Source organism: Streptomyces axinellae, assembly GCF_039532135.1.
GTDB classification, from domain to species: Bacteria; Actinomycetota; Actinomycetes; order Streptomycetales; family Streptomycetaceae; genus Streptomyces; species Streptomyces axinellae.
Map to the genome: position 1 here is coordinate 1 of NZ_BAAARJ010000017.1, position 100,632 is coordinate 100,632.

General features: G+C 71.6%; 81 protein-coding genes and 2 pseudogenes. 29 read left to right on the forward strand and 54 right to left on the reverse strand.

The features are described from left to right. The 13 genes from ABD339_RS23715 to ABD339_RS23775 all read right to left on the reverse strand — a co-directional run. Positions 1 to 890, reverse strand: an 890-nt coding sequence (locus ABD339_RS23715) for a hypothetical protein (RefSeq protein WP_425576075.1), incomplete at its 3' end; no start/stop codon positions are given. Positions 891 to 1,568: 678 nt separating this feature from the next. Then, the gene (locus ABD339_RS23720) at positions 1,569 to 2,666 is read right to left on the reverse strand and encodes a hypothetical protein (protein ID WP_344568468.1); all 1,098 of its coding nucleotides are present in this window, start codon (positions 2,664 to 2,666) and stop codon (positions 1,569 to 1,571) included. A 193-nt stretch (positions 2,667 to 2,859) separates the two neighbouring features. Next, a complete protein-coding gene (locus ABD339_RS23725) occupies positions 2,860 to 3,972 on the reverse strand; it encodes a hypothetical protein (protein ID WP_344568470.1) in 1,113 nt (370 codons plus the stop codon). 402 nt (positions 3,973 to 4,374) lie between these two features. Next, positions 4,375 to 5,049, reverse strand: a complete 675-nt coding sequence (locus tag ABD339_RS23730) for a hypothetical protein (RefSeq protein WP_344568471.1) — start codon at positions 5,047 to 5,049, stop codon at positions 4,375 to 4,377. 253 nt (positions 5,050 to 5,302) lie between these two features. Continuing rightward, positions 5,303 to 6,214: a hypothetical protein gene (locus tag ABD339_RS23735; RefSeq protein WP_344568472.1), complete on the reverse strand. Its 912-nt coding sequence runs from the start codon at positions 6,212 to 6,214 to the stop codon at positions 5,303 to 5,305. 775 nt (positions 6,215 to 6,989) lie between these two features. Next, complete coding sequence (locus ABD339_RS23740; RefSeq protein ID WP_344568473.1) at positions 6,990 to 8,552, reverse strand: amidohydrolase; 1,563 nt, start codon at positions 8,550 to 8,552, stop codon at positions 6,990 to 6,992. Beyond that, on the reverse strand, positions 8,549 to 10,123 hold the full coding sequence (locus ABD339_RS23745) for a M14 family zinc carboxypeptidase (RefSeq protein ID WP_344568474.1): 1,575 nt from the start codon (positions 10,121 to 10,123) through the stop codon (positions 8,549 to 8,551). The genes ABD339_RS23740 and ABD339_RS23745 overlap by 4 nt, the downstream gene beginning before the upstream one ends. 244 nt (positions 10,124 to 10,367) lie before the next feature. After that, positions 10,368 to 12,383 carry an ATP-binding SpoIIE family protein phosphatase gene (locus tag ABD339_RS23750; RefSeq protein ID WP_344568475.1) on the reverse strand — a complete coding sequence of 672 codons (2,016 nt, stop codon included), beginning with the start codon at positions 12,381 to 12,383 and terminating at the stop codon, positions 10,368 to 10,370. Positions 12,384 to 12,652: 269 nt separating this feature from the next. Further along, positions 12,653 to 15,202, reverse strand: a complete 2,550-nt coding sequence (locus ABD339_RS23755; protein WP_344568476.1) for a SpoIIE family protein phosphatase — start codon at positions 15,200 to 15,202, stop codon at positions 12,653 to 12,655. Positions 15,203 to 15,434: 232 nt separating this feature from the next. Next, complete coding sequence (locus tag ABD339_RS23760) at positions 15,435 to 15,647, reverse strand: SPOR domain-containing protein (RefSeq protein ID WP_344568477.1); 213 nt, start codon at positions 15,645 to 15,647, stop codon at positions 15,435 to 15,437. 182 nt (positions 15,648 to 15,829) lie between these two features. Then, positions 15,830 to 16,582 (reverse strand): GntR family transcriptional regulator, encoded by a 753-nt coding sequence (locus ABD339_RS23765; protein ID WP_344568479.1) that lies wholly within the window; start codon positions 16,580 to 16,582, stop codon positions 15,830 to 15,832. Between the two features lie 328 nt (positions 16,583 to 16,910). Continuing rightward, positions 16,911 to 17,561, reverse strand: coding sequence for a helix-turn-helix domain-containing protein (locus ABD339_RS23770; protein WP_344568480.1), 651 nt, complete (start codon positions 17,559 to 17,561; stop codon positions 16,911 to 16,913). Between the two features lie 134 nt (positions 17,562 to 17,695). Next, the gene (locus tag ABD339_RS23775; protein ID WP_344568482.1) at positions 17,696 to 19,102 is read right to left on the reverse strand and encodes an MFS transporter; all 1,407 of its coding nucleotides are present in this window, start codon (positions 19,100 to 19,102) and stop codon (positions 17,696 to 17,698) included. Between the two features lie 191 nt (positions 19,103 to 19,293). Between ABD339_RS23775 and ABD339_RS23780 the strand changes: the two genes are divergently transcribed. Beyond that, a complete protein-coding gene (locus ABD339_RS23780) occupies positions 19,294 to 19,818 on the forward strand; it encodes a VOC family protein (protein WP_344568484.1) in 525 nt (174 codons plus the stop codon). 18 nt (positions 19,819 to 19,836) lie between these two features. On the opposite strand, the gene ABD339_RS23785 is transcribed toward ABD339_RS23780, so the two are convergent. Then, entirely contained in the window at positions 19,837 to 20,958 is a 1,122-nt protein-coding gene (locus ABD339_RS23785; RefSeq protein ID WP_344568486.1) for an EamA family transporter, read from the reverse strand. 69 nt (positions 20,959 to 21,027) lie between these two features. Here ABD339_RS23785 and ABD339_RS23790 point away from each other — a divergent pair, with 69 nt between their 5' ends. The 4 genes from ABD339_RS23790 (at position 21,028) to ABD339_RS23805 (ending at position 24,824) form a co-directional block, all read left to right on the forward strand. Further along, entirely contained in the window at positions 21,028 to 21,906 is an 879-nt protein-coding gene (locus tag ABD339_RS23790) for a LysR family transcriptional regulator (protein ID WP_344568488.1), read from the forward strand. A 206-nt stretch (positions 21,907 to 22,112) separates the two neighbouring features. Continuing rightward, positions 22,113 to 22,658, forward strand: a complete 546-nt coding sequence (locus tag ABD339_RS23795) for a hypothetical protein (protein WP_344568490.1) — start codon at positions 22,113 to 22,115, stop codon at positions 22,656 to 22,658. A gap of 163 nt (positions 22,659 to 22,821) precedes the next feature. Then, the gene (locus ABD339_RS23800) at positions 22,822 to 23,109 is read left to right on the forward strand and encodes a hypothetical protein (RefSeq protein WP_344568492.1); all 288 of its coding nucleotides are present in this window, start codon (positions 22,822 to 22,824) and stop codon (positions 23,107 to 23,109) included. 821 nt (positions 23,110 to 23,930) lie between these two features. Further along, a complete protein-coding gene (locus ABD339_RS23805) occupies positions 23,931 to 24,824 on the forward strand; it encodes a serine hydrolase (protein WP_344568494.1) in 894 nt (297 codons plus the stop codon). Positions 24,825 to 25,106: 282 nt separating this feature from the next. On the opposite strand, the gene ychF is transcribed toward ABD339_RS23805, so the two are convergent. Further along, positions 25,107 to 26,195, reverse strand: a complete 1,089-nt coding sequence (ychF, locus tag ABD339_RS23810) for a redox-regulated ATPase YchF (protein ID WP_344568496.1) — start codon at positions 26,193 to 26,195, stop codon at positions 25,107 to 25,109. Positions 26,196 to 26,465: 270 nt separating this feature from the next. Between ychF and ABD339_RS23815 the strand changes: the two genes are divergently transcribed. After that, positions 26,466 to 27,314: a DUF6542 domain-containing protein gene (locus tag ABD339_RS23815; RefSeq protein ID WP_344568498.1), complete on the forward strand. Its 849-nt coding sequence runs from the start codon at positions 26,466 to 26,468 to the stop codon at positions 27,312 to 27,314. A gap of 149 nt (positions 27,315 to 27,463) precedes the next feature. Here ABD339_RS23815 and ABD339_RS23820 read toward each other — a convergent pair whose 3' ends face one another. Then, positions 27,464 to 28,456 carry a 4-hydroxy-3-methylbut-2-enyl diphosphate reductase gene (locus tag ABD339_RS23820; RefSeq protein WP_344568500.1) on the reverse strand — a complete coding sequence of 331 codons (993 nt, stop codon included), beginning with the start codon at positions 28,454 to 28,456 and terminating at the stop codon, positions 27,464 to 27,466. Positions 28,457 to 28,683: 227 nt separating this feature from the next. On the opposite strand from ABD339_RS23820, the gene ABD339_RS23825 reads away from it, so the two are divergent. The 5 genes from ABD339_RS23825 (at position 28,684) to ABD339_RS23845 (ending at position 33,740) form a co-directional block, all read left to right on the forward strand. Further along, positions 28,684 to 30,123 carry an APC family permease gene (locus ABD339_RS23825; protein WP_344568501.1) on the forward strand — a complete coding sequence of 480 codons (1,440 nt, stop codon included), beginning with the start codon at positions 28,684 to 28,686 and terminating at the stop codon, positions 30,121 to 30,123. A 213-nt stretch (positions 30,124 to 30,336) separates the two neighbouring features. Next, on the forward strand, positions 30,337 to 31,275 hold the full coding sequence (locus ABD339_RS23830; protein ID WP_344568502.1) for a MerR family transcriptional regulator: 939 nt from the start codon (positions 30,337 to 30,339) through the stop codon (positions 31,273 to 31,275). 124 nt (positions 31,276 to 31,399) lie between these two features. After that, a complete protein-coding gene (gene xseA, locus ABD339_RS23835; protein WP_344568504.1) occupies positions 31,400 to 32,614 on the forward strand; it encodes an exodeoxyribonuclease VII large subunit in 1,215 nt (404 codons plus the stop codon). 9 nt (positions 32,615 to 32,623) lie between these two features. Next, entirely contained in the window at positions 32,624 to 32,953 is a 330-nt protein-coding gene (locus ABD339_RS23840) for an exodeoxyribonuclease VII small subunit (RefSeq protein ID WP_344568505.1), read from the forward strand. A gap of 193 nt (positions 32,954 to 33,146) precedes the next feature. Continuing rightward, positions 33,147 to 33,740: a malonic semialdehyde reductase gene (locus ABD339_RS23845; RefSeq protein WP_344568506.1), complete on the forward strand. Its 594-nt coding sequence runs from the start codon at positions 33,147 to 33,149 to the stop codon at positions 33,738 to 33,740. A gap of 210 nt (positions 33,741 to 33,950) precedes the next feature. Here the strand turns inward: ABD339_RS23845 and ABD339_RS23850 are convergent, their stop codons facing one another. Continuing rightward, positions 33,951 to 34,556, reverse strand: a complete 606-nt coding sequence (locus tag ABD339_RS23850) for a DUF4245 domain-containing protein (protein ID WP_344568507.1) — start codon at positions 34,554 to 34,556, stop codon at positions 33,951 to 33,953. Between the two features lie 305 nt (positions 34,557 to 34,861). Here ABD339_RS23850 and glpX point away from each other — a divergent pair, with 305 nt between their 5' ends. Then, entirely contained in the window at positions 34,862 to 35,899 is a 1,038-nt protein-coding gene (gene glpX, locus ABD339_RS23855) for a class II fructose-bisphosphatase (RefSeq protein WP_344568508.1), read from the forward strand. Between the two features lie 206 nt (positions 35,900 to 36,105). Here the strand turns inward: glpX and ABD339_RS23860 are convergent, their stop codons facing one another. From ABD339_RS23860 to ABD339_RS23870, 3 genes are all read right to left on the reverse strand, one after another. Next, positions 36,106 to 36,450: a hypothetical protein gene (locus ABD339_RS23860; protein ID WP_344568509.1), complete on the reverse strand. Its 345-nt coding sequence runs from the start codon at positions 36,448 to 36,450 to the stop codon at positions 36,106 to 36,108. Between the two features lie 257 nt (positions 36,451 to 36,707). Continuing rightward, entirely contained in the window at positions 36,708 to 37,076 is a 369-nt protein-coding gene (locus ABD339_RS23865; RefSeq protein ID WP_344568510.1) for a WhiB family transcriptional regulator, read from the reverse strand. 215 nt (positions 37,077 to 37,291) lie between these two features. Then, a complete protein-coding gene (locus ABD339_RS23870) occupies positions 37,292 to 38,044 on the reverse strand; it encodes a DUF1707 SHOCT-like domain-containing protein (protein ID WP_425576079.1) in 753 nt (250 codons plus the stop codon). Between the two features lie 279 nt (positions 38,045 to 38,323). Here ABD339_RS23870 and ABD339_RS23875 point away from each other — a divergent pair, with 279 nt between their 5' ends. From ABD339_RS23875 to ABD339_RS23900, 6 genes are all read left to right on the forward strand, one after another. Beyond that, positions 38,324 to 40,030 carry a fumarate hydratase gene (locus tag ABD339_RS23875; RefSeq protein WP_344568511.1) on the forward strand — a complete coding sequence of 569 codons (1,707 nt, stop codon included), beginning with the start codon at positions 38,324 to 38,326 and terminating at the stop codon, positions 40,028 to 40,030. A gap of 237 nt (positions 40,031 to 40,267) precedes the next feature. Next, complete coding sequence (locus ABD339_RS23880; protein WP_344568513.1) at positions 40,268 to 44,038, forward strand: NACHT domain-containing protein; 3,771 nt, start codon at positions 40,268 to 40,270, stop codon at positions 44,036 to 44,038. A gap of 134 nt (positions 44,039 to 44,172) precedes the next feature. Next, the gene (locus tag ABD339_RS23885; RefSeq protein WP_344568517.1) at positions 44,173 to 45,639 is read left to right on the forward strand and encodes a class II fumarate hydratase; all 1,467 of its coding nucleotides are present in this window, start codon (positions 44,173 to 44,175) and stop codon (positions 45,637 to 45,639) included. Positions 45,640 to 45,754: 115 nt separating this feature from the next. Continuing rightward, complete coding sequence (fomD, locus tag ABD339_RS23890; RefSeq protein ID WP_344568519.1) at positions 45,755 to 46,447, forward strand: cytidylyl-2-hydroxypropylphosphonate hydrolase; 693 nt, start codon at positions 45,755 to 45,757, stop codon at positions 46,445 to 46,447. A 104-nt stretch (positions 46,448 to 46,551) separates the two neighbouring features. After that, positions 46,552 to 47,274 (forward strand): class I SAM-dependent DNA methyltransferase, encoded by a 723-nt coding sequence (locus ABD339_RS23895; RefSeq protein WP_344568521.1) that lies wholly within the window; start codon positions 46,552 to 46,554, stop codon positions 47,272 to 47,274. A gap of 142 nt (positions 47,275 to 47,416) precedes the next feature. Then, on the forward strand, positions 47,417 to 49,780 hold the full coding sequence (locus ABD339_RS23900; protein WP_425576080.1) for a SpoIIE family protein phosphatase: 2,364 nt from the start codon (positions 47,417 to 47,419) through the stop codon (positions 49,778 to 49,780). Between the two features lie 93 nt (positions 49,781 to 49,873). On the opposite strand, the gene ABD339_RS23905 is transcribed toward ABD339_RS23900, so the two are convergent. The 3 genes from ABD339_RS23905 to ABD339_RS23915 form a co-directional block, all read right to left on the reverse strand. Beyond that, entirely contained in the window at positions 49,874 to 50,407 is a 534-nt protein-coding gene (locus tag ABD339_RS23905; RefSeq protein ID WP_344568523.1) for an alkyl hydroperoxide reductase, read from the reverse strand. A 5-nt stretch (positions 50,408 to 50,412) separates the two neighbouring features. Beyond that, complete coding sequence (locus ABD339_RS23910) at positions 50,413 to 50,967, reverse strand: peroxiredoxin (protein WP_344568524.1); 555 nt, start codon at positions 50,965 to 50,967, stop codon at positions 50,413 to 50,415. 275 nt (positions 50,968 to 51,242) lie between these two features. Beyond that, on the reverse strand, positions 51,243 to 51,605 hold the full coding sequence (locus tag ABD339_RS23915) for a DUF397 domain-containing protein (RefSeq protein ID WP_425576076.1): 363 nt from the start codon (positions 51,603 to 51,605) through the stop codon (positions 51,243 to 51,245). A gap of 599 nt (positions 51,606 to 52,204) precedes the next feature. Here ABD339_RS23915 and ABD339_RS23925 point away from each other — a divergent pair. Next, positions 52,205 to 53,209: a hydrogen peroxide-inducible genes activator gene (locus ABD339_RS23925; RefSeq protein ID WP_344568525.1), complete on the forward strand. Its 1,005-nt coding sequence runs from the start codon at positions 52,205 to 52,207 to the stop codon at positions 53,207 to 53,209. 40 nt (positions 53,210 to 53,249) lie between these two features. On the opposite strand, the gene ABD339_RS23930 is transcribed toward ABD339_RS23925, so the two are convergent. From ABD339_RS23930 to ABD339_RS23955, 6 genes are all read right to left on the reverse strand, one after another. Further along, a complete protein-coding gene (locus tag ABD339_RS23930) occupies positions 53,250 to 53,429 on the reverse strand; it encodes a type II toxin-antitoxin system antitoxin (RefSeq protein ID WP_344568678.1) in 180 nt (59 codons plus the stop codon). 315 nt (positions 53,430 to 53,744) lie between these two features. Next, positions 53,745 to 54,647 carry an SPFH domain-containing protein gene (locus ABD339_RS23935; protein ID WP_344568680.1) on the reverse strand — a complete coding sequence of 301 codons (903 nt, stop codon included), beginning with the start codon at positions 54,645 to 54,647 and terminating at the stop codon, positions 53,745 to 53,747. 406 nt (positions 54,648 to 55,053) lie between these two features. Next, positions 55,054 to 57,441, reverse strand: coding sequence for an ABC transporter permease (locus ABD339_RS23940; protein ID WP_344568526.1), 2,388 nt, complete (start codon positions 57,439 to 57,441; stop codon positions 55,054 to 55,056). Then, positions 57,438 to 58,157: an ABC transporter ATP-binding protein gene (locus ABD339_RS23945; protein ID WP_344568527.1), complete on the reverse strand. Its 720-nt coding sequence runs from the start codon at positions 58,155 to 58,157 to the stop codon at positions 57,438 to 57,440. Before ABD339_RS23945 ends, ABD339_RS23940 begins: the two co-directional genes overlap by 4 nt. Continuing rightward, positions 58,154 to 58,678: a PadR family transcriptional regulator gene (locus ABD339_RS23950; protein WP_344568528.1), complete on the reverse strand. Its 525-nt coding sequence runs from the start codon at positions 58,676 to 58,678 to the stop codon at positions 58,154 to 58,156. The genes ABD339_RS23945 and ABD339_RS23950 overlap by 4 nt, the downstream gene beginning before the upstream one ends. Positions 58,679 to 58,980: 302 nt before the next feature. Beyond that, entirely contained in the window at positions 58,981 to 60,426 is a 1,446-nt protein-coding gene (locus ABD339_RS23955; protein WP_344568529.1) for a catalase, read from the reverse strand. A gap of 232 nt (positions 60,427 to 60,658) precedes the next feature. On the opposite strand from ABD339_RS23955, the gene ABD339_RS23960 reads away from it, so the two are divergent. Together ABD339_RS23960 and ABD339_RS23965 are read left to right on the forward strand one after the other, a co-directional pair. Next, positions 60,659 to 62,752: an effector-associated constant component EACC1 gene (locus ABD339_RS23960; protein ID WP_344568531.1), complete on the forward strand. Its 2,094-nt coding sequence runs from the start codon at positions 60,659 to 60,661 to the stop codon at positions 62,750 to 62,752. A 179-nt stretch (positions 62,753 to 62,931) separates the two neighbouring features. Then, entirely contained in the window at positions 62,932 to 64,707 is a 1,776-nt protein-coding gene (locus tag ABD339_RS23965; protein WP_344568533.1) for an alpha/beta hydrolase, read from the forward strand. 87 nt (positions 64,708 to 64,794) lie between these two features. Here ABD339_RS23965 and ABD339_RS23970 read toward each other — a convergent pair whose 3' ends face one another. The 4 genes from ABD339_RS23970 to ABD339_RS23985 all read right to left on the reverse strand — a co-directional run bounded on the left by ABD339_RS23970 (position 64,795) and on the right by ABD339_RS23985 (position 70,181). Continuing rightward, positions 64,795 to 66,231 carry an AI-2E family transporter gene (locus tag ABD339_RS23970; protein ID WP_344568535.1) on the reverse strand — a complete coding sequence of 479 codons (1,437 nt, stop codon included), beginning with the start codon at positions 66,229 to 66,231 and terminating at the stop codon, positions 64,795 to 64,797. A 260-nt stretch (positions 66,232 to 66,491) separates the two neighbouring features. Continuing rightward, positions 66,492 to 67,214, reverse strand: a complete 723-nt coding sequence (locus ABD339_RS23975; protein WP_344568537.1) for an aggregation-promoting factor C-terminal-like domain-containing protein — start codon at positions 67,212 to 67,214, stop codon at positions 66,492 to 66,494. Positions 67,215 to 67,615: 401 nt separating this feature from the next. After that, a complete protein-coding gene (gene phoH2, locus ABD339_RS23980; RefSeq protein WP_344568539.1) occupies positions 67,616 to 68,956 on the reverse strand; it encodes an RNA 5'-3' helicase PhoH2 in 1,341 nt (446 codons plus the stop codon). 463 nt (positions 68,957 to 69,419) lie between these two features. Further along, positions 69,420 to 70,181, reverse strand: coding sequence for an isoprenyl transferase (locus ABD339_RS23985; protein ID WP_344568682.1), 762 nt, complete (start codon positions 70,179 to 70,181; stop codon positions 69,420 to 69,422). 106 nt (positions 70,182 to 70,287) lie between these two features. On the opposite strand from ABD339_RS23985, the gene mgrA reads away from it, so the two are divergent. Then, positions 70,288 to 71,373, forward strand: coding sequence for an L-glyceraldehyde 3-phosphate reductase (mgrA, locus tag ABD339_RS23990; RefSeq protein WP_344568541.1), 1,086 nt, complete (start codon positions 70,288 to 70,290; stop codon positions 71,371 to 71,373). 202 nt (positions 71,374 to 71,575) lie between these two features. Here mgrA and ABD339_RS23995 read toward each other — a convergent pair whose 3' ends face one another. Next, positions 71,576 to 72,331, reverse strand: coding sequence for a prepilin peptidase (locus ABD339_RS23995; RefSeq protein ID WP_344568543.1), 756 nt, complete (start codon positions 72,329 to 72,331; stop codon positions 71,576 to 71,578). Between the two features lie 285 nt (positions 72,332 to 72,616). Between ABD339_RS23995 and ABD339_RS24000 the strand changes: the two genes are divergently transcribed. Further along, positions 72,617 to 72,835, forward strand: a complete 219-nt coding sequence (locus ABD339_RS24000) for a hypothetical protein (RefSeq protein WP_344568545.1) — start codon at positions 72,617 to 72,619, stop codon at positions 72,833 to 72,835. Positions 72,836 to 73,034: 199 nt separating this feature from the next. Further along, positions 73,035 to 73,952, forward strand: a complete 918-nt coding sequence (locus ABD339_RS24005; RefSeq protein WP_344568547.1) for a hypothetical protein — start codon at positions 73,035 to 73,037, stop codon at positions 73,950 to 73,952. A 63-nt stretch (positions 73,953 to 74,015) separates the two neighbouring features. On the opposite strand, the gene ABD339_RS24010 is transcribed toward ABD339_RS24005, so the two are convergent. The 17 genes from ABD339_RS24010 to ABD339_RS24090 all read right to left on the reverse strand — a co-directional run bounded on the left by ABD339_RS24010 (position 74,016) and on the right by ABD339_RS24090 (position 89,628). Further along, positions 74,016 to 74,645, reverse strand: a complete 630-nt coding sequence (locus ABD339_RS24010; protein WP_344568549.1) for a hypothetical protein — start codon at positions 74,643 to 74,645, stop codon at positions 74,016 to 74,018. A gap of 268 nt (positions 74,646 to 74,913) precedes the next feature. Further along, positions 74,914 to 76,053: an FAD-dependent oxidoreductase gene (locus tag ABD339_RS24015; RefSeq protein ID WP_344568551.1), complete on the reverse strand. Its 1,140-nt coding sequence runs from the start codon at positions 76,051 to 76,053 to the stop codon at positions 74,914 to 74,916. Positions 76,054 to 76,281: 228 nt separating this feature from the next. Beyond that, entirely contained in the window at positions 76,282 to 77,016 is a 735-nt protein-coding gene (locus ABD339_RS24020) for a hypothetical protein (protein ID WP_344568553.1), read from the reverse strand. A gap of 91 nt (positions 77,017 to 77,107) precedes the next feature. Then, positions 77,108 to 77,851 (reverse strand): OmpA family protein, encoded by a 744-nt coding sequence (locus tag ABD339_RS24025; RefSeq protein WP_344568555.1) that lies wholly within the window; start codon positions 77,849 to 77,851, stop codon positions 77,108 to 77,110. 8 nt (positions 77,852 to 77,859) lie between these two features. Then, on the reverse strand, positions 77,860 to 78,474 hold the full coding sequence (locus ABD339_RS24030; protein ID WP_344568557.1) for a hypothetical protein: 615 nt from the start codon (positions 78,472 to 78,474) through the stop codon (positions 77,860 to 77,862). 32 nt (positions 78,475 to 78,506) lie between these two features. Further along, complete coding sequence (locus ABD339_RS24035) at positions 78,507 to 79,145, reverse strand: pilus assembly protein TadG-related protein (RefSeq protein ID WP_344568559.1); 639 nt, start codon at positions 79,143 to 79,145, stop codon at positions 78,507 to 78,509. 47 nt (positions 79,146 to 79,192) lie between these two features. Continuing rightward, on the reverse strand, positions 79,193 to 79,348 hold the full coding sequence (locus ABD339_RS24040) for a hypothetical protein (protein ID WP_425576077.1): 156 nt from the start codon (positions 79,346 to 79,348) through the stop codon (positions 79,193 to 79,195). A gap of 126 nt (positions 79,349 to 79,474) precedes the next feature. After that, a complete protein-coding gene (locus ABD339_RS24045; protein WP_344568561.1) occupies positions 79,475 to 79,621 on the reverse strand; it encodes a hypothetical protein in 147 nt (48 codons plus the stop codon). Positions 79,622 to 80,136: 515 nt separating this feature from the next. Continuing rightward, entirely contained in the window at positions 80,137 to 81,126 is a 990-nt protein-coding gene (locus ABD339_RS24050; RefSeq protein WP_344568563.1) for a hypothetical protein, read from the reverse strand. Further along, a complete protein-coding gene (locus tag ABD339_RS24055) occupies positions 81,114 to 81,797 on the reverse strand; it encodes a hypothetical protein (protein WP_344568565.1) in 684 nt (227 codons plus the stop codon). Before ABD339_RS24055 ends, ABD339_RS24050 begins: the two co-directional genes overlap by 13 nt. A gap of 168 nt (positions 81,798 to 81,965) precedes the next feature. After that, positions 81,966 to 82,856, reverse strand: a complete 891-nt coding sequence (locus tag ABD339_RS24060) for a DUF5936 domain-containing protein (RefSeq protein ID WP_344568567.1) — start codon at positions 82,854 to 82,856, stop codon at positions 81,966 to 81,968. A 3-nt stretch (positions 82,857 to 82,859) separates the two neighbouring features. After that, the gene (locus ABD339_RS24065) at positions 82,860 to 83,882 is read right to left on the reverse strand and encodes a type II secretion system F family protein (protein WP_344568569.1); all 1,023 of its coding nucleotides are present in this window, start codon (positions 83,880 to 83,882) and stop codon (positions 82,860 to 82,862) included. Next, positions 83,879 to 85,231 (reverse strand): TadA family conjugal transfer-associated ATPase, encoded by a 1,353-nt coding sequence (locus ABD339_RS24070; protein ID WP_344568571.1) that lies wholly within the window; start codon positions 85,229 to 85,231, stop codon positions 83,879 to 83,881. Before ABD339_RS24070 ends, ABD339_RS24065 begins: the two co-directional genes overlap by 4 nt. Positions 85,232 to 85,304: 73 nt before the next feature. Then, positions 85,305 to 85,664: a TadE/TadG family type IV pilus assembly protein gene (locus ABD339_RS24075; protein WP_344568573.1), complete on the reverse strand. Its 360-nt coding sequence runs from the start codon at positions 85,662 to 85,664 to the stop codon at positions 85,305 to 85,307. Positions 85,665 to 85,784: 120 nt separating this feature from the next. Continuing rightward, on the reverse strand, positions 85,785 to 87,740 hold the full coding sequence (locus ABD339_RS24080; RefSeq protein WP_344568575.1) for a CpaE/TadZ family protein: 1,956 nt from the start codon (positions 87,738 to 87,740) through the stop codon (positions 85,785 to 85,787). 8 nt (positions 87,741 to 87,748) lie between these two features. Beyond that, on the reverse strand, positions 87,749 to 88,501 hold the full coding sequence (cpaB, locus tag ABD339_RS24085; RefSeq protein WP_344568577.1) for a Flp pilus assembly protein CpaB: 753 nt from the start codon (positions 88,499 to 88,501) through the stop codon (positions 87,749 to 87,751). Continuing rightward, positions 88,498 to 89,628 (reverse strand): hypothetical protein, encoded by a 1,131-nt coding sequence (locus ABD339_RS24090; protein WP_344568579.1) that lies wholly within the window; start codon positions 89,626 to 89,628, stop codon positions 88,498 to 88,500. Before ABD339_RS24090 ends, cpaB begins: the two co-directional genes overlap by 4 nt. A gap of 366 nt (positions 89,629 to 89,994) precedes the next feature. Here ABD339_RS24090 and ABD339_RS24095 point away from each other — a divergent pair, with 366 nt between their 5' ends. Then, positions 89,995 to 90,960 carry a hypothetical protein gene (locus tag ABD339_RS24095; protein ID WP_344568581.1) on the forward strand — a complete coding sequence of 322 codons (966 nt, stop codon included), beginning with the start codon at positions 89,995 to 89,997 and terminating at the stop codon, positions 90,958 to 90,960. A 94-nt stretch (positions 90,961 to 91,054) separates the two neighbouring features. On the opposite strand, the gene ABD339_RS24100 is transcribed toward ABD339_RS24095, so the two are convergent. Further along, positions 91,055 to 92,455, reverse strand: a complete 1,401-nt coding sequence (locus tag ABD339_RS24100) for an Nramp family divalent metal transporter (RefSeq protein WP_344568582.1) — start codon at positions 92,453 to 92,455, stop codon at positions 91,055 to 91,057. 289 nt (positions 92,456 to 92,744) lie between these two features. Between ABD339_RS24100 and ABD339_RS24105 the strand changes: the two genes are divergently transcribed. Both ABD339_RS24105 and ABD339_RS24110 read left to right on the forward strand, forming a co-directional pair. Continuing rightward, a complete protein-coding gene (locus ABD339_RS24105) occupies positions 92,745 to 93,785 on the forward strand; it encodes a chitinase (protein ID WP_344568583.1) in 1,041 nt (346 codons plus the stop codon). A 657-nt stretch (positions 93,786 to 94,442) separates the two neighbouring features. Further along, the gene (locus tag ABD339_RS24110; RefSeq protein ID WP_344568584.1) at positions 94,443 to 95,048 is read left to right on the forward strand and encodes a hypothetical protein; all 606 of its coding nucleotides are present in this window, start codon (positions 94,443 to 94,445) and stop codon (positions 95,046 to 95,048) included. Between the two features lie 64 nt (positions 95,049 to 95,112). Here ABD339_RS24110 and ABD339_RS24115 read toward each other — a convergent pair whose 3' ends face one another. Next, positions 95,113 to 95,529, reverse strand: a complete 417-nt coding sequence (locus ABD339_RS24115) for a nuclear transport factor 2 family protein (RefSeq protein ID WP_344568586.1) — start codon at positions 95,527 to 95,529, stop codon at positions 95,113 to 95,115. A 229-nt stretch (positions 95,530 to 95,758) separates the two neighbouring features. Here ABD339_RS24115 and ABD339_RS24120 point away from each other — a divergent pair, with 229 nt between their 5' ends. Next, positions 95,759 to 96,802 (forward strand): hypothetical protein, encoded by a 1,044-nt coding sequence (locus tag ABD339_RS24120; RefSeq protein ID WP_344568587.1) that lies wholly within the window; start codon positions 95,759 to 95,761, stop codon positions 96,800 to 96,802. 322 nt (positions 96,803 to 97,124) lie between these two features. On the opposite strand, the pseudogene ABD339_RS24125 reads toward ABD339_RS24120, so the two are convergent. Continuing rightward, positions 97,125 to 97,319, reverse strand: a pseudogene (locus ABD339_RS24125) (transposase); the annotation flags it as partial. 2,006 nt (positions 97,320 to 99,325) lie between these two features. Here ABD339_RS24125 and ABD339_RS24130 point away from each other — a divergent pair. Beyond that, positions 99,326 to 100,632 (forward strand): annotated as a pseudogene (locus ABD339_RS24130) (hypothetical protein); the annotation flags it as partial.

The window sequence follows — 100,632 nt, forward strand, 5'->3', positions numbered from 1 at the left end:
AATCCGGGATTGGGGCCCGGGCCGCTGCCAAAGGCAGGGTCGCCCACGGCCACCGAGCTCATATCGACCTGCGGGTCCCATACACCCGCCATGGACACATCCCCAACCGAGGGCAGCACGGCGCCGGACCCATATGCCCCAGAGCCATACACGACATCGCTTCCCGCACCGCCGCCCGGAGCCCTGTGCGGCTGACTCCATTCCTGTTGGAACATTTGCAATGCGTACTCCGACTGGTCCCACCCCTGCGATGCGTCGGGGGCCTGGTACTGCGGCAGAAACTGTTGATCCTGCGACGCGTTCAGCGGCGGACCAGAACTCGCCACGGACGCGTGCTCACCGAAGTGGTGAGAACGGGGCTTTCTACCTGCCAGCACTGCCCCGTCAATCCTGTATCGGCCAGTCTCCGTCTGGGTCAGCGGGAGGCCCGCATCCTGCTCCAACGCCCGCGCTTCCTCAGGGCCCGCCGTGCACTCTCCTCCTATTCGCGCCAATTGATTCACTCGCTGGCCCTTGCTCGATGTCCAGGCGGGGAGGGTTCCGTACGGCTGTCCATCCTGGGCATAAAGCTCGCGGACATTCGCAGCATACTTCAGGTCGGCTTCGGTCGACTTTGCGGTTCGGGCGACCTTTACACTGCTGCTGATTTTCAGTCGGCCATCCTTCTTTGTCAGCGCAACATTATATTCCTTCAGCACCTTCTCCTCTTCGCGACTCACCGCCGCATTGTTCTTGAGAGAGTGCAAATTCGACGCCCGCACGCCAATTTTCACGCCTCTTTCAACCGCACCCCGGGCAGGTATCATTCCACGCGACTGTGGATTATTTTCGTAATAGGCGCGGAATGCTTTCGCAAAGTCCACATAACTGTCTTTACTGAGACGCGGCATAAGATCCTCCCGAATATATCGCGAAAAGAAAGCACTTCACACGTCAACGCGCCACAGAAGATCACCGGTTCGACTCCGAACGTAGACCCGTGAACTCCTCGACACGACCCAGCGGTACACCATTCCCCTACGACTACGCATACGCACCGGGTACCGGTTCAACACCGCGCCCGAGCCGTGCCGTTGGGGCACGTCAGCGCCCGGCCGCCCCCTTGGACCGAGGCTGGGGCTGGGGCTGGGACCAGGCCGTCCCAGCCGGCGCATACGCCTGTGAGGCCGACTGCGGATTCTGCTGCATCCGCCGGCCCGAGGAGGTCTGCTGAGCCTGCCAGTTCCGCGAAGGCAGCAGAGCCTGCTGGGAATGCTGGGAATGCTGGGCGTACGAGCCGACGAGGTTCAGCAGCGCGTACAGCGACCCGTCGAATTGCGACTGCCCTCCTTACTGAAAGGAACTCCCCGCGACTGAAGCAGGACCGCCGTACTGAAGAAAGGGAGCATCTGGCCCCAACATTTTGACCACGTCGAACCGCACGGTTTCCCGTCCGACAACGTGGCCATCGGGAAACCCGCTAAATTGCTCCGCGCCGCACATTCCGCGGGGCCCGCCATATATTGGGGATCACCTGAAAGCAGTTCCTGCATCCGGCGACAAGCGCCCTCCCCCGCGGGCACACCGCATCAGGAGGGTGCCGGCCCCTTGCCCTTGCCCTGGCTCTGAGGCCGGAGCTGGGCCTGGAACCAAGGCACCCCGGACGGTGCGTGCACCTGCGGCGGGCCCGGCTGCTGGACCTGCTGGGCCTGCCAGTTCGGCGTGGGTCCCAAAGCCTGCCGGGACGATTGGGCGTGCGTCGCGACGGGGTTCATGTACGCCGGGCCGTCGAATCCGGGATTGAGGACCGGGCCACTGCCAAAGGCAGGGTAGCCCACGGCCACCGGATTGCTCATATCGACCTGCGGGCCCCATACACCCGCCATGGACACATCCTCAACCGAGGGCAGCACGGCGCCGGGCCCATATACCCCAGAGCCATACACGACATCGTTTTCCGCGCCGCCCTCCAGGACCGCGTACGGCTGGGACCATTCCTGCATGAACATCTGCAATGCGTACGACTGGTCCCGTCCCTGCGATGCGTCCGGGGCCTGGCACTGCGGGTACTGCGGCGGAAACTGTTGATCCTGCGACGCGTTCAGCGGCGGACCAGAACTCGCCACGGGCGCGGGCTCACCGAAGTAGTAAATACGGGGCTGGATACCGTCCAGCACTTCCGCGTCAATCCTGTAGCGGCCATTCTCCGTCTTGATCAGCGGGAGGCCCGCATCCTGCTCCAACGCCCGCGCTTCCTCATGGTCCGCCGTACACTTTCCACTCGGTAGCAACAATTGGTTCAGGCGTTGGCCCGTGCTCGTTGTCCAGTTCGGGCGGGTTCCTTTCTGCTGTCCACCCGGGGCATAAAGCTCGCGGACACCCGCAGCATGCTTCAGGTCGGCCTCGATCGACTCTGCACTCCGGGAGAACTTTACGCTGCTGCTGATTTTTAGCCGGCGATCCTTATCCTTTGCCAGCGCAACACCATATTCCTTCAGCACCTCCTCCTCTTCGCGGCTCACCGCCGCCTTGTTCTTGGGATTGTGCAAATTCGACGCCCGCACCCCAATTTTAATTTCTCCTTCAATCGCATTCCGGGCAGGCGCTTTTCCATGCGACCGTGGATTATTCTTGTAATAGGCGCGGAATGCTTTCGCATAATCCTCACCACGAAGAAAACGCGGCATAAGATCCTCCCGGATATATCGCAAAAAGAAAGCACTTCACACGTCAACGCGCCACAGAAGATCACCGGTTCGACTCCGAGCGTAGACCCGTGAACTCCTCGACACGATCCAGCGGTACACCATTCCCCTACGACTACGTATACGCACCGGGTACCGGTTCAACACCGCGCGCGAGCCGTGCCGTTGGGACACGTCAGCGCCCGGCCGTCCCCTTGGACCGAGGCTGGGGCTGGGGCTGGGGCTGGAACCAGGCCGTCCCAGCCGGCGCATACACCTGTGAGGCCGACTGCGGATTCTGCTGCATCCGCCGGCCCGAGGAGGTCTGCTGAGCCTGCCAGTTCCGCGTGGGCTCCAAAGTCTGCCGGGACGATTGAGCGTGCGTCGCGACGGGGTTCAGGTACGCCGTGTCCCCGGAGCCGGGAACCAGGGCCGGGACATCATCCACGGCAGGGTCACCCATGACCATCGGCCCACTCATGTCCGCCGGGGCCCACGACCACGCCTCGGCCATGGACACGTCCCCGACCGACGACGGTACGGCTCCGGCCTCAAATGTCCCCGGGGCATACACGACACCGCTTTCCGCACCGTCGCCCGGAGCCCCGTACGGCTGACTCCATTCCTGTTGGAACTGGCGCAGCGCGAACGCCTTCGCCATCAGTGCCTGGCCCTCGTCCCGGAAGGGACCCGACGGCTCCGCCATCAGTGCCTGGCCCCCGTCCCGGAAGGGACCCGACGGCTCCGCCATCAGTGCCTGGTCCCCGTCCCGGAAGGGACTCGACGGCTCCGCATGCTGGTTGTGCGCCGCGAACGGCGGTGGGCCGTAGTTCTCCGTTTGCTCAGCTGACGGAAAATAAGAGACGCGGTCTTTCTCGCCGTTCAGCGCCTCCCTGTCGATCTTGAAGCGCCCACTGTGCACCTGCGTCACGGGGAGTCCCGCGTACTGCTCCAGCGCTCGCGCTTCCAGCTGTCCCGCAACGCTACCGCTCGACGAATTCATCAAGTCATACAGACGTCGGCATATTCCCGACTCCGTCCACCTCGGCAGGGTTCCCCGCGCGGCTCCGCCCTCGCCGTAGAGCGCGTAAATTTGAACGGCATTCCGTCGGTCCGCTACCGCGAGGCGATGTTCGTACTGGGTCAGGGTACCCTGGCTGATCTTTACACAGTCAGGGTTGCTGCGGTCCATGATGAGGCCGCCGACGGTGGACAGCACGTGGTCCTCTTCCGGGGTCACCGCCACACTCTGGCCGACCGACAGCGACCGCAGATTCTTCGCCCGTCTCCCAATGTGCAGACCGTTCATGCGCTGTCCCCAGCTGGGAATTAGTCCGCGCATTTCTGGGTATTTCTTGTACCACGCACTGAATGCTGCCGCGTACTGAGGACCACTATAACCACTTGGCTTACCGAACCCCTTGACATTCTGGTGGGGAGCCCCTTCCCTGCGACTCCGCACACACGCCGGATACTGGTTCACATTCCGGCCGGGTCCGCGCCATCGAGGCGAGTCAAGGCCCGGCCGGCACCTCCCGGCCGAAACCGCTCTCACGCATCAGGTGAGCCGGATTCCCTGAAGCTTTGTTACGTGACATCGGTGCAACTGAACGGGCGGAAGAGCGTGTCGGCTCATTTGGTCCCGCGCGTCAGTACTGGACGATGAATTCGGCACTCCTTTCCGGTGGACAGCGCCTCGGGCACCCCCGGATCACGACCTTGCGGTCCTTTTGCGCTTGCTCGGCCGGGACCCGGCTGCCTCCGACGCCGGAAGCCGCTTTTGGCCCTGCCGCGCGTTCTTCCGCGTCGATCTGCTCTGCCCACGCTGTAGGGCTTGCGGGTCCTGTGACGGCAACACAGCCTGCTGAGAATCCCGAGCGGACGGCCCGATGGGGTTCGGCGCATACACCGGCTCATGGAAACCTGGCTGTCCATTTCCATGCGGGAAGTAACTCGCCACCACGGGAGCGGGACCGGCGAAGTTCCACTGCACCTGGAACTGGCCCCACGACTGAGCCGGTACGGCGGCCTGCGGCTGCGCTCCCATGGTCACCGACGGCTCTTGCGGGATGAAGTGGAAGGTGCGGGTTTTTTCCCCCTTCCACACATCCGAGTCGATCTTGTAGCGGCCATCCTCCATACGCTTCACAGGAAGGTCCGCGACCTGCTCCAGCGCACGCGCCTCTTCGGGGCCCGCTGTTTGGTCGTCACGCGGGTTCACAAGCTTCATCAGCCGCAGGGGCAGCCCCAGAGTTCCCCAGGCCGGCAGTTTTCGGGGCTTCAGCTCACCACCGGGGCCGTAGCCGCTGGTGACCTCCCTGGCCCGCGCCCTGTCGAGATTTACCGCCCTCTCGGCCTCGGCCGTTTCCCACATATCGTCAGACATCCAACACTCCCTGTCACCTCGTGCAGCAACACCGCTTCCGATATCTACGTGTCGCGAATGGCTACCGGTTCAACCCGCCGTATTCGGTGGCTGCGGGAAGGGGGACGTTCACGCGGAAACCGGCAGTCGGCGGCCGGACGCCGGCCGCCCACACGTGCGAGGGACCCTGCGGGGAAAGGGCCCCTCGTCCTGTCGCCGGGCCGGAGCTGTCGGCCGGGGCGGTCAGCTGGGGTGACCGGCCAGTACGGGCCCGTCAGCTGTGGTCGCACATGCCGTCCGCCAAGGCGGCCGGGTTGCCGTCGGCGCTGCCGAAGGCCGAGGCGTTGTCCTTGAACTTCTTGTACAGGTCGCCGTCCGGCTCGACCCGGACCAGGCCGTTCTCCTCGTTGCCGTGGTTCGTGGCGGAGAACTGCGGATAGTCGGCCTGGCGGTATTCGAGGTCCGTGAGGGCGGACGCCACGTCCTTCAGCCCCTTTTCCTGGTCGTTGAACATGGAGTGGCTGCCGAAGCCGACGAAGATCCGGGGGAGTTCCCGGCCCTTGCCCGCGCTGCCACCGTCCGCGTCCCAGCTCTCTGCGTCGTCCCAATCGACGGAACGGTGCTTTCCGTGCGCGCTCAGCAGCAGCTTGGAGCGGGTCCAGTCCTCGCCGTGCTTGTTCCATACGACATCGATGTGCTCGAAGTCGTGCGGGTGACCGGAGGGCTTGAAGCCGCTGGTGGCCTGGTAGATGGAGTAGGTGACGCGGACCTCGTCCGCCGTGCACTTCCGGGCCGTCCAGAAGGTCGGGAAGTCCCATACCCCCTTCTCGGCCCGCTCTTCCTTGCTCATGTCGGCTTCCTCGTCGCTCAGCGGATGGCAACCGCTGTCGGTGTCGGGCCAGTTGTTGAGCACGCCCTTCTTCGGGTTGCCCTCGTCGTCGAACGGGTCCTCGGGCCAGCAGGGGTCGTTGCTGTTGGCGCGGGGGAAGTTCCACTGCGGCGCGGACGCGGCGGCGAAGTCCGCCATGTGCGCGGGGCCTTCCTTCTGCGGCTCGTTGGCGACGAGCTTCTCGGATTCGTCGCTCTGGCCGACGCCGCTCAGGAAAAGACTCGCGGTGACGCCGAGCGCCGCCGCCGCGGCTAACGCGGAGCGACGGAATGTACGGTTCGGGGTACTGCCCATCATGTGTGATCTCCTTGTGAGTTCGCTTCCTGCCGGGTGTCCTGGACGCCGGACGGGTGCTGCTCCGGCGGGCATTCCGCCGGAATCCGAGCAGGCGGGAATCAGGCACGCCGGACCGCACGGGCGGGAATCGGGCATGCGATCGCGCGTTCACACACCGTGCGGGCACAGATCGTGCGGGCACAAATCGAGCACGCCGAGCCGCGCGTGGATATCAGGCAGGGAAAATCCTGCGGCCCGTTGGTGGCGGGCTGCTTTCCTGACGCACCTGGGTTTCCGGCACGCCGAATGCGCGGTTCACCGCGCCCGTTTCGCTACGGTCACCGGACAGGGCACGTCCGGGCACGTCCGGGAAGGCGGCCCCCGTCAGCGCGGTTCCGATTCCCGCTTTCGCGGGCGCTGCTTCCCGCAGGGCCCGCTCGTTCCGGAATCTTCGTCCAGGCAGGACAATTGCCGACTGCCACTGTGGCAGTCACTGTCGCTGTCACGTGCCCCGGACTCCGGCATATTCGCAGGGTCTCTTCGGGGCGGCAGTGGGCGGGCCACCACCTGGTGTGCGATTCCGCTTCCGGTCAGGCCGAAAAGCCTGTAGGTCGCCTTCGCATACCCTTCATCCTCTTGGTCAGGAGGCATAAAAGGTTCCCTTGCGAGTCGGGAGAGACGCTGCTTATTCCCTACTTACGCACCGCACGCGCCGACGGTTCAACTGAATCTTCGACGGGTGCGGGAAATGTGCGGGTCCGCAAAGGGAACAGGGCGCGGAATAGGAGCTACCGCTTCAGTTCTCGCGGTGCGACCACGCTCCGGCGAGCAGCGTGCCGTGCACGGGAAGGCGCCGCAAGGTGGCGTCGTCCGAGGTGAGCGGGTCGGCGTCCAGGACGGCGAGGTCCGCCGGGTCGCCCGCGCGTACCGCGAAGCGGCCCCCCGTGGAGGCCGTCAGCGCCTGCGCCACGGTGAGCCGCTGCTCCGGATGCCAGGCGGGGCGGTCATCGTCCGTACGGGCCACCGCGTTCGCGATACCGCGCCACGGATCCAGCGGCGCCACCGGAGCGTCGGAGCCGAACTCCAACCGGGCGCCCGCGGCGAGCAGGTCCGCGTAGGCGAAGGCACGCGCGGTGCGGCCGGGCCAGTGCTGGTCGGCCACATCGCGGTCGTCCACCGCGTGGGTGGGCTGAACGCCGACGGTGATGCCCAGCTCCGCGAACCTGCCGAAGTCCTCGGCCCGGACGAGTTGGCCATGTTCTATTCGACCAGCACAGCCGATCCGACCGGCACAGCCCACCCGACCGGCACCGCCGATCCGGTCGGCACAGCCCGCCTGTTCGAAGGCGTCCAGCGCGAGCTGGTTGGCGCGGTCTCCGATGGCGTGCACGGCCGGGACGAACCCGTGGTCCGCCGCCCGGCGCAACGCGGCGACCAGCTCCTCCCCCACCGTCTGGGCCAGCCCGTACGCCTCGGGATCGCCCGCGCCGAAGCCCGGGTAGGGGTCGTGGCACAGCGCGGTACGGGTGTTGAGCGAGCCGTCCGTGAACAGCTTCAGCGGCCCGGTCTCCAGCAGCGAACCAGGCGGACCAAGCGGCGTGCCCGTGCGCAGGCCCCGCGCCAGGGCCGCGTCGAGGTGTTCCGGATAGACGGCGGCTGCCACCCGCAGCGGGGGCGTGCCGCTCACCGCACGGCGCTCCCAGTCGGTGACGTTGTCGGCGCACTCGAAGTCGATGACGCCGGTCACACCCCGGCGCGCGGCGGCCTCGCAGGCGTCCCGCACCCAGCCGTCGAGGGTCGGTACCGGGACGCCGGAGAGCCGCGCGGTGGCGCGGAGGGACGCGTCCTCCCGCAGCACCCCGGTCGGGTGCCCGCCCTCGCCGAGCAGCGCGAGCGCCGCCGAGTTGAGCCAGGCGGTGTGCAGATCGGCGCTGATCAGCAGCACGGGGCGGCCGTCCGGCAGGGCGTCGAGCAGGCGTTTGTGCGGGGCGTCCGGCCACAGCCCGTCGCGGAAGCCGTAGCCCGTCAACAGCTCACCTGGCGGCAGCGCGGCGGCGCCCTCCTGGACGGCGCGGACAGTCTCCCGGGCCGAACCCGCGCCCGAGATATCCAGCCTCCGGCGCAGGACCGCCCACTGGACGAGGTGCGCATGGGCGTCCCGCAGCCCCCGGATCAGCACCCGCCCCGCCATGTCGGCGCACGGGCCCTCGGCGGACGCGCCCCCGGCGGCGGATCCCGGAGTGTGCGCGCGGACCTCGGTGACCCGCCCGTCCGCGAGCGCGACGTCGAACAGCTGCCCCTGCCCGGGGAACCGCACCCGGCGCAGCAGCCGCGGGGCGTCCGGCACCCCCGTGGTCACGCCGGCCTCCGGGCGGCGGCCCGTTCGGCGCGGGCTTCGTCGGCGCGGGCCTCATCGGCGCGGGCCCCCTCGGCGCGCGCCTCGTCGGCGGCGGCGAGCAGCGCCGCGTACTGCACCCCGGACAAGGTGGCGATGGGCAACGGTTCGCCCATCGCCACCGCCGACTCGGCCGCCCACTGGTCGTAGCGCTCCAACAGCCCGGCGCGCAGCGCGCGGACCTCGCGGGTGGCGGTGCCCGCCGCGGTCTCGGCCTCCAGCGCGCGCAGCAGCATGCCGCCGAAGCGGACCCGGAGGCTGTGCATCGACTGCTCGCACGAGTAGCACTCCGAGACGGTGGCCGCCCGCTCGGGCACCTTGGCGGCGCGCGCGGTCTCGGTGTCGCTCAGCTCACGCAGCCCGGGGACGAAGGCGCGGGACGCCCGCAGGAAGGGCGTGTCCAGGGTCAGTTCGGGCTCGGCGGCCGTCAGGACGCCGGCCAGGAACTCCCCGGCCTCCCGAAGTTTCGCCGCGCGCTCCCGCAGCACGTCGGGGTGGCCGCGGGCCGTGGCGGTCTCGTCGTCGGAGTCGGGATGGGTCCAGTGCGGGACCTCTGCGACGAAGTAGAAGGTGCCGTAGGGCTCGGTGTAGGCGGCGCTGGAGGCCCCGGCCAGGGCGGCGGCGGGGTCGCCGCCGTGGCTCTCCAGGTAGTCGTAGGCCGCGCGCATGTCGATGACCCCGTGGATGCCGGGCGCGTACACGGGGGCGTGCGCGGCCTCCGGCTCCCCGGTGGCCAGCGGGATGCCCGCGGCGGCCGGGATCGCCGTGAGCTGCTCGTACAGCGCGGGCGCCGGGCGGTTGAGGTAGTAATAGACGCCGCCCGCCTCGCAGTTGTGCAAGGTCGTCAAGAAGCGCGGCCGGGTGGCGTCCAGCAGCCGCATCAGGGCGAGGGTTTCGGGCAGCACCCGGTCGAAGTAGGCGTCCTTGTAGGCGAACGGGAAGGTCCACTCGACCTGCTCCTCGCCGCGCGGCCGGTAGAAGTGGCGGCCGTAGCGGTACTTGTCGGCGGGGGCGGCGAACCAGCCCTCGTTGAGCCGGGCACCGTCCGGATCGACGCACGGCACGATGTGCCAGCCGCCGCCGAAGTGGGCGCGCAGCGCCTCGTCCTCGCACAGCCGGGTGGCCAGGTGGAGGGTGGTGACAGCGCCGACGGGCTCGTTGGGGTGCACTCCGCCGACCACCACGTAGTCCTCCCCCGGCGCCGCGCCCGTCGCCGCGTCCGGCAGCGGGGGCGCCGGAGCGGACGCGGACTGCTGCCCCTCCCCGGCGGTCTGCCCCTCCCCGGCGGTCTGGCACTCCCGGACGGTCTGCCTCTCCCGGACGGTGAAGCAGTACAGCGGCTCGCCCAGCCGTGAGGTGCCGATGCGGTGTTCACGGATCAGCCCGGGGTGCCGTTCGGCCAGCGCGCGGAAGGAGGCGAGCAGTTCGTCCACGTCGGGGTAGTGGCCCCGCGCGGGCACCGAGTGGACCTGGTCCGTCCAGGTGCCGGTCTGCCGGGCGTCCGGCGGGGAGGTCCGGGGGGTGGCGCTCACCATGGTGGTGCGGTCGCTTTCTGTCGGGGGGGCGGACGGAAGTGAGGCGGACGGAGACTGGGCGGGTGGGTCGGACGGCGGCGAGGGACGACGTCACTCCCGCGTCCGGAGCACGAGAACCCCGGAGCGCACGGTCTCACGAACGTCCGCGGCACGAGCACCCGGGAACACCCGGCGCCACCGCCCCACCACGCCACCCGCCCGGATCAAAACAGGTGAGAAACAGGTCAGAACAGGCCAGAACAGGTCAGAACAGGCTCAGCAGTGCCTCGGCCGGGTCGGGTGCCACGGCGCCTTCCTCGGGGCGGGGCATCTGGAACCAGACGGCCTTCCCCGTGGGCGTCCGCCTGCTGCCCCAGCCGCCGCTCAGCAGGTCCACGAGCTGGAGCCCGCGCCCGCCCTCGTCGGTGTCGTGGGCCCGCCGCCTGCGCGGCTGGACCTGGCCCGCGTCCCACACCTCGCACACCAGCGTCCGGTCCAGCATCAGCCGCAGCCGGATGTTGCCCTCGCCGTAGCGCAGCGCGTTGGTGACCAGTTCGCTCACCAGCAGTTCGGCCGTGTCCGCGAGCGCGTCCAGATGCCAGGCCGTGAGCTGTTCGCGGGCCAGCTCGCGGGCCCGCGCCACCGAGCGGGGCTCGGGGGGCAGCGTCCAGTCGCCGACGTTCGTCTCGGCCAGGCCCTCCACGCGGGCGACCAGCAGCGCGATGTCGTCCTCGCCGTGGTGCACGTTCAGCGTGCGCAGCACCCGGTCCGCGGTGTCCTCCAGCGGTTCGGCCGCATCCGTCAGTGCCGAGCGGAAGCGGTCCAGGCCCTCGTCCAGCGGGTGGTCACGGGATTCGACCAGGCCGTCGGTGTAGAGCGCGAGCATGGCCCCGTCGGGCAGCTCGACCTCGATCTCCTCGAAGGGCTCGCCGCCCACCCCCAGCGGCACCCCCTTGGGCACCTCCAGCAGCAGCGCCGGCTCGTCCGGCTCGACGAGTATCGGCGGCAGGTGCCCGGCGTTGGCGAACGTGCAGCGCCGCGAGACCGGGTCGTAGACGGCGTAGATGCAGGTGGCGAGGTAGACCTCGGACAAGTCGGTGTCGGCGGCGCGCTGGGAGCGCCCGCTGTGCCGCTTGTTGGGGGCGTCCCCCAGGCCCCGGGCGATCTCGTCCAGCGCGCCCAGTACCTCGGCCGGTTCCATGTCGGTGAGGGCCAGGGTCCGCACGGCGGTGCGCAGTTCGCCCATGGCGACGGCGGAGCGCAGGCCGCGGCCCATGACATCGCCGACGACGATGGCGGTGCGGTGGCCCGGCAGTTCGATCACGTCGAACCAGTCGCCGCCGACCTCGGTGGCCGGGTTGCCCGGCAGGTACCGGCAGGCGATGTCCAGCCCGGCCGCCTCCGGGTCGCCGGGGGGCAGCAGGCTGCGCTGGAGGATGAGGGCACGCTCGTGTTCCCTGCGGTACAGGCGGGCGTTGTCGATGCAGACAGCGGCGCGCGCGGCCAACTCGGCGGCCAGCGCCCCGTCCCGCTCGCCGAACGGCTCGCTGCCCTTGGCGCGGGAGAACTGCGCCAGGCCCAGCACCCGGTCCCTGGCGACCATGGGGACGGCGAGCGTCGATTGCACCACCGCGCCGAACTGCGCGGGCACGGTGCCGTCCTGGCCCTGGATGTTCTGCACCCGGCCGGTGCGCAGCGCCAGCGCGTACGGGGAGTGGTCGGCGTAGCAGTGGGTGGAGCCGACCTCGGCGGGCCGGCCCAGGTAGGGCTGCGAGGTGCCGACGTGCTCGGGGCGGTTCTCCTCGTCGGTGAGCCCGAAGCCGTAGGGCGCGTCGGAGACGGCGCTGGCGAAGGCCACCCTGCGCACCTCGCCCCGGGGCGAGCCGAAGGGCCCGCGCCGCCGCCGGGGCAGCGTGCCGTTCTGGGAACCGTTGAGGGTGCCGTTGCGCGTGCCGTTCTGCGGGACGACACCGCCGGTGCTCCCGCGTCCGGTTCCGGTTCCGGTTCCGGTTCCGGTTCCGGTTCCGGTTCCGGCAGGGTCGTCGGGTTCGTCGGGGGACGGGGGGCCGACGGGACGGGGCTCGTCGCCGGCCAGGACGTTCTCGTACAGGTCCACCGACGCCAGGTCGCAGAACTGGGGCACCGCCACGTCCAGCAGCTCGCGGGCCGTGGTCTCCAGGTCCAGGGAGTTGCCGATCCGGGCGCCCGCGGCATTCAGCAGGGCCAGAGCACGACGTACATCGTCCTGTTTCCCGGCCGCCTCCACTGGGATTTCGCTCAACGCCGCCCCTTCCACTGCCGGTACTCGCCTCCGGTCCGAGCAGTGTGGCAGCCCCGGCGACCATCCGGAGCCCGCTCGTCCCGATCGCCACAAGTTCTCTTGCCACGACGAGGCAACATGCGCCTTCCCCCCTCGTCCACGGGGGGTTCACCTCTCTCTCCTAACCAGCGAGCGTCGAATCGAACCTCACAAGTGCGCGTACGTCCCAGTCCGTGCGCCCGCCCGCGGCGCGCCTCCCCACGCCACCCCGCTCCTCCCCTTATGTCTGCTCAGGGCAGTCCCAGTTCGAACCACACCGTCTTGCCTTCCGGTCCATGGCGAGTACCCCAGCGGCGCGCTTCACTCGCCACCAGCTGGATTCCCCTGCCGCTCTCCTGATCCGCGGTGACGCTGCGCTCCTGGGGCGGCTCGGAAAGCGGGTCGGACACCTCCACGATCAGCACCCCCTCGCGGCCCGCCTCTTCCCGCCGCGCGTCACGCACCATCCGGACGCCGATGGGGCCGCGCGCATACCGCAGCACGTTGGTGACCAGTTCACTCACCAGCAGTACGCCGGTGTCCTCCAGCGCCATGAGATCCCACTCGCGCAGCGTCTCCCGCACGGCCGCCCGCGCCCGGCGGACGGCGTAACTGCCGGTGGAGAAGGACCAGGAAGCGGCGGTGTCCCCGGGCAGCCCGCCCAGCCGTGCCATCAGCAGCGCGACATCGTCCCCGGTACTGTGCCGGCCGCCGGGGCCGCCCGCACCCCGCAGCGAGCCGATCAGCACATCGCAGGCGTCCTCGATGTCGCCGCAGGCGGTGTCGGTGGCCACGGGCGGCGCGGCCTGGCCTTCGGGCAGCTCCGGGACGTCGGCCAGCAGGCCGCGTACCCGGTCGATGCCGACGGTGATGTCCTCCTCGCGCTTCTCCACCAGCCCGTCGGTGTAGAGGACCAGCACGCTGCCCTCGGGGATCTCCCGCTCGACGGCCTCGAAGGGGCTGCCGTCCCCGGGCCCGGCGACCGCGCCGATCCCCAGCGGGGTCCCGGCGGGCAGCTCGATCGCGTCGGCCCGGCAGCGCCCGTCCTCCCGGGTCACCAGCAGGGGCGGCACGTGCCCGGCGGAGGCCATGGTCAGCAGCCCGCACTCCCTCCCGGCGGCGGTCGGGGCCGGCTCGTAGACGGCGTACAGGCAACTGGCCATCACCGGATCCTCCGGCCCGTGCGCGAGATCGTCGCTGACGTCGCTGACGCGGGCCAGCAGCTCATCCGGCGGCAGGTCCAGCCCGGCCAGGGTGCGCACCGCCGTACGCAGCCGCCCCATGGTGACGGCCGCGTGCAGCCCGTGGCCCATCACATCGCCCACCACGAACGCGACCCTGCCGCCGGGCAGCGGGATGACGTCGAACCAGTCGCCGCCCACCTCCGTTCCGCTGCTGCCGGGCACATAGCGGTAGGCGAGGGCGACACCGGGCGGTTCGGGGACGTGCTGGGGCAGCAGGGAGCGCTGGAGCATCAGCGCGCCCTGCCGCTCGCGCGCGTAGAGGCGGGCGTTGTCCAGGGAGGTGCCCGCGCGGTCGGCCAGCTCCATGGCGAGTACGAGGTCGTCGTGGTCGAAGGGCTCGCGCTTGTCGGCCCGGGCGATGACGAGCAGCCCCAGCACCACCTCGCGCGCCCGCAGCGGCACCGCCATCAGCGAGTGGACCCCCAGGTCGAGGGTGGCCGCCACCTTGGGGTCCCCGTGGTGGGTCGCCCGCAAGATGGCGTCGCGGCCGGTGACGAGCTGGGGCTCGCCGGTGCCCAGGGAACGGCCGATGAAGGAGTCGTGCGCGTAGACGGTCTCGCCGGTGAGCCGGAGCAGCCGCTCGACGCGCTCGTCGGCCTGGCGGGCGGCCACCCCGTGCCGGTGGACGGGGGTGCCGACGGGGATGACGGCGCTGGGCAGCTCGCCGCCGCTGGGCACCTCGTCGCGCAGCAGCACCCCGGAGTAGTCGGCGAAGCGGGGCACGAGCGCGGCGGCCAGCGCCTGGGAGACGGCCCCCGCGTCCAGCAGGTCGCCGAGCGCCACCCCGACGGAGTCCAGCAGCGCCAGCCGCTCGCGGGCCGCCTCGACCTTGTTGAGCGCCTCCAGCCGCTCGGTGATGTCCATGATGGTGCAGCTCACCCCGAGCACCTCGCCCGCGCGGTCGGTGAACCTGCTGTAGGAGACGGAGCGCGCGCCCTCGCCGTCGGGGGCCGGCATCACCATGTCCACGACGGAACGGCCGGTATCCAGCACCGTCTGCTGGACCTGGAGGACCTCCTCGGCCATCGCGGGAGGCAGCAGGTCGGCGACGGTGCGGCCGAGGAGCTTGTCGTCGGTGGCGTTGTTGAGCGTGATCAGCGCCTGGTTGAAGCGGACGAACCGCTTCTCGGTGTCGAAGAGGGCGATGCCCAGCGGCGAGGAGGCGAACAGGCCGTCCAGCGCGGCCAGGTCGTGCTCCACGGCCCGTACCCGGCTGGTCTCCACGATGTTGGCGAGCACGCACGGGCGGTGCCCGGTGTCCCACAGCAGACAGGAGCGGCCCTCGACCTCGACCAGGTGCCCCTCGCGGTGGCGCAGGTGCAGGATGCCGCGCCAGCGGTGGGTGCGCCCGAGTGTGTCGCGGATCCGGCGGTCGGCGTCACCGCCCTCGATGAGCTGCTCGATCGGCCGACCGGTGACCTCCTCGGCCGGCCAGCCGAGGATCTCCTCGGTCATCGGGCTCCACAGCAGGACGTTCCCCTGCCCGTCGAGCATGACGATCCCGACACGGAGCGTGTCCAGAAGCGTGGTCGGCTTCTCGGTGGGTTCGGTGCTCACGCGGCCCACACCCCTGATCGGATAGCAGACTCGAACGGAATTTCCGGCCAAGAGAGGCCAATTATCCACAAGTCCGATATGGCTCGCGATCAGACCGGCACCGGATGCCACGGCACGCGGCGCGGCTCACCCGGACGGTACGCGGGTGACACGGGTGACGCGGGGAGACGGGAGGAGCGAGGAAAACGAGGGGAAGTGAGGAGGAGAGGGGCGCATCCCGGACGCTATGGACTCACGCTCCGTAGTCGCTCTCGCTCGCGTGCTCGTGGCGCTCCACCACGTAGCCGTCCGCAGTTCCGTTGCGCCGGCCGCCCAGCCGCTCGGCGAGGTGCTGGGCCTCGGCGCGGGTGGCATAGCTGCCGACGCGGTATCGGTTGCCGTGCCCGTCCTGGCGTATGAGCTGCCAGGGCAGCACCGCTTCGCTGTCGCCGCTCACACTTCGCATATGCCGCAGCTTACGCCCGGCCCTCACTCACCGCATTCGACTTGGCACAAAGGGCCAGAATTTTCGGCCACACGTTCGCCCCGGACCTCAACGAGGTCCGGGGCGCGTCTTTCCGCAGGCCGGAGCCGGCGCGACATCTGCGAGCAGGACAACTGGGAGCGGGATGTCCGCGAGCGAGGCACCTACTTCACCGGAAGGTGGTAAGCGATGCGGAACCGGTCGGCGGGCGTCACGACATCCGCCGTCTCCACGGCGCGCTTGCCCGCGAAGTAGGTGCGCGAGACCACCAGCACCGAGTGCCCCGGCACCCCGCCCAGCGCGTTCATCTCCTCGGCGCGGCCCGGCCGGCTGCCGACCTCCTCGGTGACGTTGTCCACCACCAGATCGATCGCCGCCATCCGCTCCACCACCCCCCTACCGCCCAGCGGGCCCTCCTCGGGGAGCATCACGGGCGTACGGCCCGTCACCGACAGGGGCTCCCAGGAGGTGGAGAGCATCGCCGGGTCGCCCTCCACGCGGAAGACGTAGCGGGTACGCATCACCCGCTCGCCCGGCTCGATGGCCAGCCGCTCGGCGACGCCGGGCGAGGCGTCCTCCTGCTCGCTCTGCGACTCCCAGCTGCCGTGCACCCGCTCGTCGGACTGCTCCTGGCGGAAGGGGGTGCACTCACCGATCGAGCGGTATCCCGTCCGGGCGATGCGCCGGGGCAGCGGGACCTCGCGGACGTACGTCCCCGACCCCGAACGACCCTCGACCAGGCCCTCGGCCATCAGCACCTTGCGGGCTTCCAGGGCGACGGTGTCCGAGACGCCGTACTCCTCGCGGATACGGGCCTGCGAAGGGAGACGCGCGTGCGGCGGCAAGGAGCCGTCAGCGATCTTCTTGCGCAGATCTCCGGCGACGCGCAGATAGGCGGGCTGCTCACCGAATGGCACGTGTGCTCTCCCCGTTCCGGCACTGGGTCCCGGCACCGGCACTTCTCACAGTCCGGCACGCTCGACAGGTTGACAGTCAGCAACAGCTTGGCAACACACGGTTGTTGACCGCAACAATCGGCCAAGGTTTCACCCGATGTGATGAGTTGCTGCTCAGGGGGCGCACAAGCAGCACAGCAGGGCCACAACCCCCACCAATGAACCGCCCTCACGCGGGGCGCACGCCGCCGGGAGAGCCGCACGCGCCGCGCGCCCTGCGGTGGGGACGGTGAAGGCAGCGACGGTGAAGGCAGCACGGGCAGCGGCGGGCAGCGGGGGCAGCGGCGGGCTACGGAGCCTCGGGGGCGTCGTGGGCGTCAGGCTCGCCCTTGACGCCCGGTCCGTTCGGCTCGTTCGGGACGCCCGTGCCGGACAGGGTCCCAGGCATCGGCCGGTCCTCGTCGGAGGTCATCGCGAACAGCGCCATCGTGGCGCTCACCCGTACGGCCCCCTCGGTGCGGGGCGGGAGCGCGCGGGTGTGCAGGTCCTCGCCGAGCTTGTCGGCTCGGGCCTTGAGGTCCTCCCAGACGGCGGGCTCCAGCCAGACCTCCGCGTCGGTCATCCGGCCCTCGACGGCCGTGTCCCGCTGGGCCGTACGCCGCCGCAGTTCCTCGCCGAGGGCCGCCGCCAGCGCGAGATGGGCCTCCACACCGGCGTCCTGGGGCAGGTCCCGGCCCACCCGCTGCCCGCTGTCGGGGTCGTGGCGGTAGCGCTTGGCCGTGCCGCCGCGTACCGGAATCTCGCCCGCCGCCTCGACGAGCCCGGCCGCGTGCAGCCTGCGCAGGTGATAGCTGACGTTGGCCTGCGACTGGCCCAGGGCGCGGGCTGCCTCGGCCGCGCTGTACGCCGTGCCGGTCAGCAGGGAGAGCAGCCGCAGCCGCAGCGGATGCGCCAGCACGCGCAGGCCGGCGACGCCGGAAGAGGGCGGGTTTCCTGACACGGGGCCAGTGTGCCGCAGGCCGGGGACACGTACCGGGGCGAGGGGCACCGTCAGACTTGCCCCGGCCGGGATTCCGGTTCGGCGCCGGGCACCGGCCGGGGCGGCAGCGCTTCTGCTTCCGGTCGCAGTTCCGGTTACAGCTGCGGCCGTGGCCCCGGCTCCGGTTGCGGCTTTGGCTGCGGCCCCGGCTCCGGTTGCGGCTTCGGTTGCGGCTTCGGTTGCGCGGCTGCCGGTGGTGGCGGCGCGGTGCTCGTGGTCGTCAGCGCGCGGACCTGACGGCTGCCCAGCGCTGCCGCCGTCACCAGGGTGACCAGCGCGACGCCGCCCAGCAGCGTGGCCCGCGTCCCGAACCGCTCGGCCAGCGGCCCCGCCGTCATCTCGCCGAGCGGCAGCGCGAGGAAGGAGCCGAGCGCGTCGTAGGAGTAGACGCGGGCGAGCTTGTCCGGCGGGATGTTCTCCTGGAGCGAGAGGTCCCAGGCGACGCCGAACTGTTCGATGGCCACGCCGTTGACGAACATCGCCACCAGCAGCACCACCACATCCGCGGACTGCGCCAGCGCGAGCAGCGGCAGCGCGTCCAGCGCGACGACGGCCACGCCGATGCGCAGCGCGTGCCGCGCCCGGGAGCGCGCCACCAGCAGCCCGCCGAACAGCGCGCCCGCCATCTGAGCGGCCAGCACAAAGCCCCAGACCGTACGCCCGAACGTGCTGTCGGCCACGGTGGGGCCCAGCACTTGGAGGCCGCCGGAGGCCACCGCGTTCACCACGAAGAACTGGAGCACCACCACCCACACCCAGGTGCGGGACACGAACTCCCGCCAGCCCTCGCACAGCTCCCGCCACGGGCGCGCGGGCCCGGCGGACGGCCCGGCAGGCCCGACAGATGTGGCGGGCCCGGCGGACGCTGACTCCCGTGCGCCGGCGCGCAGTTCGCGGCCCGCGAGGCGGTAGGCCAGAGCCGCTCCGAGGAAGGCCGCCGCGTTGAGGACCATGCCCCAGCCCGGCCCGGCGAGGGCCGCCAGCAGTCCGCCGAGCGAGGTCCCCGCGATCATGCCGGTGTTCACCCCCATACGGGAGAGGGCGTTCGCGGGGCGCAGCGCATGCGGCGGCACGGTCAGCGGGATCAGCGCGGCCGAGGCCGGCAAGGAGACGGCCGAAGCCGCGCCCTGCACCACGCTGAGCACCACCAGGACGCTCATCGGCGCCCGGCCGGTGAGGACCGTCAGGCCCACCACGGCCTGCGCCAGCGCGGCGGCCAGCGCGGCGCCCTGGAGGACGAGCGCGCGGGGCAGCCGGTCGGCGAGCAGCCCGCCGAACAGCAGCAGCGCCACGTTGCTGACCGACCGGGCGCCGACGACGAGCCCCACATCGACGGCCGAGCCACCCAGGTCGAGCACGGCGAAGGCCAGGACGACGGGAGCCATCGCGTTCCCGAAATATGTCAGCGCCCGCCCGAGGGCGAGATCGCGGAAGCCGCGATGCCGCAGGGTGCCGCTGAGGGCGCCGCGCGCCGGGGCGCGGCCGGATTCGATGTCGGCCACGGGATGAGTGTGCGGTACGGAGCCGGTACCGTCAAACAATTCTTTGGCGCTTGGCCTCGCTCGCACGGGCCCCGATCCTGAGGGTCCTGGCCGCGCGGTCCTGGCCCCCGGGTGGTCCTGGTCCCAAGGTCCGTCCGGTCTCTGTCCCCGGCCGGATGAGCCCTCGCGTCCCGCGTGCCACCGTGGGGCCCATGCAGCACAGTTGGCCCGCACACCTGTCCGCCGGGGCTGTCCGCTTCGCACGCCCCTCCGCACGGCTTGAGGCGGTCGCCGCCTTCTACCGCGACGCGCTCGGCCTGCCCGTCCTGGCCGAGTGGCGCGGCCACGCGGGCTACGACGGCATCGTCCTCGGGCTGCCCGGCACCCCCGTCCACATGGAGATCACCCAACACGGCGACCCGCCCCGCATCCCCGCGCCGCACCCCGAGAACCAGCTCGTCCTCTACCTGGCGGGCCCGGCGGCACGCGACGAGGCCGCCGCCCGGCTCGCCGCGTACGGCCACACCCCCGTACCGGCCGCCAACCCGTACTGGCCCCAGCACGGCGCCCTCGCCTTCGAGGACCCCGACGGCTGGCTGGTGATCCTGGCCCCCTGGGTCTTCGGCCGCGACCCCGCACCGGAAGCGGAAGCGGATACGGAAGTGGATGTGGATACGGGGGCGGATACGGAAGCGGGCCGTTCCGGAGGCGGGGCGCGGGGGCAGAGACACCGCTAGGGCGGGCTACGCGAGGGCTCAGTGCTCCTCCGCGCGCGCCGCCGCCCTCCCCGCACGCGCCCTTCCCATACGCGCCCTCCCCGCACGCGCCCTTCCCGTACGCGCCCTCCCCGCACGCGCCCTTCCCGCGCGCGCCGTTCCCGCCTGTACGGCTCCCGCGCTGGCCGCGACCACCAGAGCGATCGCGAGGCACTGCACCAGCGACAGCCCCTGGCCGAGCACCAGGTAGCCGGCCGCCGCCGCGACGGCCGGGGCCAGGCTCGTCAGCACCGCGAAGGTCGCGGCGGGCAGGCGGCGCAGGGCGAGCAGTTCCAGGGTGTAGGGCACGCCCGAGGACATCACCGCGATCGCCAGGCCCAGGCCGAGGACCGCCGGCTCCAGCAGCCTCCCGCCCGCAGCGCCGAGGCCCAGCGGCAGGCTGATCAGCGCGGCGACGGACATCGCGAGCGCCAGCCCGTCCAGGCGCGGGAAGCGGGCGCCCGCACGGGCGTTGAGCAGGATGTACGCGGCCCACATCGCGCCCGCGCCCAGCGCGAAGGCCACACCGGAGACGTTGAGCTGGTCGAAGCCGCCACGGCCCAGCAGATAGACCCCGGCCAGCGCGAGTCCGGCCCACAGCAGGTTCGCGGCACGGCGCGAGGCGAGGGTGGACAGCAGGAGCGGCCCGAGCACCTCCAGGGTGACGGCGGGACCCAGCGGTATGCGGTCGATCGCCTGGTAGAAGAGCAGGTTCATGCCGCCGAGGGCCACCCCGAAGCCGCCGACGACGGCCCAGTCGGCCCGCGCGTAGCCGCGCAGCCGGGGCCGGGTGACGATCAGCAGGAGTACGGCGGCGAGCGTCACCCGCAGCGCGACCGTGCCGAGCGCGCCGGCCCGGGGGAACAGCAGCGCGGCGACGGCCGACCCGAACTGGACGGACAGCGTCCCCGCCAGCATGAGCGCCACTCCGGCGAGGCTGCCCCGCCCCGGCGCGGCGCGGAGGTGCACGGGCGAGCCGGACCCGGCGGGGCCGACGGAAGCGGAGTCGGCGGCAGAAGGGGAAGCTGAAGCTGAAACGGCGGCGGAGTGTGAAGCGAGCACGGGGGTGGATGCGGGTGCGGGCGCGGAGGGCTCGGAGGGGCTGTGCCCCGTGGATGTCATGTACCTCACCGTAGGAAATCCGCCGCCTCCCGTGAAATGCCGGTTCGCTCGCGTTTATTCTCCGGAGGCATGACCATCGAGCTGCGGCACCTGCGCGCCTTCCTCGCCATCGCCGAGGAGGGCAACGTCACCCGCGCCGCCGCCCGCCTCCACCTGGGCCAGCCCGCGCTCTCCCGCACCCTGCGCCAGCTGGAGGACCACCTGAGCGCCCGCCTCATCGACCGCTCCACGCACCACCTCGAACTGACCGCCGCGGGGCGTACGTTCCGCGACAAGGCCGCAGCGGCTCTCGCCGCGTTCGAGACCGCGCTCGATCCGCGCGGGCTGACGTCCTGGCCACTGCGCGTGGGCCACACCTGGGCCGCGTTCGGCGACCACACCATTCCGCTGCTGCGCCGCTGGGACGAGTCACACCCCGGCGTGCCGCTCGAACTGCTGCGCATCGACGACCGCACGGCGGGCCTCACCCAAGGCAGGGTGGACGCGGCCGTCCTGCGCGGCGAGGCCATGCGGGGCCCGAGCGCCCCCGCGGGCCTGCGCACGGAGACGCTGCTGACGGAGCAGCGGGTGGTGGTCGTACCGGCGGACAGCCCTCTCGCGGTCCTCCCCCGCATCACCCTGGCGGACCTCGCCGCCCACCCGATCGCCCTCAACACCGTCTCCGGCACGACGACGCTGGACCTGTGGCCGCCGACATCCCGGCCCATCGGGTCCATCGAGGTGACCAACACCGACGAATGGCTCATCGCGATCGCCGCCGGCCGCGCCGTCGGCATCTCCACGACGGCCACCCCGAACAACCACGCCCACCCGTCGCTGGTCTACCGCCCCCTCGCGGACGCGCCCCCGGTCCCCGTCCTCCTCGCCTGGCGCGAGGGCCCGGCACATCCGGCCCTCCCGGACCTGGTGGCGCTGGCGCACGAGGTCGTAGGCGCGGACGGCGCTTGAGCCCCGGGAGCCGCGCCGGGGGCGGCGCCGAAGAGGCGGAGCCCTCAACTCCACTGTCTCCAGGAGGTCTTAGTCGTGTCATGGGCACATGAGAACTGCCGTCATCCCGTGCGCCGCGCCGATCGGTTGCTGTAACGTCACATAGCGCAAGTCACGACAAATCGAAACGGGGGAAAGTATCGATGGTGACCAACACATCTCGCCGAATGGCAGCCGTCGCGCTCGTCAGCGCGGCGCTCATGGCCGGCGGGGCCGCCTCCAGCTACGCGGCCCAGAACACCGGCACGGGAACGTCCGGATCCCGGTCCGAGTCCGGGACCGGGGCCCGGCCCGGCTCCCAGTCCGCGGTCAGCGAGTGGCAAGGCTCCGACAAGGGCTTCGCCGCCGCCCGCTGGGCCAGCTGCACCGCCGCGGTCAACAACCCGCACTGGTCGAAGAAGGGCAAGTCCGTCATCTTCAAGACCCGGGTCTCCTGCCAGGGCAACATCGCCCAGGTGCATGTGAAGGTGACGGGCAAGCTCTACCGCAAGAGCGGCTCCAAGTGGAAGGCCGTCGCCGGCTCCAGCGAGACCAAGGTCAAGGCGACGAACGGCGCGGGCTCGACCTACTACACCCCTCGCCCCAGCGGCAAGAAGGTGAACCTGGACGGCACCTACCAGGGGAAGATCACCGTCCAGATCACGTCCCCGTTCCCGGGCACCAAGGGGAAGGCGTCCTCCAAGGCCGTCAAGGTGAACACCCCCGGCAAGTGAAGCGGGTCAGCACGCGACGCGAGCCGGCACGTGATCAGCACGCGACGCGAACCGGCACGTGATCAGCACGCGACGCGAACCGGCACGTGAGAGACACCGGCAAGTGAAATATGCCGGCAAGTGAGCAACGCAGAGGCCGTGAGTACAGGAACGGGGAAGTCCGGTGAACTGGGAAGTCCGGCTGGAACTCACGGCCTCGCGCGCGGGGCTCGACCCCGACGTCCTGGCCGCGCACCTCACACAGTGGTTCGCGGCCCAGGACGTAGCCGCCCTCCCCCAGCTGACCGTCACCGACGAGGGCGACGCGGAAACGGTGGGGGCGAACTTCACCCTCACCGCCCACACCCCCGGCCAGGCCCTGGACGAGGCGATGCGCCTGCTGCGGGAGGCCGCCGCGCACTCCGGCATCCCGGCGGGGCCCCTGCACGAGGCCCAGATCGAACGCGCATGAGCGTGGCGGCCGGGCATCCGGGCTTGTTGATGAGCGTTGAGACTCGTGAACGGGCATCTGCCGTCGTAGGCCATCGGCCCGCCCCAGGGGCCTCAGCCCCTGCCCCTGCCCCTGCCGGGGAATCTCCGGGAGCGCATAGCGGACGACTGCGCGGCGCGTGCGGGACACCTGCCCATTTCAGCACGCCGCAGTGAAACCGAGGGTTCCCATTCGCCACGCACCGCGCACCGTCTTCATCAATTCCGACCGGCGCATTCGGAAGACCGACTGCTCGGATTTCATGCCATCCGCCAGGACGCCAGGCACTGTCCACCTCACTCGCGCCACCGCGTTCCGCACCTGGTTTTCAGCGCGCCAGATACACCTCTATCGGCTCCACTTCCCGCTCGAAAGCCGCCTCCCCGCCTCCTCATGATTCGTCAGAAGGTTGTGCGACTCCTCCGGACTGTTTCCCCTCTCGTTCACCCTTGTTTCTGCCCCCGTGACCCGCCACGGCGCCGGTTGCCTTGGTGCGGGTGCCCAGGCCGGTTGCCGTGACGTGGAGAACACCGTCGGCGGCGATGCCGAAACCGGCCTCGATGGCCCATACCACTGGTCGATGGCCCATACCACTGGGAGACCGTAGTCCGACATGAGCCCATTTGAACTGCCAGGCGTTGCGGGCATCGCGAAACAGCCTTGTGTGACCCATACATCATTTTGAACCCTCTCTGTCGATGATTCGTGTTCCTGGGCAAGAGACGGCAAGAGCACAGGGTCTTCGCAGCCGAGCGAAGGCAGCCGCGTAACGAAATGCACCAGCGAAGAACGGACAACGGACCATGGGCCGGCACCGACGAATAACCACGTCATCCCGCAACTCCCTGGCGTCAAAAGCAGTGCTCGCCGCGGGAGTTCTCATACCGACGATCGCCTCGGCGGGATCGGCCCACGCGGCCACCCCGCAGCCGCAGTCGGCGGTCTGCACCTCGGACAATCCGCAACTCGCCGACCGACTGTCCGAGGACATCGACTCGGCACTGGACGGCTCCACCGCCACCACGTCGGTCAGCCTCCACGACCGCACCACGAACACCACCTGCACCGTGGATGCGGACCGTGAGTTCGACTCCGCCAGCACCGTGAAGGTGACGGTCCTCGCCACGCTGCTCTGGGACGCGCAGAAGGACGGCCGCGCCCTGACGGCGAAAGAGAAGAAGCTCGCCACCGCCATGATCACGAAATCCGACAACGACGCCACCACCACCCTGTGGAAGCAGCTCGGACCGGACAAGATCAACGGCTTCCTCCAGGCCGCGGGCATGACCAACACCACCCTCGACCCCGACCTGGCCTGGGGGCTCACCCAGGTCAACGCGAACGACGAGGAAAAGCTCCTCCAGCTCGTGACGCACGCGAACCCGGTGCTCAGCGACGACTCCCGCGCCTACATCCTCAAGCTCACCGGCGACGTCATCCCCTCCCAGCGCTGGGGCACCCCGGCAGGCGCGCCGGACGACGCCGAGGTGCACGTGAAGAACGGCTGGCTGGAGCGCGCCTCGAACGGCTGGCGTGTGCACAGCCTCGGCGCGTTCACCGGCGCCGGCCACGACTACACGATCTCCGTGCTCTCGCAGGACAACAAGACGATGGACGACGGCGTCGACAACATCGAGAACGTCGCCCGCGTGGTCCACAAGGACCTCAACTCCCCCGAGTTCAACACCTTGCGATAGCGCCTCCGCGCTCGCAACGCCCCCGGCAGGCCCCTACACGCCTCCGCGCAGCCCCTCGACCAAGGGACTCGAACCCGCGACCGCCACCGCCGGACCACCGGTAGCGTTCGCCCGGCAGAATCCGCGCCGGACCCACCGACCGGACAGCCTGCCCGGACCGGACGGCACAACCCTCCAGCGACCGAACACCAGCCGGGGCCGCCCCCATCGGGCGGCCCCGGCTGACGTGTATCCCGGCCGTCGTGCGTGCTCGGCGAGCGGTATCGCCGATGTCACCAGGGGCTACACGTTGAACCGGAACTCCACCACGTCCCCGTCCTGCATCACATAATCCTTGCCCTCCATGCGGGCCTTGCCCTTGGCGCGGGCCTCGGTCACGGAGCCGGTCTCCAGCAGGTCCTCGTAGGAGACGATCTCGGCCTTGATGAAGCCCCTCTGGAAGTCGGTGTGGATGACACCGGCCGCCTCGGGGGCCGTCGCGCCCTGCTTGATCGTCCAGGCGCGGGCCTCCTTGGGGCCTGCCGTGAGGTAGGTCTGGAGGCCGAGGGTGCGGAAGCCGACGTGGGCGAGGGTGGCGAGGCCGGGCTCTTCCTGGCCGACGGTCTGGAGGAGTTCGAGGGCCTCGTCCTCGTCCAGTTCGGCGAGGTCGGCCTCCAGCTTGGCGTTGAGGAAGACCGCCTCGGCGGGGGCGATCAGCTCGCGCTGTTCCTGCTTGAAGGACTCGTCCGTCAGCTCGTCCTCGTCCACGTTGAAGACGTAGATGAACGGCTTGGTGGTGAGCAGGTGCAGTTCGTGGAGCGGGGCGGCCTTCTCGGTGCCCTGGGCGAGGCCGGCGGAGAAGAGCGTGCGGCCCTCCTCCAGGATGGCCTGCGCCTCCTGGACGGCCTTGGCCTGCGGCTGCTTGTCCTTCTTGACGCGGGCTTCCTTCTCCAGACGCGGGAGGACCTTCTCGATCGTCTGGAGGTCGGCCAGAATCAGCTCGGTGTTGATCGTCTCGATGTCGTTCTTGGGCGAGATCTTTCCGTCCACGTGCACGACGTTGTCGTCCTTGAACGCGCGGATGACCTGGCAGATCGCGTCGGACTCCCGGATGTTCGCCAGGAACTTGTTGCCCAGGCCCTCGCCTTCACTCGCCCCGCGCACGATGCCCGCGATGTCCACGAAATCGACGGTGGCCGGCAGGACGCGCTGGGATTGGAAGATCTCGGCGAGCTTGGCCAGCCGCGGATCGGGAACGCCCACGACGCCGATGTTCGGCTCGATGGTGGCGAACGGGTAGTTGGCCGCCAGCACCTCGTTCTTGGTCAGAGCGTTGAAAAGGGTCGACTTGCCGACGTTCGGCAGGCCGACGATTCCGATCGTGAGCGACACGTGGCGACTACTTCCCGTTGCCCCTGGCGGGGTCTTCCGTAGAGGGGGTGGAGCGGACAGGCTCTCCAGTCTACGGGCGCTCCCTCTCCCCTTTTCCGGGCCTCCCAACGGGCCTTCAGCCGACCGTCCACCGGGCCTCCACCGGATTCCGGGAGGGGGTCCGGCCCGGGGCCCGCCCGGATCCGCGGCCGTGCCGGGGACATCGCGGCGTTGGCGGATATCGCGTGTCCATGACGCCTGGGGGGCGGACACAGCGCCTACCGTGGCCAGGTGGAGCAACGCAGCGCGCGCACGACCCAGCAGGACCCCCACGGCGACGCCCCCCGGAGTGGCCGGGCCCGGCGCGGCTCACGGCTGCCGCACCCCGCGCCCCCCTCGCACGAGCAAGAGCGAGAGCGAGAACGCGGACGCGGGGACGGCTGGGAGCGCGAAGGGGCGCGCGAGTGGGAGCTGGAGGGGTACGAACACCAGCGCCAGTCCCCCGAGGCGTACGGCGGCGCACCCCAGGACCCCGCGCCCGGCCCCGCCGACGAGCGCGCCCCCGCGCGCGCCTCCCGCACCTCCCGTGGGTCGCGCGCCTCCCGCACCACGTCGCGAGCTTCGTCCCGCTCCCCGGCGGGACCGCCCTCTCCCGGATCCGACGAGACTGAAGGACACCCCCGGCCGCCCCGGCCCCGGTCCCGTCCCGAGGGCGGAGGGCCGCGCTCCGGCCGGTCCGCGCCCCGGCTGACGGCCCTGGGCACCGGGGTCTTCTCCGGGCTGCTGATGATGGGGTTCGGCTGGCTGGAGGGCGCGCTGTTCGGCGGGGCGCCCGCCGTCTACGGAGTCCTCTTCGTTCTGGTCAGCACCGTGGGGGCGCTGTGGGTCCGGCCCGCCGAGCTGTACGCGGCCCCGGCCATCGCCCCGCTCGCCTACACTCTGGGCCTGTTCTTCGCCGGGGGCTCCGGCGACGGCGCGGCCGGCGTCGTGCAGAACGTCTTCACCAGCCTCGCACTGCACGCGGTGTGGCTCTACGCGGGGACGCTCATCGCGACGCTGATCGTGCTCGTGCGCAAGGTGGTGCTGGTCATCCAGCGCCGACGGCAGCGCCGCCGCGCCGCCCAGCAGCAGCCCCAGTAGCCGCCCCCGCGGAAGAGCCGAGCGGGGCCCGGTCCCGGGGCCCCGCGGCTACGGGGCTACGGGGCTACGGGGCTACGGGGCTACGGGGCTACGGGGCTACGATTCCGTGGCCCCGGTCCCGGCCTGGGCCCCGGTCACAGCGGGGCCCGTTACGAGCCGGCCGCCGCCGCGCCCTTGTTCGCCGCCTCCGTGCGCAGGTCGCGGCGCAGTTCCTTGGGGAGCGAGAACTGCATGTGCTCGTCCACCGGCTTGACGATCTCCACGTCCTCCCAGCCGCGCTGCGCCAGCCACTCCAGGACGCCGTCCACCAGCACCTCGGGCACCGAGGCGCCGGAGGACAGGCCGATGGTGGTGACGCCGTCCAGCCATGCCTCGTCGATCTCGTCGGCGCTGTCCACCAGGTGGCCGTCCTTGGCGCCGTGGGTGAGGGCGGTCTCGACCAGGCGGACGGAGTTGGAGGAGTTCTTCGAGCCGACGACCAGCACCAGATCGGAGTCGGCCGCGACCTGCTTGATGGCGGTCTGGCGGTTCTGCGTGGCGTAGCAGATGTCGTCGCTGGGCGGCGAGAGGAGGTTGGGGTAGCGGCTCTGGAGCGCGTCCACCGTCTCCATCGTCTCGTCCACCGAGAGGGTGGTCTGGGACAGCCAGACGACCTTCTCCGGGTCGCGGACCTCGACGTTCGCGACATCCTCGGGACCATCGACCAGCGTGATGTGCTCGGGGGCCTCGCCGCTGGTGCCGATGACCTCCTCGTGGCCCTCGTGGCCGATCAGGAGGATGTCGTAGTCCTCCTTGGCGTAGCGCACGGCCTCCTTGTGGACCTTGGTGACCAGGGGGCAGGTGGCGTCGATGGTGGCGAGCTTGCCGCGCTCGGCCTCCTGGTGGACGGCGGGCGCGACCCCGTGCGCGGAGAAGATGACGATCTCGCCCTCGGGAACCTCCGCGGTCTCCTCGACGAAGACGGCGCCCTTCTTCTCCAGGGTCTTGACGACGTATTTGTTGTGCACGATCTCGTGGCGTACGTAGATCGGAGCGCCGTACTGCTCCAGCGCCTTCTCGACGGCGATCACGGCTCGGTCCACGCCGGCGCAGTAGCCGCGCGGGGCGGCGAGGAGGACACGGCGGGCGGGCGTTCCAGTCATGGCTCCATCGTAAAGGCGCGGCGTCCGGCCCCGGTCGCGCCGGGCATCCTGCTGGCGCACCCGGCCTGTACGGCGGGGCGTGCGCGGCCCCGTACGGCGGGGCCCCCGTACGGCGGGGCGTGCGCGGCCCCCGTACGGCGGGGTGTGCGCGGCTCCGTACGGCGGGGGTGGCCGCGCGTTCGGACGAGGTCCACGTCGCGGGGCGTCTTTTGCGGCAAGCTGGCCCCATGCCTGGAGCACGCTCGCGCACGGCCGCTTTCCTCGGGAACAGCACGGGCGGGGGGCTGAGGCGCAGCCTCTCCCTCCGCGACCTGATCGTCTACGGGCTGCTGTTCATCGCGCCCATGGCCCCGGTGGGCATCTACGGCGCGCTGGACGCGCGCAGCCGCGGCGTGGTGCCGCTGGTGTACGTGGTCGCGACGCTGGCCATGTCCTTCACGGCCTACTCCTACGCCCGGATGATCCACACCGTGCCGCAGGCGGGCTCCGTCTACGCCTACGCGCGCGCCGGGCTCGGGCACGGCGCCGGGTTCGTGGCCGGCTGGATGATGATGCTGGACTACCTGCTGATCCCGGCCGTGGCCTACCTCTTCTCCGGCATCGCCATGGCACAGCTCGTGCCCGAGGTCGATCAATGGATCTGGACGGCGATCGCGGTGGTCATCACGACCGCGCTCAACCTCTCCGGTGTGCGGCGGGCGGCACTGGTGGGGTTCCTGGTGCTGGCGATGGAGATCGTCGTCCTGCTGGTGTTCGTCGTGGCGGCACTGGTGGTGCTGGTGCGGAACGGACCTGAGCGCGGCTGGCTCTCGCCGCTGACGGGCGACCAGAGCTTCTCGCTGACGGCACTGCTGAGCGCGGTCTCGGTCGCCGTCCTCTCCTTCCTGGGCTTCGACGCCATCGCCAACTTCAGCGAGGAGGCCGTCGGCGGCAAGGAGCGCGGGCCCTCGATCGTGGCGCGGGCCCTGGTGTGGTGCCTGATCGTGACGGGCGTCCTCTTCGTCGTCCAGACGTATCTGGCGGCGCTGCTCTCGCACGAGTCCTCGCGGCATCTCGCCGCCGACCCGGCGGCGCAGGGCGCGGCCTTCTACACGGCGGTCCAGTCCGCGGTGGGCGGCTGGCTCCAGACGACGGTCGCGGTCAGCAAGGCCATCGGCGCCGCGTTCGCCGCGCTGGCCGGGCAGGCGGCGGCCTCCCGGCTGCTGTTCGCCATGGCGAGGGACGGGCGGCTGCCGCGCCTACTGAGCGGGACGAGCCCGCGCACGGGGGTGCCGTGGCGGGCGCTGCTGCTGACCGCGGTGCTGACGCTGGGCGCGGCGGTGTGGGCGGCGCGGGCCGCCGCCGGGCTGGACCGGCTGGTGTCGATCGTCGATATCGGGGCGCTGTTCGCCTTCGGGATGCTGCACCTGTCGGTGATGGGCTACTACGGGCTGCGCAGGGGCGCCCCGGAGCACCGGATGAGTGTGCTGCGGGACTGGGCGGTGCCGCTCGTGGGGCTCGCGATCATCGTCGCGGTGATCGTCACGGCCAACCGCGAGGCCCACTGGGTCGGCCTGGTCTGGCTGGTGCTCGGCCTGCTCGCGCTGCTGTTCCTGCGGCGGCGGGACGCGGCAGCGGCGGACGGCCCTGGCCCGGGCGCCGACGGCCAGGGGCCATCCCGCCGGTGACCGGCCCAGGGGGCGACCGGCCCCGCCGTAACCGGTCTGGGGGGTGACGGGCCCGAAACGTAACCGGGCCAGGGCGTAACCGCTGCGGCCATGGCCGAGGCAGGGCGCGATCCTGGCATGGGCGCGGGGCAGCGTGCAGAGGGTTGCACCTTCCGTGGCGGCATGTGGTCAGGTGGACCCACCTCCCGATCCCTTGCGGAAAGGTCCCCGCTCATGCATTCGTCTTTCACGCCACCCCGCCAGGTCAAGATCGGCGACGCGGCGGCCTTCGCCGGCAGCACGCCACGCGCGATTCGCCATTACCACGCGATCGGCCTGCTCTCCGAGCCTGAGCGGGGCGGCGATGACCGCCGCCGCTACGGGTACGAGGACCTGATCCGCCTGCTGTGGATTCGCAAGATGGCCGACGCCGGGATCGCCCTGGACGACATCCGTGATGCCTTTACCACCGGCATGGATGGCGCCGGTGCGGACAGCGGAGACGGTATCGCGGGCATCTTGAAGGGGCTGGAGGAAACCCTCGCCGAGCGGGAGGCGGAACTGCGGCGGCAACGGGCCACCGTGCGGCGGATGCGCACCGAAGGCAGCCGGATGGGCCTGCTCTCCGACTTCGTCACCGAACGTCTCAAGAGCCTGCCGGAGGGCTCGCTGCGTCCGGCGGACCTGGACACTCTGCTGGTCACGGAGCGGATCTTCGGCCCGCTCGGCGCGGCCGTCCAGGCCACCCGCTTCGTCGCCCTGGCCACGCATCCCGCCCTGCGGGAGGAGTCCGACCGCCTCGACGACGCCGAGGAGGCACTCGATGACAGCGTCGCCGTCGATGATCCACGGGTGGCTCACGTGGCCGCCGAGCGGCACGCCTTCGAATGCGCCCTGCATGCCGTCATCGAGGAGTCCGGCCTGGACAAGGACGCCGACGCCCTCTTCGCCTCCTGGGACGCTTTGCACCCCGCTTCCGCCGAGGACGGCGAGAACGGCGAGGACGGCGAGAACGGCGAGGCCGAGGCCGGCCTCGGCTCCGGCAGGCGGGAGGCCGAGGCCATGAGCGCGTTCGAAGCCATCGGCAAGATGCCCTACGACTTCTCCCCAGCCCGCCTGCGCTGTATGGAACTGGCCGAAGAGCTGTCCGCCCAGGACTCCCCCGCTACCTGAGACACGGCCCAGGGAACGACCTGCCCGAGGCGTCACCGGTCCAGGGGGTGACCGGTCCAGGGGGTGACCGGTCCGAGAGGTGACTGGTCCAAGGGGTGTCGGTGGCAGGGCCTAGCCTTCTCGTATGGCTCTCACCACCTCCGCCGAGGCTCCGATCCCCGTCAGCGAGGTGTCCCGGCTGATCCGGGGCTGGATCGACCGGCTCGGCGCCGTGTGGGTGGAGGGCCAGATCATCCAGCTCTCCCCCAGACCCGGCGCCGGGATCGTCTTCCTGACGCTGCGCGACCCCTCCCGGGAAGTCTCCTTGAGCGTCACCTGCTTCCGGCAGGTGTACGAGCAGGTCAAGGACGTCATCAGCGAGGGCACGCGGGTGGTCGTCCACGCGAAGCCGGAGTGGTACGAGAAGACGGGCCGCCTCTCCCTGCGCGCCGCCGAGATCCGCCCGGTGGGCGTGGGCGAGCTGCTGGCCCGGCTGGAGCGGCTGCGCAAGGCGCTGGCGGCCGAGGGGCTGTTCGCCGCCGAGCGCAAGAAGCGGCTGCCGTTCCTGCCGCACCGCATAGGGCTGATCACCGGCCGCGCCTCGGACGCGGAGCGGGATGTGCTGCACACCGCACGGGAGCGGTGGCCCGCCGTCCGCTTCGAGGTGCGCAACACCGCCGTGCAGGGGGCGTACGCGGTCTCGCAGATCATCGAGGCACTCCAGGAGCTGGACGCGCGCGACGACGTGGACGTGATCATCGTGACGCGCGGCGGCGGCGGCATGGAGGACCTGCTGCCGTTCTCCGACGAGCGGCTGGTGCGGGCCGTGGCCGCCGCGCGCACCCCCGTGGTCTCCGCGATCGGGCACGAGGCGGACGCGCCGCTGCTGGACCTGGTCGCCGACCTGCGCTCGCGCACCCCCACGCATGCGGCGAAGGACACGGTGCCGGACGTGGGCGAGGAGCACGAGCGCGTCCGGGGGCTGCGCGAGCGCGCCTGGCGGGTGATCAACGGCAGGCTGGAGCGCGAGGAGCGCGGCCTGGCGGACGTGCTCAGCAGACCCGCGATGGCCGATCCGTACGCCATGGTGGAGGACCGCGCGGAGGATGTCTCGGCGCTGCTCGACCGCTCCCGCCGCGTGCTGGACCACCGGCTGGCGCGGGCCGAGGACGCGCTGGCGCACACCCGCGCGCGGGTCGTCGCGCTGTCCCCGGCCGCGACGCTCCAGCGGGGCTACGCCGTGCTCCAGCACGAGGACGGCCGGATCGTCAGGGACGCGGAAGAGGTCGCGGAGGGTGACGCGCTGCGGGCCCGGGTGGCCGAAGGGGAGTTCGGGGTCACTGTCACCCCGCGCACATAGGCTGGAGGCATGACGACGGAAACGGAAGGCCGGGCGGCGGGCTCCCCCTCGGCGGCTGCGGCCGAGCGGGACGCGCTCAGCTACGAGCAGGCGCGGGCCGAGCTGGTCGAGGTGGTCCAGCGCCTGGAGTCGGGCGGCTCCACGCTGGAGGAGTCGCTGGAGCTGTGGGAGCGGGGCGAGGAGCTGGCGGGCATCTGCCGCGAGTGGCTGGAGGGCGCGCGGGCCCGGCTGGACGCGGTGCTGGAGGAAGAGGAAGCGGAAGACGAGGACGCCGACGAGGGTGAGGACGAAGAGGACGGGGACGAGAACGGCGGGGCGGCGGCCCTGACCAGGGGGTAGCGGGACGGCGACCGTGAGCACGGGGCAGCACGGTCGAGCCGGGGCAGGGTGCGCATATGGGGCGTAGGCCACTTACGGACATGTTCAACCTTGAACAACTGCTCTGTACACTTACCTGAGTGCACACGGCACCCCGTGGCACCCCGCACCTCACGCACCTCGATCGTCGTCAGAAAAGGCAAGGCACTCCCCCATGGCACTCGTCCTCGACCCCGCCGCCCAGGATCTCCTCTTCCGTGAGGCCCACACAGCCAATACGTTCACCGAAGAGCCGGTCACCGACGAGCAGGTTCAGGCGATCTACGACCTCGTGAAGTTCGGCCCCACGGCCTTCAACCAGTCGCCGCTGCGCGTCACGATGCTGCGTACCGCCGAGAGCCGGGCACGACTGCTCCCGCACATGGCCGAGGGCAATCGCCCCAAGACCAGCACGGCCCCGCTCACCGCCGTCCTCTCCTACGACCTGGACTTCCACGAGCGGCTGCCCGAACTCTTCCCGCACGCCCCGCACATCAAGGACGCCTTCTTCTCCGAGGAGCCGGTCCGCGAGTCGGCCGCCAGCCTCAACGCCACCCTCCAGGCGGGCTACTTCCTCCTCGGCGTGCGCGCCGCCGGCCTGGCCGCCGGGCCGATGACCGGCTTCGACCCCGCGGGCGTCGACAAGGAGTTCTTCGGCGACGGGCGCCAGCACGTGCTGATGGTCGTCAACATCGGCAAGCCCGGCCCCGACGCTTTCGCGCCGCGCTCGCCGCGTCTCGCCTACGAGGACGTCGTCACCGTCCTCTGAGCCCCCGGCGCCTACGGTGCCGGCCGCCCCGGTCGGCACCGGCAGCAGACCGCCCCCCGCGCGACTTCCCCCCCTCGCGCGGGGGGCTTCCCCTTTTCCGGACCCGTCGGCGTCACCTTTTCCGGACCCGTCGGCGTCAGGGGCCAACTCGCGCTGTCCGAACCGGAACTCGAACCCCGGCTCGAACCCGGGCTCAGCTCGGAGTCGGGCTCAGCTCGGAGTCGGGCTCGAACTCGGAACGGCGCCAGGGCCGGGCCCCGGCTTCTCGCTCTTGGCGTGCAGCGCGCCGGCCAGCTCGCCGAGCTGCTCGAAGGTGGCGGTCCCGGTCACCACCGTGACCGACTTGCCGTCGGCGGCGGGCCGCACCAGGGCGTCGTACTTGGGGCCCTTGTACCGCGTCCACTCCTCGCCGTCCACGCGCTGCTTCTTCGCGGTCTTCTCCGCGCCCTGACTGACGTCCCTGATGAACCTGTCCGGGCTGCGCCGGTCGCCGCGTTCGCTCTGCTCGACGGCGGCGTACTCGTCGTCCGGCGTCATGAAGCCCAGGTGCCAGGCGGCGCCCTCGGTGCCGTCGGCGGAGTAGCGGACGGAGGTCGCTCGCCAGTCCTTGGACAGCCCCACGGGTGCGGCCACCGGATACGGTGCCGCGCGCCGCGCCGAACTCAGCTCCACGCCGTAGCTCACGGGCTTGACCGGGTCCTTCTTGTCGTCGTGCGGAACGAACAGGTAGACCACGTAGGCGGCGAGGATGATCACCGCCAGCGAGATCACCATGTCGCGCACGGCCTGCGCACCGCGCTTCTTGTCTGCTGCCACGCCCCCATCGTCCCTTATGCCGGTCGGCGCCCCGCGCGAGGGGCCGCCTCCCGGGCGGACGGAGACCAGGCTCACAGCCGTACACCGATACGCACAGCCGTACGGCGATCCGGCACCGCACCCGCCGTCCGTTGGGCGCTCCGGCACCGCACCGACCCGTCCGTTGGGCGCTCCGGTCCGCGCCCGCACGGCATTCCGCTCATACGTGGGCACCCCCGCCCACTCCGCCCCCGCCCGGTAGAGTCAATGACACCCTCAGCTGCTCCGTACGGCCGTTCAGTCGCCGTACAGAAAGGTGTGTTCCGATGACCGAACACCACCACCACCTCCCCTCCCCGCTCGAAGTCAGCCCGGAGGCACCCGACCGCAACCTCGCGCTGGAGCTGGTCCGGGTCACCGAGGCCGGGGCCATGGCATCGGGCCGCTGGGTGGGGCGCGGCGACAAGAACGGCGCGGACGGTGCGGCGGTCCGGGCCATGCGCACACTGGTCTCGACCGTGTCCATGAACGGTGTCGTGGTGATCGGCGAGGGCGAGAAGGACGAGGCCCCGATGCTCTTCAACGGGGAGCGGGTCGGGGACGGGACGGGCGCCGAGTGCGATGTCGCCGTGGACCCCGTGGACGGCACCACCCTCACCGCCAAGGGCATGAGCAACGCGGTCTCCGTGCTGGCGGTCGCCGAGCGGGGCACGATGTTCGACCCGAGCGCCGTCTTCTACATGGACAAGCTCGTCACCGGCCCCGAAGCCGCCGAATTCGTGGACATCACGGCGCCGCCGGGCGTCAACATCCGCCGGATCGCCAAGGCGAAGGGGTGCGGAGTCGAGGACGTCACGGTCGTCGTGCTCGACCGGCCGCGGCACGAAGGGCTGGTGAAGGAGGTCCGGGAGGCGGGCGCGCGGATCAAGTTCATCGCGGACGGCGATGTCGCGGGCGCCGTGATGACGGTCCGCGAGGAGACCGGCGTCGATCTGCTGCTGGGCGTCGGCGGCACCCCCGAAGGCATCATCGCGGCCTGCGCGATCAAGTGCCTCGGCGGGACCATACAGGGCAAGCTGTGGCCCAAGGACGACGCCGAGCGGCAGCGGGCGCTGGACGCGGGCCACGACCTGGACCGGGTGCTCCAGACCGAGGACCTGGTCAGCGGCGAGAACGTCTTCTTCGTCGCCACCGGCATCACCGACGGCGACCTGCTGCGCGGCGTCCACTACCGCGGCGAGCGCGCCTACACCCAGTCGCTGGTGATGCGGTCCAAGTCGGGGACGATCCGCCAGATCGAGTCCGTCCACCGGCTCTCGAAGCTGCGCGCCTACAGCGCGGTGGATTTCGACCGCCCCAGCTGAGCCCTGGCCGGGCCGGCTGGGGGGGGTGCGGCCTCGGCCGACTCGCCGTGTTGGCTTCGGCTACGGCGAACGTCGCCGCGGCGCCTCCTCCTCAAGCGCCGGACAGACTCGGAGGCCCGCCCCCGTCGCACGCGACGGCGGTGTGCGCCGGACAGGCTCGGATGCGAGCCCGTCCGGCCACGTCGCCGAGGGGGAGGCGGGAGGTCTCACTTCGGGAGGCGGACGCCCAGCGCGTAGACGCGGGTGCGCTGGTCGGCGCTTTCGTTGTTGTCCGAGACCAGGTAGAGGGGCAGTTGACCCTTGTGGGGGCCGGTCAGCTTCTGGTCGCCCGGCGCCATGCCCTCCGCGTTCTCCAGCAGGGTGGCGGCGTCGGCCGCCGGTGCTGGGGCCGGTGACTCGTCGGGCGGCGGTCCGGCGGGCGGCGGTGGCGCCGCGTGTGCCGGCCGCCAGGTGACCAGCGCGAGGGCGGGGGTGCCGAGTCGGGCGGTGGCATCGACGGCGAAATGGGTGACCTCGAAGGCGCCGCCCATCTCCTCCTCGCCCGGCGGCACCTGCGTGAGCGCGATCCCCGACCGCCGCGGCGCGGCCTTGCCTGCGCAGCAGTCAGCGGTTCAACGAACGGTGCAGCGAGCGCTTTTTCGGGCCGCTCGCCGCACCGCTGGCCGAAAGCCGGGCGTCCATCACTCACCCCGTCGAGACGACGGAGGGACCACCCATGCCGCTGCCTCGTCAACTCATCGCGGCGGGCCGGGAGTTCCGCGTACCGCCCGTGCCGTATGCCGAGCGGCCGGGGTGCGGAAGTCGGGTCCTACGCGATACGGGTGACCTCCGCCGGGGGCGGGGCCGCCGATGCCGTGGCGCGGCGGCGGCGGGAGAGCACCACGCGGCGCTCGGCGGCGGTGAGGCCGCCCCATACGCCGTAGGGCTCGGGCATCAGCAGCGCGTGCTCACGGCACTCCACCAGCACCGGACAGCGTGCGCAGACCCGCTTGGCGGCCTGCTCCCGGGAGAGCCGCGCGGCCGTGGGCTCCTTGGAGGGGGCGAAGAAGAGACCGGCCTCGTCGCGGCGGCAGACGGCGTCCGCGTGCCAGGGCCCCGCGTCATCATCACGCTCGGGTGTTCGCTGTACGGGGATGGTGGCGGCTGCCTGCAGGGACTGATGCGGCGGTTGCAGCACGGTCTGCTCCTGACGAGACGACGAGGATTCCCCTTCATCCGTCTGACTGCGCACGGCAGTTCGCGAGGCAGCCGTACGAGAGACGATGCCCGAGCCCTACCCGCTGTACGCGCCGGTATGCATTGCGTGGCGCCCCTCGCGCGCCGTCGCCGCGCTCCCGCACGCCACCCTTCCGCGCCGGGGCGCCCGCACCTTCCGCTCCTGGGCGCCCGTGTTCACCCGTGCTTGCGGAAGCGATCCTTCAGGTTCTGGACGACCTTGCCGCGCTTGGGTTTGGCGTCCACTCCGCCGAAGATCGCCGCGCCCTCCACCAGCACGACGGGCGCGCCCGGGTCCGTGGAGTCGCTCACCTGGACGTCGAAGCCGCCGAAGACACCGGCGCCCTTCTGCTGGAGCGTGACGTTCTCCGGCACCCTGATCTCGATTCCCCCGAAGATCGCAGTGGCGTTGATCTGCACGTGCTGGTGCTCGAACAGCGCCTCGGTGAGATCGATCACAATGCCGCCGAAACAGGCGAACGCGTTGATCTTGCGCGGCACCCGCCAGCGGCCCTTGCGCTCGGCGCCGCTGAAGATCGCGACCAGGTTCTCCTTGGGGCCGGAGCCGGGGAACGGTGCCCCGGAGGTGTGCGCCGCCGAGAAGTTCGCGAAGGCCGAGCCGTACGAGCCCGCGCCGCCGTACTCGCGGGCGCCGGACCCGTCCCCGTACCCCTCGGCGCCGGGCTCCGCGCGGCGCCCTGCCGGGAGGTCGCGGACGATCGGCTCCAGCTCGCCCATGGTCTTGGCCGCGTAGGTGGACTCGATCCGCTCGCTGTGCTCCTCCGCGTCCAGCCGGCCCTCGGCGAGGGCCTCCCGGAGGATGTCGGCCACCCGGTCCCGGTCGGCGTCCGAGGCCCGCAGGGCATCCGCTGCGTCTTCAGCGTTCCCGACGGCCCCGGCGTTCTCAGCGTGCCCGGCCTTTTCGGCCACGCGCGCCGGGGCGGTCTTCGACGCCGGAGCGGTCGCCGGTCCCGGCTGGGGCGCGGGGGCCCGCTCGGGGGCGGGGGCCGGTGCGGGCGCGGTGGACTGCTCGGCGGTGGACTGCTTTTCGAGCGAGGTGCGCGGAGTGTCTTCAGTCACCGCGCCAGCGTACCCAAACGCGATAGATCGCGACTACCCCCGCAGCGGCGTCCCGCCGGGGCGCTCTACGCTGAGAGACGCGCGCTCCCATCGCCGAGGGCCGTAAGTGTGAGAGGAAGAGTCCCCCGTATGTCTGCCAGCGACCGCCCCGCCAGCCCGGAGTTCTCCTACACGGACCTGCTCCCCACCGGCGAGGACCCCACGCCGTACCGCCTCGTCACCAGCGAGGGTGTGAGCACCACCGAGGTGGACGGGCGCACCTTCCTCAAGGTCGAGCCGGAGGCGCTGCGCACGCTGGCGGCCGAGGCCGTGCACGACATCCAGCACTACCTGCGCCCCGAGCACCTGGCCCAGCTGCGCCGCATCCTCGACGACCCCGAGGCCAGCGCCAACGACCGCTTCGTGGCGCTCGACCTGCTCAAGAACGCCAACATCGCGGCGGCGGGCGTACTGCCCATGTGCCAGGACACCGGCACCGCGATCGTCATGGGCAAGCGCGGCCAGCAGGTACTGACCGCGGGCGGCGACGAGGAAGCACTCTCGCGCGGCATCCACGACGCCTATACGCAGCTGAATCTGCGCTATTCGCAGATGGCGCCGCTGACGATGTGGGACGAGAAGAACACCGGCACCAACCTCCCGGCCCAGATCGAGCTGTACGCCACCGACGGTGACGCCTACAAGTTCCTGTTCATGGCCAAGGGCGGCGGCAGCGCCAACAAGTCCTTCCTCTACCAGGAGACGAAGGCGGTGCTCAACGAGGCGTCGATGATGAAGTTCCTGGAGCAGAAGATCCGTTCGCTCGGGACCGCCGCCTGCCCGCCCTACCACCTGGCGATCGTCGTCGGCGGCACCAGCGCCGAATACGCGCTCAAGACGGCCAAGTACGCCTCCGCGCACTACCTGGACGAGCTGCCCACCGAGGGCTCACCGGCCGGGCACGGCTTCCGGGACACCGAGCTGGAGGACAAGGTCTTCGAACTGACCCAGAAGATCGGCATCGGAGCGCAGTTCGGCGGCAAGTACTTCTGCCACGACGTGCGCGTGGTGCGGCTGCCCCGGCACGGCGCGTCCTGCCCCGTCGCCATCGCCGTCTCCTGCTCGGCCGACCGGCAGGCCAAGGCGAAGATCACCGCCGAGGGCGTCTTCCTGGAGCAGCTGGAGACCGACCCGGCCCGCTTCCTCCCGGAGACGACGGAGGACCACCTCACACAAGGCGCGGGCGCCGATCTGGAAGCCGTCGCCATCGACCTGCGCCGCCCCATGGACGAGATCCTCGCCGAACTGGGCAACCACCCCGTCAAGACCCGGCTCTCGCTGACCGGCACGCTCGTCGTCGCGCGCGACATCGCCCACGCGAAGATCAAGGAACGCCTGGACGCGGGCGAGGAGCTGCCCCAGTACCTCAAGGACCACCCCGTCTACTACGCCGGCCCGGCCAAGACCCCCGAGGGCTACGCCTCCGGCTCCTTCGGGCCGACGACGGCCGGCCGGATGGACGCCTACGTCGAACAGTTCCAGGCGGCAGGCGGCTCCAAGGTGATGCTGGCCAAGGGCAACCGCAGCAAGCAGGTCACCGACGCGTGCGCCACCCACGGCGGCTTCTACCTCGGCTCCATCGGCGGCCCGGCAGCCCGCCTGGCCCAGGACTGCATCAAGAAGGTGGAAGTCCTGGAATACGAGGAACTGGGCATGGAAGCGGTCTGGCGCATCGAGGTCGAGGACTTCCCCGCGTTCATCGTCGTCGACGACAAGGGCAACGACTTCTTCGCCGACCCGGCACCCGAGCAGACGACGTTCACCAGCATCCCGGTGCGAGGGCCGGGCCTGGCCTGAGTCGGCGGCAGAAGCCTCATCCGCGTACGGCCGGCTTCGAAGAACCGTCGGTTCGGGTCCTCGAAGCCCCGGCCCCTGGCCACGTCGGAACCTTGATCGGTCGAGCCGTGGTCGCATAGACCTCGCCCGACAGGTTGCCGCCTATTACCTTCGTAGCCCCGCAATGGGGCCCTCGGTCTTCGGAGTTGGCATGGCTGCCTCCCCTTGTCGAACGTAGGATCCGGATTCTGACGGGTCGTGGGGCGCGGCGGGGGTGGCCAGTTGGACGGGGGCGGGGGCGGGGGCGGGGCGCGTGGTTCTCCCCGTTGGGAGAACCGGATCACCGGGGGCACGTTCGGCACCGTCGTCATGGCGGAGCGCGTCGATGCCGTACACATCCATGTGCACGAGGAAGCGGTGGCGCCTCCCCGGCCGCCCTTCCGGCTCTTCTTGCTCGCAGGGCTGCTGGCCTGCTTGGGCGCCGTCTTATGGGCTGTTCCGCCCGCCTTGTTGAGCGGGAGCGCGCTCGGTGCGCGGCTGCCCGGGCCGGCCCTGCTGGGGGCGGCGTCGCTGGCGGGGTCGGCCGGGGCGGGCCGTGTGCTGGAGCGGCGACGCGCCGCCCGCCGTCGTACGCCGCTGCCCGCGCACCGGCTCGATCGGGCGGCCGAGGGGCTGGCTGCCGCGCTGGCCCGGCAGTACGGCAAGGAGGACCAGCTCGCGCTCTCCCCGGTGAGCACCCCCACGCCCATCCCCGTACGCTGGCGGGCCGCGGATCCGCTGGTCGCGGACCACGAGCCGAACGTGCTCGGTCTCCCGGCGGACGGCAGCCGGTCGGCGGACGGCAGCCACCCGGCGAGCACCAGACGCCCGGCGGACGGCAGCCCCCCGGCCGACGGCGGCCACCCGGCCGGTGCCGCGCCCCCCGCCGACAGGGGTGCCGCGTCCGGGGCGCTGGATGTGGAGGGCGAGTTCGCCGGGACCGCGGCGTTCTTCGCCTCGCTCCCCCGGCAGCGCCTGGTCCTGCTGGGTGCGCCCGGCGCGGGGAAGACCGTGCTCGCCTACCGGCTGGCGCGCACGCTCCTGGAGGCGCGCGGCCCCGCCTCGGCGGCGCCCGTGCCCGTCGTGCTGCCGCTGGCCTCGTGGCACCCGGGCGGGGACCAGGGGCTTTGGCAGTGGGCGGCCGAACGGCTGTGCGCCGAGCACCCGGTGCCGCTGCCCACGCCCGGGGCCGCGCTCGACCTGATCGAGTCCGGCCGCGTGCTGCCGGTGCTCGACGGCTTCGACGAACTGCCCCGCGCCGCGCAGGCGGACGCGCTCCGGCAGTTGCGCGCGAGCCTCACCGAGCACGCGCGCTGCGTCCTCACCAGCCGTTCCGCCGAGTACACCCGGGCCGTGGAGGGGGCCGCGCTCCCGCTGCCGGGCGCCGTGGCCATCGAGCTGTGTCCGCTGACCACGGACGACCTGTGGCGCTATCTGCCTCGTACCAGTCGTCGCACCAGCCGCAGCGACCCCACGCACACCAAGTGGTCACCCGTGCTGGAGCGGCTGGCCGATCCCGGCGACTCGGCCCGCGAAGTGCGCGTGCTCCGCCAGGTGCTCAGTACCCCGCTGATGGTCGCGCTCGCCCGCGTCGTCTACAGCGAGTCGGACGCCGACCCCGCCGAACTCCTCGGCGGGGGGCGCTTCACCACCGTTCAGGCCGTCGAACGGCACCTGTACGACGCGTTCTTGACGGCCGCATACGCCGACGCGGGGCGCGAGCGCGCGGCGCGTGCCCGCCGCTGGGCGTCGCTCCTGGCCGCGCACACGCGCCGCTTCGGCGGACAGGAGATCGCCTGGTGGCGGCTGGAGGAGGCACTGCCGCTGTGGCTGCGGCGGCTGAGCGTGCTGCCCGCCGCGGCCGTGGCCACGCTCACCGTCCGCGCCGGGGAGTACGGCACACCCTGGTGGGACGGGCGAGTGCCCGTACCCCTGTGGGCCGGGTTCGGGGTGGCGCTGCTCGCCTACGCGTGGGGCGAGTACGGCAGCTCCCCGGCGTGGGCCCCGCGGCAGCTGCGGCGGCCGTGCGCGGCGGACCTCGCGCAGGTCCACCGCGCCAAGGCGGCGGCGAAGCTCGCCGGCTGGGCGCTGCTGGCTTCCGGCGTGGCCTACATGACCACCTCGGCGGCCTCGGGTGCGGGAGCGGGTGCGGGTGCGGACACCGCTGGGCGCCGGGTGGCAGGGCTGCTGCTCGTCGCCGCCTTCTTCGCCCGTTCCCTGCTGCGCTGGGTCTTGGCCCGCGCCCGGCAGCCCGCGGACCCCGAGACGGCGGCCGAGCCCGCCGCACTGCTGCGGCGCGACCGCCGCGTCACCCTCGCCCTCGGGGTGTCCCCCACCTATCAGGACGACGGTCTGTCCCTGGTGTGGGCGCTGCCGGTGGTGCTGCTGGCCGTGTGGGACCTGTCGGCGGGCCGGGACGTGGTGACGGCCGGGACCTGGCTGTGGACCATCGCCGGGACCCTGCTGAGCGGCTGGCTGTACGAGGTCGCCGGCTCCGCCTGGGGCCGCTACACCCTCGCCCGGAGCTGGTTCGCCGCGACGGGGCGGCTGCCCTGGCAACTCATGGACTTTTTGCGCGAGGCCCACTCCAAGCACGTGCTGCGCCAGGCCGGCGGCGTCTACCGGTTCCGCCACATCGAGCTGCGCAACCGGCTGGCCGCCGACATCCCGGAACCGGCGAGGGGTCAGGAGACCTGGCGCACCCTCGCCGCCATGATGCTCCGCGGGCTCGCCACGGCGGCGGGCGGGCTGCTGCTCGCGGGCATCACCCTGGGCATGCTGGAGACGGGCCCAGCGCCCGCACCGCACGCGCCCCCGGCCTCGGCCTGCGCGGCCCTCGGCCGGGACGTGCTCGGCGCGCTCATGTCCGACCCGCGCCGCACGGCGCGCGAGGAGCCCCGGCTGGATCCGGAGCGCACGGTGGACGACCGCACGTGTGCCGCCTCCGAGCAGGCGCCGCTGCGGCCCGAGGTCCAAGTCTCCGTCCGGGTGCGGACCTTCGCCGGCGACCTGGCGAGCAGCGGGCCGGCGCGGGCCAGCCATACCTTCGAGACCCTGCTGAGGTTCCAGCGGGAGCAGCGGACGCGCGCCCGCTCGCTCGACCACGCCCTGCACCGCCCCAGGAGGACCCTGGAGACCTCCGCCTTCCCCGGTGACCGGGCGATGCGCGCGGTCTCCACGACGTCGCTGCCCGGGTTCGGGCGGCCCGAGCTGCGGCGCGCCACATACCTCGTGCGGGACGGCAACCGGCTGGTGACGGTGGACTACGGCGAGGAGTTCGCCTCCCGGGCCCGGGTGGCCGCGGTCGCCGAGTCGCTGCTGCGCCGGGCGCTGGGCCGTACCGATGCCCAGGATCTGGCAGGCGTACCCCGGACCCGGCTCCCGGACAACTCCCGGCTCGCCGGCTACCGCCGCCCCGAGCGGCGGCTGCACGGGGCCGTGTGGGGCGCCGGGGAGCGCTCGTTCGTCTGGAAGATGCCCGGGCTCGGTATGGGGGTGCGGGCCCCGAAGGACCTCGACTGCGGCATACGTGCCCCGGGCCCCGGGATACCCGAGTCAGTGGACGCCTACGGGTGCGAGAACGTGGCCGCACGGGACCTCGGCAGGCTCCGGCAGTACGACGCCACCCTCCGGAGGGGTCCCCGGGTGCGCCTGCACGCCGCCCAGTTGGTCTGCGGTCGCACGTGCTCGCGGGAGGAGACCCGCGCCTTCCTGAAGGACCGTCCCGGTCCGGCCCGCCTTCCGTGGCGCAAGGGCGACGGGGCCGACAGGGGTGACGGGGCCAAGGGGGCCAAGGAGAGCGACGGCATTACGGCGTACTACGCGGTGCGGCGCACGGCCGGGACGTACGAGCTGTCCCTGTGGGGCCCGTTCCGCACCCTCTCCGGGGCGGAGAGCCAGCTGTGGGTGAGCGTACGCGTGGATCCCGGGAACGCCGCGCTCGCCCAGAAGATCGTCAACAGCGCGTACACGCAGATCGGCGGCGGGTGACCCTCCCGGGGTGCTCGCCCGCCGACCGCCGCGGACGCTTGCCGTCACCCGCCGACCGCCGCCGTGGACACGTGGGTCCTGCCGGGAATGCGGCGGCGGATGCGGGACGCTGGGGGTGAAGGAGGTGCACATCCATGACCGGCAACAGCGACAACAGCAGCCACAGCGGTAACAACGCACAGGGCGGCCACAACGGGAACCCCGAAAGCGGCGCGTACCGGACCGAGCACGACTCGATGGGCGAGGTGCGGGTGCCCGCGCACGCGAAGTGGCGGGCGCAGACCCAGCGCGCCGTGGAGAACTTCCCCATCAGCGGCCAGCGGCTGGAGCGCGCGCACATCGAGGCGCTGGCCCGGATCAAGGCGGCGGCGGCCGTTGTCAACGGGCGTCTGGGGGTGCTGGACGGCGCGCGGGCCGAGGCCGTGCGCGAGGCGGCCGAGGAGGTGGCGCGCGGGGACTGGGACGAGCACTTTCCCGTCGATGTCTTCCAGACCGGCTCGGGCACGTCCTCGAACATGAACATGAACGAGGTCGTGGCGACGCTGGCGAGCGAACGCCTGAGCGCGGACGGCATCGAGGTGCACCCCAACGACCATGTCAACGCCAGCCAGTCGTCCAACGACGTCTTCCCCTCCTCGATCCACATCGCTGCCACGGCCGCCGTCACCGCCGATCTGATCCCCGCCCTCCAGCGGCTGGCCGGATCACTGGAGTCCAAGGCGGCGGAGTTCGCGGGCGTGGTCAAGTCGGGGCGCACGCACCTGATGGACGCGACCCCGGTGACGCTCGGCCAGGAGTTCGGCGGCTACGCGGCGCAGGTCCGGCACGGGGTGGAGCGGCTGCGTGCCTCGCTGCCCCGGCTCTCCGAACTCCCGCTGGGCGGTACCGCCGTGGGCACGGGCATCAACACCCCGCCAGGTTTCTCGGCCGACGTCATCGCGGAGGTGGCCCGCGCCACCGGGCTCCCGCTGACCGAGGCGCGCGACCACTTCGAGGCGCAGGGCGCACGCGACGGGCTGGTGGAGACCTCGGGCCAGCTCAGGACCGTCGCGGTGAGCCTTACCAAGATCTCCAACGACCTGCGCTGGATGGCGTCCGGGCCGCGCACCGGACTGGCCGAGATCGCCCTGCCCGATCTCCAGCCGGGCTCCTCGATCATGCCGGGCAAGGTCAACCCCGTGATCCCGGAGGCGGTCTTGATGGTGGCGGCGCAGGTCACGGGCAACGACGCGACGGTGGCCGCGGCGGGCGCCGCGGGCAACTTCGAGCTGAACGTGATGCTGCCGGTGATCGCCAAGAACGTCCTGGAGTCGGTGCGGCTGCTGGCCAACGCCTCCCGGCTGCTGGCCGAGCGCACCGTGGACGGCATCACCGCGAACGCGGAGCGCGCCCGGGAGTTCGCCGAGTCCTCCCCCTCCGTCGTCACCCCGCTCAACAAGTACATCGGCTACGAGAACGCGGCGGCCGTCGCCAAGAAGGCCATGGCCGAACGCCTCACCATCAGGGAGGCCGTACTGGAGAGCGGCTACGTCGAGCGGGGCGAACTGACGCTCCCGCAGCTGGACGAGGCGCTGGACGTCCTGCGGATGACCCACCCCTGAGGCGCGCCCGGCAGGGCGCCGCCGCCGCGCCGCGCGCCCCCGCCCCGGTCCGTCCTTCGGGGGACCGCGGCGCAGCTCACGGCCCGGCGGCGGCGCCTGCGCCTAAGATCCGCTCATGACAGCGGAACCCACCGCGCCCCCGGCGCACTGGCCCACGGGAGCGCACATCCTGTGGCGCTACCGCGCCAACGGCGCCGCTCACCCCCACATTTGCCGCCCCGTCACCGTGGTGCGCGACACCCCCGAGCTGCTGGCGGTCTGGATGGCGCCGGGCACGGTCTGCGTCAAACCGGAGCTGGCCGACGGCACTCCCGTCCACAGCGAGCCGCTGGCCACCCGCTACACCAAGCCGCGCCGACACGCGCTCGGCCGGTGGACGGGTATGGGGGTGCTCAAGCTGGCGCGGCCCGGGATGCCGTGGTCGGTGTGGCTGTTCTGGGGCCGGGGCTGGCGGTTCAAGAACTTCTACGTGAACTTGGAGGAGCCGCTCCTGCGCTGGCCCGGCGGAGTGGACTCGGAGGATCACTTCCTCGACATCGAGGTGTATCCGGACCGGCGCTGGGCGTGGCGCGACGAGGACGAGTTCGCCGAGGCCCAGCGCGCCGGCCTGATGGACGAGGACCAGGCCGGGCGGGTCCGCGAGGCCGGTGCGCGCGCCGTGGCGGCGATCCGCGCGTGGGGCCCGCCGTTCGCGGACGGCTGGGAGCGCTGGCGGCCCGATCCGGCGTGGCCGGTGCCCGAACTGCCGGACGACTGGGACAGGCCACCGTTCAACACGTGCCCGCACCGGCCTCCCGGTGCCCCTTGATACGCCCCCATACTGCAAACGTAGGATCAACGTCCGTAAACACACTGCCGCACAACTCCCCGCACACCCCGGGGACTTGACAGGCAGCCAGGAAGGAGCCAGCCGTGAGCAGCTCTGCCGGACACGGGGGGGGCGGCACACCCGGACCACTCGGGGCCTATGCCGGGTTCGACCGCTCGGCCATCGACAGGTCCGGCCAGTCCGAGGCGTTCGACGCCATCGGGGACCGCTACGACGAGGCGTTTCCGCACAAGGAGGGCCAGGTCGCGGCTGCTGTCTGGTTCAGCGGCCAACTGCCCGCCGGGGCCCGGGTGCTCGATGTCGGCTGCGGTACAGGGTTGCCGACCGCGCGCCAGTTGGCGATGGACGGGCACCGGGTCGTCGGCACCGACCTGTCCCCCACCATGCTGAAGCTGTACCGCGAGAACGTCCCGGGGGCCGAGTGCCACCGACTGGACATCGCCCACCTCGAAGGGGCCGGACTGGGCCTCTTCGACGGCGTCGTGGCCTTCTTCTCCTTGCTGATGCTGCCGCGCGCGGAAATCCCGTGCGCCCTGCGGGTGCTGCACTCACTCATCCGGGAGGAGGGCCCGCTGGTTCTGGGGATGGTGGAAGCGGATGTGAACGATTTCTCCATTCCGTTCTTGGGCAACACGATCCGGGTATCCGGCTATCTGCGGGACGATTTGCGACGCGTGGTCCACGACGCGGGGTTCGAAGTCGTCGGAGAGGACGCGTACGCGTACGCTCCTGCCAGCACGGACGTACCCCCCGAGATCCAGCTCTTCCTGCAGTGCCGACGACGCCCTCTGACCACGAGCACCTAGCGCAGGGCGCGCGCCGACGCGCAGCCCCGGATGGATGGAAACCGAACGCGTGACGGAGCACGAAAAAACTGCGGCGAGCAGCACCACCGAGCCGGCGCAGTCCGCATCCGCGGGGAGCGCCCGCGGCGGCCCCGGGGGCGGCATGCCGGCCTCGCGGGGCCGTGAGGCGACCCCCGCTCCCCGTCCGCCGGAGCACGCCGCCGAGGCGGCGGCCCGGCCCAGGCCGGCGCCCGGCGAGCCGACGCCCGGACCACCGGGGCCGGTTGGGGCCCCGGCCGGGGCGAGTGGTGCAGGTGGTGGTGCAAGTAGCGCTTCGGGGGCAGCGGGCACCGAGGCTCCCGGGACAGGCGGTGTCGGCGGAGTGAACAGCACGGACGCATCAGAACCGGAACGCGCCCGTCCGGGCAGCGGCGGACGGGGGCACGCTCCGGGCGACGACTCCGCTCCGGGCAACGACTCCGCTCCGGCCGCGCGGAACACCGCGCCGGAGGGCGAGTCGCCCGGCGCACACCCGCACGAAGAGCCGCACCCGCACGAAGAGCCGCACCCGCACGAGAGGCCGCACGGCGCCCCGCCCCCGGGCGCCCCGTCCTCCGGCGCCACCCCCGTCGCCCCCGGCCCCTCCCCGGCGGTCCCCGCCCCCGTGCCCGTGCCCGCTCCGGCGGCGCCAGCCGACAGCAGCGAGCGCTCCGAGCGGGAGCGCCGGGGCGGCGACCGGCTGCGCTTCGTGGGCGCGGCAACGCGCCGCGTGGCGCGCGGTATCGACCTGGACGAGACGGTGCTCGGTCTGTGCCGCGCCAGCGTGCCCGCCTACTCCGACGCGATCCTCGTCTATCTGCGCGACCCGCTGCCGGTCGGCGACGAGCGGCCCACCGGCCCCATGGTGCTCCGGCTGCGGCGCAGCGACCGCATCCCCGACGACCCGCTGGCCGCCCAGGCGTTGCAGGCCGCGCAGACCGCCCAGCACCCCAGCCTCCCCGAACCGGGCGGCCCGCTCGGCGGTGTGCCCGCGCTGCCGCTGGTAGGGCGGCCCGGGCCGACCGGCAGGTCCGGCGGCGACCCGGCCACGGGCGGGCGCGGTACGGGCTCCACCGCCGCCGAGCTGGCCGAGGTACGCCCCGGCGGCCCGCTCGCCGAAGTGCTGCGCGGCGTACGCCCGGTGTTCGCCGACTCTCCCTCGGCCAGTGCCGCGCTGCCCGAACTCCTCGGCCCCGGACGGGATGTGCCCACCGGTCACCGCGCGATCCTCGCGCCGCTGCGCGGGCGCCGCCGGGTGATCGGTGCCGCGGTCTTCCTGCGCCGCCCCGACCGTCCGGCCTTCGAACCGGACGACTTGCTGATCGCCGCGCAGCTGGCCACCCACACCGCCCTCGGCGTGGACAAGGCGGTGCTGTACGGGCGCGAGGCGTACATCGCCGACGAGTTGCAGCGCACCATGCTCCCCGACGAGCTGCCGCAGCCGACCGGCGTCCAGCTGGCCAGCCGCTATCTGCCGGCCGCCGAGACCGCGCGGGTGGGCGGCGACTGGTACGACGCCATCCCGCTGCCCGGCAGCCGGGTCGCGCTGGTCGTCGGCGATGTGATGGGCCACTCCATGACCTCCGCCGCGATCATGGGACAGCTGCGGACGACGGCCCAGACGCTGGCCGGTCTCGACCTGCCGCCCCAGGAGGTACTGCACCATCTGGACGAGCAGGCCCAGCGGCTCGGCAGCGACCGCATGGCCACCTGCCTGTACGCCGTCTACGACCCGGTCGCCCACCGCATCGTCGTCGCCAACGCGGGCCACCCGCCGCCCGTCATGCTCCATCGCAGCGGGCGCGCCGAGGTCCTGCGGATACCGGCGGGCGCCCCGATCGGCGTCGGCGGGGTCGATTTCGAGGCCGTCGAGCTGGACGCGCCGGCCGGTGCGACGCTGCTCCTGTACACCGACGGGCTGGTCGAGTCGCGCCAGCGCGACGTGTGGACCGGCATCGAGCACCTGCGCGAGAAGCTGGCGGCGACGGCCCGGCTGACCCGGCCGGGTGCCGCGGCGCCGCTGGAGCCGCTGTGCGACGAGGTCCTGGACATCCTCGGCCCCGGCGACCGGGACGACGACATCGCGCTGCTGGCCGCGCGGTTCGACGGGATCGCGCCGAGCGATGTGGCGTACTGGTTCCTGGATCCCCGCGCGCAGACCGCCGGGCAGGCCCGCCGCCTGGCGCGGCGCGCGCTCGCCCGCTGGGGCTTGGAGGAGCTGACCGAGCCGGTCGAGCTGCTGGTCAGCGAGGTCGTCACCAACGCCGTGCGGTACGCGGAACGCCCCATCACACTGCGGCTGTTGCGCACCGACACGCTGCGCTGCGAGGTCGGTGACGATGTGCCGCAGCTGCCGCGGCTGCGGCAGGCGCGCGCGACGGACGAGGGCGGCCGGGGCCTCTACCTCGTCAACCGGCTGGCCCGCCGCTGGGGCGCGACCCGTCTTTCGACGGGCAAGGTGGTCTGGTTCGAGCTGGCGTTGCCGTAACGCACGAAACCGGCCCGCACCCAGCGCGGCGCCGCCCCCGGTGGGGGTTGACGCATCGTTGCCGGGTGCGGGCCGGTTACTGCCCGAGCTTGATCAGGGCTGGAGCTGCGCCTCGGCCTCAAGGGTGGTGCCGACGGCCTGGACGACGGCGGCGATCTTGAACGCCTCCTGGATCGTCTCGCGGTCCACACCGGCCTTGCGCAGCACCTGCTCGTGCGAGTCGAGGCACTGCCCGCAGCCGTTGATCGCGGAGACGGCGAGCGACCACAGCTCGAAGTCGGTCTTCTCGACACCGGGGTTGCCGATGACGTTCATCCGCAGCCCGGCCCGGAGCGTGCCGTACTCGGGGTCCGACAGCAGGTGCCGGGTGCGGTAGAAGACGTTGTTCATCGCCATGACGGCGGCGGCCGACTTCGCCGCGGTGTACGCCTCGTCGCTCAGGTTCTCCTTGGCCTCCGGCTCCAGCGCGCGCAGCGCGATACCGGAGCGGGACGCGATGGCGCAGGCCAGCACGGTGCCCCACAGCTGCTGCTTGGGCAGCTCGGAGTTGCCTATGACGGAGCCGAGGTTGAGCTTGAGGTCCTTCGCGTAGTCCGGAAGGGCCTGCTTCAGATCATCGAGAGCCATGCTGGTCACTCACCGGCCAGCAGCGCGACCGGGTCGAGGGTCTCCTCGCCCTGGGTCCAGTTGCAGGGGCACAGCTCGTCGGTCTGGAGCGCGTCGAGGACCCGGAGGACCTCCTTGGGGTTCCGGCCGACGGAACCGGCGGTCACCATCGTGAACTGGATCTCGTTGTTCTGGTCCACGATGAAGACGGCACGCTGCGCGAAGCCGTCCTCGCCCTCGATACCCAGCTCGCGCATCAGCTCGTGCTTGGAGTCGGCCATCATCGGGAAGGGCAGGTCGGTCAGGTCCGGGTGGTCCTTGCGCCAGGCGTGGTGCACGAACTCGGAGTCGCCGGAGAAGCCGAGGATCTGCGCGTCACGGTCGGCGAACTCCTCGTTCAGCTTGCCGAACGCGGCGATCTCGGTCGGGCAGACGAAAGTGAAGTCCTTGGGCCAGGCGAAGACGACCTTCCACTTGCCCTCGTAGGTCTTGTGGTCGATCTGCTCGAACTCCTTGCCCTTCTCCAGGGAGACGCAGGCAGTCAGATCGAACTCGGGGAACTTGTCACCGACGGTGAGCACGTACACACTCCTTGCACTTGCGGCCAGGATGCCCGGATTGCGCGCATTCCTGGAGATTGGTCGTCACCACCTAATCACACTCGGCATTGATCACGGAAATAGCCGCTGGCGAGTCGTTTGATCGGGGGGACCTATCAACCGGGGCAAGGCCGGCACGATCAGAGCGCGGGCCGCGGTGCGCGCGAACCGGTCGCTGTCCTGCGGAAACGACGGAGCCCCTGCCCAACCCCGCGAGGGTCGCGCGGGGGCTCGTAGGGGACGCCCGGACAGCCGCCTCAGTGCTCCGCACGCTTCAGGTCATCGACGAACGCCGACCATGCGGGGGCGGACAAGCGCATCGGTGTCCGGCCGGTGTCCTTGCTGTCACGGACGGGGACGACCCCGGTCGCCGAGGCCGGGGACAGCGCGTCTGCGCGTAGCCGGTCAAACAGATTCCGGGCGGCTTCCACCCGGTCCGATGAGTCGATCACACGGCCGATGCCCTGCCCCTCGGCGAACGTCATCGAGGGCATCACGGTGCCTGATTCGACCTTGCTGACGTAGCCCTCCGAGTACCCGGTGGCAATGCCGAGTCGCTTCTGCGTCAGCTTTCCGGCGAGCCGTACGCGCTTCACGTCCGCGCCGGACGAGTGAGGCACCAGGGGGTTCGAGTCGTGAGCCCGCTTCCGACTCCTTGCCATACCTGACCAGCCCTTACATCTCTGATCATGGGGGCACGCGTCGTAGCCCGCTCGCACGATGACGTTCAAGCCGCCACAGAGTACCTGCCAGTCGTGTTGATCTGGCTACACAGAGCGATGAAGTGCCCCGGCGGTGGGAGGACGGACATCGATGAGCGGCAGCCCGTGGTGGCGCCCGGAGGTGATCTGCGCGGGAGGGCGCCAACTCACGGCGCCGAACCCTGAGTTGGCTACCGCGTTGGCGCGCTGATGGTGGACCGCCGGACGAACACGCCGGGCTTCGTCGTCGACCGCGACGGCGGCGAGCTGCTGCTCCGGCCGGTGGGCGGCGGTCGCGAGTGGACGTGCCCTCCGGGGGGTGCCGTACTGGCGCCGTCGCCGGAGGCGTGATCTCCGGGGCCGCCGGCCACGTCGCTGGGGGTACGCGCAAAAGCGTCACCACTTCAGGGGGTGACGCTTTTATGGACCCTCCCCCATCCCTGGGCCGGCCTGAGCCGTGCGGACGATTGATCGCCGAACCAGTTACGGTGAAGGGCGTTGATTGGAGTGACTTATCAGTGCCGGTCCCAGCCCAGGCCGCCCAGGCCCCCGCAGTCCAGGCTCCCGCCGTCCAGGCCCCCCTCGCCCCCCGTGTCCGCCAGCCCACCCTCTCCCAGCTCCGCGCCTTCGCCGCCGTCGCCGAGCATCTGCACTTCCGGGAGGCGGCCGGCAGCATCGGCATGAGTCAGCCCGCCCTCTCCGGAGCCGTGGCCGCGCTGGAGGAGACGCTGGGGGTGCGGCTGCTGGAGCGGACCACGCGCAAAGTGCTGCTCTCGCCCGCCGGGGAGCGCATGGCCGCGCGGGCACGCGCCGTACTGCGGGCGGTCGGTGAGCTGCTGGAGGAGGCCGAGGCCGCGCAGGCGCCGTTCACGGGTGTGCTGCGGCTGGGGGTGATCCCGACCGTCGCGCCGTACCTGCTGCCGACCGTGCTCGGGCTCGTCCACGAGCGCTACCCGGACCTGGATCTCCAGGTCCACGAGGAGCAGACGGCCTCGCTGCTGGAGGGGCTGGGACAGGGCCGCCTGGATCTGCTGCTGTGCGCCGTGCCGCTGGGGGCGCCCTGGGTGAGTGAAGTGCCGCTCTTCGACGAGGACTTCGTCCTGGTCGCACCGCATGACCACCCCTGCGCCGGGCGCCGGGACCTGCCGCGCTCCTCGCTGCGCGAGCTGGACCTCCTGCTGCTGGATGAGGGCCACTGCCTGCGCGACCAGGCACTCGACATCTGCCGCGAGGCCGGACGCACGGAGGGCGCCACCGTGACGACGAGCGCGGCGGGCCTCTCGACGCTGGTGCAGCTGGTGGCGGGAGGCATGGGCGTGACGCTGCTGCCGCGTACCGCCGTGCGCGTGGAGGCCGGGCACAACGAGGCGCTGCGCACGGCCGACTTCACCGCTCCGGCCCCCTCGCGGCGCATCGCGCTGGCGATGCGGGAGGGCGCGGCCCGCGAGGAGGAGTTCCGCGCCTTCGCGGACGCGCTGCGCTCCGCGATGCGCGAGCTGCCGGTACGCCCCGTCCTGCCCTGACGACCTGCCCCCCGTTCGTCCGCTCACCCGCGCGCCCCGGTCACTCCTCGCGGGGCGGGCGGCCTCTGCGGGGGTGGGGGCGGGTCTCCCTGGGGAGGCGCCCGGCATCCTTGAGCGCCTGGCGCAGCAGGTAGTCGATCTGCGCGTTGGTGGAGCGCAGTTCGTCGGCGGCCCAGCGCGCGAGCGCGTCGTGCATCGCCGGGTCGAGCCGCAGCAGCACCTGCTTGCGCTGCCGCCGCTTCGCGCCGGGCGCCGCCGCGGCCTCGTCCGCCTCGGCAGCGGCGTCGTCAGCCCCGGGCGCGGCCCCGGCGGCCCCCCGGCCCTGACCGCTCGGACCCTGGTCGCCCGGGTCCCGGCCACCCGGTTCCTGGTGCGCCGTGTCATGGCCATCGCCCGGCGCCCGGCCCCCGCCCTCTCCCTCACCCTCGTCGGTCACAGCTCTCCGCTCCTGCGGCGCCGCCCTCCGGCATCGGCCGCCCGTTCCGCCTGTCACCTGCCGGTCACTGCTCGCTGATCGGCGCTCGCAGCTCGCCGATCACTGGTAGAGCGACCCCGTGTTCATCACGGGCTGGGGCGAGCGGTCGCCGCACAGGACGACCAGCAGGTTGCTGACCATGCTGGCCTTGCGCTCCTCGTCCAGTTCCACGAAATCCTGCTCGGTGATCCGGGCCAGCGCGTCCTCGACCATGCCGCACGCGCCCTCCACGATCTGCTTGCGCGCCGCGACCACCGCGCCCGCCTGCTGCCGCTGGAGCATCGCGGAGGCGATCTCGGGCGCGTAGGCGAGGTGCGTGAAGCGGGACTCGACGATGGTGACGCCCGCGGCCTGCACCCGTGCGGTCAGCTCGGCGGCCAGCTTCTCGGTGATCTCCTCGGCGTTGCCGCGCAGCGAGAGGCCGGTCTCCTCGTGGGCGTCGTACGGGTACTCGATCGCGATGTGGCGTACGGCGGCCTCGGTCTGGGTGGAGACGAACTCGATGTAGTCGTCCACCGAGAAGGTGGCCTGCGCGGTGTCCTCGACCTGCCAGACGACGACCGCCGCCAGCTCGATGGGGTTGCCGTAGGCGTCGTTGACCTTGAGGACGGCGGTCTCGTGGTTGCGCACCCGGGTGGAGATCTTGGTGCGGCTGGTGAGCGGGTTGACCCAGCGCAGTCCGTCGGTGCGGATCGTGCCGGTGTAGCGGCCGAAGAGCTGGACGACGCGGGCCTCGCCCGGCGCGACCATGTTGAGCCCCGCCATGCCGAACACCGAGCCGATCAGCAGGATGACGCCCAGCACGATCAGTACGGCGCCGCCCGCCGCGCTGCCGTCCGAGGCGAGCGAACCGCCGCCGATGACGGCGCCGACGCCGGCCAGGAAACCGATCAGGCCCAGCAGCAGCGCGAGGCCGCCGGGGATGCTGTGCGCGGTGACCTCCCGCACCTCGGGTACGGGCATCCGCGGCGGGTCGGCCGGCGCGGTGGTCCCCCGGCCCGGTGCGGCCCCGGCGCCCTGGGCGGCCCGCGTGTCCTGCGGGTCCCGTGAGTCCCGTGAGTCCCGTGTGTGGCGTGAGCTGGAGTCGTTGCGGCTCATGATCGCTTCCCCCGTCCTTGTGTGCGGTCCGTGCGGCGGTCCGCCGTCACTCCCTATCAATGTGATAGCACTTTAGCGGGAAAGCGCGGCGCCGGCCAGCCCGGGGTACGACCGGGGCCCGGCCGGAACCGCGAACGGGCCGCCTCCCGCCATGGGGGAGCGGGAGGCGGCCCGGGTCTGCGGCGCGCCCGGTCAAGGACCCGGCTCTGCGGACCCGGTCAAGCACCCGGATCTGCGGGGCACCCGGTCAAGGCGCCCCGCACGGGTCGGGTCACTCGGTCCGCAGGCCGTCCGGGCGCATCAGCCGCCACAGCACCGGCATGCTCAGCAGCGTCACCAGCGCGATCAGCCCGGCGCCGAGCCCGCTCATCGGCAGGACGACCGTCCAGTCCATGCCCGGGCTGCCGATCGTCCGCAGCAGCGCCCAGCCCAGCCCCAGCCCGCTGACCGAGGCCAGCACGAGGCCCAGCACCACCGGTATCGCCGACTGCCACAGCACCGAGGCGCCCAGCGTGCGGCGCCGCGTACCGAAGGCCACCAGGACCGCCAACTGCCGTCGGCGCTCGCGAAGTTGCTCTATCTGGGAGATGACCATGCTGGCCGCGATGAGCGCCAGCACCCCGGTGGCAGCGGCGAAGATGCCCCGACTGAGCTGCACGAACCCGGCGGAGACCTCGGCCCTGCCGAACGTCGCGGCGGACGCGGTGGGGTTCTGCCGGAAGACGGTCGTCCGCACGTTCTCCAGCGCGTCCGGGTCGTCCTTCGCCAGCTGGACCCAGCCGTTGTAGGAGCCTTCCACCCGGTCCGGGGACAGTGCCGAGGGTGTCGCCAGGATCCCTGAGACGGGCACGCCCGAAGCCGACAGCTCGCTCTTGACGGTGGGCGCCTGGGACGGCAGGCGCCAGTCGGCCTCGCCCTTGCCGCCGGGCCCGGCGATCCGCAGCGTGCTGCCGCCGGGCGGCGGGGCCGTCGCCTCGTCCGCGACATCCCCGGCATCCCCGGCATCCGACCGCTTGCCCGGCTCCGCGCGGAATACCTGGCCCTCACGACAGGAGCCGATCGCGGCGATGTCGCGCAACCTGGCGCAACTGCCGATGATCACGGTGGCGTAGCTGCCGTCCTTCCCCTTGATCTCCTGATCGGCCGACAGGTATCCGGCCGCCGAGGCGACGCCCTCGGTGCTCTTGAGCGCGCGCGTCATCCGGTCCGCCTGGGCAGCACCCTCGGCCGTGATGTCGGTGACGTTCACCTCGCGCCCGTCGGCGCGATTCTGCTCCGCCATCTGTGTGGACTGCTCCTGGACAGCGGAGAACAGGAGCTGGAGGGCGATCGCCCCGGCCACCGCGATGGTGATGCCGCTGACGGCGCGGGTCGCCGTCCCGGTGCTCAACTGGAGCCGGCGGATCGCCAACTGCCAGGAGACCGGGCCGCCGTTGAGCCGAATCACCACCCGCTCCACCAGCCAGGGCAGCAGCAGCGCGATCCCGCTCAGCAGCAGCACCACACCCGCCGAGACCTGGGCCTCGTTCACCGAGCCGCCGGCGCCGGCCAGTTCACCGGCCAGCGGCAGCAACAGCCCCAGGCCCAGGAGGGGAATGAGCAGCCGCCACCACAACCGGCGCGCGCGGGACGTGCTCTCCCGCAGCACGCCCAGCGGCTCGATCGTGACGCCACGCAGTGCGAACACCGAGACGGCCACCGCCACGACCGGCACCCCGAGCACGACCAGCGCGCCCAGCAGCAGGCCCGGCCGCACATCCGAGGGGAAGACGCTGAGGTGGAACAGCGTGATATGCCCGATCAGCCGGCGGCTGACCGCGAACAGCACGCCGCCCAGCAGCAGCCCGGACAGTGCCCCGGCCAGCGACTCACCCGCCGCGATCCTGCGGGTCATGGCGGTGTCCGAGCCGACGAGCCGCAGTGCGGCCAGCCGCCGGTCGCGGCGTTCGCCGCCGAACCGCGCGGCCGTGCCGATGAAGACGGCCACCGGCATCAGCAGCACCGCGCAGGCCACCGTCCCGAGCAGGATCAGCACCGGATCCGCGGGGGACTTCTGCTGGACCCCGCCGAAGTGCTCCACCCGCTGGACGCCCCTGCCCGGCTTCAGCGAGTCGGTGCCCGCGTAGAAGGCGAGTTCCCCGGGGCCGATCAGCCCCTCCTCCGCGATGACGCCGACGGTACGGAAGTCCAGCCGCTCGCGCAGACCGGCCCCCTCGTCGGAGTCCAGCAGCTTCTTCAGGGCCGGCGAGACCCACATCTCGCCCGGCTTCGGAATCCGGTCGATCCCCGGCGGGGTCACCGGATGGTCCCCCTCGGCCTGGAGCGTCCTCCCGAAGAGGTCCTTACCGTGGTACGCGGTGGTGGCGTCCGCCGACAGGAGCGTCCGGTCGGTGCGCTCCGTCTTGGCGTCCGGATCGACGTTCCCCAGCGTCGATCCGCTGATCCCGTTGATCTGGCGGGCGTCACCGCGGGTCTCCTGGCTGCTCATCACCTGCGGCATCGAGGCGGCCAGCAGCAGCATCGCCACCCCGAGCGCGACCCCCACGGCGGTCAGTACCGTGCGGATCCAGCCCTGCTGCCCGCTGAACGCGAACCGGGCCCCCATGCCCAGATCGCGGGCCCACACCCGGCTCCGCCGGGTCTCGCCCAGTAGTGTCATACGGCGCCCGCCAGCACGCTCATGTCCCGGGCGCGGCCGTCGCGGACGACGACCTCGCGGTCGGAGTAGGCGGCCACCCGCGCCTCGTGGGTGACCAGCACCACCGCGGCGCCGGTCTCCCGCGCCGCCCGGGTCAGCAGCTCCATGACGCGCTCGCCGTTGAGCGAGTCGAGCGCGCCGGTCGGCTCGTCGGCGAAGACGACGCGGGGGGTGGCCGCCAGCGCGCGGGCGATGGCGACCCGCTGGCCCTGGCCACCGGAGACCTGGCCGGGCCGGTGATGGCGGACCTCGTCCACCTCCAGCCGGGCCAGCCAGTCCCGGGCGCGGGCCTCGGCCTCCTTACGGCCGGAGCCGGCGAGGCGCAGCGGCAGCGCCGCGTTCTCCAGGCAGGTCAGCTCGGGCACCAGCTGCCCGAACTGGAAGACGAAGCCGAAGTCCCCGCGGCGCAGGGCGCTGCGCTCGGCGTCGGACAGGCCGGAGATCTCCTGGCCCTGGTAGAAGACCCGTCCCTGATCGGGCGGGACGATCCCGGCAAGGCAGTGCAGCAGCGTGGACTTGCCGGAACCGGAGGGGCCCATCACGGCGACGACCTCACCGGAGCGGATGGCGAAGTCGGCGCCGTCCAGCGCGGGGGTCGCCCCGTACGTCTTGCGCAGGCCCTCGGCCCGCAGGAGAGCGCCGACGGGCGGGCCGGACGGGGACTGGGCAGCGGTCATGACCGCACCTCCTGAGCGAGCTTGTCGAGCCGGGCGGCGGCCGTCTCCAGCCACCGCAGATCGGCTTCCAGATGGAACAGAGCGTGATCGCAGATGAGCTGGTCCGCGAGGTCGCCTTCGGTCTTGCGACGGGTCAGCTCCCGCATCAGCCGCAGGTGCTCCGAGCGCTGGGTGTCCAGCAGCGCCCCGCCGTCCCGGTCCGTCAGCAGGGCGAGTACGAGCTTGGTGTAGAGCGTGCTCTGCAGATACGGCTCGGGTTTCTCCGGGGTGGCCAGCCACTGGGCCACATCCGTGATCCCGGCGTCCGTGATCGCGTACCGCTTGCGCTCGGGCCCGCCCCCGGCCTCGACCCCGTCCACCTCCACGAGCCCGTGCTTCAGCAGCCGGGACATCGTCGAATAGACCTGCCCGTAGTGCAGCGGCCGGTCGTGCCCGAACCGCTCGTCAAAGGTCCGCTTGAGGTCGTACCCGTGCCGCGGCCCGGTCTCCAGAAGGCCCAGCAACGTATGGCTGATAGACATGCCCCGCACTGTACATCACGGGTATACACCGTGCGTATACACGGCGAGAAGAGACCCTCTAAAGGGGCGGGGGCGCCCGAAAGGGGCGCCCGAAAGGGGCGCGGGGCTGCGCCGATTTACGGCTCCGCCGCGCGGACGCGGGCGCTCCCCGAAGGGGCGCGGGACGTACCGCTCTGCGGCTCCGCCGCGCGGGCGCGCCCAGCCACAAAGCACCCGCACCCGGGGAGCGCACCCACACCACCCACCCCGAGCCGCCACATCACGAGGTGCGGGTCACCCGGTCACAAGCACGTGGCCCCCGCTCAGTCGGGGGCCACGCTCGCGGCGACCCGGTCCCCCAGCGCCTTGTCAACATTGCGCCAGTACTGCACGGCCCGCTCCAGCACGGGCCCGCTCACCCCGTCCAGAAGGTGCCCCGAGATGTTGCCGACCAGGCGATCGCGCGCCGCGTCGTCCAGCACCTGGCGCACCATCGTGCCGGGCTGTCCGAAGTCGTCGTCCTCCCGGCGCAGGGTGTAGGCGTGCCGCACCATCTCGCTGTCCTCCACCGTCCAGCCGGTGACCGGCGCCCTGGTGGGGTCGGCGGCGGGGCCGCCGTAGGAGTTGGGCGCGTACGGGCGGGCCACGTTCGGCGACACGTAGCGCATCGGGCCGTCCTTGGCGTACGAGTGCACGGGCGCTTGCGGCCGGTTGGGCGGCAGTTGCGCGTAGTTGGGCCCGATGCGGTAGCGGTGCGTGTCCGGGTACGAGAAGAGCCGGCCCAGCAGCATCTTGTCGGGCGAGGGCGCGATACCGGGCACCAGGTTGGACGGCTCGAAGGCGGCCTGCTCGATGTGGACGAAGAAATCGTCCGGATTCTTGTTGAGCGTCATCCGGCCGACCTCGATCTCGGGGTAGTCGCCGTGCGGCCACACCTTGGTCAGGTCGAACGGGTTGAAGCGGTAGTCCGGGGCGTCGTCGAACGGCATGACCTGCACCTTGAGTGTCCAGGTCGGGTGCTCGCCGCGCTCGATGGCCTGCCACAGGTCGCGGCGGTGGTAGTCCGCGTCCTCCCCGGCGAGGCGGTCGGCGTCCTGCTGGGTGAGGAAGCCGATGCCCTGGTCGGTGTGGAAGTGGTACTTGATCCAGAACTTCTCGCCGGCCGCGTTGACCCACATGTAGGTGTGCGAGCCGTAGCCGTTCATGTGGCGGTAGGAGCTGGGGATGCCGCGGTCGCCCATCAGCCAGGTGACCTGGTGGGCCGATTCGGGCGAGAGCGTCCAGAAGTCCCACTGCATGTCGTGGTCGCGCAGCCCGCTGCCGATCTGCCGCTTCTGGCTGCGGATGAAGTCCTGGAACTTGATGGTGTCGCGCACGAAGAAGACCGGGGTGTTGTTCCCGACCAGGTCGTAGTTGCCGTGCCGGGTGTAGAACTTCAGCGCGAAACCGCGCGGGTCGCGCCAGGTGTCGGGGCTGCCCTGCTCCCCCGCGACGGTGGAGAAGCGGGCCAGCATCTCCGTACGCTTCCCCGGCTGGAAGAGGTCGGCGCAGGTGAACTGGCTGACGTCGTTGGTCACCTCGAACACGCCGTAGGCGCCGCTGCCCTTGGCGTGGACCACGCGCTCCGGGACCCGCTCCCGGTTGAACTGCGCCATCTTCTCGATGACGTAGTGGTCCTGGAGCAGGATCGGGCCGTCGGCTCCGACGGTGAGCGAGTGCTCGTCACTCTCCACCGGGATGCCGGCGTTGTTGGTGGTGTAGTCGGACATGGAGCGTCCTCCCGTGAACGGGGATGGGCTGCGTGATCCGGATTCGCCCACTCAGCAAAACTCGCCGACACGGTGTCGGCAACCCTTGGATCCGGCCCACGCCCGCGCCACACGCGGAATCCGCTCCCGGTTTCACCCGCCCGGGTGACACGGCCCCGGACCGGGAGCGCCGCCCGCGCACCCGCCGTCAGGACTGTGGTGAACACACGTACGCGACAGGGGAGAACGGCGTATGGACATCCGTATCCGCAGCACCGGCGGCACACCCCTGGGCCCGGACGCCCCGCCGCGGACCGGCACCCCCGCTCCTCCCACCGGCCGCACGCCCCTCCCGGCCTCCCCCCTGGACGCCGACACCGACACCGACACCAGCGGCGATACCGATATCGATGCCGACCAGCTCCTCTCGCTCCACCAACGGCTCCTGGACGACGACGGGCTGCCCCGCGATGCGGCCCTCACCCTGTGCGCCGCCCCCGGCCCGGAATCCATGGGGGGCGCGTGGGAGGCGGTCGGTGTCGTGCTCACCCACGCCACGGCGCTGGCCAACCTCGCCCTGGCCGTGGCCACCTGGCGGCGCACCCACGCCGAGCCGCCGGGCGTACGCATCGAGGCGAACGGCGTGACCGTCACGCTCCCGGCCGGCCAGGACCACGATGCGGAGAGCGTCCGGCGTCTGCTCGGCGCGCTCACACCGCCACCGGGTGACGGCCATGCCTCCGGCCGACCCCGCCGCCTCCCGCGCCGTCCTCATCGGCACCCACACCTTCGCGCGCCTCGACCCGCTGCCCGCCGTCGCCAACAATCTGCACCGGCTGCGCGCGACGCTGACCGACCCCGCCTTGTGGGGCTCCCGGCCGAGCACTGCACGGTGCTCGAACAGCCGGCCCACCCCGATGAGGTGCTGGACGCCGTGCGTACGGCGGCCGAAGAGGCGCGGGACACGCTGCTGATCTCTTACGCGGGCCACGGACTGATCGACCCCCGCGCCTCCGAACGCGCGGACAAACTGTGCCTCTCGCTGCCCAATTCCCACCCCTCCCGGCTCTACGGCTCCATCCGCTACCGCGACCTGCGCGGCCTCCTGCTGGACGCGCGCGGGGCGCTGCGCAAGGTCGTGGTGCTGGACTGCTGCTTCAGCGGACAGGCGGCGGTGACGACGGGCCCGGCGGACCTCGCGGACGAGGCGGGCATCCAGGGTGCGTACGTGCTGGCCTCGGCCGGGGCGAATGCCGAGGCCAAGGCATTCGCCGGGGAGCGCTGCACGGCCTTCACCGGGGAGTTCCTCAACCTGCTCGAAGAGTGCCTGCCGGGCGGGCCCGAGCTGCTGGCCCTGGACACCCTCTACGACCACGTCCGCCGCGCCGCGCACCGCAAGGGCCTGCCCGAGCCCCGCCGTTCGGCCGCCGACACCGCCCAGCATTTCGCGCCCGTCCGCAACCGCGCCTACACCGCGCTGCCCCCGGACGTCCTGCGCAGGCGCGAGGTCGCCCGGCTGTGGGCGGAGCCGCGCTCGCACTACGACGAGCGGTGGGAGGCGGCGGACCCACCGGCGGTCAGTACCACCCCGGCGCCCCGGACCCGGGCGGGATCCGCCTTCCGCTGCCGTCCCCGTCCTGGCTCCGGGCCCAGGCGGAGCGGCACACGGCGTACGTCCGCACGGCCCGCGCCCTGGAAGCTCTGCGCCGCAGCCGCCTCCAGGAAGCACGTCGCACCGGGGAGATGCGCCGTGCCGAGGACCGGATCGCCCGGGGCCGCCACGACGGACGGCCCCGCGCCCGAACCGGCCGCCGCGCAGCGGTGGTTCGCGGACGTGCTGCGGGCCGCCTGGCAGGACGGCGGCGCACCGGCCCTGCCCGAGCTGGCACGCCCCATGGGCCGCACCCAGACCACCGTCGAGGAGTTGCTGACCAGCGGAAGGTTCCCCACCTGGCGCCAGGTCTCCGCCTTCGCCGCCGCCTGCGGCGTGGCCCCCGGAAGCCTCGACGGCGCCTGGACCCGGACCAGACTGCGTCTCAGGAGGCGGCGGCGCACCCAGCGCCCCGCGCCCCACGCGCACCCCCTGCCCGTGAACGCGGCCACCATGCTGCTCGGCGACGCGCCGCGCACCGCCTTCCAGTTGCTGGAGCTGACGCCCACGCTCTTCGCGCAAGAGCGGAACCTGGACCCGGCGGCGGTCGCGCGCTACACGACGGGGGCCGAGCCGCCGCCCTGGCGGTTCGTCCACGACCTGAACGTCGAGGTGCGGGCGCGCGGCGACACCGGATTCACCTTCCAGGGGCAGACCCTCTCGCAGCTGTACCACGCCGCCGAGGACGCCCCCTGACCTCCCGCGCCCCCGGGGTGCGCACCCGCACTGCCCCGGCGCCCCCGCCGAGAGGGCCCGCCCCCGCCGGGCAACCCCGCCGACCCCGCCTGCGTCAGCAAATCCGGAAGACCGATACTGGACGGCGATTTCCCGGGTGAGTGAGCAGGAACCCGGGCGAGTGAGCAGGAAAGCGAGTAATGGGACAGCCAGCGGACGACCGGCTCGCGCCGCTGCGGCGCACCGGGCGGTGGGCCAGGGCTCTGGCCCGGCGGCCGTACTGGAATCCGCCCGACTCCTCCTGGGTCGTGCGCCGCTGGCCGGGGCTGACGGCGATGTGCTGCGCGACGCTGTTCTTCTGGCTGTCGCTGACCCCCTCGCTGGTCCCGCGGCCGTGGCTCCTCCAGGGCGTGATCGGCGGGATCACGGCGGCGCTGGGCTACGCGACGGGCGCCCTGCTGGAGTGGCTGCTGCGGCTCGCGCTCGGGCCGCTGTGCCGCCGGTACATACCCTGGCGCCCCGACCCGCGCCGACGGGCCCGGGCCTGGCTGGCCTACTACGCGCTCAGCACCGGGCTCACCATCGCGGCGCTGTCGTGGAGCGCGGATGCCCAGCGCACACTGCGCCGGCTCCAGGAGCTGCCGGAGACCCTGACGTGGCACTCGGCGATGATCGCGCTGCTGGCCCTCGTGCTCTGCGGCCTGCTGGTGGCGCTCGCGCGAGTGATACGGCTGGCCACCCGCGAGCTGATCCGGCTGCTGGGCCGGTTCGTACCGCGCCCGCTGGCCATCGCCGTGGGGGTGCTGGTCAGCGCGACGGTGGTGGTTTTCGGCACGCGGGATGTGGTCTTCGACCGGGGGATCATCGATGTCGCGGCCCGCATCGCGGAGAACACCGACAAGGGCACCAGGGACGGCATCGTCCAGTCCGGCTCCCGCTATGTCTCCGGCAGCCCGCACTCGCTCATCGCCTGGGACGATCTGGGCTACGAGGGCCGCAACTTCACCGGCTCCTCGCTTTCCGCGCGCCGGATATCGCAGGTCACCGGCGAGCGGGCCATCCAGCCCATCCGGGCCTATGTGGGCCAGGAGTCGGCGCCCGGCTTCGCCTCGCGTGCCCGCCTGGCCGTTCGCGAGCTGGAGCGCACCGGCGCCTTCGACCGCGAGGTGCTGGCCATCGCGGGCACCACGGGGCGCGGCTGGGTCAACTCCACGGACGCCGAGCCGCTGGAGTACATGTACGGCGGAGATACGGCGATCGTCGCGGTGCAGTATTCCTACCTGCCCAGCTGGGCCTCCTTCCTCGTCGACAAGGAGCAGGCGGGCCGCGCCAACCGGGCGCTGGTCAAGGCGGTGCGCGCCCGCTGGCTGGAGCAGCGGCCCGACAAGCGGCCCAGGCTGGTCGTCTTCGGCGAGAGCCTGGGCGCCTACGGGATCGAGGCGGCGTTCAAGGGGCCGGACGATCTGCTGGCCAAGGTGGACGGCGCGCTGCTGGCGGGCCCGCCGAACTTCTCGCCCATCCGCCAGGAGCTGACCCGGCGCCGCGATCCCGGCAGCCCCGTGTGGCGCCCGGTCTACAAGGAGGGGCGCAACTTCCGCTTCGCGCAGTGGCCCCAGAAGGACCTGCGGCGGCCCGGCCCGGTCGCCGAGTGGAAGAGACCGCGGGTGGCGTATCTGCAAAACGCCTCGGACGCCATCGTGTGGTGGTCCCCGGACCTGGCGTTCAACCCGCCCCGCTGGCTGCGCAAGCCGCTGGGCCCCGACATCACGGACGCGGTCAACTGGTTCCCGCTGGTGACCTTCTGGCAGACCACCGTCGATATGGCGGTCTCCTACTCGGTGGGCGCCCCGCACGGGCACCGCTACGGCAACGGCTCGGTGGAGGGCTGGGCCGCCGTGGCACCGCCCGACGGGTGGACGGGAGCCGACACGGCCCGCCTCCAGCACTCCATGGACCAGCGCGAAGCCCCGTACTGAGCCTTGTACCGGCCCTGGTCCCGTACCGGCCCCTGGTCCCATACAGGTGCCTGCTTCCGTACGGGCGCCGCGGCGCCCCGCGTACGGTCACCGCTTGCCGTTGCCCCCCTCGCGCGGCTCGGTGCCGGTGCCCGCGCCGGTTCCGGCGTCCGCGCCGGGCCCCGCCCCCGTATCCGTCACGGACTCGGGCGGTGCCGTCTCGCGCACCTGGCGGATGGCCTGTTCCTGCGCGTATCCCTTCAGATAGCCGACGACGGTGTTCGTCACCGCGACCAGCGGCACCGAGACGACCGCGCCCGGGATGCCCGCGATCAGGCTGCCGCCGGTCACGCCCAGCACCACGGCCAGCGGGTGCACCCGCACCAGCCGTCCGAGGATGAACGGCTGGAGGATGTGGCTCTCGATCTGCTGGACGGCCAGCACGACCGCCAGCGCCAGCAGAGCGGTGAACACGCCATCGGTGACGAGCGCGACCACCACGGCCAGCGCTCCGGAGATCACCGCGCCGACGATCGGGATGAAGGCGAACAGGAAGATGAAGACCGCCAGCGGCACGGCCATCGGGACCTTGAGGAAGTAGAGCCCGACGCCGATGAAGACCGCGTCGATCAGCGCCACTATCACCGTGCCGCGCACATACCCGGTGAGCGTCGCCCAGGCCCGGGGGCCGGCTCCCGCGACACCCTCCCGCGCCGCGGCGGGCACGAACTTCAGCGTCCAGTTCCAGATCTGCTTGCCGTCGTAGAGCAGGAAGAGCGTCACGAACATCGTCAGCAGCGCCCCGGAGAGGAACTCCACGATGACGGTGACGCCCTCGATACCGGCGGAGGTCAGCTCCTTGCTGTTGTCCCCGATCCAGTCGCTGAGGTTCGTGGCGATGCCGTTGATCTGGTCCTCTGAGACATGGAACGGGCCGTTCAGCGCCCAGCTCTTCAGCTCCTGGATACCGTCTTGGACCTTGTCGGTGAGGGTGTCGAGGTTCTCCATGACCTGCCACACCACGAACCAGCCGACCAGCCCCATGATCACGAAGCCGCCGATGAAGGTGATGGCGGTGGCGAGACCCCGGCCCAGCCCTATGCGGCGCAGCCGCCCGACGGTGGGCTGGAGGAGCGCGGTGATCAGCAGCCCGGCGGAGAACGCGATGATCACCAGGCTGATGGTGCTGACGATCTTCATCAGCACCCAGATGACGCCGGCGAGCACGAGCAGCCGCCAGCCGGCCTCGGCGGCGACGCGCACCCCCCAGGGCACGGCGGCGGCCGGTTCCGGTTTGGCCGATATGGCGGGGGCGTACTTGGGCGGCGGCGGAACGTACTCGCGCTCGCGCGGCCCCTCCCCGCCTCCGCCCGCCTCGGCGTGGGCCTGCGCGCGGCCCGCCTCGGCCGGGGAGAGGCGGCGGTCGATCGGGTCGGTCCCGCCGACTCTCGTACCGCTGTCGCCTTCCGCTGCGGCCCGCCGCTCGGCGGCCTTCGCGGCCCAGCGGCCGATGGCCGACCTGAGCTTGTCCATACTGCTCGTCATTCCACTTCCTCCGCCCCCCTTGGCCATGGGCTTCGCCGTGTGTGGGACGACGTTACCCGCGCCCATGGTTGCTTCCGGCCCGGACGCGTCGCCCGGCGGCCCCCTCCGGAGCGCCCTCACACCTCGGACGCTCCGCACCCCCTGCCTCTGGCTGCTGCACCTGGCACGCGGCACGACGTGCGACGCCCCCCGTGGTGACCCTCTCGGGCCGCCTCGGGGGGCGTCGGGAAACTCGAACTGCCGTACAGAACCGGGTGGGCTCAGTACCAGTTGTTGGCCTGCCAGAAGTCCCAGGCACCGCAGGGGCTGCCGTACCGGTCGTTCATGTAGTTGAGGCCCCACTTGATCTGGGTGGCCGGGTTGGTCCGCCAGTCGGCACCGGCCGAGGCCATCTTGGAGCCGGGGAGTGCCTGGACGAGACCGTAGGCGCCCGAAGACGCGTTGGTGGCCCGGTAGTTCCAGCCGGACTCGCGCTTCACGATCTCCGAGAAGCACTGGTACTGGCCGCCGCCGACGATCTGCTTGGCCATCGACTGGACCTCGGCCGTCGAGTAGGAGCCCTTCTGCGTGAAGTCTCCGGCGTCGGCGCGGGAGTCCGAGCGGCTGGAGGCCGTCTGGATCTTCTCGCGCTCCTTGGCCTTCTTCGCGGCCTCCTTGGCGGCGGCCTCTTTCTCGGCCTTCGCCTTCTTGGCGGCTGCGTCCTTGGCGGCCTTCTTGCGTGCGGCTTCCGCTGCGGACTTCCTGGCCTCCGCTTCGGCAGCCGACGAAGCGGTGTCCGCCTGCTGGGTGAGGGAGGCCGTTTGTACCTGGGCCTGCGAGCCCGCCGGTATGTCCTCTAGGAGCGTCGCCTCAGCGGCTGTGGCCTCGGCGTCGGACGCCTGGCCCTGTTCGCTGCCCGCAGCAACCCCGACGACAGCGCCGACGGTGGTGACCGCGGTGGCGGACGCCACGGCGAATCCCCGGACCGAAATCCGAGCAGTCACACGGTTTCCTTCCAACACGCCCGCTGGGGTGACCTCGCGGACTCAATCGTGCCCCTGACACTGACCCCCCTCGTACATGGCCACGGGAGGTACTGGCCCGGTGGGATCCCCTTGCGGAGAGCCCGCGTGGTACTTCGGGCGGCATACGGCTACTGCTGTTCAGTTCTGTACTGCTGTGCTCTGTCGCACCGTTGGCGGTGCGGGTGTGCCGTATGCGGGGCCTGACAGAAACCACACCCTGCCGGACGCGGACGCACGGAGGCAATTCTGTGTTGAGTGGGAAAGCTCACAGGGCGTTTGGGGCTGAGGATTCAAGGAAAAGAAGGCGCGAACAGGCCCCGTGCGGCTAGGGTGCTACGCCCTTCCGCACGGGGCCTGTTCAGTACGGGTCCGGATTCGCCCTATACACGGCCCTCTTCGAGCATTTCGGTCACCAGCGCGGCGATCGGTGAACGCTCGGAGCGGGTCAGTGTGATGTGGGAGAAGAGCGGATGACCCTTCAGCCGCTCGACGACGGCGGCGACTCCGTCGTACCGCCCCACGCGCAGATTGTCGCGCTGGGCCACGTCGTGGGTGAGCACCACCCGCGAGTCGGTGCCGATCCGCGAGAGCACCGTCAGCAGCACGTTGCGCTCCAGCGACTGGGCCTCGTCCACGATGACGAACGCGTCGTGCAGCGAGCGGCCCCTGATGTGGGTGAGCGGCAGGACCTCCAGCATCCCCCGGCCCACGACCTCCTCGATGACCTCGCGGCTGGTGACGGCCGACAGGGTGTCGAAGACCGCCTGCCCCCACGGGCCCATCTTCTCGGCCTCGGTGCCCGGCAGATAGCCCAGGTCCTGCCCGCCGACCGCGTACAGCGGCCGGAAGACCATCACCTTGCTGTGCTGCCTGCGCTCCAGCACCGACTCCAGGCCCGCGCACAGTGCCAGCGCGCTCTTGCCGGTGCCCGCGCGGCCTCCCATGGACACGATGCCGATCTCGGGGTCGAGCAGCAGGTCCAGCGCGATGCGCTGCTCGGCGCTGCGCCCCTTGATCCCGAACGCCTCCCGGTCGCCGCGCACCAGCTTGATCCGGCCCTCCGCCGTGACCCTGCCCAACGCCTTGCCCTTCTCCGACTGGAGCACCATGCCCGTGTGCACGGGCAGTTCGGGCGCGTCGTGGGGCATGTCCACGCTCTCGGTGGCGAACAGTTCGTCGATGTCCTCACCAGGCAGCGTGAGTTCCGCCATGCCGGTCCAGCCGGAGTCGGTGACCGCCATCTCCGCGCGGTACTCCTCGGCCAGCAGTCCGACGGAGGACGCCTTGATGCGCAGCGGCAGGTCCTTGGAGACGACGGTGACGTCGAAGCCCTCGGCCTGGAGGTTTCTGGCCACCGCGAGGATGCGCGAGTCGTTGTCCCCCAGTCTGCCGTGCGGGTTCAAGAAGGCCGCGGGCAAGACGGCCGGGTCGGAGTGGTTCAGCTCGACCCGGAGCGTGCCGCCCAGCTCGCTGACTGGGATGGGCGCGTCGAGCCGGCCATACCTGATGCGGTATTCGTCGAGGCGTCGGAGGGCCTGCCGGGCGAAGTAGCCCAGCTCGGGATGGTTGCGTTTGGCCTCCAGCTCGGTGACGACGACCACAGGGAGCACGACTTCGTGCTCCTCGAACCTGTCCATGGCCGCCGGGTCTGCCAACAGCACGCTGGTGTCGATGACATACGTGCGCCGGCCGGCTTCGCTGCGCTTCTTGCTGTTCACCACGGTTGGACGTACCCCCTCGGAAGAGGTCGGGGAGCGACGGCGTCGCGGGGGAAGAGACCGGGCCAGGCCCACACCACGCGGGCCGGACTCCGGCCCTCCGCGTCCAGCGCCCGTGCCGCGCGGATCAGGTGCTCCGCGCGGTCCGGGCGGGCGTCCGTGGCGTGCAAGCGGGCCTCCCGGGGACCGCCCCCGTGGAAGGGGCACGGTCTTGAGGGATATTCCCCCGGGAGTGGTGATGCATGCAATGACCCCAGGGGACCGCACTTTTCGGTGATAACGCCTAAATCGTCACCGAATGGCTTACTCCGCCTCGGCCGCTGCCCGACTGCTGTCCGGCCGCAATCCGGCCGCCACCTGGCCGCCACCCAGCCGCTTCCTTGTCGCCGCCCGGCCGTTCCCCGGCCCGGCGGACCGGCCCCGGCCCCGCGCCTCCGGGGCCCCGGGCCCCGGGCCGCCGGGAGGGTCAGCCGCCGTAGCGCCGGTGGCGGGCCGCGTAGTCACGCAGCGCACGCAGGAAGTCCACCTTCCGGAAGCCCGGCCAGAAGACCTCGCAGAAGTAGTACTCGGAGTGCGCGCTCTGCCAGAGCATGAAGCCGGACAGCCGCTGCTCGCCGCTGGTGCGGATGATGAGGTCCGGGTCGGGCTGGCCCCGGGTGTAGAGGTGCTCGGAGATGTCCTCGACGGTGAGGTGCTCGGCGCAGTCGTCGAGGCTGACGCCGCGCGCGGCGCGCTCCAGCAGGAGGGAGCGGACCGCGTCGGTGATCTCCTGGCGGCCCCCGTACCCGACGGCGACGTTCACCAGTATCCCGTCGTTCTCCCCCGCCTTCTGCTCGGCCTCCTTCAGCACCTGCTGGGTGCTGTGGGGAAGCTGGTCCAGCTGGCCCACGTGGTGCACCCGCCAGCGGCCGTCGGCCGCCAGGTCACGCACCGTGTCCTCGATGATGCCGACCAGCGGAAGCAGCTCGCTGTCGGGGCGGGTCAGGTTGTCGGTGGAGAGCATCCACAACGTGACGACCTGCACATCCGTCTCACTGCACCAGCCGAGCATCTCCTGGATCTTGTCGGCGCCGGCCTGGTGCCCCTGCTCCGTCGTCCCGCCCGAGGCGCGCGCCCAGCGCCGGTTCCCGTCCAGGATGACGCCGATGTGCTTGGGCACCTGTGTGTGATCGAGGCGGTACTCCACCCGGCGCGCATAGAGCTTGTACACCAGGTCGCGCAGATTCATGGGAATGGCCAGCCCCTCCGTGCCGAGTCGGGATCCCAGCACCTTACTGCCGGTCGCCCTTACGTACGAACCGAGCCGGTCACGGGCTGGTGATATGAAATGCCACATGACCCACGGCACCTCTCTCCCGGCCCCCGACCCCACGGCCATCCCCTCCGACCAGCTCTATCGCGCGGACGCGGCGCGTTACGAGGCCATGGAATACCGGCGCACCGGCCGCTCCGGACTCAAGCTGCCGGCCATCTCGCTCGGGCTGTGGCACAACTTCGGCGACGACCGTCCGCTGGAGACCCAGCGGGCCATTCTGCGCCGCGCCTTCGACCTGGGCATCACCCATTTCGACCTCGCCAACAACTACGGCCCGCCCTACGGCTCCGCCGAGCTGAACTTCGGCCGGCTCTTCGCGCAGGACTTCCGCCCCTACCGCGAGGAGCTGGTCATCTCGACCAAGGCGGGCTACGACATGACCCCGGGCCCCTACGGGGACTGGGGGTCGCGCAAGTACCTGCTCAACTCGCTCGACTCCTCGCTGCGCCGGATGGGCCTCGATCACGTGGACCTCTTCTACTCGCACCGCGTCGATCCCGACACGCCCCTGGAGGAGACGATGGGGGCGCTCGCCACCGCCGTCCAGCAGGGCAAGGCGCGCTATGTGGGCATCTCCTCCTACAGCGCGGAGCGCACCCGTGAAGCGGCCCGGCTGCTGCGGGAGATGGGGGTGCCCGCGCTCATCCACCAGCCGTCGTACTCGATGATCAACCGCTGGACGGAGGAGGACGGGCTCCTGGACACCCTGGAACAGGAGGGCATGGGCTGCATCTCCTTCGCGCCGCTTTCCCAGGGGCTGCTGACGGACAAGTACCTCGCCGGTATTCCCGAGGGCTCGCGGGCCACCCAGGGCAAGTCCCTGGACCCGGGCCTGCTGACCGGCGAGGTCGTCCGCAGGCTGCGCGGCCTCAACGCCATCGCCGAGCGCCGCGGGCAGTCCCTCGCCCAGCTCGCCCTGCGCTGGGTGCTGCGTGACGCGCGGATGACCTCGGCGCTGATCGGCGCGAGCAGCGTCGCGCAACTGGAGGCGAACGTGGGGGCGTTGAACGCGGCGCCGCTGACGGATGCCGAGCTGCGCGAGATCGACGAGCTGGCGGTCAGCGAGCCCGGCGCCAACATCTGGTCGGCCAGCAGCGAGTCCTGAGCCGTCTCCCGGACTGTCGTGCCGGCCGTCTCCGAGCACGTCTCCGGGTCGTCTTCGAGCTGACAGCGCCCGCCCTGAAGAAAAAAGCGGGCCGGTCCGTGGGGGGATACGGACCGGCCCGAGGGGGGGTTTCCACCTTAGCCCCTAGGGCAGTCCGCTCCGCACATCAACGTCCGTGTCGCGCAAGCCGATCCGGCCCGCATCAGGCCGCCACGGCACCCAGCACGACCCCGCCCAGGGCTCCCAGCACCATGAACGGCCCGAAGGCCATGGCCGTGCCCCGTGCTGCGTGCCTGGTCAGCATCAGCGCGACGCCATACAGCGCGGCCAGCGCGAAGCCGAGGAAGGCTCCGGCGAACAGTACCCCCCAGCCGTACCACCCAAGGGCTACCCCGACCGAGAGCGCCAGCTTGACGTCGCCGAAGGCGAGGCCCCTCGGACTGATCAGGAACAGCACGAAGAAGGCCCCCGCCAGCACGCCGCCGCCCGCCAGCGCCCGCGCCCAGCTGCCGCCCGCACCGGGCAGCAGCGCGACGACCCCGAGCAGCGCGGCGCAGCCCGCCGCCAGCGGCAGCGTGAGCAGGTCCGGCAGCCGCATCACCTTCACGTCCACGGCGGCCAGCAGCAGCGCGACGGGGGCGACCAGCAGCCAGACCCCCAGCTCGGGGCGCGCCCCCACGGCCGCCGTCAGCCCGGCGCTCGCCGCCGCACCGGCCACCGCGAGCGCGCCACCCCCGCTTCCGTACGCCCCTTGATGGCCCTCGCGGGCGCACGGCCCGCACCGCGCGGGGCCGATCAGCCCGCGCAGCCCGGCCCCCAGCGGATGCCCCCTCGGGCACGCGCCGCGCCAGGGCTTCTCCGGGGGGACGGCGAGCCGGTGGAGGGCGCGCGGCAGCAGCGACCCGGCCACGGCGCCGTACGCGGCGGCGGCGACGATCCCTATCCACGGCAGCGGCACACCGCGAGCTTACGTGGCGCCACCGGGCGGCCCTGGCCCGTTCCGCCGCCGGACCGGACCCCCGCCGAGGTGCGGTGTCCGGCGGCCGTCGGTCTGCTACGTCCATGCGCGGACCCGGGGCTCCGGTGCCCGCCGTAGGGGGCTCTGGCCGCGATTCATCTCACACCGCTCGCGCGCGCCCCGGAGCCCGAAACCGCCGGCACCTGCGACGCAGCGGGAACGGAGCATCTCAGGTGCCCCGTTGGCCAACTGCCGTTGTCAGTGGGGGGCCGTACTGTAGGAGCTATGACATCGACCTCCACCGGGCCCGGAGAGCCCGGCCATACCGGAGAGTCCGGCCACGCCGCCGGGCTCGCCGCTCTCTCGTCCTCGGCGGCGAACGAAGCGATCAGACGGTTCGTCGCGGGCCGCACGCTCTGGACGAAGGCCGAGCTGGCCGAACTGGACCGTTTGCGCGGGCAGTGGCAGCGGGCCGTTCGCGCCGAGGTGGTCAAGGCGGCGTGAGGGCCGCCGTCTTGACCACCTCTTCTTCCTCTTCTTCCGCTTCTCCTCTTTCTCTCCGTACGCGCGTTTCTCCCCGTACTCCCGGACCAATGTCCTGAACGGGGTCTCGTCACCCGCTTCTTGATCCGCAAGCATGGAGCCCGACGCGGAGCCCACGGGCCCGCGGGGGCAGCGGGTGATGGGGAGACGGGGTACCGGCATGAACAAGCTGAGCCTTTGGCGACAGCACATATCCGCGCGCCTTCACGGGCTCCCGCCAGCTGAGACGGCTGAGCCGTCCCAGGAGCAGGACTGGGACCAGGAATGGGAGCGGGCCAGGCGGGGGCGGTGGCGGCTGGCCGTGGCGGGGGCCCTGTTCGCGACGCTGGTGCTCCCCCGCGTGGCCGACGTCCCTGGATACGGGGGTGCCGCCGCCGATCCCGCGCCCGGCGGCAGCGCCAGCAACGTCCCGCCCTACCCTCCGGCGGGCACGGGCGGCGATACCCCGGCTCCCTCCACGCCTTCGCTCCCCTCCTCCGCACCGTCGCTCGCGGACCCCTCGGGCGGCAGGCCGCTGGTGAGCCCGCCCGGCGAGCCCCCCTCCCCCGGCGCCACCGGGTCCGCGAGCGACGACAGCTCCCTGGCGCGCGCGTTCCGTTCCGTCGAGGCCGGCCAGTGCCTGACGGTGCACAGCGACGGCACCACCTGGAGCCGACCCGCGCCGAGCGCCGCCACCCGCGTCGGGTGCGGCGATGACCGGGCCTATGTGCGGGTGACGTCCGTACGCCAGGACGCGGGCGGCGCCTGCCCGGCCGGGAACGGGCGTGCCGCCTGGACGCACGGCGGGACCTCGCTGTGCCTCACCCGGCAATTCCGCGTCGATCAGTGCCTGCTCGCCGAGTCCGACGGCGGCCAGGTCCGGGCCGCGCTGATGTCGGCGCCCGCGTGCTCGCACCAGCGGCCCTCGGGCAAGTACGACCGCCTGCTCACCGTCACCGCCGTACACGACGCCGACGACCCCGGGGCCGGGTCCTGCCACGACGACGACCGGAGCAAGCGCGGGGAGCACAGCCGCTATTGGACGTGGAAGGTGGACGGCGAAGCCCGCACGCTGTGCGCGGCGGACGCTACGGAGTGAGGCGGGAGGAGTCGGGGGAGGGGAAGCCGGGGAAGCCGGAGGGGGGAGGCCGCGCCGGGCCGCTCAGCCGACGAGGCGGCGGCGCCACCCGGGTGTGGCGCCCACGACCGCCACGGCCCCCAGCACCAGGACGAACGGCAGCGCGAAGCCCGGCAGCGCGAGATACGGGATCGCGGAGAGGGCCGCCACCGCGCAGTACAGCGCCCCCGCGAGGGAGAGGAAACACTGGGTGCGCGGCGGGCCGTCCTTGTTGAGCCGTACGACCAGCGCGGCGCACACGGCGGCCCACAGCGCGGCGCGCGGCTCGCCGAAGCTCATCGCGTCACGCGCCTCGCCCAGCAGCCGGAACCACCACTGGTCCCCCAGCGTGGCCGCCAGGTGCGGGAAGCCGGCCGCGTAGTGCGGTAGTCCGGTGCCGGGCCGTACGGGCTCGCCCAGTCCGCCGACGTCCCGGCGTACGAACTCGGTGATCAGCAGCAGCGCGGCGCCGAGGGCCTGGGCGGTCCCGGCGGCCCAGCCCACCGTCCACGCCCGGACTGACGCGGAGGCCGGAGCGGTCCGCCACGCCCGTAGGCGTGCGGGCGCGCCGGAGCGGGGGCGCTCGCTGTGCCGGTCCGCGCTCTCGCCCCCGCCGTCCTCGCCGCGCGGGCCGTCCTCGCCCGGGCCCGGTTCTGTCTCCGTCACCGCGCTCACTTCCCGTTCCCCATTCCCCGCCCCCAATTCCGGCCCCCGATTCCCGCCCGATGCGTGCCCGGTGCCCGCCCGATTCCGCTCTGGACGGCACGTTCGCGGTCGTACGGCGGCCTTCCCGTGCCGGGCCGGGGGTCCGTCGCCGCGCCTGCGGTCATCTCACCATCCCGGGGCCGCGCGCGGTAGGTCTCCCCGGTGACCAGGCGTTCGGCGGGGCTGCGGGGCGGGGCAGGAGGCCGGGGCGGCGGACAGCCGGCGCGGGGCGGGTGCTCTACGGAGTCTCCCCGGGCCCGGTGAGGAGGGTGAGCAGCTCGCCGAGCCGGTCACCGCCGGAGCCCGGCTCGTCGGCCTCGGTGTCGGCGAAGAGGGCAGCGGCCTCGGCGCCGCGCGGGAACATGGCCCGCTCGTGTGCCGTGAGCGCGGCCTCGATGTCGTCGGGGTGCGCGGCGAGGGCCTTGCCGAGTTCGGCGCCGTCGAGCATGGCCAGGTTGGCGCCTTCGCCGTTGGGGATCGAGAGGTGGGCGGCGTCACCGAGCAGGGTCACCCCCGGCACCCGGTCCCACCGGTGTCCGGTCGGCAGCGCGTAGAGGGGGCGCAGGACCGGTGCGAGGTCGCACTCGGTGAGCAGCGCGGTCAGCTCGGGCGCCCAGCCGTCGAACTCCCGCGCGATCCGCGCGGTGGCCAGGGCCGCGTCGGTGAAGTCGATGGCGGCGAACCACTCCCTCGGTTCGACCAGCCCCACGTACGCGTGCAGGGTGTCCCCCCTCTCCCGGTGGGCGAACAGTTCCCGGCCCGGCGCGAGCGCGATCAGCGCCCCGCCGCCGACCGTCTTCGCCGCGGCCGGGTGACGCACGTCGGCGTCGAACAGGTACGTCTCGACGACCGACTTGCCGGTGTACCGGGGTGTGGCGGAGGAGAGCAGCGGCCGGACCCGTGACCACGCGCCGTCGGCGCCGACCAGCGCGCCGGTGACGAGGGTGCCGCCGTCGGCGAACGTCACCTCGTGGCGGCCCTCACCGAGGCTGCGGACGCCGCTGACCTTGTGCCCCCACCGGACGGTCCCGGCCGGGAGGGAGCCGAGCAGCAGCTGACGCAGCTCCCCGCGCTGCACCTCGGGGCGCCCGCCCGTGCCGTCGTCCGCCTTGTCGAACAGGACGGTCCCGTCCGGGTCGAGGACCCGCATGGCCTGGCGGCCCTCCAGGATGAGGCCACGGAACTCGTCCGTCAGACCGGCTGCTTCGAGGGCGAGCCGGCCGTTGTGGTCGTGGATGTCCAACAGCCCTCCCTGCGGGCGAGCGGCCGGGGACGCCTCGGCCTCGTAGACCGTGGCCGGTATGCCGTGGACGTGCAGGACGCGGGCGAGCGTGAGACCGCCGAGCCCGGCGCCGATGATCGTGACGTCAGTGGTCATGGAGCCTGCTTCCTTCGGGACCGTGGACCGCCGGGCGGACACCCCCGCAGGCCGCTCCGGGGGCGCCGATCCCGCTGGTCGGGACGGTGCGGTGCTGGTGGCCGGGCCGTTGGTACCCGCCCGACCTGCTCCAATGTCCCGGCCGCCATCGACAGGTCGCCGACAGGTCACCGACCGCCTGCCGACAGCCCCGAGCGCCACCCGCCTCCCGACAGGGGACGAGCGCCCTCAGCGGCTGGATCTCTTGGCGCCGCGTTGGGTGGTGGCGGGGGGCGCATAGGAAGAAGGCATCGGCCGGGTGGAGTCGACCGAGGAGGAAGGCGACCGCTCCTCACGTCCGGCCCCCTGCGGGAGATGGTCGGCCGCCCGCACCCTCGCCGAGGGCAGCAGCCGCTCCATCGATTCCGACTCCTGGCCCAGCGTGACCCCGGCGTCCTTCCCGGCACCGCGGTTCCAGGCGACACCCGACCGCAAATCCTGCCACCTCGTGTGCAGGCGGTTTCTGGCATGCTCCGCGGCCAGCGCCACGCCGTGTTCCGGGACCAGGGGGCGTTCGCCGGACTGCCAGTACCTGTCGATGTTCTTCTGCAGAGCGGCGTCCCGCGAGCCGTACTTCTCCATGAGGCCGCCGAACCGGAGGCCCGCCTTGTACAAGTCGCTCACATAGTCGGCGGGATACCAGTAGTTCTCCGTGGCGGGCATGCGATTCTCGATGTCCGAGGCCAACTTGCCCACGGCATCCGAGCTTTCCACCTGCCGGGCGTATGCGGGGTTCTGGGCGGACCGGATCCCCATGTCCCACGCCCGCTCGAATTCGGACCTGTACGCGCCGCCCAGGTCCCGGATGCTCGTCTGCTCGTCACTCGCGTACGTCGCCCTCGCTCGCTCTTCCCAGAACCTCTTTTCCGACTCCGTAAGTCCGGACACTTCCGGTCGCGACACAACGATGCCCTCCTCGCTCACACGATCACCGGCGTTTCCCCGCACAACGGCTCTGCCATACGGCCGGTTCACCCGCCGTGCGGAGGCGCCGCCGCGGCTCAGTCGCCGCGGCTCAGTTGTCGCGGGGGAAGGAGACCTCGACCCGGCGGTTCTTCTCGCGGCCCTCTTCCGTGCCGTTGTCCGCTACCGGGTAGTCCTCGCTGTAGCCGCGGACGTTGAAGCTGACGTCCGGGCCCAACTGGTGGGCGAGTTCCGCCTGGACCTGGGTCGCGCGCTTCTTGGAGAGCGTCTTTCCGTGGGCGTAGGAGCCGAGATCGTCGGTGAAGCCGAACACGTTGACCAGCGTGCTCTTCTGTTTCCCGATCTCGTCGGCGATCGTTTTGATGCGGGCCTTCGCGCCGCTGTTGAGCGTGGCGCGGTCCTTCGGGAAGAGGACTTCCGCCTGGAGCGTGAACTTCGTCTTCTCCCTGCTGTCCTCCCGGCGCTCCTCACCGCCCAGGTCCTCGGTCACGAATTTGATGTCCAGCACCTTGGGGTCCGCAAGTTCGGCCCCGCCCGCCAGCCGGAGCCCTTCCGCCTGCCGGTCGAGTTTCTGCGACGGCCTGGAGTCGGAGATGTTGTCCGGCGGCTCGCTGAACCCCTTGTCCCCGGGGCCGGTCTCACCCGGGAGGGAGGGGGCCTGGCCGGTGGGGATGGTGGTCGGGTTGTCCGTCGGCAGGGCGGCCGGGGCGGAGAAGGAGGGGTGCGGCGTCGGGGTGTCGGCTGCGGCGACGTGGGCCTGTACGCCGACCACGAGAGCCGTGGACGCCGACGTACAGGCGAGGGTGCGCACCACATGGCCTGGGACGAGTCTCATCGCGTCGCTCACTCTCCCGAAACGGTGATGTTGGCCGTCGGCAGGTCGGCAATCTGGAAGGCGACCGAGTCATTCCCCTCGGGCGGCGCGGGGAACTGCGCGTACCAGGTTTTCGAGTTGCCCGGCATGAGGCCGCCCTTGAACGAGGTGCACAGGCACCGGCCTTCGGTGTCGCGCAGGATGTAGTAGCGCTTCTTCCCCTTCTTGTCCACGAGCCGGGCCGCCGCCATCGAGGCCGGATTGGCGTTGCCCACCTCGGATTCGTCGGACTTCCACTCGACGCCGCTCCATGCCTTGCTGCCCGAGTTGGTCACTTTCCCCGTGAGGGTGATGAAACCGCCGTTCTCCCGCTTCGCCGTGGAGATCGTCAGGGCGATGTCGTTGCTCCCCTTGACCTCGGCCAGCGGGCCGCCGTCCCCCTCGTCGGCGGGCGCGTCCCCGGCGCTGTCGCCGCCGGAGGAACCGCTGTCCCCGCCGGAGGATGTGGCGGGCTTTTTTCCGTCGTCACCACCGCTACCGCCACCGCCGTCCGAACTGCACCCGGCGACCGCGAGTACCAGGGCCGTCGTGACCGCCGCAGCGGGGAGTCCGCTACGGCCCTTCAAGGTGCGCCGCATGCTCATCTGTCGCTCGTCCTCTGTCCGTTGTTCAGCCATCATTCGACCAGCACGACCGAGAACAGGTCCGAGGGCTTCAGGCCGATATCGCCGTCGTCGGGATCGACGGTGAAGTCCTCGCCGTCGCAGGTGAATTCGATGTCCGCCGCGTCCGCCGCGTCCTCATCGAAGGCGCAGAGCGGCCGGATCACCGCCGTGGCCGTTGCCTTGGCCTTCTTGTCTTCCGTTCCGGGAATCAAGGTGTCGCCGGTGTCGAACCGCGTCCGGATCCGCACGGTGTAGCCGGGGTCGCCTTCCCGGCTCACCTGCTCGCAGCTGAGGACATCGGACCGGTTGCGGCCCGCGAACCGGTCGGCCTCGCCGCAGCCGTCCCCGGTGATGTCGCCCAGCCCGTCGAGCCACTCCTGCCATGCGCCGTCGTCATCGAGCGCGTCCAGGAACCCGTCGTAGAACTGCTCCCGGTCATCCTGCGCCGCCGCGAGGGCCGCCGCGTCGGCGGCCGACTGGCCGCCGTTGCGCACCGTTCCGGCCTGCGCCACGGTGAAGAACGCGAATGCCGTGAAGAGCAGGCCCGCGATGACCATGCCGTACAGGATCACCGTCTGCCCGCTGTCCCGCTGCGTGGTGCACCGCGCGCGAATCCGGGCGCGGGCCCGGGCCCGCGCCGGAATCTGCACGGGAGCACGCGTTCGAGCCCGCGCGAGCGACCGTGCGGGGAAGCGGGTCAGCCGAGGACCGAGGACACCGCGTTCAGGATCGCGCTGGAGATCAGCGCGTCCAAGCCCAGGGCCCGGATGGCGAGGATGATCCCCGCCACCAGGATCACGATGCCCGCGTACTCGATCGAGTTCGCGCCACGGTCGGCTGCGCGGCCCCGCATCCGGGCGAGCGTTCGGTACCGCCTGCTCCTCCGCATGGCGTTCGGCATCGGGTTCTCCTCCAGGGGTGGCCGGCTCGGTATCCGGGAGGGGATACGGGCGCGGGACGGGGCGGGGGCGGCGGGGTATCACGTCGCGGGCCCCCTTCCGTGGCGCGCGGCGCCGGGTGCGGTGAGGTGGTAGGTGCGGTCGCAGAGGTTCTTGACCGACTCGCGCCCCGCGAAACGGGCCGCGTGGTGACGGGAGTTGGTCACACCGGAGGCAGAGCGCTCCATGCCGATGCCCCCCTCCTCGCGGCCAGCCGCTAGCTGACAGTCGCTGCCCGAACGCAGACTGTGCCACACATGGGCGCGTGGGCGAAGGGGTGCGGGCCCACGCGCGCACGCGGTACGGGCCGGGGCCGGGGGACGAGCCGGACATGGACCGACGCCGCCTCCTCTCAAGAGCCGCAGCGGCAGGGACGGTACGGCGCACGCTCTGCACATCGCGTCGTACGGGCGAGTGGGTGAGCGAGCGAGTGAGCGAGTGAGCGAGTGATACGGGTGGCGCGGGTTCTGCGGGCGGTACGTGTGGTGCGGGTGGCGCGGGCGATGTGGGCGTGGCGGTGCGGCGATGCGGCGTCTTTCACCATAGCGAGGCGCGGCCCGAATGACCCCTGATTCGCCCTCTGTTCACGCATCGGAGGGGCCTCGCGGCCCGTGGCGGGGGCGCGCGTGGGGGCGGCGCCCCGGAGGGCGCCGCCCCGCGCGGGTGCGCACCGATGCGCCGCCCACATCGCGCGGCAGTCGCCTCAGTCGCGCACGATCGACTGGACTTCCTTGACGGTCACCGCCGTCTCGTACTCGGTCTCACCGGAGGGCAGGGCGTGCTGCGGGTCGCCGTCGGGCCCGTCCCCCGCGTTCCAGTGGACCTTCCAGGTCAGGTAGGCCCGGAGGGGGTGGGTGCTCTTGCCGGAGGAGCGACGGTAGGTGATGTTGCAGTCCGCGTCCTTCGTCCGGACCGCGTAGGCCCCTCCGTGCCCGGTCAGGTCGTACGAGCAGGAGGCCGGATCCGCGTCCCCGCCGTCCGCCGTCAGCCGGAGCCGGGAGGGCTCGGCGACGGCCGTGGCGGCCAGCGGCTCGCCGCCGGGGACGTCGATACCGGCCGTCACCCACACCCGCTCCAGTTTCTTGCTGAAGCTCGCGTAGGTCTTGAGGTTCACCACCTGGTGGCCGGGCGCGGGGCTCAGCTTGACGGGCGGCGCGGGGAGTCTTGTCTCGCGGTATGCGAGACCGGCGAGGATTTCCGGGTCGATGACGGGTGCGTCAGGCGGCGCGGGGTGCTCGGGGCCGATGAAGAGGTAGCCCTCTCGCGCGTTGCACGAGCCGTCGTCGGCCTCGGATATCTGCAACTCCCACCACAGGCCCTTTTCGCCTTTGTTGAAGTCGTTCTTCCCGTATTTCCTGGTGAGATAGGCGGAGGCGCTGTCCACGTAATTGCGGGCGGTGTTGGTGTAGTCGTCGAACTGCTCCGGGGTGAACCGGGGTTCGTACCAGCAGGTGGGCGGCTCCCAGGTGGTGCCGCCGCCCGCCGGTGCCAACGGGGTGCCGCCTCCGGGGTCGTTCACCTTCTTGAAGTGGACGCTCGCGCCGATGGTGTGGGAGGGGCTGTCCCCGGTTCCGGCGGGCGGGGTGCCCCACTTCTCGCCGTCTCCCGCCGCCGCCGGGGCCGTCGCGGTAGCCAGGAGCGCGACGGCAGCGGCCAGTACGGTCCCGCCGTGCCGGCGGGTCACCGCTCGCATGTCGGATCAGTCTTCGCAGTCAGCGACATTGTCTTCCACTCCCCGTTCTTCTTTTCCATGCGTGCGTGGTAGCGCGAGAAGTCATCCGGACTCGGCTCCGTCCGCAACACCTTCCCCGTCTTGACCACCTTGGCGAAGGCGTCCCGCTCGCTCTCGCAGTACGTGACCACGGCGGAGTCGTTGTCGCGTACCTCGGCCTTCCGGTCGTAGTAGCGGTAGACGCCGGTGCCGACCTTGCCGTCCTTCTTGAACTTGGAGACGTGGTATCGCAGCGCGTCGTTCGCGTCGCCCCACAGAAAGCGGCTGTCCACCGGCAGGTCCGCGTCCGCTTTCGCGACCGAGAGGACCACCGCGCGCAGCGCGTACCCGTGATCCCGCAGCACCGCGTCCTTCTCCTTGTCGCCCGTGTGCTCGTCGGCGATGTCCGCCTTGACGCCCTGGGGGAAGTCGAACTCCGGGGCCACGGGGCCGCCCTTGTCCCCGTTCTCACCGGTCCCCCCGTTCTTGTCCGCGCTCACGGAGGGGGACGAGGTCTTCTTTCCGCTGTCCGCGCCCTCGATCTTGCCGGAGGAGCCGTCTCCCTCGGCGCCGCAGCCGCTCAGCAGCAGCGTGGCCGCCAGGGAGGCGGCCGTGGCCGCGGTCCTGACAGCGTGGGTGGCTCGCTTACTCATCGTGCGCAACTCCCGTCAGCAGTCGGCGAAGAGCGCACTCGACCCGGCTACGTCGCGGGAGGCGTGAGCGCTCCCCCGAACCCCCGTGCGCCACGGTCGAAGCGTAGCCATTCGCGTCGGCCGCCGACAGTGTGTCAAGGCCGCGAGGTGTGAGGGCGGGCGGCACGGTCAGCCGCCGAGGACCGAGCCGAAGTCCGTGTCCGAGCCGAGGACGAACGTGGCGGCGATGAGGATCAGGGTGCCGGGCAGCAGGAAGGCGATGGTGCTCATGGTGGCCTTGGGGACGGTTTTCGCCGCCTTGCGGCGGGCGTTCTGCGCGTCGGTGCGGCGCATGTCGGTGGCGATCTGTATCAGCGTCTCGGCAATGGGCGCGCCGAGTTCCTCGCCCTGCTGGAGCGCGGTGACGAACTGGTCCACCTGGTCGCTGGCGTTGCGCCGGCGCAGCTGGTCGAACGCCTGACGGCGGCTGACTCCCATGTCCATCTGGCGCAGGGTGATGCGCAGTTCGTCCGCCCAGGGGCCCTCGTAGCGTTCGGCCACCCTCTCCAGCGCCTGGCGGAAGCCGAGTCCGGCCGAGACGACGACGGCGAGGACGTCGAGGAAGTCGGGCAGGGTGCGTTCGATGACGCGGCGGCGGTCCTTGATGGCCTGCCAGATGCTCAGGTCGGCCGCGACCCAGCCGAAGGCCAGCACCATCGCGGTGAACAGGAGGCTGTCGGCGGCCAGTCCGACGAGCCCCATGGCGATGCCGAACGCGCCGAAGACGGCGCGGCGCGCGGCGTACCGCTGGAGGGTGAGCCCGCCGGGGTTGCCGGCCTGGTCGATCCTGCGGCGCTTCGTGTCCACCCGCGCGGGCCCCATCAGCCGCAGCACGAGCGGGGCGAAGCGCATCCCGAGCCGGTCCGCGGCCTGCCCTCCGGCCCCGGCGCGGGTGGCGCCGACCTCCAGCGCCACGGCGAGGTCGGGCGGCAGCTTCGTCTCGGCCCGGTACATGCGGATACCGGCGAAGGCCCCGTACACCGCGAGGGCGGACAGCGCCGCGAGGGCGAGTGCGAGCACGGCTCACACCTCGATTCTGCCGAGGCGGCGGATGACGAGGAACCCGGCGGCGAACAGGCCCACCGCGACGACCATGGCGATCTGGCCGACCGGTGAGCCGGTGACGCGGGCGAGGGCGCCGGGCATCATCGAGTTCATCATCAGCATCGCGCCGAGCCCGAGCAGCGGGATGGTGAAGGCCGTCGCGTTGACCTCCGCGAGCATGGTGCGGACCTCGCGGCGGGTCTCCTTGCGCTCCTCCAGAGTGGTGGTGAGGTTGCGCAGCGAGCCGACGATGGTGCCGCCCGCCCGGTTGGAGAGGACGAGGGTGGTGACGAGGACGACGAGTTCGCGGGAGGGCAGCCGTTCGGCCAGCTCGTTCAGCGCGTCGTCGATGGAGCGGCCCACGGCCAGCTGGTTGGTGACGAGGGCGAGTTCGTCCCCGGCCGGTGCCTCCAGCTCCTCCGCCGCCATGCCCAGGGCCGTACGCAGCGCGAGCCCGGCGGAGGTGGCGTTGGCGAGTATGCGGGAGAGTTCGGGGAGCTGGTTGATGAACTGCTCGGTGCGGCGCTGCCGTTGGTGGTCGAGGAACGCCTTGGCGGCGAGGACGCCGACCAGGCCCGCGATGGGCCCGAAGAACGGCGCCAGCACGGCGGAGGCCAGCATCCACACCACGGCCACCAGCCCTGCCAGATAGACGAGGAACTCCCCGGCGCTCAGGTCGAGTCCGGTGGCGGCCAGCTTCGCCTGGAGGCGGCGGCCCGGTCCGGTGGTGCGCAGCCTGCGGTCCACGGCGGTGAAGCGGCGCCGCCGACTGCTGCCGGACGTGCCGGACCTGCCGGACGGCAGCGCGCGCGGGGCGCCCTCGGCGCCGCTGAGCCGGTCGATGAGGGCCTGGCGGCGGGCCCGTCCGGAGGCGTAGGTGAGCACGCCGAGGGCGGCGAGCGCGACGGCCGCCAAAGTCGCGCCGAGCGTGAACTGGGCCGTGGAGCCGAGCGCGAGGGCGTACGGGGACTCCGGCACGGAGGGCTCCATGGTGCCCGTCATACCGCCTCCCTGGTCGCGAGCTGGTCGGCCGAGTGTGCGACGCCGAACGCGGCCGGCACCGGCTCCCCCGTCAGAGAGAGCCGGTCGGCGGCGCGGCGGGGCAGCGGCAGGTGGCCGAAGGTGCCGTGCACCCGGCCGTCGGCCGACATGGGCCGGGCCTCGAAGCGGGAGGCGGTGGCGAGCTGGAAGGTCTCGCGGCCGTGCGAGGAGAGGACCGAGATCTCCACGATCTTGCGGGAGCCGTCGGCCAGCCGCGCGAGCTGGATGAGGACATCGACGGCCGAGTTGATCTGGTCCTGGAGCGCGGCGAAGGGCACGTCCACCTCCGACATGGACGCGAGGGTCTGGAGCCGCATCAGCGCGTCCTCGGCGCTGTTGGCGTGGACGGTCGCCAGCGAGCCGTCGTGCCCGGTGGACATGGCCTGGAGCATGTCGAGGGTCTCCCCGCCGCGCACCTCGCCGACGATGATGCGGTCGGGCCGCATGCGCAGCGAGTTGCGCACCAGGTCGCGGACGGTGATCTGGCCCTTGCCCTCGACGTTGGGCGGCCGGGTCTCCAGGCGGATGACATGCTGCTGCTGGAGCTGGAGTTCGGCGGCGTCCTCGACGGTGATGATGCGCTCGTGCTCGGGGATGAGCGCGGAGAGCGCGTTGAGGAGCGTCGTCTTGCCGCTGCCGGTGCCGCCGGAGACGATGAGGTTGAAGCGGGCCCGGATGAAGCCGGACAGCAGCGCGAGCATGTGCTCGTCCAGCGTCCCCAGCGCGATCAGCTCGTGCAGCGTGTAGGCGCGGGGGAAGCGGCGGATGGTCAAGGTGGCGCCGGTCAGCGACAGCGGCGGGATGATGACGTTGACCCGCTCGCCGGACGGCAGCCGCGCATCGACCATCGGATTGGACTCGTCCACCCGGCGGTTGACGGTGGAGACGATGCGCTCGATGGTCTGCATCAGCTGTTCGTCGGAGGCGAAGCGGACGGGCACCTGCTCGACCCGTCCGCCGCGCTCGACGAAGATCTGGTCCGGCCCGTTGACCATGATCTCGGTGATGGAGCCGTCCTCCAGCAGCGGCTCCAGCACCCCGAGTCCCAGCGCCTCGTCCACCACGCGCCGGATCAGCAGCGTGCGGTCCTGGGTCGCCAGGACGGGGCCCTCGCGGCTGATGAGGTGGCCCAGCACCCGCTCCAGCCGGGCGCGGCGCTCGGCGGGCGAGAGCGCCGACATCTCGGCGAGGTCGATCTCCTCCAGCAGCTTGGTGCGGTAGGCGGCCACCAGGTGGCCGGTGCTGTCGGCGGAGGTGCCGCCGCCCGCGCCGGTGTTCTCGTGCGCCGCGATCCGGGAGCGCAGGCTCATCCCCGGCCTCCTTTCCTGGGAGCCGACGCCCGCCGTGCCGTCGTGCGGGCCGGTGTCTGTCGTGACGGGCGCGTCACTCGGCGTCCTCGTCGGTGGGCATCGTCGCCGAGCGGGTCGCCTTGCCGAGGCTGTCGATGCCCGGGATGAGGGAGGGGATGGTTACGGTGGCGGTCACCTCCACCTCGTCGCCGCCCCGGGACAGCGTGAAACCGCTGCGCGAGCCCGTCCAGCCGGACATCGCCGCGCGCCCCGCCGCCGCGTACCCGGCCCCGGCGTCCTCCTGCGAGGCCACCCGCGCCGCGGCCCGCGCCCCGGTGCCCGCCTGCTGTACGGCGTAGCCGACGATGCCGAGCTGGATCGCGGCGACGGCGACGAGCAGGAGCAGCGGCAGCATCCCGGCGAACTCCAGTGCGCTGGACCCCCGATCGCGCACCCGGCGCTCCCGGAGTACGCGGATCGACCGGCGCCCGCGAACAGCCCGGCGCCCGCGAATCGTCCTGTGCACGCGGATCCGGCCCGGTGGCGGGGAGGCCCGCCCTGGTCTTCTCGTCACTCATCCCTCCTCCGCCGCGCCCGCCTCGCCGTTGACCGTGAAGGGCAGCCCCGCGGCGCCGGGGAACAGCATCGGCGTCCGCAGATCGACGTTCGCCTTCCACACCCCGCCACCGCGCGAGCAGCTGATGGAGGAGTTTCCGCGCCACTTGGCGGGCAGGTGCTCGCGCGCCGCCGCCTCGCAGGCGCCCTGCGGATCGCCGTAGGCGGCGGCCCCGGTCGCGGCGCGCGCGGCCTCGTCGGCGGCGTTGCCCGCGAGGGAGAAGGTGTAGCCGATCAGCACGCACTGCCACAGCAGCGCGAGGGTGACCAGCACGATCGGCGCCATGCCCGCGAACTCCACGGTCAGCGAGCCCCGGTCGCCCTCGCCCGGCGGCGCTACCGGGCGGCGGCGGGGGGAGGCGAGGGCGCCCCGGTCCGAGCCGAAGCGGGTCCCCGGGCCAGGAGAGGCGGGCGAGGCAGGCGAGGCGAGCGAGGCGGACGGGGGGCCCGGCGGGGCGCCGGGGGGCAGTGCCTGCTGCCGCCGACCACCGTCGGTATCCCGCACGGAGCCGCCGCCCCCGCCGGGCGGCAGCGCTCTGTGGCCCGGCTCGGCGGAGCCCCCGCCCGCGCCGCCGCCTCCGCCCCGGCCCTGCCGGCTGCGGCCCCGGCGCCGTCCGCCGCCCGCGCGCGCTCCGGCGTCCGCGCCACTCCCCCGCCCGTCGCCCGCCGCGGCCAGGCCCAGTTCCCCGGCGAGGCCCCACAGCGCCTGCCGCACACTGCCCTTGGCGTCCAGGTCCTGCATGCGGCCCGCGTCCAGCGCGGACTGCAACTCCTTGAACTGGGCCGGCACCGTCGCGCGCGCCACCGGGGTGCCGATGACGCGGGAGATGAGCTGCGGCTGGATCTCGGTGTGCCGGGAGGCGCGGTTGACGACGGTGAGGGTCTCCTCCGCCTTGCGGATCTGGAGCCGGTCCCACAGCCGCACCATGCGCTTGGCGCCGCGTACGGAGATCACGTCGGGGGTGGTGAACAGCACGGTGCGGTCGGCCAGTTCGACGGCGGCGGCGTTCGCGGCGTGCATCTGGGTGCCGCAGTCCACCACGACGACCTCGAAGCGGGCCCGCAGCGCGCCGATGATCTGCCGGGCCGCACGCTCGTCCACCTCCTCCCCGCGCTCGCCCTCACCCGGCGCCAGCAGCAGACCCAGCCCCGACTCGTGGGTGTAGACGGCGTCTTGGAGCACGCGCGGGGTGATGTCCTTGATACCGGCGAGATCCGCCACCGACCTGCGGAAGCGCACATCGAGGTAGGAGGCGACGTCACCGGCTTGGAGGTCCAGGTCCACCAGCGCGGTCTCCCGCCCGGCGGCGCGTGCCGCAAGGGCCAGCTGGACTGCGGCGAGGGTGGTGCCGACGCCGCCCTTGGCCCCGCTGACGGTGACGACGGTGCCCGCGCCGCCCCGCCCCCCGCCGGGCCCGCCGTACCCGGGGCCGTACCCCGCGCCGTGGCCGCCGGGGCCGTATCCAAAACCGCCGTAGCCGTAGCCGCCGTCCGGGCCGCCGCCCAGGTGGCGGCGTACCCCGGTGGCCCAGGCCGAGGCGGCGGCGACCCGCGCCGACAGCTCGTCGTAGGCCAGCGGCAGCGCCGTCACACCGCGCGCCCCGGCGTCCATGGCGGCCGAGTACAGCCCAGGGCCGGCGTCCTGCGTGGCGAGGACGACGGCGACGGCGGGGAAGTGGAGCGCGATCTCCCGGACCAGTTCCAGTGCGGGCAGCGGCCCGATCAGCTCGTGGACGAGCACCACTTCGGGCAGTTCGGCCGGGGACGCGCCGGCCTGCCGGGCGAGCGTGTCGAGCAGCGAGGTGGAGTCGGTCGCGGGCGGCATCGGCTCACTGTCGGGCAGTTGGCTCAGCAGGGTGACGACCGGGCGGGCCGCGTCAGGGTCGCTGACGGCCGGCAGGATACGGGTGACCATCGGCTGCCTCACTTGTCGCCGGGGAGCGTGTAGGTGCGGTCCTCCTCGGGGACCTCGGCGTCGTCGCCCGGCGCCACGAGCGCGAGGCGCACATGCTCGGCGAACGACTCGGCGTAGGCGACGCGCTGCGCGTCGGCGGTGCTGAGCGCGAAGGTGATCGGCACCCCGTCCCGCTCGCGCCGCCGGGTCCGCTCATCGCGGCTGCCGTCGTCCTTGAGCGGGGTGAGCTTGCCGACGTCGATGACCTTGGCCCGGCTGACGATGACGCGGGACTCGGAAGGTGCCTTGCCCGCGTTGCTCCCGGAACCGGAACCGCCGCCGGAGCGCTGTTCGCCGTCGAAGGTGGCGTAGATGTTGACCCGGTTACCGGGGTTGATCTTGCCCGCGACCCCGGTCTCGGCGTCGATCATGATGGCGATCTCCTGCTCGCCGGACTTCAACTGGGGCCGCCTGGCCATCATGTCGGACTGGAGGAGCGAGCCCTTCTTGAGCGGATTGACGGCAATATGCCCGCGAATGCCGGACAGGTCGGTGACGGCGGTCTCCGGCAGCCAGCGCTTGGGCATGGACACCTTCGTGAACTGCCCCTCCTCCAGCGTCCGATAGGCGGGCACGTCCTCCTTCAGCTCGTAGGCCGTCGTCTCCTCGCCCACCTTGGACTCCACGTTCCTGATCACGGCGAGCACTCCCGCGAACGCGGCGAGGGCGCACAGCGCTGAGAGGACCAGCAGTATGACGCCGCGGCGCTGGCGTGAGTTCATCGGCGGATACCTCGGGGATCGGCGACGACGGGAGCGTCGTCCGTACGGTTGTCGGACGCCGCCCCGGGGGCGGCAGGGCCCTGGCCCGGAAACGGGCCCTGCCCGGGAGGCGGGCCCTGGCCCGGAAACGGGCCCTGCCCGGGAGGCGGGCCCTGCCCGGGAGGCGGGCCCTGGCCGGGAGGCGGGCCGGTGGCGTCATGAATCCGGCGGTCATCGTGCGCCGGACGGGCACCCGGGGGTCGGGCACCCTTGACCCCGGCGCCGGACTGCTCCGGGTACTCCGGCGGTTCCGGCGGTTCCGGCGGCGGGGCGGGGGAGGCACAGAACGCACAGCGGTCGCCGATGAGTTCGAGCCCGCACCAGTGGCACTCGTCCCGCCGCACGGAGGCGACGAGCTGGTAGAGCACCGAGACGTCGGGGATCGCGGCCACGAACTCCGTCAGCTTGCCCGTGCCCCACCAGGCGGCCGAATCCCCCGGCAGCTCCGCCTCGCGCACAGTCCCGGAGCGCCAGTGCGGGGCCAGCGTGCGGGTGACCCAGGCCGAGGCGAGCCGACCGGGTGCGACGGTCAGCTCCGTCGCGAACTGCGGTCCCGTCAGCATGCCGCCCGCGCTACCCGTACCGCCCGCGCCGCCCCCGGAGCCGCCCCGCTCCCCGCCCAGCCGCACCAGCTCGGGCGTCGGCGCGGCGAGAACGGCGAACTGGGCGCCCGGCAGCCACGACTTGGCGTGCGCGGTGAGGGTGACCGGCACCCGGTCCAGCCGCGCGACCGAGCCGAGGACCGCCCCCGCGTACAGGTAGTGCGTCAGCAGCCGGGCCGCCGCGCCCAGCACCCCGGGCGTGAAGTCGCACAGCGACAGCTGCCGCAGCTGCCGCACGAGCACCCCCGTGGCCAGCGGCGGCAGCGCCACCGGCAGCAGCGCGATACGCCCGCTCTCCAGCAGGGACCTGACGGTGTGCAGCCGGTGCAGGTAGCGGGTGGGGAGGGTGGCCGGATACAGGACGATGAGATAGCCGTGCCGCTCCAGCAGAACGCGGGTCTCCGCGAGCGCGGCCTCCAGCGGCTGTTCCTCGGGCGGGCTGAAGACATGGGCACGCGGGGTGTGCCGGTCAGGCGGGGCGAGCATGTGATCACCCCTGGTGACCGCTAACGCCGTCGACACATCCGCCTCCCCCGGGTTCTCCCGCCACGGTGGCTCCGGTCGGCTCGGCCCAACTCGGCGCCGAGTGCCCTCACTTGCCGATCTCGCACGCGCCGATCCAGTCGCGCGTCGCCGACATCACACACTATCCACGGCAGCCCGGCCAGTACCCCGTTCCGGCGATCTCACCCGAACCCCGCGCCTCCGGCGGGAGCACTACCCGCCCCGCGCGCCACGTCAACCCCTCATCGTCCCAGTGGTCTTTCGAGCGGGGCACACGCGTTCATCCGATCCGGTGGCCGGAGAGGCATATGCGCGCCGCACCCTGCCCGATCTTCATACGGTCACCACATGGTCACCTCCCGTCACGAGACGGCGCACCGCATCTTCCAGGAACGGCCCGCGCTACTCGCCCCCACCTTCCGGCTGCTGGGCGTGTCCCTGCCGGAGGACTCCAGCGTCGAGGTCCTGACCCCCGACGCCACCGAACTGAAACCCATCGAGCGCCGCATCGACACGGTGCTGCGACTGCGCCCCCGCGACGGCGGAAAGCCCACGCTGCTGGCCATCGAGGCACAGAGCCGGTGCGACCCCGACAAGGTCGAGAGCTGGGCCTACTATCTCGGCTACCTCATGGCCAAGGAGGACTGCTTCGCGTTACTCGTGGTCGTCTGCCAGGACAAGAAGACGGCGGAGTGGGCCATGGGCCCCTTCCACCTGGGCCCCGACGACTGGCAGCCCCTCACCGTCCGGCCCCTGGTCCTGGGCCCCGGAAACGTCCCCGTGATCATCGACCCGGAGGAGGCGGCCCAGGACCTCGCGATGGCCGCCTTCACCGCCGTGACACATGGCAAGAGCCCGGACAACACGGCCATACTGGAAGCCCTGGCACACGCCCTCGGCAGGGCCGACAGCGACACCCTCAAGTACTACGCGGAACTGGTGGAATCCGGGCTCGGCGAGCCCCGGGCCCTGAAAACCTGGAGAGCGCTCATGCAGAACGGCAGCTACTTCCCCGGCCGCGGCACCTTGGTCGAGGAGACCTTCCTTGAGGGCCAGGCCAGCGGCGAGGCCAAAGGCAAGGCGGCGGGCCTGGCAGAAGGCCAGGTAAAGGAACGCGCACGGTCCGTCCTTTTGACCCTGAAGATGCGCGACCTTCCCGTCAGCGACGCCCAGCGCACCCGCGTGACCTCGTGCACCGACCTGGACACCCTCGACCTCTGGCTGGAACGAGCCTTCCGGGCCACGGAAGCCGAGCAGCTCTTCGACGACGAAACTCCCGCCGCCCCCGACGACGCCCCCACTGACCGACCGTAAGCATCCCGTGGCGGCGGCGAAAACCCGCCGCCACGGGAACGGCGAGGTCAGCAGCGCACGGCCGGCAGGCCGACCCGCCCCACACATCAGGCCCTCACCAAGGCAGTTCCCTCAACTGCTGCACGCACAGCACCACGAACAGCACACACGACGCGGCGAGCAGAAAGTTGCTCAGCCAGCCGTTGCGCCACTCGCGCGGGGTGCGGCCGGAGTTGAGGAGCCACAGCAAGGTGGCGGCGAGGAAGGGCATGAAGAAGGCGCCGAGGACGCCGTAGGCGATGACGAGGCCGAAGGGCTGGTCGAGCCAGAGCAGGGTCATCGGGGGGAACGTCAGCCACAGCAGGTAGCCGCGGAAGGGCCAGGAGCGTTCCTGTTCGCCGCGCGCGAGCGGGGCCACGCCCGCCTCCGACTCCGGCGCGAGCCCGCGGGCCGCCCGCAGCCGTTCGACGAAGTCGGCGAACATCAGGCTCACGCCGTGCCAGACCCCCACCAAGGAGGAGAAGGATGCGGCGAAGAAGCCGATCAGGAAGAGCGTGGAGGTGAACGTGCCGAAGCGCCGCTCCAGGACGTCGTTGAGGTCGAGGAGTCCCTTGTCGCCGGTGGCGAGGGCGATGTGCGAGGCGTGGAGCAGTTCGGCGCCCACGATCAGCATCGCGACGACGAAGACGCCGGTGGTGATGTACGCGACGCGGTTGTCGAGCCGCATCATCCTCATCCAGCCGCTGTCGGTCCAGCCCTTGGCATTGATCCAGTAGCCGTAGGCGGCCATGGTGATGGTGCCGCCGACGCCGCCGATCAGGCCGAGGGTGAAGACCATGGAGCCGGACGGCAGGACGGGCACAAGTCCCGCGAAGGCGGCCGGGAGGTCGGGCGAGACGCGGATGGCGACGTAGACGACCACCACGAACATCACGCCGACGAAGACCATCATGATCTTCTCGACGACGGCGTAGCGGTTGCCCCAGACGAAGGCCAGCCCGACCAGTCCGGTGATGATCGCCCACACCTTCAGCGGCATCACGTCCGGGAAGAGCGCCTGGAGCGGCAGTGCGCTGGAGGACATGGCGGTGGCCCCGTAGATGAAGCCCCACAGGACGACGTAGACGGCGAAGTAGACCGTGGTCCAGGCGCCGAGGCTGCGCCAGCCGTCGAAGAGGGTGCGGCCGGTGGCCAGGTGCCAGCGGCCGGTGGCCTCGGCGAGCGCGATCTTGACGACGCAGCCGATGACGGCGGCCCACATCAGGGTGTAGCCGAACTTGCTGCCCGCGATGAGCGTGGCGACCAGGTCGCCGGCGCCGACGCCGGTGGCGGCGACGACCATGCCGGGCCCGATCATCTTCCAACTGGGCTTGCGCACCGGTATCCGGGCGCCGCCGGTGGCGGTTCGGGGGGTGGTGTCGCCGCCGTCACCGGTTCGACCGGTGACGGATTCGCCGGGGCCGCCGCCCGTGCCGGCTCCGCCGGTGGCGCTGGGGGTGGTGTCCTCCGCTGACATACCGGGCTGCCTCCGCCGTGCGCAGGGATGGCGTACGTACTGCTCGTTCGTGCTGGTCGTTCGGGCTGGTCGTTCGTTGGTACGGGCCGGGCCGTTCGTGCAGGTCGTGGGCGCATGTAACCGTCTGCGGACGATCAGCACAAGGGGGTGCGCGCCACCGGCTCCGTCGCGCGGGGTGCTGCGCGGGGTATTGACAAGGCTATTGGTCTGGACCACGTTGTACGGCACACACGCATCACCTCCCTCATTTCCCCCCACACCGGAGGCAGTTGTGTCCCGTAGTACAAGTGTGTCCCGTAACAGAGCCCGTACCCCCCGCCGCTTCCGCACCCGCGCGACCGTCGGTCTCGTCGCCTCGGCCCTGGCCGCCGCCGGGCTGTTCGGCTTCGGCGCGGCGCAGGCGAACGCCGGTCAGGGCGACGGCGCCAAGGCCGTCCCCGGCGTCGGCGCCTCGAAGGTCCCCGCGCACGCGGTCACCGGCTACTGGCAGAACTTCGACAACGGCGCGACCGTCCAGACCCTCGGTGACGTGCAGAAGGACTACGACATCATCGCGGTCGCCTTCGCGGACGCCACCGCCTCACCCGGCCAGGTGGACTTCAAGCTCGACCCCGAACTGAACTACAGCGAGGACCAGTTCAAGGAGGACATCGCCGCGAAGCACGCCGAGGGCAAGTCCGTGGTCATCTCGGTCGGCGGCGAGAAGGGCGCCGTCTCCGTGAGCGACGACGCCTCGGCGGACGCCTTCGCCAAGAGCATCACCGGACTGATGGACAAGTACGGCTTCGACGGCGTGGACATCGACCTGGAGAACGGCCTCAACTCCACGTACATGACCAAGGCGCTGGAGTCCATCCACGCCGCCAAGAGCGATGTCGTCGTGACGATGGCCCCGCAGACCATCGACATGCAGTCGCCGCAGAACGAGTACTTCAAGACGGCGCTCAACATCAAGAGCTTCCTGACCGTCGTCAACATGCAGTACTACAACAGCGGTTCGATGAACGGCTGTGACGGCAAGACCTACGCGGCCGGCAGCGTGGACTTCCTCACCTCGCTGGCCTGCGTCCAGATCAAGGGCGGCCTCGACCCCTCCCAGGTCGGCATCGGCACCCCGGCCTCGTCCAAGGCCGCCGGCTCGGGCTACGTCGAGCCCTCCGTGGTCAACGCCGCGCTGGACTGCCTGGCCAAGGGCACGAGCTGCGGCAGCTTCACCCCGGACGAGAAGTGGCCCGGCATCCGCGGCGCGATGACCTGGTCCACGAACTGGGACGCGGCCGACGGCAACAAGTGGTCCGGCGCGGTCGGCCCGCACGTCCACGGCCTGTAACCCCCGACGCGCACCCCACGGGCGTGAGGCCGCATCGCGCGGCCCCGGCTCCCGCACACACACGACGCCCCCGGGCCCGGCATGGGCCGCCCGGGGGCGTCGGTCCGTCCGCCCCTGCTGTCCACGGCTCAGTCCTTCAGCGGCAGCGGCTCCGACCGTCCGGGGCCGGAATGGTGAACCGAAGGGCGGTGCGGCGAGTAGTGGTGTGCGCGGAGATACCTGGAGACCGATGGGAAGTGGAGTGCCATGCCGGCAGACGAAGCCCAGGAGACCCAGCGGGACCGGACACTGAGGCTGAAGCGGGCAAATATGCGGAAGAAGCGGGAGGATCCGGAATACCGCCAAAATGAATATGACAAGTTGGCGCAGAAATTGAAGGATCCGAAGCGAGCCGGTCAGGAGCGGGACCGGGCACGGGAAGGGATGCGGAGGCACCGGGAACGGGTACGGGAGCAGCGGGCACGGGAGCAGAATGCGGCGTCGGCGGTGTATGGGGACTATCAGCGGTTGATGGGGTGGCCGCAGGTGCCGCCGAGGGGGTTGGAGGTGGCGCTGAGCGCGGAGACGGTCGGCCGGGATGGGGGGAAGGCGGTTGTGGTCACGCTGAATGAGCCGCACCCGGCGGGTGGTCCCTCGGGGAGGTCGGTACCGTCGCTCGTGGCTGATCCTTCCCTTGACCTGACGGATGCCAGGGTCCGGGACCAGGTATTCGGTGCGGACGTGGACGACCGGACGCGCGAGGCGACGGTGCGGGCGCAGGAAGATCTGTTCAACAGGCTCCGGGCCGAAGAGTTCGGGCCGGAAGCCGTACCCCCGTCGCCGCCCGCGGGCCAGGCGCAGTACGCGGACCCGGCGCAGCCCGGCGAGTACCCGGAGTTGTTCGGCGACGTGAACGTAGACGAACTACTGCGTTCCGGAGCTGGAGCTGACGACAGCACCTGGCAGCTCGAAACGCCCGGCCCCTGGTTTCCCGCAGCCAATCCCATCGCGCCCTCCGCACTCACACACCTACCGGGCCTGGAGGGACAAGCCCCGGCCTACGCACTGTCGCAGGCCATGGAGAACCTCTCGGTCACGGCCTCCCACTTCCCGACCGCCGACTCCTACGGCGCGATGAGCCAACACACCAATGTGGCGTACACACAGTGGGACACCAGCGCCTTCCAGCAGCCCAACACACAGCCCGCCCCGCAGACCAACGCGTACCAGATGGGCCGGCCCGGCGGCCGAACGGGTCGTTCAGGACGCCCCCCGCGTCAGTAGTGAAGACGGGCGGCGGCGCAGGGCCCGCAGGCCCCACGGGCCCATGCCGAGACGCCCGGCGGACTTATGCCGGAGCGCCCGGGAAGGACGGCTTGAGGACGCGGCTGCGGAACTTCCACTCCCCGTCCACGCGGACGTACTCGTCCTCGTACCTGACGTGGGAGCGAACGTAGCCGCCGTCGCTCTTGACCACTTCGACCAGGCAGAACACGCTTCCGGTCGCGTGGTCGCCGTCGATGGCCGTCACCAGATGGTTGAACATGACGTGAATGACGTGCCGGGCATGGGCGAAGAGCGTGTCGCGGAAGAAGTCGCGTACCGCCGCGCGCCCTTCGAACAGCCCATGGCCGGTCTCACGTTCGTCAAGAACCCCGTCCTCCGCCCAGCAACCGGAGGACTCCTCCAGCTCGAAGCTGTCGAAGGCCACCGCGTAGCGCGTGTTGAGATCGTGAATGGCGGCACGATCGGCGAGCTGGTTCATGAGACGACCTCACTTCATGGAACGACGCCACGGGCCCACGCCCCTGACCACCTCGGATCTCCGTCTCGGACGAGGCGGGGGCACGGTGTACACGGCCCCGGAGCCGTGTCAAATCGCGCCGATCCCGGACCACCACAGCGCGGGCAGGCGGGACGGTGAACCGATCGGCGGTGCGGCGAGTAATGGTGTGTGCGAAGACGCCCGGAGAACGAAGGGGGAGCGGAGCACCATGCCGAACAACGAGCGGGGCAGCAACAAGGAGTCCGTGAGGAAACGCAAGCGGCAATATATGCAACAGAGAAGACAGGACCCGGAGTTCCGCGCGGCGGAGGCTGCCAGGAAACGGGGGGTCCCTCAAGCGGCGGATGGGTGGCATCGGAAGCAGCTGATTGCTGATGCTCAACTGGCTCAGATGGCGAAGGTCGTGTATGGGGAATATCAGCGGTTGATGGGGTGGCCGCAGGTGCCGCCCTCGGGGCTGCGGGTGGCGGTGAATCCGGAGAGGGTCGGCATAAAGGGGCGGGAGGCGGCGGTGGTCTCGCTGAATGAGCTGCAGCCGGCGGCTGGTCCATCAGGTGCGTCGGTGCCGCCGCTCGTGGCTGATCATTCGCTCGATCTGGAGGATGTCGGGGTGCGATCCCGGATATTCGCCGCGGAAGTGGAATGGCCTGACTACCAGGCGGCGGTTCAGGCAAAGGGCAATCTGCTCCACATGCTCCAGCCCGAAGAGTTCGGGCCCGAGGCCGCGCCCCCGGCACCGTCCGCGGGCCAGGCTCAGAACGCAGATCCGGTGCGGTACGCGGACCAGGCACAGCCCGAACCGGAAACGGAGTTGTTCGGCGGTGTGGACCTGGACGCACTGGCGGCCCACGCTGTTGATTCCAACACCTGGGATTGGCAATCGGTCGGCCTGTGGCCGGCTTCAGTCAATCCCGTCGCGCCCTCCGCACTCGCCCATCTACCGGGTGTGGAGGGGCAGGCCCCGGACTACTACGGGACCGCCGCGCTGTCGCAGGGTATGGATCAACTCTCGCTCGCAACGCCGCATTTGCCTGCCCCCGACGTGTACAACCCGGTGGGTCAACTCCCCCAGGTGGCGTACGCACAGTGGGACTCCACCCCCTTCCAGCAGCCCAGCAACCAGCCGTACCCGCGGCCCTACACACAGCCCGCCCCGCAGACCGGCGCGTACCCGCCGGGCCGGGCCGACCAGCCCGGCCAGCCCACCGGCCGAAAGGGCGGCGGCCGTTCGGGGCGTCCCGCGCACCGATGAGTACGGGTAGCGGTACTGGGCGCCCGGCACCGGCAGCCACCCTGTACCGGTACCGCAATCAGCACGTCCACCACAACAACCAGGGCGCTCCGCGGAATCGGTGACCCGCCGACCGCGCCCCGGTGTCCAGGGCATCGATCGAGGCGCCCGCCAGCGGGACGCCTGCGGTTCCTGCGGCGGATGTTCGTGCGATCGCCCAGGTACCCACGGTGACGAGCACACTGCCCGTCACCGCGCGGGACTGCCGCAGTGCTTCGACGAAGAGTTCCGCAAGCCACGCCGCCGTGCCCCCCGTCCCATCCTCGGACGGTGCACTCGAAGCTCAAGGAGAGGTCGCCGCCTGGTACTTCGGCCGACCCAATGCACCGAGTTGCCGGTAGGTGAGGAGACAGCAGGCGAGTTCGAGGAACGCTTCGTGGAGGTCGCTTCCGCGTTCGCAGCGGATGCGAAGGCGGCGGAAGCCATGGAGCCGGGTGAAGGTCCGCTCGGCCACCCACCGGTAGGTGCCCGTAGAAGCAGCAGGGCGGCAAGCACCCGCCCGCCGGCCGGGTTCATGCGTCGCGCTGCGGCTCCACCTGCCTGTTGAACCCTGGGGCGGTGGGATACGTGGTCGAGGTGGTAGAGGGACTACCGGCACCGGGATGTTGCAGAGGACCACATGGACCAGACCCCTTCCGTCGTACCATCCGAGACGGGCATAGCGCGGCTGTACGGCCTCTCCGGTGAGGCGGGCTACCCCGCCCTCGTCGAACTCGGAACCTTCCCCACGGCCAGGAGAAATGGCGCGCAGGACTGGGAGGCCAACGCCCGACAACGCATGCACAACCTCCTCAACTCGAAGAGCGTGGCATCTAAGCCGGAGAAAAAGGTACTGAGGAAGGCGAACATCCCCCTCCGGTCCCGGGGGGAGGGGCGCGGCTTCCATATCAATCCAAGCGTGGAGCGCGAGAGCGACAATGCGCGGGCCGAATCCGCAGTTGACTCGGCGAGGGGCATCGCACGACTGTACGGCCTCTCGGGTGAGGCGGGCTACCCCGCTCTCGTCCAACTCGGAACCCACCCCGCGGGCAGGAGAAATGGCGCGCAGGACTGGGAGAGCCAGGCGCGGCGGCGCCTGCGTGATCTCCTCCTCTCGAGGAACGTGGCATCTCCGCCGGAGGAAGAGGTACTGAGGAAGGCGAACATCCCCCTCCGGTCCCGGGGGGAGGGGCGCGGCTTCCATATCAATCCAGGCGTGGAGCGCGAGAGCGACAATGCGCGGGCCGAATCCGCAGTTGACTCGGCGATGGACATCGCACGACTGTACGGCCTCTCGGGTGAGGCGGGCTACCCCGCTCTCGTCCAACCCGGCACCCTCCCCAAGACCAGCAGAAACGGCGCGCCCGCATGGGAGAACCAGGCCCGACGGCGCTTGAATTGCCTCCTCAATCCGGCATACAAGGCTACCCCCGCGGAGGTAGCGGTGATGGAGCAGGCGCGAATCCGCCTCACGCCCAGGGAGAAGGGGGAAGGCCAACACATCCATCCGAATATGAAGCCGAAACGGGGTCGGGGGCCCACGGTCGCGGCATCAGTGGGGGCGTGGAACGGCGCGGCGGTCGCGCGTATGACGCCGGGCGGCAATGCTGGCGCGCTTGCCACGGACGGACCGCAGACAACCCCCGCCTGGACGCCCGCCGCGCCCGGACCGCAGACAACCCCCGCCTGGCCGACTGACGCGCCCGGACCGCAGACAGCCCCCGCCTGGCCGACTGACGCCTGGACGCCTGACGCGGACGGACCGCAGACAGCCCCCGCCTGGACGCCTGACGCCTGGACGCCCGCCGCCTGGACGCCTGACGCCTGGCCGACTGCCGCCTGGACGCCCGCCGCGGACGGACCGCAGACAACCCCCGCCTGGCCGACTGACGCCTGGACGCCCGCCGCGGACGGACCGCAGACAACCCCCGCCTGGACGCCTGCCGCGGCCGGACCGCGGACAACCCCCGCCTGGCCGACTGACGCCTGGACGCCCGCCGCGGACGGACCGCAGACAACCCCCGCCTGGACGCCTGCCGCGGCCGGACCGCGGACAACCCCCGCCTGGACGCCTGCCGCCTGGACGCCCGCCCCGCCCGGACCGCAGACAACCCCCGCCTGGACGCCCGCCGCCGATCGGCCGGAGTCCGCGGCTAAAAGACGGAAGCGCTGACCAGCCGAGCACACCGAGACCGAGGAATATCCGGTTGCGTATGGTCGGAGACGGTGGCGGCGGTGACCGCGACGGCCAGATGGGGCCGAGGGGGCTGACGCCGATACGGCACAGCGGCCGAACCCGAAGATCCGAAGTGAAGTACGGGGCCGGCTCTCACCGCTGGTCAGCCGGGACAGATTCACATGGCGCAGGGCGGCAAGCACCCGCCCGCCGGCCGGATTCATGCCTCGCGCGGCAGCCTCATTGCGCATGTTGAACCCTTGGGGCGGTGGGATACGTGGTTGAGGTGACAGAGGGACTGCCGGTACCGGGATGTTGCAGAGGACCACATGGACCAGACCCCTTCCGTCTTACCATCCGAGACGGGCATAGCGCGGCTGTACGGCCTCTCCCGTGAGGAGGGCTACCCCGCCCTCGTCCAACTCGGAACCCTCCCCAAGCAGACTGCTGACCCGGATGCGCCAGAGTGGGAGAAGAAGGCCCGCAAGCGCCTGCATGCTCTCCTCAGACCGAGCTACCAGGCGACTGACCCGGAGGTAACGGTGCTGAAGCAAGCGCAAATCCTCCTCCGCTCCCGGGAGCCGAAGCTCGGCGTCCATATCGATCCGAGTGTGGAACGCGAGAGTAAGAATGCGAGGGTCGAATCCGCAGTTGACTCGGCGACGGAAATCGCACGACTGTACGGCCTCTCCGGTGAGGAGGGCTACCCCGCTCTCGTCCAACTCGGCACCCTCCCCACGGCGGGTGGAAAAAATGCGTCGCCGTGGGAGAAGCAGGCCCGACAGCGCCTGCGCAACCTCCTCAGACCGAGCTATCAGGCGACTGACCCGGAGGTAACGGTGCTGAAGCAGGCGGGAATCCCCCTCCGCTCCCGGTGGCCGAAGCCCGGCGTCCATATCAATCCGGAGGTGGAGCGCGAGAGTGAGAATGCGAGGGTCGAATCCGCAGTTGACTCGGCGATGGGAATCGCACGACTGTACGGCCTCTCCGGTGAGGAGGGCTACCCCGCTCTCGTCCAACCAGGCACCCTCCCCAAGGCCGTGAGAGCAGACGCGCCGGACTGGGAGAGGCAGGCCCGACAACGCCTGCACAACCTCCTCAACAAGGACCACCAGGCGACCGCGGCGGAGGTAGCGGTGCTGAAGCAAGCGCAAATCCTCCTCACGCCCAGGGAGAAGGGGAAGGGCCAACACATCCATGAGGATATGAGGCCGAAACGGGGTCGGAGGCCCACGGTCCCGGCACCAGCGGGGGCGTGGAACGGCGCGGCGGTCGCCCGTATGACGCCAGGCGGCAATGCTGGCACGCTTGCCACGGCCGAACCGCAGACAGCCGCCGAATGGACGCCCACGGCCTGGCCGCCCACCGCGGCCGAACCGCAGACCTCCGCCACCTGGACCTCCGCCGCCTGGCCGCCTGCCGACTGGACACCTGCCGCGCCCGAACCGCAGACAGCCACCGACTGGACCGCCACCGCCTGGACGCCCACCGCCTGGACGCCCACCGCGGCCGAACCGCAGACAGCCACCGACTGGACCGCCACCGCCTGGACGCCCACCGCCTGGACGCCCACCGCGGCCGAACCGCAGACAGCCACCGACTGGACCGCCACCGCCTGGACGCCCACCGCCTGGAC

Excerpts from the sequence above, each read along its gene's own strand:
- ABD339_RS23845 (WP_344568506.1), top strand. The coding sequence starts at position 33,147 with ATGGCACTCGTCCTCGACCCCGCCGCCCAGGATCTCCTCTTCCGTGAG.
- ABD339_RS24045 (WP_344568561.1), bottom strand. The coding sequence starts at position 79,621 with ATGGAGCGCTCTGCCTCCGGTGTGACCAACTCCCGTCACCACGCGGCC.
- ABD339_RS23825 (WP_344568501.1), top strand. The coding sequence starts at position 28,684 with ATGCCTGGAGCACGCTCGCGCACGGCCGCTTTCCTCGGGAACAGCACG.
- ABD339_RS24090 (WP_344568579.1), bottom strand. The coding sequence starts at position 89,628 with ATGCTCGCCCCGCCTGACCGGCACACCCCGCGTGCCCATGTCTTCAGC.
- ABD339_RS24080 (WP_344568575.1), bottom strand. The coding sequence starts at position 87,740 with ATGGTCACCCGTATCCTGCCGGCCGTCAGCGACCCTGACGCGGCCCGC.
- ABD339_RS24050 (WP_344568563.1), bottom strand. The coding sequence starts at position 81,126 with ATGCGAGCGGTGACCCGCCGGCACGGCGGGACCGTACTGGCCGCTGCC.
- ABD339_RS24100 (WP_344568582.1), bottom strand. The coding sequence starts at position 92,455 with ATGTCAGCGGAGGACACCACCCCCAGCGCCACCGGCGGAGCCGGCACG.
- ABD339_RS23785 (WP_344568486.1), bottom strand. The coding sequence starts at position 20,958 with ATGACATCCACGGGGCACAGCCCCTCCGAGCCCTCCGCGCCCGCACCC.
- ABD339_RS23905 (WP_344568523.1), bottom strand. The coding sequence starts at position 50,407 with ATGGCTCTCGATGATCTGAAGCAGGCCCTTCCGGACTACGCGAAGGAC.
- ABD339_RS24005 (WP_344568547.1), top strand. The coding sequence starts at position 73,035 with ATGAACAAGCTGAGCCTTTGGCGACAGCACATATCCGCGCGCCTTCAC.
- ABD339_RS24120 (WP_344568587.1), top strand. The coding sequence starts at position 95,759 with ATGCCGAACAACGAGCGGGGCAGCAACAAGGAGTCCGTGAGGAAACGC.
- ABD339_RS24070 (WP_344568571.1), bottom strand. The coding sequence starts at position 85,231 with ATGAGCCTGCGCTCCCGGATCGCGGCGCACGAGAACACCGGCGCGGGC.
- ABD339_RS24025 (WP_344568555.1), bottom strand. The coding sequence starts at position 77,851 with ATGAGACTCGTCCCAGGCCATGTGGTGCGCACCCTCGCCTGTACGTCG.
- ABD339_RS23965 (WP_344568533.1), top strand. The coding sequence starts at position 62,932 with ATGGGACAGCCAGCGGACGACCGGCTCGCGCCGCTGCGGCGCACCGGG.
- mgrA (WP_344568541.1), top strand. The coding sequence starts at position 70,288 with ATGACCCACGGCACCTCTCTCCCGGCCCCCGACCCCACGGCCATCCCC.
- ABD339_RS23935 (WP_344568680.1), bottom strand. The coding sequence starts at position 54,647 with ATGCCCGTACCCGAGGTGCGGGAGGTCACCGCGCACAGCATCCCCGGC.
- ABD339_RS23790 (WP_344568488.1), top strand. The coding sequence starts at position 21,028 with ATGACCATCGAGCTGCGGCACCTGCGCGCCTTCCTCGCCATCGCCGAG.
- ABD339_RS23795 (WP_344568490.1), top strand. The coding sequence starts at position 22,113 with ATGGCAGCCGTCGCGCTCGTCAGCGCGGCGCTCATGGCCGGCGGGGCC.
- ABD339_RS23955 (WP_344568529.1), bottom strand. The coding sequence starts at position 60,426 with ATGTCCGACTACACCACCAACAACGCCGGCATCCCGGTGGAGAGTGAC.
- ABD339_RS24040 (WP_425576077.1), bottom strand. The coding sequence starts at position 79,348 with ATGCGGGGCCGCGCAGCCGACCGTGGCGCGAACTCGATCGAGTACGCG.
- ABD339_RS23985 (WP_344568682.1), bottom strand. The coding sequence starts at position 70,181 with ATGAATCTGCGCGACCTGGTGTACAAGCTCTATGCGCGCCGGGTGGAG.
- ABD339_RS23840 (WP_344568505.1), top strand. The coding sequence starts at position 32,624 with ATGACGACGGAAACGGAAGGCCGGGCGGCGGGCTCCCCCTCGGCGGCT.
- ABD339_RS24115 (WP_344568586.1), bottom strand. The coding sequence starts at position 95,529 with ATGAACCAGCTCGCCGATCGTGCCGCCATTCACGATCTCAACACGCGC.
- ABD339_RS24055 (WP_344568565.1), bottom strand. The coding sequence starts at position 81,797 with ATGAGTAAGCGAGCCACCCACGCTGTCAGGACCGCGGCCACGGCCGCC.
- ABD339_RS23885 (WP_344568517.1), top strand. The coding sequence starts at position 44,173 with ATGACCGGCAACAGCGACAACAGCAGCCACAGCGGTAACAACGCACAG.
- ABD339_RS23960 (WP_344568531.1), top strand. The coding sequence starts at position 60,659 with ATGGACATCCGTATCCGCAGCACCGGCGGCACACCCCTGGGCCCGGAC.
- ABD339_RS24015 (WP_344568551.1), bottom strand. The coding sequence starts at position 76,053 with ATGACCACTGACGTCACGATCATCGGCGCCGGGCTCGGCGGTCTCACG.
- ABD339_RS23940 (WP_344568526.1), bottom strand. The coding sequence starts at position 57,441 with ATGACACTACTGGGCGAGACCCGGCGGAGCCGGGTGTGGGCCCGCGAT.
- cpaB (WP_344568577.1), bottom strand. The coding sequence starts at position 88,501 with ATGAACTCACGCCAGCGCCGCGGCGTCATACTGCTGGTCCTCTCAGCG.
- ABD339_RS23720 (WP_344568468.1), bottom strand. The coding sequence starts at position 2,666 with ATGCCGCGTTTTCTTCGTGGTGAGGATTATGCGAAAGCATTCCGCGCC.
- ABD339_RS23830 (WP_344568502.1), top strand. The coding sequence starts at position 30,337 with ATGCATTCGTCTTTCACGCCACCCCGCCAGGTCAAGATCGGCGACGCG.
- glpX (WP_344568508.1), top strand. The coding sequence starts at position 34,862 with ATGACCGAACACCACCACCACCTCCCCTCCCCGCTCGAAGTCAGCCCG.
- ABD339_RS23820 (WP_344568500.1), bottom strand. The coding sequence starts at position 28,456 with ATGACTGGAACGCCCGCCCGCCGTGTCCTCCTCGCCGCCCCGCGCGGC.
- ABD339_RS23805 (WP_344568494.1), top strand. The coding sequence starts at position 23,931 with ATGGGCCGGCACCGACGAATAACCACGTCATCCCGCAACTCCCTGGCG.
- xseA (WP_344568504.1), top strand. The coding sequence starts at position 31,400 with ATGGCTCTCACCACCTCCGCCGAGGCTCCGATCCCCGTCAGCGAGGTG.
- ABD339_RS23970 (WP_344568535.1), bottom strand. The coding sequence starts at position 66,231 with ATGACGAGCAGTATGGACAAGCTCAGGTCGGCCATCGGCCGCTGGGCC.
- ABD339_RS24030 (WP_344568557.1), bottom strand. The coding sequence starts at position 78,474 with ATGAGCATGCGGCGCACCTTGAAGGGCCGTAGCGGACTCCCCGCTGCG.
- fomD (WP_344568519.1), top strand. The coding sequence starts at position 45,755 with ATGACAGCGGAACCCACCGCGCCCCCGGCGCACTGGCCCACGGGAGCG.
- ABD339_RS23735 (WP_344568472.1), bottom strand. The coding sequence starts at position 6,214 with ATGATGGGCAGTACCCCGAACCGTACATTCCGTCGCTCCGCGTTAGCC.
- ABD339_RS23760 (WP_344568477.1), bottom strand. The coding sequence starts at position 15,647 with ATGCGAAGTGTGAGCGGCGACAGCGAAGCGGTGCTGCCCTGGCAGCTC.
- ABD339_RS23730 (WP_344568471.1), bottom strand. The coding sequence starts at position 5,049 with ATGTCTGACGATATGTGGGAAACGGCCGAGGCCGAGAGGGCGGTAAAT.
- ABD339_RS23780 (WP_344568484.1), top strand. The coding sequence starts at position 19,294 with ATGCAGCACAGTTGGCCCGCACACCTGTCCGCCGGGGCTGTCCGCTTC.
- ABD339_RS24095 (WP_344568581.1), top strand. The coding sequence starts at position 89,995 with ATGGTCACCTCCCGTCACGAGACGGCGCACCGCATCTTCCAGGAACGG.
- ABD339_RS23945 (WP_344568527.1), bottom strand. The coding sequence starts at position 58,157 with ATGACCGCTGCCCAGTCCCCGTCCGGCCCGCCCGTCGGCGCTCTCCTG.
- ABD339_RS23950 (WP_344568528.1), bottom strand. The coding sequence starts at position 58,678 with ATGTCTATCAGCCATACGTTGCTGGGCCTTCTGGAGACCGGGCCGCGG.
- ABD339_RS24065 (WP_344568569.1), bottom strand. The coding sequence starts at position 83,882 with ATGACGGGCACCATGGAGCCCTCCGTGCCGGAGTCCCCGTACGCCCTC.
- ABD339_RS24000 (WP_344568545.1), top strand. The coding sequence starts at position 72,617 with ATGACATCGACCTCCACCGGGCCCGGAGAGCCCGGCCATACCGGAGAG.
- ABD339_RS23725 (WP_344568470.1), bottom strand. The coding sequence starts at position 3,972 with ATGAACGGTCTGCACATTGGGAGACGGGCGAAGAATCTGCGGTCGCTG.
- ABD339_RS23745 (WP_344568474.1), bottom strand. The coding sequence starts at position 10,123 with ATGGTGAGCGCCACCCCCCGGACCTCCCCGCCGGACGCCCGGCAGACC.
- ABD339_RS23875 (WP_344568511.1), top strand. The coding sequence starts at position 38,324 with ATGTCTGCCAGCGACCGCCCCGCCAGCCCGGAGTTCTCCTACACGGAC.
- ABD339_RS23900 (WP_425576080.1), top strand. The coding sequence starts at position 47,417 with ATGCCGGCCTCGCGGGGCCGTGAGGCGACCCCCGCTCCCCGTCCGCCG.